Source organism: Streptomyces sp. MJM8645 (assembly GCF_001625365.1).
Classification (GTDB): Bacteria; Actinomycetota; Actinomycetes; order Streptomycetales; family Streptomycetaceae; genus Kitasatospora.
Genome location: NZ_LJJF01000001.1, coordinates 6369433 through 6484775 on the forward strand (window position 1 = coordinate 6369433; position 115343 = coordinate 6484775).

General features: G+C 72.9%; 94 protein-coding genes, 3 rRNA genes, 2 pseudogenes and 2 riboswitches (1 of these 101 running past the window's edge). Of the genes and pseudogenes, 52 read left to right on the plus strand and 47 right to left on the minus strand.

What is annotated here, in order from left to right; all coding sequences use genetic code 11:
* Nucleotides 1-237 precede the first annotated feature (237 nt).
* Nucleotides 238-1749, plus strand: a complete 1512-nt coding sequence (locus A6F73_RS27135; RefSeq protein WP_063350173.1) for a hypothetical protein — start codon at nt 238-240, stop codon at nt 1747-1749.
* Nucleotides 1750-1907: 158 nt separating this feature from the next.
* On the opposite strand, the gene A6F73_RS27140 is transcribed toward A6F73_RS27135, so the two are convergent.
* The 3 genes from A6F73_RS27140 to A6F73_RS27150 form a co-directional block, all read right to left on the minus strand.
* Complete coding sequence (locus tag A6F73_RS27140) at nt 1908-2753, minus strand: undecaprenyl-diphosphate phosphatase (RefSeq protein ID WP_107452967.1); 846 nt, start codon at nt 2751-2753, stop codon at nt 1908-1910.
* A 259-nt stretch (nt 2754-3012) separates the two neighbouring features.
* Complete coding sequence (locus A6F73_RS27145; protein WP_063350174.1) at nt 3013-3726, minus strand: class I SAM-dependent methyltransferase; 714 nt, start codon at nt 3724-3726, stop codon at nt 3013-3015.
* 103 nt (nt 3727-3829) lie between these two features.
* A complete protein-coding gene (locus A6F73_RS27150; protein ID WP_063350175.1) occupies nt 3830-4366 on the minus strand; it encodes a PadR family transcriptional regulator in 537 nt (178 codons plus the stop codon).
* A 115-nt stretch (nt 4367-4481) separates the two neighbouring features.
* Here A6F73_RS27150 and A6F73_RS27155 point away from each other — a divergent pair, with 115 nt between their 5' ends.
* The 3 genes from A6F73_RS27155 (at nt 4482) to rox (ending at nt 7830) form a co-directional block, all read left to right on the plus strand.
* A complete protein-coding gene (locus A6F73_RS27155) occupies nt 4482-5246 on the plus strand; it encodes an alpha/beta hydrolase (RefSeq protein ID WP_063351585.1) in 765 nt (254 codons plus the stop codon).
* Between the two features lie 28 nt (nt 5247-5274).
* A complete protein-coding gene (locus A6F73_RS27160; protein WP_063350176.1) occupies nt 5275-6201 on the plus strand; it encodes an aminoglycoside phosphotransferase family protein in 927 nt (308 codons plus the stop codon).
* Between the two features lie 204 nt (nt 6202-6405).
* The gene (rox, locus tag A6F73_RS27165; protein WP_063350177.1) at nt 6406-7830 is read left to right on the plus strand and encodes a rifampin monooxygenase; all 1425 of its coding nucleotides are present in this window, start codon (nt 6406-6408) and stop codon (nt 7828-7830) included.
* A gap of 70 nt (nt 7831-7900) precedes the next feature.
* Here the strand turns inward: rox and A6F73_RS27170 are convergent, their stop codons facing one another.
* The 5 genes from A6F73_RS27170 to A6F73_RS44150 form a co-directional block, all read right to left on the minus strand.
* Nucleotides 7901-8764, minus strand: a complete 864-nt coding sequence (locus A6F73_RS27170) for a biotin-dependent carboxyltransferase family protein (RefSeq protein ID WP_063350178.1) — start codon at nt 8762-8764, stop codon at nt 7901-7903.
* Between the two features lie 94 nt (nt 8765-8858).
* Complete coding sequence (pxpB, locus tag A6F73_RS27175; RefSeq protein WP_063350179.1) at nt 8859-9485, minus strand: 5-oxoprolinase subunit PxpB; 627 nt, start codon at nt 9483-9485, stop codon at nt 8859-8861.
* Nucleotides 9482-10258, minus strand: coding sequence for a 5-oxoprolinase subunit PxpA (locus A6F73_RS27180; protein WP_244293516.1), 777 nt, complete (start codon nt 10256-10258; stop codon nt 9482-9484). The genes pxpB and A6F73_RS27180 overlap by 4 nt, the downstream gene beginning before the upstream one ends.
* A gap of 140 nt (nt 10259-10398) precedes the next feature.
* Entirely contained in the window at nt 10399-10935 is a 537-nt protein-coding gene (locus tag A6F73_RS27185; protein ID WP_063350180.1) for a hypothetical protein, read from the minus strand.
* A 260-nt stretch (nt 10936-11195) separates the two neighbouring features.
* On the minus strand, nt 11196-12236 hold the full coding sequence (locus A6F73_RS44150; RefSeq protein WP_063350181.1) for an IPT/TIG domain-containing protein: 1041 nt from the start codon (nt 12234-12236) through the stop codon (nt 11196-11198).
* A 194-nt stretch (nt 12237-12430) separates the two neighbouring features.
* Here A6F73_RS44150 and A6F73_RS27195 point away from each other — a divergent pair, with 194 nt between their 5' ends.
* From A6F73_RS27195 to A6F73_RS27210, 4 genes are all read left to right on the plus strand, one after another.
* On the plus strand, nt 12431-13975 hold the full coding sequence (locus A6F73_RS27195; RefSeq protein WP_244293721.1) for a hypothetical protein: 1545 nt from the start codon (nt 12431-12433) through the stop codon (nt 13973-13975).
* Nucleotides 13976-14041: 66 nt separating this feature from the next.
* On the plus strand, nt 14042-14917 hold the full coding sequence (locus A6F73_RS27200) for a hypothetical protein (protein ID WP_063350182.1): 876 nt from the start codon (nt 14042-14044) through the stop codon (nt 14915-14917).
* A gap of 37 nt (nt 14918-14954) precedes the next feature.
* Nucleotides 14955-19547, plus strand: coding sequence for a hypothetical protein (locus A6F73_RS27205; protein ID WP_063350183.1), 4593 nt, complete (start codon nt 14955-14957; stop codon nt 19545-19547).
* Between the two features lie 10 nt (nt 19548-19557).
* Nucleotides 19558-20322, plus strand: coding sequence for a metallophosphoesterase (locus A6F73_RS27210; protein WP_063351588.1), 765 nt, complete (start codon nt 19558-19560; stop codon nt 20320-20322).
* Between the two features lie 24 nt (nt 20323-20346).
* On the opposite strand, the gene A6F73_RS27215 is transcribed toward A6F73_RS27210, so the two are convergent.
* A complete protein-coding gene (locus A6F73_RS27215; RefSeq protein ID WP_063350184.1) occupies nt 20347-20697 on the minus strand; it encodes a hypothetical protein in 351 nt (116 codons plus the stop codon).
* A gap of 174 nt (nt 20698-20871) precedes the next feature.
* A complete protein-coding gene (locus A6F73_RS27220) occupies nt 20872-21567 on the minus strand; it encodes an FCD domain-containing protein (RefSeq protein ID WP_063350185.1) in 696 nt (231 codons plus the stop codon).
* 166 nt (nt 21568-21733) lie between these two features.
* Between A6F73_RS27220 and A6F73_RS27225 the strand changes: the two genes are divergently transcribed.
* Nucleotides 21734-22300 (plus strand): gluconokinase, encoded by a 567-nt coding sequence (locus A6F73_RS27225; protein ID WP_063350186.1) that lies wholly within the window; start codon nt 21734-21736, stop codon nt 22298-22300.
* 2 nt (nt 22301-22302) lie between these two features.
* On the plus strand, nt 22303-23691 hold the full coding sequence (locus A6F73_RS27230) for a gluconate:H+ symporter (protein ID WP_063350187.1): 1389 nt from the start codon (nt 22303-22305) through the stop codon (nt 23689-23691).
* Nucleotides 23692-23804: 113 nt separating this feature from the next.
* Here A6F73_RS27230 and A6F73_RS27235 read toward each other — a convergent pair whose 3' ends face one another.
* The 6 genes from A6F73_RS27235 to mmuM all read right to left on the minus strand — a co-directional run bounded on the left by A6F73_RS27235 (nt 23805) and on the right by mmuM (nt 30664).
* The gene (locus A6F73_RS27235) at nt 23805-24278 is read right to left on the minus strand and encodes a hypothetical protein (RefSeq protein WP_063350188.1); all 474 of its coding nucleotides are present in this window, start codon (nt 24276-24278) and stop codon (nt 23805-23807) included.
* A gap of 113 nt (nt 24279-24391) precedes the next feature.
* Complete coding sequence (locus A6F73_RS27240) at nt 24392-25987, minus strand: glycerol-3-phosphate dehydrogenase/oxidase (RefSeq protein ID WP_063350189.1); 1596 nt, start codon at nt 25985-25987, stop codon at nt 24392-24394.
* A 173-nt stretch (nt 25988-26160) separates the two neighbouring features.
* The gene (gene glpK, locus A6F73_RS27245) at nt 26161-27681 is read right to left on the minus strand and encodes a glycerol kinase GlpK (RefSeq protein ID WP_063350190.1); all 1521 of its coding nucleotides are present in this window, start codon (nt 27679-27681) and stop codon (nt 26161-26163) included.
* A gap of 93 nt (nt 27682-27774) precedes the next feature.
* Entirely contained in the window at nt 27775-28494 is a 720-nt protein-coding gene (locus tag A6F73_RS27250) for an MIP/aquaporin family protein (protein ID WP_347878553.1), read from the minus strand.
* 298 nt (nt 28495-28792) lie between these two features.
* Nucleotides 28793-29557: an IclR family transcriptional regulator gene (locus A6F73_RS27255; protein WP_063350192.1), complete on the minus strand. Its 765-nt coding sequence runs from the start codon at nt 29555-29557 to the stop codon at nt 28793-28795.
* A 162-nt stretch (nt 29558-29719) separates the two neighbouring features.
* Nucleotides 29720-30664 (minus strand): homocysteine S-methyltransferase, encoded by a 945-nt coding sequence (gene mmuM / locus A6F73_RS27260; RefSeq protein ID WP_063350193.1) that lies wholly within the window; start codon nt 30662-30664, stop codon nt 29720-29722.
* 161 nt (nt 30665-30825) lie between these two features.
* Here mmuM and A6F73_RS27265 point away from each other — a divergent pair, with 161 nt between their 5' ends.
* From A6F73_RS27265 to A6F73_RS27275, 3 genes are all read left to right on the plus strand, one after another.
* On the plus strand, nt 30826-31737 hold the full coding sequence (locus tag A6F73_RS27265; RefSeq protein WP_063350194.1) for an NUDIX domain-containing protein: 912 nt from the start codon (nt 30826-30828) through the stop codon (nt 31735-31737).
* 33 nt (nt 31738-31770) lie between these two features.
* Nucleotides 31771-32343: an NUDIX domain-containing protein gene (locus A6F73_RS27270; protein WP_063350195.1), complete on the plus strand. Its 573-nt coding sequence runs from the start codon at nt 31771-31773 to the stop codon at nt 32341-32343.
* A 130-nt stretch (nt 32344-32473) separates the two neighbouring features.
* The gene (locus A6F73_RS27275; RefSeq protein ID WP_063350196.1) at nt 32474-34498 is read left to right on the plus strand and encodes an acetoacetate--CoA ligase; all 2025 of its coding nucleotides are present in this window, start codon (nt 32474-32476) and stop codon (nt 34496-34498) included.
* 67 nt (nt 34499-34565) lie between these two features.
* Here the strand turns inward: A6F73_RS27275 and ptsP are convergent, their stop codons facing one another.
* Both ptsP and A6F73_RS27285 read right to left on the minus strand, forming a co-directional pair.
* The gene (gene ptsP, locus A6F73_RS27280; RefSeq protein ID WP_063350197.1) at nt 34566-36236 is read right to left on the minus strand and encodes a phosphoenolpyruvate--protein phosphotransferase; all 1671 of its coding nucleotides are present in this window, start codon (nt 36234-36236) and stop codon (nt 34566-34568) included.
* Between the two features lie 99 nt (nt 36237-36335).
* Nucleotides 36336-36785: a PTS glucose transporter subunit IIA gene (locus A6F73_RS27285; protein WP_063350198.1), complete on the minus strand. Its 450-nt coding sequence runs from the start codon at nt 36783-36785 to the stop codon at nt 36336-36338.
* 670 nt (nt 36786-37455) lie between these two features.
* Between A6F73_RS27285 and A6F73_RS27290 the strand changes: the two genes are divergently transcribed.
* The 14 genes from A6F73_RS27290 to A6F73_RS27355 all read left to right on the plus strand — a co-directional run bounded on the left by A6F73_RS27290 (nt 37456) and on the right by A6F73_RS27355 (nt 54371).
* A 16S ribosomal RNA gene (locus tag A6F73_RS27290) occupies nt 37456-38979 on the plus strand.
* 262 nt (nt 38980-39241) lie between these two features.
* A 23S ribosomal RNA gene (locus A6F73_RS27295) occupies nt 39242-42362 on the plus strand.
* An 87-nt stretch (nt 42363-42449) separates the two neighbouring features.
* Nucleotides 42450-42566, plus strand: a 5S ribosomal RNA gene (gene rrf / locus A6F73_RS27300).
* The 16S, 23S and 5S rRNA genes sit together here, the layout of an rRNA operon.
* A gap of 98 nt (nt 42567-42664) precedes the next feature.
* Nucleotides 42665-43285: a CDP-diacylglycerol--glycerol-3-phosphate 3-phosphatidyltransferase gene (gene pgsA / locus A6F73_RS27305; protein ID WP_063350199.1), complete on the plus strand. Its 621-nt coding sequence runs from the start codon at nt 42665-42667 to the stop codon at nt 43283-43285.
* A gap of 124 nt (nt 43286-43409) precedes the next feature.
* On the plus strand, nt 43410-45905 hold the full coding sequence (locus A6F73_RS27310) for a mannose-1-phosphate guanyltransferase (protein ID WP_063350200.1): 2496 nt from the start codon (nt 43410-43412) through the stop codon (nt 45903-45905).
* Between the two features lie 168 nt (nt 45906-46073).
* A complete protein-coding gene (locus tag A6F73_RS27315; RefSeq protein ID WP_347878554.1) occupies nt 46074-47165 on the plus strand; it encodes a DUF881 domain-containing protein in 1092 nt (363 codons plus the stop codon).
* Nucleotides 47162-47494 carry a small basic family protein gene (locus tag A6F73_RS27320; protein ID WP_030062488.1) on the plus strand — a complete coding sequence of 111 codons (333 nt, stop codon included), beginning with the start codon at nt 47162-47164 and terminating at the stop codon, nt 47492-47494. The genes A6F73_RS27315 and A6F73_RS27320 overlap by 4 nt, the downstream gene beginning before the upstream one ends.
* Nucleotides 47478-48620: a DUF881 domain-containing protein gene (locus A6F73_RS27325; RefSeq protein WP_079136054.1), complete on the plus strand. Its 1143-nt coding sequence runs from the start codon at nt 47478-47480 to the stop codon at nt 48618-48620. Before A6F73_RS27320 ends, A6F73_RS27325 begins: the two co-directional genes overlap by 17 nt.
* Before the next feature lie 337 nt (nt 48621-48957).
* Entirely contained in the window at nt 48958-49728 is a 771-nt protein-coding gene (locus A6F73_RS39595; RefSeq protein ID WP_107453095.1) for an FHA domain-containing protein, read from the plus strand.
* A 179-nt stretch (nt 49729-49907) separates the two neighbouring features.
* Entirely contained in the window at nt 49908-50600 is a 693-nt protein-coding gene (locus A6F73_RS27335) for a MerR family transcriptional regulator (protein WP_208869207.1), read from the plus strand.
* Nucleotides 50601-50722: 122 nt separating this feature from the next.
* On the plus strand, nt 50723-51199 hold the full coding sequence (locus A6F73_RS27340) for a bifunctional nuclease family protein (protein WP_063350203.1): 477 nt from the start codon (nt 50723-50725) through the stop codon (nt 51197-51199).
* A 237-nt stretch (nt 51200-51436) separates the two neighbouring features.
* The gene (locus A6F73_RS27345) at nt 51437-52081 is read left to right on the plus strand and encodes a MerR family transcriptional regulator (protein ID WP_063350204.1); all 645 of its coding nucleotides are present in this window, start codon (nt 51437-51439) and stop codon (nt 52079-52081) included.
* Nucleotides 52082-52252: 171 nt separating this feature from the next.
* Entirely contained in the window at nt 52253-52897 is a 645-nt protein-coding gene (locus A6F73_RS27350) for an ElyC/SanA/YdcF family protein (RefSeq protein ID WP_244293723.1), read from the plus strand.
* 64 nt (nt 52898-52961) lie between these two features.
* Complete coding sequence (locus A6F73_RS27355; RefSeq protein WP_063350205.1) at nt 52962-54371, plus strand: DNA polymerase IV; 1410 nt, start codon at nt 52962-52964, stop codon at nt 54369-54371.
* Between the two features lie 145 nt (nt 54372-54516).
* Here A6F73_RS27355 and A6F73_RS27360 read toward each other — a convergent pair whose 3' ends face one another.
* The 3 genes and pseudogenes from A6F73_RS27360 to A6F73_RS43420 all read right to left on the minus strand — a co-directional run.
* The gene (locus A6F73_RS27360; protein ID WP_079136056.1) at nt 54517-56013 is read right to left on the minus strand and encodes an MFS transporter; all 1497 of its coding nucleotides are present in this window, start codon (nt 56011-56013) and stop codon (nt 54517-54519) included.
* Nucleotides 56014-56193: 180 nt separating this feature from the next.
* Entirely contained in the window at nt 56194-56685 is a 492-nt protein-coding gene (locus tag A6F73_RS43410; protein ID WP_244293724.1) for a DUF2382 domain-containing protein, read from the minus strand.
* 390 nt (nt 56686-57075) lie between these two features.
* Nucleotides 57076-57390: pseudogene (locus A6F73_RS43420) on the minus strand (PRC-barrel domain-containing protein); the annotation flags it as partial.
* Nucleotides 57391-57613: 223 nt separating this feature from the next.
* A riboswitch (glycine riboswitch) is annotated at nt 57614-57717 on the plus strand.
* A 236-nt stretch (nt 57718-57953) separates the two neighbouring features.
* Between A6F73_RS43420 and gcvP the strand changes: the two are divergent.
* Nucleotides 57954-60854, plus strand: coding sequence for an aminomethyl-transferring glycine dehydrogenase (gene gcvP / locus A6F73_RS27370; RefSeq protein WP_063350206.1), 2901 nt, complete (start codon nt 57954-57956; stop codon nt 60852-60854).
* A gap of 91 nt (nt 60855-60945) precedes the next feature.
* Here gcvP and A6F73_RS27375 read toward each other — a convergent pair whose 3' ends face one another.
* Nucleotides 60946-61137: a DUF5999 family protein gene (locus A6F73_RS27375; protein ID WP_063350207.1), complete on the minus strand. Its 192-nt coding sequence runs from the start codon at nt 61135-61137 to the stop codon at nt 60946-60948.
* Between the two features lie 394 nt (nt 61138-61531).
* Nucleotides 61532-62104, minus strand: a complete 573-nt coding sequence (locus tag A6F73_RS27380; RefSeq protein ID WP_063350208.1) for a hypothetical protein — start codon at nt 62102-62104, stop codon at nt 61532-61534.
* A 367-nt stretch (nt 62105-62471) separates the two neighbouring features.
* On the opposite strand from A6F73_RS27380, the gene A6F73_RS27385 reads away from it, so the two are divergent.
* Nucleotides 62472-63977 carry a hypothetical protein gene (locus A6F73_RS27385; protein ID WP_063350209.1) on the plus strand — a complete coding sequence of 502 codons (1506 nt, stop codon included), beginning with the start codon at nt 62472-62474 and terminating at the stop codon, nt 63975-63977.
* 77 nt (nt 63978-64054) lie between these two features.
* Nucleotides 64055-64843, plus strand: coding sequence for a CPBP family intramembrane glutamic endopeptidase (locus A6F73_RS27390; RefSeq protein ID WP_208869123.1), 789 nt, complete (start codon nt 64055-64057; stop codon nt 64841-64843).
* On the opposite strand, the gene A6F73_RS27395 is transcribed toward A6F73_RS27390, so the two are convergent.
* From A6F73_RS27395 to A6F73_RS27420, 6 genes are all read right to left on the minus strand, one after another.
* On the minus strand, nt 64821-65354 hold the full coding sequence (locus A6F73_RS27395; protein ID WP_063350210.1) for an HAD domain-containing protein: 534 nt from the start codon (nt 65352-65354) through the stop codon (nt 64821-64823). The genes A6F73_RS27390 and A6F73_RS27395 overlap by 23 nt on opposite strands.
* Nucleotides 65355-65454: 100 nt before the next feature.
* On the minus strand, nt 65455-66723 hold the full coding sequence (locus tag A6F73_RS27400) for an MFS transporter (RefSeq protein ID WP_063350211.1): 1269 nt from the start codon (nt 66721-66723) through the stop codon (nt 65455-65457).
* A gap of 60 nt (nt 66724-66783) precedes the next feature.
* Nucleotides 66784-67485 carry an alpha/beta fold hydrolase gene (locus A6F73_RS27405; protein ID WP_063350212.1) on the minus strand — a complete coding sequence of 234 codons (702 nt, stop codon included), beginning with the start codon at nt 67483-67485 and terminating at the stop codon, nt 66784-66786.
* A gap of 54 nt (nt 67486-67539) precedes the next feature.
* The gene (locus A6F73_RS27410; protein ID WP_063350213.1) at nt 67540-68949 is read right to left on the minus strand and encodes a sugar porter family MFS transporter; all 1410 of its coding nucleotides are present in this window, start codon (nt 68947-68949) and stop codon (nt 67540-67542) included.
* A gap of 259 nt (nt 68950-69208) precedes the next feature.
* Nucleotides 69209-69862, minus strand: coding sequence for an FMN-binding negative transcriptional regulator (locus tag A6F73_RS27415; protein WP_063350214.1), 654 nt, complete (start codon nt 69860-69862; stop codon nt 69209-69211).
* Between the two features lie 14 nt (nt 69863-69876).
* A complete protein-coding gene (locus A6F73_RS27420) occupies nt 69877-70548 on the minus strand; it encodes a pyridoxamine 5'-phosphate oxidase family protein (protein ID WP_063350215.1) in 672 nt (223 codons plus the stop codon).
* A 34-nt stretch (nt 70549-70582) separates the two neighbouring features.
* On the opposite strand from A6F73_RS27420, the gene A6F73_RS27425 reads away from it, so the two are divergent.
* Together A6F73_RS27425 and A6F73_RS27430 are read left to right on the plus strand one after the other, a co-directional pair.
* Nucleotides 70583-71920 (plus strand): aminotransferase class I/II-fold pyridoxal phosphate-dependent enzyme, encoded by a 1338-nt coding sequence (locus A6F73_RS27425; RefSeq protein WP_063350216.1) that lies wholly within the window; start codon nt 70583-70585, stop codon nt 71918-71920.
* 225 nt (nt 71921-72145) lie between these two features.
* Complete coding sequence (locus tag A6F73_RS27430) at nt 72146-73363, plus strand: GDSL-type esterase/lipase family protein (protein WP_063350217.1); 1218 nt, start codon at nt 72146-72148, stop codon at nt 73361-73363.
* A gap of 66 nt (nt 73364-73429) precedes the next feature.
* On the opposite strand, the gene A6F73_RS27435 is transcribed toward A6F73_RS27430, so the two are convergent.
* Nucleotides 73430-74788 carry an NAD(P)/FAD-dependent oxidoreductase gene (locus tag A6F73_RS27435; protein WP_063350218.1) on the minus strand — a complete coding sequence of 453 codons (1359 nt, stop codon included), beginning with the start codon at nt 74786-74788 and terminating at the stop codon, nt 73430-73432.
* 171 nt (nt 74789-74959) lie between these two features.
* On the opposite strand from A6F73_RS27435, the gene A6F73_RS27440 reads away from it, so the two are divergent.
* The 4 genes from A6F73_RS27440 to purB all read left to right on the plus strand — a co-directional run bounded on the left by A6F73_RS27440 (nt 74960) and on the right by purB (nt 78271).
* Nucleotides 74960-75715 carry a HipA family kinase gene (locus tag A6F73_RS27440; RefSeq protein ID WP_079136059.1) on the plus strand — a complete coding sequence of 252 codons (756 nt, stop codon included), beginning with the start codon at nt 74960-74962 and terminating at the stop codon, nt 75713-75715.
* Nucleotides 75712-76128 carry a DUF3037 domain-containing protein gene (locus tag A6F73_RS27445; protein ID WP_063350220.1) on the plus strand — a complete coding sequence of 139 codons (417 nt, stop codon included), beginning with the start codon at nt 75712-75714 and terminating at the stop codon, nt 76126-76128. Before A6F73_RS27440 ends, A6F73_RS27445 begins: the two co-directional genes overlap by 4 nt.
* Nucleotides 76129-76247: 119 nt before the next feature.
* Nucleotides 76248-76703, plus strand: a complete 456-nt coding sequence (locus tag A6F73_RS27450) for a MarR family transcriptional regulator (RefSeq protein WP_063350221.1) — start codon at nt 76248-76250, stop codon at nt 76701-76703.
* A 137-nt stretch (nt 76704-76840) separates the two neighbouring features.
* A complete protein-coding gene (purB, locus tag A6F73_RS27455; protein WP_063350222.1) occupies nt 76841-78271 on the plus strand; it encodes an adenylosuccinate lyase in 1431 nt (476 codons plus the stop codon).
* Between the two features lie 24 nt (nt 78272-78295).
* On the opposite strand, the gene A6F73_RS27460 is transcribed toward purB, so the two are convergent.
* Nucleotides 78296-79828 (minus strand): MFS transporter, encoded by a 1533-nt coding sequence (locus A6F73_RS27460; protein ID WP_063350223.1) that lies wholly within the window; start codon nt 79826-79828, stop codon nt 78296-78298.
* A 312-nt stretch (nt 79829-80140) separates the two neighbouring features.
* Nucleotides 80141-80323: riboswitch (cyclic di-AMP (ydaO/yuaA leader) on the plus strand.
* Between the two features lie 2 nt (nt 80324-80325).
* Between A6F73_RS27460 and A6F73_RS27465 the strand changes: the two genes are divergently transcribed.
* Entirely contained in the window at nt 80326-81285 is a 960-nt protein-coding gene (locus A6F73_RS27465; protein WP_063350224.1) for a LysM peptidoglycan-binding domain-containing M23 family metallopeptidase, read from the plus strand.
* A 275-nt stretch (nt 81286-81560) separates the two neighbouring features.
* Here the strand turns inward: A6F73_RS27465 and A6F73_RS27470 are convergent, their stop codons facing one another.
* Complete coding sequence (locus A6F73_RS27470) at nt 81561-82280, minus strand: DUF2470 domain-containing protein (protein WP_063350225.1); 720 nt, start codon at nt 82278-82280, stop codon at nt 81561-81563.
* A 179-nt stretch (nt 82281-82459) separates the two neighbouring features.
* On the opposite strand from A6F73_RS27470, the gene A6F73_RS27475 reads away from it, so the two are divergent.
* Nucleotides 82460-83674, plus strand: coding sequence for an MFS transporter (locus A6F73_RS27475; RefSeq protein ID WP_063350226.1), 1215 nt, complete (start codon nt 82460-82462; stop codon nt 83672-83674).
* A 149-nt stretch (nt 83675-83823) separates the two neighbouring features.
* On the opposite strand, the gene A6F73_RS27480 is transcribed toward A6F73_RS27475, so the two are convergent.
* From A6F73_RS27480 to A6F73_RS27490, 3 genes are read right to left on the minus strand one after another with little or no spacing between them, the layout of a single operon-like run.
* The gene (locus A6F73_RS27480) at nt 83824-84249 is read right to left on the minus strand and encodes a RidA family protein (protein ID WP_063350227.1); all 426 of its coding nucleotides are present in this window, start codon (nt 84247-84249) and stop codon (nt 83824-83826) included.
* Between the two features lie 26 nt (nt 84250-84275).
* The gene (locus tag A6F73_RS27485; RefSeq protein ID WP_063350228.1) at nt 84276-85025 is read right to left on the minus strand and encodes an IclR family transcriptional regulator; all 750 of its coding nucleotides are present in this window, start codon (nt 85023-85025) and stop codon (nt 84276-84278) included.
* Nucleotides 85026-85062: 37 nt separating this feature from the next.
* Nucleotides 85063-86166 (minus strand): sugar kinase, encoded by a 1104-nt coding sequence (locus A6F73_RS27490; RefSeq protein ID WP_063350229.1) that lies wholly within the window; start codon nt 86164-86166, stop codon nt 85063-85065.
* Between the two features lie 126 nt (nt 86167-86292).
* On the opposite strand from A6F73_RS27490, the gene A6F73_RS27495 reads away from it, so the two are divergent.
* The 5 genes from A6F73_RS27495 to A6F73_RS27515 all read left to right on the plus strand — a co-directional run bounded on the left by A6F73_RS27495 (nt 86293) and on the right by A6F73_RS27515 (nt 92886).
* Nucleotides 86293-87594 (plus strand): alanine racemase, encoded by a 1302-nt coding sequence (locus A6F73_RS27495; protein ID WP_244293517.1) that lies wholly within the window; start codon nt 86293-86295, stop codon nt 87592-87594.
* On the plus strand, nt 87594-89213 hold the full coding sequence (locus A6F73_RS27500; protein ID WP_063350230.1) for a D-aminoacylase: 1620 nt from the start codon (nt 87594-87596) through the stop codon (nt 89211-89213). Before A6F73_RS27495 ends, A6F73_RS27500 begins: the two co-directional genes overlap by 1 nt.
* A 26-nt stretch (nt 89214-89239) precedes the next feature.
* On the plus strand, nt 89240-89866 hold the full coding sequence (locus A6F73_RS27505; RefSeq protein ID WP_063350231.1) for a bifunctional 4-hydroxy-2-oxoglutarate aldolase/2-dehydro-3-deoxy-phosphogluconate aldolase: 627 nt from the start codon (nt 89240-89242) through the stop codon (nt 89864-89866).
* Between the two features lie 212 nt (nt 89867-90078).
* A complete protein-coding gene (locus A6F73_RS27510; protein ID WP_063350232.1) occupies nt 90079-91659 on the plus strand; it encodes an alpha-amylase family glycosyl hydrolase in 1581 nt (526 codons plus the stop codon).
* A 174-nt stretch (nt 91660-91833) separates the two neighbouring features.
* A complete protein-coding gene (locus tag A6F73_RS27515) occupies nt 91834-92886 on the plus strand; it encodes a hypothetical protein (RefSeq protein WP_063350233.1) in 1053 nt (350 codons plus the stop codon).
* Nucleotides 92887-93149: 263 nt separating this feature from the next.
* On the opposite strand, the gene A6F73_RS27520 is transcribed toward A6F73_RS27515, so the two are convergent.
* Nucleotides 93150-94682, minus strand: a complete 1533-nt coding sequence (locus A6F73_RS27520) for an amino acid permease (protein ID WP_079136061.1) — start codon at nt 94680-94682, stop codon at nt 93150-93152.
* Nucleotides 94683-94861: 179 nt separating this feature from the next.
* Between A6F73_RS27520 and A6F73_RS27525 the strand changes: the two genes are divergently transcribed.
* Nucleotides 94862-95614, plus strand: a complete 753-nt coding sequence (locus tag A6F73_RS27525; RefSeq protein WP_244293518.1) for an FCD domain-containing protein — start codon at nt 94862-94864, stop codon at nt 95612-95614.
* A gap of 63 nt (nt 95615-95677) precedes the next feature.
* Here A6F73_RS27525 and A6F73_RS27530 read toward each other — a convergent pair whose 3' ends face one another.
* On the minus strand, nt 95678-96454 hold the full coding sequence (locus A6F73_RS27530) for a (2Fe-2S)-binding protein (protein ID WP_063350234.1): 777 nt from the start codon (nt 96452-96454) through the stop codon (nt 95678-95680).
* Nucleotides 96455-96587: 133 nt separating this feature from the next.
* A complete protein-coding gene (locus A6F73_RS27535) occupies nt 96588-98171 on the minus strand; it encodes a metallophosphoesterase family protein (RefSeq protein ID WP_063350235.1) in 1584 nt (527 codons plus the stop codon).
* 124 nt (nt 98172-98295) lie between these two features.
* On the opposite strand from A6F73_RS27535, the gene A6F73_RS27540 reads away from it, so the two are divergent.
* Nucleotides 98296-99000, plus strand: a complete 705-nt coding sequence (locus A6F73_RS27540; RefSeq protein WP_279634945.1) for a response regulator transcription factor — start codon at nt 98296-98298, stop codon at nt 98998-99000.
* A gap of 319 nt (nt 99001-99319) precedes the next feature.
* Here A6F73_RS27540 and A6F73_RS42595 read toward each other — a convergent pair whose 3' ends face one another.
* Together A6F73_RS42595 and A6F73_RS27550 are read right to left on the minus strand one after the other, a co-directional pair.
* Nucleotides 99320-100984, minus strand: a complete 1665-nt coding sequence (locus A6F73_RS42595; RefSeq protein WP_079136062.1) for a peptide-N4-asparagine amidase — start codon at nt 100982-100984, stop codon at nt 99320-99322.
* A gap of 150 nt (nt 100985-101134) precedes the next feature.
* Complete coding sequence (locus A6F73_RS27550; protein ID WP_063350236.1) at nt 101135-102037, minus strand: LysR family transcriptional regulator; 903 nt, start codon at nt 102035-102037, stop codon at nt 101135-101137.
* Nucleotides 102038-102173: 136 nt separating this feature from the next.
* On the opposite strand from A6F73_RS27550, the gene A6F73_RS27555 reads away from it, so the two are divergent.
* The gene (locus A6F73_RS27555) at nt 102174-103157 is read left to right on the plus strand and encodes a pseudouridine-5'-phosphate glycosidase (RefSeq protein ID WP_079136063.1); all 984 of its coding nucleotides are present in this window, start codon (nt 102174-102176) and stop codon (nt 103155-103157) included.
* A 3-nt stretch (nt 103158-103160) separates the two neighbouring features.
* Nucleotides 103161-104039: a PfkB family carbohydrate kinase gene (locus A6F73_RS27560; RefSeq protein WP_063350237.1), complete on the plus strand. Its 879-nt coding sequence runs from the start codon at nt 103161-103163 to the stop codon at nt 104037-104039.
* A 188-nt stretch (nt 104040-104227) separates the two neighbouring features.
* Here the strand turns inward: A6F73_RS27560 and polX are convergent, their stop codons facing one another.
* Nucleotides 104228-105997 carry a DNA polymerase/3'-5' exonuclease PolX gene (gene polX, locus A6F73_RS27565; RefSeq protein WP_063350238.1) on the minus strand — a complete coding sequence of 590 codons (1770 nt, stop codon included), beginning with the start codon at nt 105995-105997 and terminating at the stop codon, nt 104228-104230.
* 376 nt (nt 105998-106373) lie between these two features.
* On the opposite strand from polX, the gene A6F73_RS27570 reads away from it, so the two are divergent.
* The 3 genes from A6F73_RS27570 (at nt 106374) to A6F73_RS27580 (ending at nt 109307) form a co-directional block, all read left to right on the plus strand.
* Entirely contained in the window at nt 106374-107078 is a 705-nt protein-coding gene (locus A6F73_RS27570) for an ATP-binding protein (RefSeq protein WP_159398552.1), read from the plus strand.
* Between the two features lie 103 nt (nt 107079-107181).
* Nucleotides 107182-107859: a helix-turn-helix domain-containing protein gene (locus A6F73_RS27575; RefSeq protein ID WP_063350240.1), complete on the plus strand. Its 678-nt coding sequence runs from the start codon at nt 107182-107184 to the stop codon at nt 107857-107859.
* The gene (locus A6F73_RS27580; protein ID WP_079136064.1) at nt 107856-109307 is read left to right on the plus strand and encodes an MFS transporter; all 1452 of its coding nucleotides are present in this window, start codon (nt 107856-107858) and stop codon (nt 109305-109307) included. The genes A6F73_RS27575 and A6F73_RS27580 overlap by 4 nt, the downstream gene beginning before the upstream one ends.
* Nucleotides 109308-109356: 49 nt before the next feature.
* On the opposite strand, the gene A6F73_RS27585 is transcribed toward A6F73_RS27580, so the two are convergent.
* Together A6F73_RS27585 and A6F73_RS27590 are read right to left on the minus strand one after the other, a co-directional pair.
* On the minus strand, nt 109357-110598 hold the full coding sequence (locus A6F73_RS27585) for a GNAT family N-acetyltransferase (RefSeq protein ID WP_063350241.1): 1242 nt from the start codon (nt 110596-110598) through the stop codon (nt 109357-109359).
* A gap of 90 nt (nt 110599-110688) precedes the next feature.
* Complete coding sequence (locus A6F73_RS27590; RefSeq protein ID WP_167745876.1) at nt 110689-111669, minus strand: DMT family transporter; 981 nt, start codon at nt 111667-111669, stop codon at nt 110689-110691.
* A 349-nt stretch (nt 111670-112018) separates the two neighbouring features.
* On the opposite strand from A6F73_RS27590, the gene A6F73_RS27595 reads away from it, so the two are divergent.
* Nucleotides 112019-112282, plus strand: a complete 264-nt coding sequence (locus A6F73_RS27595; protein ID WP_063350242.1) for a dsRBD fold-containing protein — start codon at nt 112019-112021, stop codon at nt 112280-112282.
* A gap of 52 nt (nt 112283-112334) precedes the next feature.
* Here A6F73_RS27595 and A6F73_RS27600 read toward each other — a convergent pair whose 3' ends face one another.
* Together A6F73_RS27600 and A6F73_RS27605 are read right to left on the minus strand one after the other, a co-directional pair.
* A complete protein-coding gene (locus A6F73_RS27600) occupies nt 112335-112862 on the minus strand; it encodes a hypothetical protein (RefSeq protein ID WP_063350243.1) in 528 nt (175 codons plus the stop codon).
* A gap of 183 nt (nt 112863-113045) precedes the next feature.
* The gene (locus tag A6F73_RS27605; protein ID WP_063350244.1) at nt 113046-113933 is read right to left on the minus strand and encodes an alpha/beta hydrolase; all 888 of its coding nucleotides are present in this window, start codon (nt 113931-113933) and stop codon (nt 113046-113048) included.
* 28 nt (nt 113934-113961) lie between these two features.
* Here A6F73_RS27605 and A6F73_RS43425 point away from each other — a divergent pair.
* Nucleotides 113962-114090: pseudogene (locus A6F73_RS43425) on the plus strand (MarR family transcriptional regulator); the annotation flags it as partial.
* Nucleotides 114091-114101: 11 nt separating this feature from the next.
* Here the strand turns inward: A6F73_RS43425 and A6F73_RS27615 are convergent.
* Entirely contained in the window at nt 114102-114449 is a 348-nt protein-coding gene (locus A6F73_RS27615; protein ID WP_159398553.1) for a hypothetical protein, read from the minus strand.
* A gap of 119 nt (nt 114450-114568) precedes the next feature.
* Nucleotides 114569-115343 carry the 3' portion of an AEC family transporter gene (locus A6F73_RS27620; protein WP_063350247.1) on the minus strand. It continues 149 nt past the right edge of the window, so only the last 775 of its 924 coding nucleotides appear in the window; the start codon falls outside the window, past its right edge; its stop codon occupies nt 114569-114571.

Sequence of the window (115343 nt, forward strand, 5' to 3'; positions counted from 1 at the left end):
TGAGAAGACTGTGGCACAGCGCCCTCGCCCCTGCGGGCGATTTGGACATAACGCAGGCAAAATTCCCCTGGCATATGCCACTGTGGCAGCAGCCTTCGTCGCCCTGTGTGCGGAAGGTGGCGCGAGGCGGTAACCTTCGGTGATTCCGGCGCCCGGGCGCCCACCGCAGTACCGACCAGTGACCCCGGCGACGGAAATCCCGTTGCCACTACGACCGCCGCAACGGATGCTGACCTCATGTTCGAGCCAGTGATAGCACCCAGTGCCAGCCTCCTCGGCCTCCTGCAGCGAGGCCGCGGTGACGGGCAGCTCCACGCGCTGGCCGCCGACCGTACCGAGGCCATCGCCGCGCTGGAGGAGTGCGTCACCAGGGATCCGCGAGCCGACTGGCAGGTCGAGAACCGCTCCCTCTACTACGCCCGCCTCTACATGGAGCTGGAAGCCCCCCTCGACGGCATCGAGGACCACCTCCACTCCGCCGAGGACCTCGTCAGCGACGACGAGAACCGCACCGGCCTCGCCCTCTCCGTCCTGGGCCACCTCGCCGCGTACGGCCGGCGCGACGCGCTGCTCATGCTGCGCGAGTACACCGCCACCGGCGCCAACTGGGCCTGGGCCCTCGACGAGCTCGCCCTGCGCGACGACGACCGCGGCCTGCTGCTGCTCGGCACCGCCGTCCTGGACCGCTTCGCCCCGGGCCCCGAGGGCGACGCCGAGCTGCGCGAGTTCATCCGCAACGCCTACGAGCCCCGGCCCTGGCGGCTGTGGGCGGCCTACCACCCGAGAGTGGCGGCGGCCAGCGAGCAGTCACCCTTCGACCTCTGGCAGCGCCAGATCAACCGCGGCGGCGTCACCCCGGGCTGGTCCACCGCCGACGTCCTGGCCTGGGCCGACCAGGGGAGCCTGGGCGCCCTCGGGGCCGGCGCCTTCCTCGGCGGAGCCGACAGCCGGCCCGAGCCCGCGCCCGACGCCGCCGATCCGGCCGCGCCCGACGCCGTGGACCGCCGGGCCGCCGCGGCCGCCCGCTGCCTGACCGCCGTCGTCCGGCCCGAGGACCGCCCCGCCGTGCTGGAGGCCGCCCGCGGGGGCCTGCCCGGTGCCCGCCGGGCCGCACTGCGCTACCTGGTCGACCAGCGCGACCCGGCCGCCGTCGAGCTGATCGAGGCCGCCGCCGTGGACGTCGACGACCGGATCGTGCGCGCCGCCCTGGAACTGGTCGGCCGGATGCGCGGCCCCGAGGTCCTGGCGCAGGCCCGCCGCTGGGCCGACCCGGCCACCGGGGGCGCGGACAGCGCGCTCGGCGAGGCCGCCGTCAAACTGCTCGCCGACGCCGGGGAGCCGGCTGACGCACCGCTCGTCGTCGACGGGCTGCGCCGCTGGGTCTCCGTCCGCGGGGTCAGCGGTACCGGGCTCGGCTCGCTGGTCGACGGTGCGGGGCGGCTGGTCGCCGCCGACGCCGTCCCCGTGCTGCGCCACATCTATGGGGAGGCCGCCTCCTCCGAACTGCGCGGCCGCGCCGCCCGGGCGCTCGCCGTGACCGATGTGCACTTCCCCGAGGGCCCCGCCGTCGAGTGCCTCTGGGACTGCGAGGAGTCCACGCGGGAGCTCGCCGCGCGCCATGTCGCCACCACGGGTGACGCGCGCGTGCTGGAGCGCCTGCGCCGGCTCGCCGCAGATCCGGCCGAGGAGGCCGAGGTCCACGCCGCCGTCCGCGGCCGGCTGACCGCCGCCCGGGAGTTCGGGCGGTAGGGCCCCGCAGGCCCCGCAGGCCCCGCAGGCCGGTGGCTGCCTCCCCGATCCTGGCGAACGACGGGCCGGGACACCCCCTCGGGTGTCCCGGCCCACTGCTGTTCCGGGGCCCTGCTGTTCCGGGGCCCTGCTGTTCCGGGTCCTGGTGGAACGAGGTTCTACTTCACGACGCCCGCGTCCGGGGCCAGCACACCACCGGCCACCAGTCCGATGATCAGGACGCCGAGCAGCACCCGGTAGACCACGAACGGCAGGAAGCTGTGGTGCGAGATGTACTTGAGGAACCAGGCGATCGCCGCGTAGCCGACCGCGAAGGCGATCGCGGTGGCCAGGATGGTCGGCCCCCAGGCCGGTGCCGGGCCCTCGCCGATCTTGAACAGCTCCAGCGCCCCCGAGGCGAGCACCGCCGGGATCGCCAGCAGGAAGGAGTAGCGGGCCGCCGCCTCCCGGCTGTAGCCGAGCAGCAGGCCCGCGCTGATCGTGCCGCCGGAGCGGGACACCCCCGGGATCAGTGCGAGCGCCTGGGCGAGGCCGTAGACACCCGCGTGCGGCAGGGTGAGGTCGGTGATCGGCCGGGCGTGCCGGACCGCGCGGGTGCGGTCGGCGAAGGCCAGCAGCAGGCCGAAGACGATCAACGTGGTGCCGATGATCCGCAGATCGCGCAGGTGGGTCTCGATGGTGTCCTGGAACAGCTTGCCGAGGATGCCGATCGGCAGCGTGCCGATGATCACGAACCAGCCCATCCGGGCGTCCGGGTCCGAGCGCAGCGCCGGGCGGAACAGCGACAGCGTCCAGGTCCGCACGATCGAGACGATGTCCCGGCGGAAGTAGATCAGCACCGCGGTCTCGGTGCCGAGCTGGGTCACGGCGGTGAAGGCCGCCCCCGGGTCGTCCCAGCCCAGCAGGGCGGAGAAGACCCGCAGGTGGGCACTGGAGGAGACGGGCAGGAACTCGGTGAGCCCCTGGATCAGACCGAGAACGGCCCCGTGGAACCAGTCGATCACCAGACACCCACCGGGGGTATCTGTGAGTCGTCGTACATGTGCGGTCCTCGCAGGTCGGAGCGGGCGTGCGGGCAGGCGGGCAGGCCGCGACCCGCACGGCCATCGGGCCGCGCACGGGCGGGCGCGCGGCTGATGGTACGGGGTGAAGATGACTATTCTTTGTTCACCCTTTGACCCGGCTTTGCCCGTCGGCCCTTCCGTGACCCGCTGACTCCTCCGCCTGCCCTTCTGCCTGCCCTTCCGCCTGGCCTTCCGCCGCTCAGCCGGCGGGCCGGACGCGGACCCAGGTGCGGTCCTTGGTCAGGTAGCTCTCGACCGTCAGACCGGCGTCCGCCAGCGCCCGGTCGAACGCGGCGGTGGTGAGCGGCCGGGAGCGGAAGGTGTGCGTCCAACGGCCGTCCGGGAACTCGTACTCGGCGTGGACGGAGTTCACGCCGTCCCCGACCGGCGTCGAGGAGACGATGCGCGACACGCCGTCGGTGCCGAGCCTGCCCTCGCGCGGCACGTTGAGGTGCCAGTCCTCGCCCTCCCGCTGCATCAGCACGCAGCCGTCCGCGGTGACGTGGCGGCGGCAGGTCTCCAGCAGGCCCTGGCGGACCGCCTCGTCGCCCGCGTGGATCAGGAAGGAGGCGAGCAGGACGACGTCGAAGCGCTCGCCGAGGTCCAGTCGCTCGATCGGGCTGCGCACGGTACGGATGCCCGCGCGAACCCTGGCCAGCATCTCGGGAGACTCGTCCACCGCCGTCACGGTGAAGCCGCGATCGGTCAGCGGGTGCGTCATCCGGCCGACGCCGCAGCCCAGTTCGAGGATGGTGGCGCCGGCCGGCATCGCGGCCTCGATCACGTCCGGGGCGTCGCCGACGGGGAGCCGGGCCCAGAGCTCGACGGCGCAGCCGTCCGGGGTGATCGCGCCCGGGCCCGTTCCGTCGTGCCCCTCGCGTCGTACGTTGCCGGTGTGCGTGTCGTTGGCCATGGGCGTCATCGGAACACGGGCAGGGCGGGGAGGGAAGGTGCCGCAGCGGGTTTTCGGTCAGTCCGTCAGTCCGTCAGTCCGGAAGCCTGTCGGCCCGTCACCGTCAGCCTGTCGGTACGTCCTCCAGTTCGGCCAGGGTGGCGTGCAGCCAGGCGAGTTCGGCCTCGCTGGTGGCGCGGGCGATCAGCAGCAGGCCGCGGCGGAACGGGTCGGCGAACTCCTCGGCGCCGACCGGGCGGTCGCCGTCGTAGAAGAAGCTCGCCGGCTCGGAGAGGAAGGCCAGGCGGCGGCGGAGCACGGCGGCCTGTGCGGCGGGGTCGTCGAGGTGGCGCAGGAAGGCGAGCAGGGCGAACCAGCGGTTCTCGTCGCTGATGTCCAACGGCTCGGGCTCGCGCAGCTGGTCGAGCAGTGCGGTGCGGCCGGCCTCGGTGAGGTGGAGGGTGTGCCGGGGTGCGGCGGCGCTGCCGGGCTCGGTCTCGCGGACCAGCAGGCCGTCGGCCTCCAGGCGCTTGATCGCCGGGTAGAGCGTGCCGTCGCTGATCGGGCGGACGTGCCCGGTGAGTGCGGCGAGGTGGCGGCGCAGCTGGTAGCCGTGCAGCGGGCGGTCGTAGAGGAATCCGAGGATCGCGAGCTTCAGCATGGGGCCACTCTCGCAGATTCGTCCCTCGGAGCTTCGGTATATCGGTTCCGCTATACCTCGATGGCGATATATGGTCTGGGCGTTCCCAGCCCCCGATGGAGGAGGAGTCCCCGTGCTGCGCCACGCCCCCGTCACCCCGAACGGCGACCGGATCCGATGGGTCGAGCTGCCCGGAGCCGAGCCCGCCCGGCTCTACCTGCACGGCCTCGGCGCCAGCTCGCCTGCCTACTTCGCGGCCGCTGCCGCCCACCCGGGGCTCACCGGGCGCCGCTCGCTGCTGCTCGACCTGCTCGGCTTCGGCCTCAGCGACCGGCCCGCCGACTTCGGATACACCCTGGAGGAGCACGCCGACGCCGTCGCCGCGGCGCTGGCGGAGGCCGGGCTCGCCGGAGTCGAGGTGATCGGCCACAGCATGGGAGGCGCGATCGCCGTCGTCCTCGCCCACCGGCATCCGGAGTCGGTCTCCCGGCTCGTCCTGGTCGACGCCAACCTGGACCCGGTCACTCCCGGCCGCCGGCCCGGCAGCAGCGGCATCGCGAGCTTCACCGAGGAGGAGTTCCTGGCCGGCGGCCGGGACGAGGTCGCCGCGTGGGTCGGCCCGTCCTGGTGGTCCACGATGCGCCTCGCCGGGCCCGAGGCGCTGTACCGCAGCGCCGTCCACCTGGCCCGGGCGACGGTGCCGACGATGCGCGAACTGCTGCTCGGCCTCGACCTCCCGCGCGCCTTCCTGTACCCGGAGGCGGGCGGCGAGCCGCGCGGCGCCGGCCAACTCCGGGATGCGGGCGTACGGTTGGCGGCCGTCCCGGACTGCGGGCACAACATCATGCTCGACAACCTCGGCGGCTTCGTTTCGGCGGCTGGCCTCGAACCTCGACCGTAGGCTGGGAAGTCGGAGAGGAGCCCACCTGATGCCTGTTGACGTCCCGCCCGCTCTGACCGCGTCCCTGGAGAATTCCCTCGGCCCCGAAGGTCGTGCCTGGGCGGCCCGACTCTCCGCGCTGGCAGGCGAGTTGCTCGAACGCTGGGATCTGCGCCCGGACGGCCCGCCTGCGCACGGCGTCGTCGCCCTGGTGCTGCCGGTGCGGCGGGCCGACGGCACGCCCGCGGCGCTCAAGCTCCAGCCGGTGGACGAGGAGACGGAGGGCGAGCCGGCAGCCCTTCGAGCCTGGGACGGGCGAGGGGCCGTACGACTCCTCGGCCACGAACCGGCCTCGGGCTCGATGCTGCTGGAACGTCTCGACCCGGGGCGTTCACTGCTGGATGTCGCGGACGACCGGGAGGCGCTGCACGTCCTCGCGGGCCTGCTAAGGGAATTGACCGGACGTCAGATCGAAGCCCCGGACCTGCGACGGCTGGCGGACCTCGCCGACGGTCTGCTCGCGCGGGCCCCGGCCGCCGCCGCAGCCCTCGTCGACCCGGCCGAGCGGCGCTTGCTCACCGACTGCGCCGCGGCCCTGCGCGAGGTCTGCACCGAGCCCGGCGACCGGCTGCTGCACTGGGACCTGCACTACGGCAACGTCCTCGCCCCGCCCGAGGGCGGCGGCCGCGCCCCCTGGCTCGCCATCGACCCCAAACCGCTCGTCGGGCACCCCGGCTTCGAACTCCTCCCGGCGCTGCGCAACCGCTGGGCCGACGTACTGGCCACCGGCGACGTCGCCCGGGCGCTGCGGTGGCGGTTCGACGTCCTGGTGGAGGCACTGGAACTGGACCGCGAGGCGGCGGTCGGCTGGACGCTCGCCCGGGTGCTGCAGAACGCCGTATGGGCGGTGGAGGACGGGGAGTCGGCGCTCGACCCGGCGCAGCGGGTGGTGGCGGAGCTGCTGTCGGGGCGTTGAGCGGAGCGCGCGCAGCGGGCGGAAAACAGCGGGCGGCAAACCGCGAGCAGAAACAACGAGCGGAAACAACGAAGGCAAGGAGGTCACCGACTCTCCTTGCCACTCTCAAGGTATAGCGGACTGGGGGGCTTGCGGCAAGGCCCCGGTCGTGCCGCAGAATGACCGGCCGAAGCCGGGATCTGCGGGCATACCTGGGGGTTTGTGATGATTGACGTGATCGTGGTCGGTGCCGGACCGACCGGTTTGATGCTGGCCGGCGAGTTGCGGTTGCACGGCGTGCAGGTACTCGTGCTGGAGAAGGAGGCGGAGCGGCCCCTGCCGGCCAGGGCGCGCGGTCTGCACGCGCGCAGTCTTGAGGTGATGGACCAGCGCGGGCTGCTGGAGCGGTTCCTCCCGCTCGGCCGGAAGTACGCGGTCGGCGGCTTCTTCGCCGGCATCGGCAAGGAGTGGCCGGAGCGGCTGGACACCACCCAGGCGTACGTCCTGGCCATCCCGCAGGCGGTCACCGAGCGGCTGCTGACCGAGCACGCGACCGAACTCGGCGCCGAGCTCCGGCGCGGCTGCGAACTGGTGGGGCTGAGCCAGGACGAGGACGGGGTGAGTGTCGAACTGGCCGACGGCACGCGGCTGCGCTCGCGCTACCTCGTCGGCTGCGACGGAGGCCGCAGTGCGGTGCGCAAGCTGCTCGGCGTCGGCTTCCCCGGCGAGCCCTCCAGGGTGGAGACGCTGCTGGGCGACATGGGGCTGGCCGAGGAGCCGGAGACGATCGCCGCCGTCATCGCGGAGGTCCGCAAGACCCAGCTGCGGTTCGGCGCCATCCCCGAGGGGGACGGGGTGTACCGCGTCGTGGTGCCAGCCGAGGGGGTGGCCGAGGATCGTACGGCTGCTCCGACCTTCGAGGAGTTCAAGCGCCAGCTGCGGGCCGTCGCGGGCACGGACTTCGGGGCGCACTCGCCGCGCTGGCTCTCGCGCTTCGGTGACGCCACCCGGCTGGCCGAGCGCTACCGGGTCGGCCGGGTGCTGCTGGCCGGCGACGCGGCGCACATCCACCCGCCGACCGGCGGGCAGGGGCTCAACCTCGGCGTCCAGGACGCGTTCAACCTGGGCTGGAAGCTGGCCGCCGAGGTCGACGGCTGGGCGCCGGAGGGGCTGCTGGACAGCTACCACGCCGAACGGCACCCGGTGGCCGCCGACGTGTTGGACAACACCCGCGCCCAGATCCAGTTGATGTCCCTGGAGCCCGGCGCCCAGGCGGTGCGCCGGCTGCTGGCGGAGCTGATGGACTTCGAGGAGGTGAACCGGTACCTGATCGAGAAGATCATCGCGATCGGGGTCCGCTACGACCTCGGCGAAGGGCATGAGCTGCTCGGCCGCCGGCTGCGCGACGTGCAGCTGAAGCGTGGCCGTCTGTACGGGCTGATGCACGGCGGCCGCGGGCTGCTGCTCGACCAGACCGGTGGGCTCTCGGTGGCGGGCTGGGCGGACCGGGTCGACCATGTCGTCGACGTCAGCGACGAGTTGGACGTGCCCGCGGTGCTGCTGCGCCCGGACGGCCACGTGGCCTGGGTCGGCGAGGACCAGCAGGGCCTGCGCGGCCACCTGTCCAGGTGGTTCGGCGCCCCGGCCTGAATGCACCGCCGCGGCTGGCTTCGGTGGTGCATTCAGGCGGGGGCGCCGGGAGGCGTGCTGTCGCGGCCGCTCAGCGCTCCCGCAGCAGTACGAAGCGCACCGGCGTGCCCGGGCGTGCCTGGGCGGCCGCCGCGAGGTCGGCGGCGGGGACGACGCCGATCACCGGGTAGCCGCCGGTGGTCGGGTGGTCGGCCAGGAAGACCACCGGCCGCCCGTCCGGCGGGATCTGCACCGCGCCCAACACCATGCCCTCACTGGGTAGTTCACCCGCCCGGGCGCGGGTGACCGGCGGGCCCTCGGTGCGCAGCCCGATCCGGTTGCCGGCCGGGGAGACCAGGTACCCGTCGCGGGCCAGCCGGGTCAGCGCCGAGGGCTCGAACCAGTCCGCGCGCGGGCCGAGCCGCAGCCGCAGCACCAGTTCGGCCGGGGGAGCGGGCAGCGGCACCAGGTCGGGCCGGGGGCGGTCGGGCGGAGGCGGGCCGACCGGCAGCCGGTCGCCGGCGGCGAGCGGGGCCGGTCCGAGGCCGGAGAGCAGGTCCGTCGAGCGGCTGCCCAGGACCGGCGGGACGGCGATCGCGCCCGCGACCGCCAGGTAGCCGCGCACCCCGGCGGTCGCCGCCCCCACCTCCAGCACCGCCCCGGCCGGCACCGCGACCGGCGCACCCCACGCGGCCGCCCGCCCGTCCACCCGGACGGGCGAGGGTGCGCCGGTGACGGCCACGACCACCGGCCCGAGGGCGCGCAGGGCGACCCCGCCGAGCGTGGTCTCCAGCCCGGCGGCGCCCGGCTCGTTGCCGACCAGCCGGTTCGCCGCCCGCAGCGCGGGTTCGTCCAGCGCCCCGGCCCTGGGCACCCCGAGGTGGGCGACGCCGCGCCGTCCGAGGTCCTGGACGGTGGTCAACGGTCCGGGCCGCACCACCAGCAAACCGCTCAACGCCTCCACCCCGTCCGCCGCCGCCCCGCCCCCGGCCGCCCCGTCCGCCGTCGTCCGGGGCCCGCGCGCCGCCCGCCGTCGGCCCGCACCCCCGCTACGCCCGTTCCGCCGTGAACCGCACCCGCACCCCGGGCGCCAGCAGCGCCGCCGGCTCGCGCCCGGTGTCCCAGAGCGCGAGCCCGGTGCGCCCGATCAGCTGCCAGCCGCCGGGGGAGGAGCCCGGGTAGACGCCGGTGTACGGGCCGGCCAAGGCGACCGAGCCGACCGGGACGCTGCTGCGCGGGGTGGCCCGGCGCGGGACCTCGTACCGCGGCGGCAGCCCGGTCAGGTAGCCGAAGCCGGGCGCGAACCCGCAGAAGGCGACCACGTACTCGGGCCCGGTGTGGATCCGTACGGCAGCCTCCTCGGACACCCCCCACAGTGCGGCGACCTCGGCGAGGTCGGCGCCGTCGTACACCGTCGGCACCTCCACCAGCGGCCCGGTCGCCGCCGCGGCCGCCGACGGACGGGCCGTGCGCAGCAGGGCCGCCAGTGCGTCGACGTCCGCGACGCCGTCCAGCAGCACCGTGCGCGCGGCCGGCACGATCTCCTCGACCGCGCCGAGCGCCCGGCTCTCCTGCCGCTCGCGCAGCCATCCGTACAGCGCGGCGACCTGCGCCGTGTCGTCGAGTTCGACCAGCAGCGCCCGCTCGCCGACGCGCCGGACGGCGGCGGGCGTCACGTGAACGCCTCCACCCGGACCCCGGCGGAGGCGAGGGCTCCGCGGATCCGCCAGGCGAGCTGGGCGGCGCCGGGGGTGTCGCCGTGGACGCACAGGGAGCGGGCCTCGACGGCGATCCGTTCGCCGCCGACGGCCTCCACCGAGGCGTCCCGGGCGATGCCGACGGCTCGGGTGATCACCGATTCGGGGTCGTGCACCACGGCGTCCGGGTCGCGGCGCGGGACGAGGGTGCCGGCCCAGGTGTACGCGCGGTCGGCGAAGGCCTCGGCGACGACCGCCAGGCCGACGCCCTCGGCGACGGCGAGCAGCCGGGAGCCGGGCAGTCCGAGCACCGGCAGCGGTCCGTCGCAGACCGCCCCGGCCCGCAGCACGCCGGCCACCACGGCCTCGGCCTGTTCGGAGTCGGTGACCACCCGGTTGTAGAGGGCGCCGTGCGGTTTGACGTAGGAGACCCGGGAGCCGGCCGCGCGGGCGAAGACCTGGAGGGCGCCGATCTGGTAGGCGATCTCGTCGGCGAGCTCCTCCGGGGGGACGTCCATGGCCCGGCGGCCGAAGCCGGCCAGGTCGCGGTAGGAGACCTGGGCGCCGATCCGGACGCCGCGTTCGGCGGCCAGCGCGCAGACCCGGCGCATCGTCGACGGATCTCCCGCGTGGAAGCCGCAGGCGACGTTGGCACTGGTCACCACGGACAGCAGGGCCTCGTCGTCGGTCAGCGTCCAGCGTCCGAACCCCTCACCGAGGTCCGCATTGAGATCGATCACCGCATCGGCCACGCCCGTCCGCCTTCCAGCAGCTGTTGAGCCAGATGGTAGGGCCTGCGGATGAAGGTCGTTGCCCGTGACCCGGGCCCAGGGGGCCCACCGGCGTGCGACCCCTGGTCACACGCCCTGGGGCGGCGCTGGGGGGCTCCGACTCAGCTCGCGGCCACCGGCCCCTGGAAGGAACGTTCCAGCGGGCGCAGCGCCCGCAGCACGATCAGCAGCGGGACGACGCCGACGATTCCGAACGACATGTCGATGAATCGCCAGCCCAGGGGGATCCCCCGCAGCGGCCCGCAGACCAGGGCCAGGGGGATGACGGCGCCGCAGGCGAGCACCGCCCAGCGGATCACCCAGATGTTGCGGACCGGGTCCTTGATCGGGCCCCAGAAGGCGGCGGCGATCACCAGGTGGGCGAAGGCGAGCCAGTCGGTGCCGTAGGCCAGGAAGGGGTAGCGGTCATTGGTCTCCGCGACGCCGGTGCGGACGCGTTCGATCCAGTCCAGGGCGGCCGGGAAGCGGTCGGCCAGCGGCGCGGCCGGCCCGGTCGCGAGATCGGCCAGCCAGCGGGTCTCGGTCTCCAGCGGGAAGGCCGTCAGGCCGCTCAGCACCAGGCAGACCACGAAGATCCAGAGCCAGCGCCGGACTCTGCGCAGTACCGCCGCGGGATCGGTGCCCGGATTGGTGTCCATGGTGCGAACCTCCATGCCGAAGAGCAGTCGGGGCCTTGTCCCGTCTGTGCGGAACCGACTCTAGACCCTCGATTTGAACGCGTTCAACTAGCCCCTGACGTGCGGGCACGCCCCAGACGCCGGGCCGGTACGCACCCCCGGACGCCGTGCGGGCGCGCACCCCCGGACGCCGGGCCGGCGCGCGCCCCCGGACACGCCGATGCCCGGGTGCCGGAGCACCCGGGCATCGGAACAGCCGGACTGCGCGGTGTACGTCGGGACTACGCGGTGTACGTGAAGGTCACCGGGGCGCTGGTGCCGCCCGCCGTGGTCACCGTGACGCCCACCGGGCCGGGGCCCGCCGCCGCCGGGGAGGTGGCCGAGCAGAAGGACGGGCCGCAGGAGACGTGCGCGGCCGGCACCCCGCCGAACGCGACCGTCCCGTACGTCAGGTTGGTGCCCTGGAGGTACACCTGGGTGCCGCCGGCGGCCGGGCCGCTGGTGTAGGTCAGGTTGCCGACCGTCGGCGCGGGCGGGGGCGGGGGCGGGGCGCCCGTGTAGTCGAAGGCGGCCGGCGCCGCGACCGTGCCGCCGGGGGTCACCACGGAGACGGGTGCGCTGCCCGTGCCGCCGGGCGTGATCACCGTGCAGGCGGTGTCGGTGCAGGTGCCGGCCGCCGGGACGCCGCCGACCAGCACCATGCCGTGCGCCAGGTTGCTGCCGCTGACGGTCACCGCGGTGCCGCCCGCGCCGGGGCCGGTGGTGGTGTCGAGGCCGTCGACCGTGGGCGGCGCCTGGACGACCGGCGCCGGGGTGGTCCCGTCGACCGACAGGGCCGTCACGTGGCCGGTCGGGTCGGTGTCGTTCGGATTGGACACGGTCACGACGATCTGGCCGGTCAGCTGCTGGGTGTAGTCGCGGCCCACGTTCAGCTTCATGAACTCGTAGCGCCCGGGCCTGCGGGTGCCGATGAGGACGGCGTCCAGGTGGCGCCCGTCGGGCGAGACGGACTCGGTGAAGGTGTAGTCGTACGGGGTGGAGTAGAACATGCCGAGCTCGGTGGTGAGCCCGGGCGGCAGGTCGACGGTGATGTGGGTCGGCCCGGTGAGGTCCTGGGTGCCGGCGGAGGTCCAGCCGACCGAGAGCTTGCCCGGTCCGGGAGGGGTGGTGCCCGGCAGGAAGCCGTTCAGGGCTGCGGTCACGTGCTGCCCCTGAACGGCGGGGGCGTCGGCGGGGGCGGCTGACGAGGCGGCGGCACCGGTGGCGAGGGTGGTCACGGACAGCGCGGCGGCGAAGCCCGCTTTGACCAGTCGAGTGATCATAGGCCGATCATCACGGTAGCGACGCGCAGTCTTCACGGGTTTGCCGAATATCGGTTCGGAATTGGCGGAATCCCATCGAAATCCCGTTCTGAATTCACCCCCGACACGCCCTCCGGCCTGCCGCGCAGCCCGCCCACAAGGCCCGTTTCGGTCGATGTCGGTGCGAACCTCTAATCTTGTGCACCGTGACCGCCATCGCTGACCCGCCCACCCTGCCCGGCCCCCGGCCGCCCGCCGGGTCCGTCGCGGCGAGGCCCGCGCCCGGCCCCGCCGCCGACGAGGGCCTGGCCCGCCGGCTCAAGGCGCTGGCCTGCACCGCCCCCCTGCACGACCTGGACAACCGCAAGGTCAACCTGGCGGGCGAGTACGGCGGCTACGCGATGGCCGAGGTCGGTCTCGCTGCGATCGACCTGGTCACCCTGCACATGGACTTCGACACCGGCGCCGACCGCGACATAGTGCTCGCCCGCCTGCTGCCCCGGGTCGCCGCCCAGGCCGCCGGGCGCCCCGCCGCCGAGCACGAGCGGGTCGCCCGCTGGGTGCTGGAGTCGCTGATCAACGTCGGCAGCGTCGACCGGGGCTTCCGCGCCGTCTACGGCACCTTCGGCGCGGACGGCGCGTACGTCCGGCGCGACTACGACTTCAAGCTGATCGAGGAGGTCCCCGGCCCCGACGGCGGCGTCTACCTGCGCACCACCGACGAGGCGGTCAACGTCCTGGTCGGCGCGCTCGACACCGACGTCACCTCGGCCCAGATCGCCGCCGAGGTCAAGCTGGAGGTGCTGATCCGCCGCGGCCGCCTGGCCGACGCCCAGCTCGCCGCCGAGCAGGCCCGCTACCGCACCGTCCAGTACGCCGAGACGCTGCGCCGCGCCCTCGACGCGACCCGGCGCAACGTCCGCGCCGTCGACTGGATGCGCGCCATCCCGGACCTCATCGACGAGGCGCTGGACCACATCGCCGACCGCTACCGGCACGAGAACGCGATTCTCACCAACATCCGCAAGGCCCGCGACGAGGCCGAGCCGAACACTCCCGAAGGGGCCGAGAACAAGCGCCGCGCCGCCGAGCTGCTCGACATCGTCAAGGACTGCATCCGCCGCCACACCAAGCTGCAGACCCGCCTGCTGGAGGCCGGCCCGCTGTTCCGCGCCGAGCAGGACCGGCAGGCCTTCGCCACCCCCGGCGCCCGCAGCGGCATCGACCTCTACGGCCAGCTGCTCGCCCCCGTGCTGCGGCTGCCGGTCGAGCAGGCCGTCCGCCCCACCGGTGCCTTCTTCGCCCGCGGCGCCGGCCTGCGCACCCCCGTCTCCGTCCGGGTCGCCGACCTGGTCGACCTGCTGCTCACCCCGCCGGTCGAGCGCGAGCACCTCGGCGCCGAACTGCCCGACCCGGACCTGGTCGCCACCCCGGACGACAGCCGCTTCTCCGAAGCCCAGCTGGAGGCCGCGCTGCTCCTGCTCGACCTGCCCGCCGACGCCCCCCGCCGGCTCTCCGGCCTGCTCGCCGAGGCCCGCGGGCAGGACCCGGAGCTGCCGTACCTGGTCGCCCTGCTGGCCGTCCACGCGGCCAGCCCGCCGGTCGGCACCGCCTACCGGCAGGGCGAGGAGCGGCTGCTGTTCGCCGTGGACGACGGCACCCCGCTGCGCGACCCGCAGTTCGGCGGCGCCGACCTGATCGTCGGCAGCGCCCTGCTCGACGCGGCCGGCATGGCCGCCGACCGCAAGGACGCCGGCTGACGAAGCCGCCGTCTCGACGCACCACCAGATCACCCGTACTAGCAACAGCCCCGAGGAGCACCGCCCGTGACGACCCACCACGACACGTCCTGGGCGGCCGAGACCGAACCCGCGGCCCCCGCCCCGATCACCCCGGGCGACGTCGCCGACGCCGCCCGGCTGGTCTCCTTCGGCCTCCAGGCCAAGCTGCTCCCCGCCCGCGACGCCGAGTACGCCGAACTCGTCCGCCGCCACCGCGAGGACCCGCCGTTCGCCCGGCTCGCCGACGCCGTCGCCACCGGCATGGGCCTGGTCGTCCTGGAGGTCTCGCCGCGCGCCGGCATGGCCGTCGCCGCCGCCGAGGACTCGCTGTTCGCCGTCCGGATGGGCGACTACTCGCGCCGCGCCGCCACCGAGTCCACCGACCGCTTCCTGCACGGCCTGGCCCACCTCGCCGTCGCCGCGATGGCCTTCCCCAGGCCCGAGGACCTCGCCGACGACGGCTACCTCGGCCGGATCACCGTCAACGGCGTCGACGCCTTCGTCCGCCAGGCCTGCCGCCGCCTGGAGGAGCAGGCCGCGACCGAGGGCGACAACACCGACCCGCAGTCCGACGCCCCCGGCCTGGAGGCCGCCTGGCGGGTCTGGGCCCGGCGCACCGCCACCGGCGCCACCAAGGACGCCCGCCGGCTCTCCGGCTCCACCATCGGCATCGTCGCCAAGGCCGTGCTGTTCCTGGTCGACTCCGGCTTCCTGCAGAAGGTCTCCGACGACTCCGGCGGCACCTACCGCACCACCGCCCGCTACCAGCTCCAGGTCCGCGACCTGGCCGGCAGCGCGGCCATGGCCGAACTGCTCGACCTCGGCATCGTCCCGGTCTCCGACGGCACCGCCAGCCTGCTGCCGCCGGACACCGGCGACGAACTGGTGGCCGACGCAGGCCTGCCGTTCCACTCGCTCTGACACCCCTACCCGACTCGCCCACGGAGAACCGCCGCACATGTACGAGCTCAACCGGGTCCGCCTCTACTCGATCGGACCGGCCGGCGCCCGCTACGCCGACACGGTGCTCGACCTGCGCGGTGTCGGCGAGCCCGTCGCCGACCCGGCCCCGCAGCAGATCGGCCTGTTCGGCGAGGACACCGAGGGCCCGGTCCGCCGCCCCGCCCCGGCCGGCGTGCTCTTCCTGGAGAACGGCGGCGGCAAGTCCGTCCTGCTCAAACTGATCTTCTCGGTGATGCTCCCCGGCCACCGCAACACCCTCGGCGGCGCCAGCTCCGGCGTGCTGCGCAAGTTCCTGCTCGCCGACGACTGCGGCCACGTCGCGCTGGAGTGGCAGCACACCGTCACCGGCGAGCTGATCGTGGTCGGCAAGGTCAGCGAGTGGCGCGGCCGCCAGGTCTCCTCCGACCCGCGCAAGTTCGCCGAGACCTGGTACTCCTTCCGCCCCGGCCCCGGCCTCACCCTGGACTCGCTGCCGGTCGCCGAACGCATCGGCCTGGCCGGCGACCAGAAGGCCCGCGGCCGCCGCCGCACCATGAAGGGCTTCCGCGACGCCCTCACCGAGGCCGGCAAGGCCCACCCGCACCTCGACCTGGTCTTCGAGGACGGCCACGACCGCTGGACCGAGCACCTCGGCGAACTCGGCCTCGACCCCGAACTCTTCCGCTACCAGCGCGAGATGAACGCCGACGAGGGCGAGGCCGCCGGCCTCTTCGCGGTCAAGCACGACAGCGACTTCACCGACCTGCTGCTGCGCGCCGTCACCGACACCCGGGACACCGACGGCCTCGCCGACCTCGTCCACGGCTTCGCCGCCAAGCTCGGCCGCCGCGCCGAACTCACCGCCGAACGCGACTTCACCGCCGGCTCCCTCGACCTGCTGGAACGCATCGTCGAGGCCACCGGCGCCCGCGAGAGCGTCCGCGAGGCCCACCGCACCGCCGAACGCCGCACCCGCCGCCTCGCCCACGCCCTCACCTCCCGCGCCGCCGCCGAACGCGACCGCGCCCAGGACCTCGCCATCGAGGTCGCCGCCGCCGCGGGCGCCGTCACCGCCGCCGAGGCCGACCGCACCCGGCACACCCTCATCACCGCCGAACTCACCCACCGGCACGCCACCCTGGGCCTCGCCGCGGCCACCGCCGAGGCCGCCGCACTGCGCCGCGAACTCATCGACGCCCGCACCCTGCACTCCGCCTGGCAGGCCGCCGAGGCCGTCCTGCGCCAGCGCGCCGCCGCCGACCGGATCACCCGGGTCGCCGCCGCCATCCGCGAGGCCGAACTCGACGCCGCCCCCGCGCTCGCCGCCCGTGCCCGCGCCGCCACCGCCCTGGCCCGCGCCCTGGAAGGCGCCGCCGCGGCCGCCGAGGCCCGCGCCGACACCGAGGAGCAGCGCGCCGGCGAGCTCCAGGACGACGGCGCCAAGGCCCAGTCCGACGCCACCGAGGCCGCCACCGCCGCCCAGAAGGCCCGCAGCGAGGTCGACCACCTGCGCCAGCGCCTCGCCGAGGTCGAGCAGGAGACCGCCGCCGCCGTCGAGGCCGGCTTCATCGACGCCGACGGCGACGTCGACCCGGCCCGCGCCGCCCTGCACGCCGCCGACGTCGAGAAGGCCGCCGGCGCCGCCCTCGCCCAGGCCCGTACGGCCGCCGAGGCCTGCGCCGCCCGGCTGCGCGAGGCCGCCGCCGCCACCGGCCGCGCCGAACTCGCCGCCGAACGCGCCGGCGACGCCCGCACGGCCGCCGCCCGGGCGCTCGCCGCCGAGCAGCGCACCGCCGCCCTGCTCGCCACCGAGCAGCGCCTCTCCGACCTGCTATCCCTGACCCCCGCACCCACCGACTGGAGCGACGACGGGTCAGGGGCCGAGGAGGACGCCGGCTTCCTCACCCCCGCCGTCCTCGACCGCAACGCCGAGTACCTGCGCGAACTCCTCGACGAGTCCATCGCCACCGCCGAACGCACCCTGTTCGACCTGCGCACCGCCGCCGCCGACGACTCCCGCATCCTCGCCGCCCTCGGTGACGGCGGACTGCTGCCGCCCGGCCCGGACGTCCTGGCCACCGTCGAGTACCTCGCCGAGCACGGCATCCCCGCCCTGCCGGGCTGGCGCTACCTCGCCCAGTCCGTCGACCCGGCCGACCACGAGGCGATCCTCGCCGCCCGCCCCGAACTCGTCGACGGCGTCGTCGTCACCGACCCGGCCTCGCTGGAGCGGGCCCGCGAGGCCCTGCAGGCCGCCGCCCTGCTGCCCCGCTCCACCGTCGCCGTCGGCGCCGCCGCCTCCCTGATCGCCCCGATCACCGACCAGCCCGCGTTCTTCCTGGTGCCGCCGAACCCGGCCATGCACGACGAGTCCGCCGCCGACGACGAGCGCCGCGAACTGCGCGCCCGGGCGAGCGCCCGCGAGGAGCACATCCGCGAACTCGCCGCCCGCCTCGGTGCCGACCGCGCCCTCGCCGCCCGCCTCGCCTCCTGGCACGCCAGCTGCCCGCCCGGTACCCTCGCCGAACTCGCCGCCGCCGCCGAGGCCGCCCGCGAGCACGCCGAGCAGGCCGCCGCCGCCCTGGTCACCCTGCGCGCCGACCACGACGAGGCCGAGACCGACCACGCCGCCGCGGCCGCCGCCCACGAGGAGCACCGCGAGGCCGCCCAGCGCGCCCGCCGCCGCGCCGACGCCCTCTCCGGCCTCGCCTTCCGGCTGCGCGAGCGCGCCAACTGGGCCCGCCGCCAGCGCGAACTCGCCGAGGACGCCGCCGAGTGCGACCGCCGCCAGGCCGTCTGCGCCGAACGCGCCCGCACCTGCGACGAGGACCGCCGCGCCGCCCAGCGCGCCGCCGACGACGCCCGCCGCACCGCCCGTACCGTGCGCGCCGAACGCGCCGAGATCCCCGCCGCCGAGCAGGCCGACGAGCCTGCCGAGACCGCCCCCGCCGCACTGCCCGCCCTGCGCGAGGCCTACCGCGCCGCCTCCCAGCTGTACGAGAAGGTCGGCGTCGGCGCCGACCTGCGCGCCGAGCAGGCCCGCGCCGAGGGCGACGAGGCCGCCGCCGCGACCGAACTCGACCGCCTCACCAACAAGGTCCGCACCCGCGCTGAGGAACTCCTCGGCAGCCCCGACGGCGCCGACGGCCCGGCCCGCCAGGCCGCGGCCGCCCGCGCCGAGGACCTGGTCGCCACCATCGAGGCCCGCTCCGCCGCCGCCAGCGAGCAGCTCGGGCGCCTGCGCGGCGAGGCCGAGCGCTCCGCCCCCGCCGACGGCGAGGCGCACACCGAACTGCCCGAGGACCTCGTCCCCGCCGACCCCGAGCACGCCCAGGTCCTGCTGCGCACCGCCACCAGCCGGCTCGCCGAACGCCGGGAGGCCCTGGACGCCGCCCGCACCGCGCACGCCGACCTGCAACGCACCTTCGACGCCGCCCAGTCGGCCGCCGCCGACTTCGACGAACTCGCCGGCCAGCTGCGCGACGGCCTGCGCGAGCAGCAGGAGGACGACGGCCAGTCCGCCGAGCCCTACCTCGGCTCACTGCCGGAGGCGCGCGGCACCGCCGCCGAGGCCCGCCGTGCCCTGCGCACCGCCGCCGGCGAGCTGTCCTCCGCCGAACTCGCCGTCCGCGACGCCTCCGACGCCCTCGTCCGGCACGCCAACGCCGCCCGCTACGAGGCCGTCCGCACCCCCGCCCGCCAGCAGATCCGCGAACTGCCCGCCGCCGCGCTGCCCGAGCACGCCGCCGCCTGGGCCGCCGCCTTCGCGCCCCGGCTGCGCGTGCTGACCGACGAACTCGCCCAGCTGGAGCGCAACCGCGGCTCGATCGTCGACCGCCTGCGCGGCCTGGTCGAGTCCTCGCTCACCACCCTGCGCGCCGCCCAGCGGCTCTCCCGGCTGCCCGAGGGCCTGGGGGAGTGGTCCGGCCAGGAGTTCCTGCGGATCCGCTTCGAGGACCCGGACCACGCCACCCTGGTCGAGCGCCTGGGCGAGGTCATCGACGAGGCCACCCGCGCCGCCGTCCGCAAGAACAGCGACCTGCGCCGCGACGGCATGTCCCTGCTGCTGCGCGGGGTCGCCGCCGCGATGGGCCCGAAGGGCGTCAGCGTCGAGATCCTCAAGCCGGACGCGGTGCTGCGCGCCGAGCGGGTCGGCGTCGGCCAGATGTCCGACGTCTTCTCCGGCGGCCAGCTGCTCACCGCCGCCATCGCGCTGTACTGCACGATGGCCGCGCTGCGCGCCAACGACCGCGGCCAGTCCCAGCTGCGGCACGCCGGCACGCTGTTCCTGGACAACCCGATCGGCCGCGCGAACGCCACCTACCTGCTGGAGCTCCAGCGGGCCGTGGCCGATGCGCTCGGCGTCCAACTGATCTACACCACCGGCCTGTTCGACACCACCGCGCTCGCCGAGTTCCCGCTGGTCATCCGGCTGCGCAACGACGCCGACCTGCGGGCGGGCCTCAAGTACATCTCGGTCGAGGAGCACCTGCGCCCCGGTCTGCCCGCCCCGCAGGACCCGGACGGCCCGGCCATCCACGGCGAGATCACCGCCACCCGGATGTTCAAGCGTCCGGCCGAGGTTCCGGCGCAGTCCTCAACTGACTAGCGTGGCGTGCATGCTGACGATCGCGCACTTCAGTGACATCCACCTCGGGCAGGAGCACCGCCGGGACGGCGGCAGGCGCGCCCGGCGGCGGGCCGGGCAGGTGATGGCGTACCTCGACGCCCTGCCCGGCCCGCTGGACGCCGTGCTCGTCACCGGGGACCTCGCCGACCACGGCCTGCCCGCCGAGTATGAGCAGGTGGCCAAGGTGCTGGACTCCCGGTACCCGGTGCTCATTTGCCCCGGCAACCACGACCGCCGGGCGCCCTACCGGGAGGTGCTGCTCGGCGAGGCCCCCGCGGACGGCCCGGTCAACCGGCTGCACCGACTGCCCGGCGCCGACGTGCTGATGCTGGACTCCTCGATCCCCGGCCGCGACGACGGCCTGCTGGACGAGGAGACGCTGGCCTGGCTGGACGCCGAACTGGCGGCCGGCCGCGCCGACCTGCCCGCGCTGGTGGCCTTCCACCACCCACCGGCCGTCCTGCACCTGCCGAACGTCGACCCGATCCGCCAGTTCGGCGAGGAGGCGCTGGGCGCGGTGCTGGCCCGGCACCCCCGGGTGGCCGGCCTGCTCTGCGGCCACTCCCACACCGGCGCCGCCACCACCTTCGCCGGACTGCCCCTGCTGGTCGCCCCGGGTGTGGTCTCCACCGTCACGCTGCCCTGCGAGGGCGGGCCCGGCATCTCCTTCACCCAGCCGCCGATGCTCGCCTTCCACGTCCTGGACGGCACGGGCCGGCTCACCACCCACTACCGGGCCGTCCCGGGGGACTGATCCGCAGTGTCGGCCGCAGGTGTCCTACGCGGCCGGCAGTCGCGGCTGGCGCTGTGGCCCGCCGGGGCGGGGGAGCGGCCGGGCGGCCAGCGGGTCGGGCGCCCGGCTGCCCGCCATCGGGTGCGCGGAGCCGGGCGCGCGCTGCCGCTGGGCGGCGACCTGGCGCGAGATCAGGATCTCCAGTAGGCACCACATCGTGCCGAACACCCCGAGCCCCATCGTCATCAGCGCCGGCGTCATCAGCCAACTGTCCGCGTACGAGGCGAGCGTGGCGACGACCACGCCGACCAGGGTGAAGGACAGGCAGAGCACCGCCCGGACGGCGGCGGCGCGCACCTCGTCGGGCAGGCGGCGACGGCGGCGTGGCACGGACATCGATCGACCCCCAGGCGCGGACTCGGCGGCGGACACGGGACGGGCGCACGCGAAACGCGCCCCCTCGCCTCACTCTGCCCCGCCGAACCAGGACTATGCGTCCGAATCCACCGAACTGCCGTCAAAGCGCGTGATCCGGGCAGCCGGCAGCGGGCGGCCCGCCGCCGGGGGAGGTCAGCCCAACTGCTGGTTGAGCTCCTCCAGGGCGCCCGCCACGATCGTCCGCATGGCCTGCTCGGCCTGGACGGCGTCCCCCGCGCAGATCGCGTCGGCGACTTCGCGGTGCAGTCGGATCGCGTACGGCTCCGGCTGATGGGGCATCAGATGGTACTCGGTCCGCCCGGTGAGCACCGCCCCCACGGTGTCGCCGAGGTGGGCGAACATCTCGTTGCCGGAGGCGCGCAGCACGGTGGCGTGGAAGTCGATGTCGTGCCGGAGGAAGGTGGTGAGGTCGGCGGCCCGCGCCGATACGGTCAACTCCACGGCCAGCGAGCCGAGTTGGCGCCGGTCGTCGTCGCTCGCGTGCACCGCGGCGAGCGCGGCCGCGGCCGGTTCGACGGCCACCCGCAGCGAGCCGAGCGAACGCAGCTGGGCCGAGCGGTCCGCGCCGGCCAGCCGCCAGCGGATCACCAGCGGGTCGAAGACGTCCCAGAGCGACCTGGGCTGCACGGTGATCCCGACCCGCCGCCGGGACGCCACCAGGCGCATCCCCTCCAGGATCCGCACCGCCTCCCGGACGACCGTCCGGGACACCCCGAACCGCTCCTCCAGTTCCTCGCCGCGCAGCACCGCACCCTCGGGAATCTCCCCCGACGCGATCGCGGGCCCGAGCTCGTCAAGCAGCCGACCGGGCAGCCCCTGGATCTCCATCCGCCCAGCGTAGACGCCCACCCCGCCGCCACCACCGGCGCGTACCGGGTCCCGCGCCCTGCGATCTACCCCACAGCTCAAAAGTATGACGATTTGGTTTCCACCACTTGAATACGTCATATCTTTGAGGCGATAGTGGCGGCCAGGCAACGAAGGAGCACCACCCATGGCTCTCAGCGTCGAGAACCACGACTTCCCGGCAGTGACACCGGCGGGCCCTCTCACCATCGTGGTGATGGGCGTCTCCGGTGTCGGCAAGACCACCCTGGCCCGCCTGCTGGCCGAACGACTCGACCTCCCCTACGCGGAGGCGGACGACTTTCACCCGGCGGCCAACATCGCCAAGATGTCGGCCGGCATCCCGCTGGACGACGAGGACCGCGCCCCCTGGCTGCGCGCCCTCGGCGCCTGGCTCAAGGAGCGGGCCGAGGACGGCACCGGCGGCGTGGTCACCTGTTCGGCGCTGAAGCACCGCTACCGCGACACCCTGCGCGCGGCCTGCCCGGGTGCCTACTTCCTGCACCTCAGCGGCGGTCACGAGCTGGTCGAGGACCGGCTCGCCCACCGCACCGGCCATTTCATGCCGCCGTCGCTGCTCGACTCCCAGTACGCCGCCCTGGAACCCCTGGGCGCGCACGAGCGCGGCGCCGTCCTGGACGTCGGTCCGTCCCCCGAAGAACTCGTCGAGATGGCCGTGGCGTTGCTGCGGCCGGTCAATGGAGACCTCGCGTGAGTATGTCCCCCACTCTGCTCGCGGCCGCCCCACCGGCCCTGCCGCACACCAGCAGCGACTCCCAGTTGCTGATCGCGGTCCTGCTCAGCATCGGTGTGATCGTCCTACTGATCACCAAGCTGAAGCTGCATCCCTTCCTCGCCCTCACGCTCGGCTCCGGCCTGCTGGCCGCCGTCGCGGGCGCCCCGTTCGACAAGCTGCTCAACAGCTTCTCCACGGGCTTCGGCTCCACCGTGGCCGGCGTCGGCCTGCTGATCGGGCTGGGCGCGATGCTCGGCAAGCTGCTCGCCGACTCCGGCGGCGCCAACATCATCGCGGACACCGTGCTGGCCCGGTCGGGCAACAAGGCGCTGCCCTGGGCGATGGCGCTGATCGCCGCCGTCCTCGGCCTGCCGCTGTTCTTCGAGGTCGGCGTCGTCCTGTTGATCCCGATCGTGCTGCTGGTCGCCCGCCGCGGCAACGTGCCGCTGATGCGGATCGGCATCCCCGCGCTGGCCGGCCTGTCCGTGCTGCACGGCCTGGTGCCCCCGCACCCCGGCCCGCTGGTCGCCGTCGACGCCCTGAAGGCGGACCTCGGCATCACCCTGGCGCTCGGCCTGCTGATCGCCGTGCCCACCCTGATCGTGGCCGGCCCGCTGTTCTCCCGGCTGGCCGAGCGCTGGGTCGGCCCGCTGGAGATCCCGAAGGCCACCGCCCCCGAGGAGAGCGCCAAGCCCGAGCACACCCCGTCCTTCGGCGCGGTGCTGGCGACCATCCTGCTGCCGGTCGTGCTGATGCTCGGCAAGGCCCTGACCGACGTGGTGATCGACAACCCGAAGGCGTTGGGCCAGCGGGTGTTCGACTTCATCGGCTCGCCGCTGATCGCGCTGCTCGCCGCGACCCTGCTCGGCATGCTGACCCTCGGCAAGGCGGCCGGCTTCGACAAGGCGCGGATCTCCGACACCGTCGGCAAGTCGCTCGGCCCGATCGCCGGCATCGTGTTCATCGTCGGCGCCGGCGGTGGCTTCAAGCAGACCCTGATCGACGTGGGCGTCGGCAACGCGGTGAGCGAGTGGTCCAGCAAGTGGCACATCTCGGCGCTGCTGCTCGGCTGGCTGATCGCGGTGCTGATCCGCCTGGCCACCGGCTCGGCGACGGTCGCCACCATCACCGCCGCCGGCATCGTCGCCCCGCTCGCCGCCGACATGTCCTCCACCCACGCGGCCCTGCTGGTCCTGGCGATCGGCGCCGGCTCGCTCTTCCTGTCGCACGTCAACGACGCCGGCTTCTGGCTGGTGAAGGAGTACTTCGGGATGAGCGTCGGGCAGACGCTGAAGTCCTGGTCGGTGATGGAGACGGTGATCTCGGTCGTCGCCATCGCCCTGATCATGCCGCTCAGCCTGATCATCTAGGCCGGACCGCGCCTGAAGCCGCCGACATCCGCCGAGGGGCGGCACCCGTACCGCACGGGTGCCGCCCCTCGGGCGTGCCCGACGGCCGGGGCCCAGCCCAGCGGCCCCGACAGCTACCGCAGCACGACCCGCCAACCGTCGCCGCCGTCGCGGCCGCCGGGCCGGAGCACCAGCTCCTTCACCTGCCCGGTGTCGTGGAAGGTCAGCACCACGGTCTGCCGCTCGGCAGGGTCGTCCTGGAAGTCGGCCGTGACGGCCCCCTGGGCGCCCCGTCCGTACTCGCGGACCCAGGCCGCCGAAGCGTCCCCGCTGTCCCCGTTGTCCCCGCCGTCCGAGGCGCCGAGCTCCGCCAGCCGCCCCTCGGCCCCTTCGGCGAGCCGCCACACCAGCTGCTGGACCACGCCGAGCGTGCCGGTGGACGGGTACCCCGTCACCCGCAGGTGCGGATGGGCGGCGTAGTCGGCCTTGTACGCCAGCTCGGCCTCCGAGGCCCCGCCGGAGCACCCGGTGAGCAGCGCGACCGCGAGGCCCGCCGCAGGCAGACCTGCGGCGCGGCGGGCGGTCCGAAATCCAGACAAGATCATCATCAGGGAGAATCATGCGCGAAGGGCGGGCACCCGGAAAACCCGGGTGCCCGCCCTTCGCGAGGCTGCGCCTAGCTGGCTGTGCCTACTTGGTTCCGCGCTTCGCGAGGCTGTGCCTACTTGGTTCCGCGCTTCGCGAGGAAGGCCTCGACCTCGTCCCGGATCTCCGGCGTGTCCAGCCCGCGCACGGTCATCGTGGTGCGGCGCCGCAGCACGTCGTCCGCCGTGTACGCCCACTCGCTGTCGGCCGCGTAGGCGACCTGCGCCCAGACGTCCGGGCCGTCCTCGTGGATCGGCCGGCCCAGCTCCGGGTTCTCGTCGATCATGCGGGCGATCTCGAAGGACAGCGTGCCGTAGTGGCTGGCCAGGTGCTTGGCCACCAGCGGCTCCATCCGGGAGCCCGGGTCGCGGTCGATCAGCAGCCGGTGCGCGACGGCGTTCGGCGCGCCGACACCCGGCAGCGGCACGGTCGCCGCGATCGGGGACATGTCCTCGCCGAGGCTGGTGCCGGGCACGTGCGCCAGCTTCTCCAGCACGGTGCGGCCGATGTGGCGGTAGGTGGTCCACTTGCCGCCGGCGACCGACAGCATGCCGCCCTTGCCCTCGGTGACGACCGTCTCGCGCTTGGCGGCGGCGGTGTCGCCCGGGCCGCCGGGCAGCACCCGCAGGCCGGCGAAGGAGTAGGTGATCAGGTCGCGGTCGAGGTGCTCGTCGCGGATGGCGTGCGCGGCCTCGCCCATGATCTGGTCGATGTCCGCCTCGGTGGCCCGGACGTCCTTCGGGTCGCCGGTGTACTCCTCGTCGGTGGTGCCGAGCAGGACGTGGTCCTCCCACGGGATGGCGAAGGAGACGCGGTACTTGTCGATCGGGATGGTCAGTGCGGCGCGCCACGGCGCCCGGCGCTTGACCACCACGTGGGCGCCCTTGGAGAGGCGGATCGACGGCGCGGCGCCGGCGTCCTCCATCTTGCGCAGGTGGTCCACCCACGGGCCGGTGGCGTTGAGCACCAGGCGGGCGTCGATGCCGAACTCGGTGCCGTCCAGGCGGTCGCGCAGCTCGGCGCCGGTGACCCGGCCGCCGGTGAAGCGCAGGCCGGTGACCTCGGCGTGGTTGAGCACCACGGCGCCGGCGTCGACGGCGGCGCGCACGGTCATCACGGCGACGCGCGAGTCGTTCATCTGGTGGTCGCCGTAGACGGCCACCGAGCGCAGGCCCTCGGTGCGCAGCGCGGGCACCTGCTGGGCGGCGTGCGCGGCGGTGGAGACCCGGCCCATGCCGTCGCGGAAGGCGGACAGCGCGGAGTACAGGAAGACGCCGGCGCCGAGCTTGGGCGCGCTGTGCGGGCCGCCCTTGTAGACCGGTACGAAGAAGGTCAGCGGGTTGACCAGGTGCGGCGCGACGTCGGTGGCGAGCGCGCGGCGCTCCTTGTGGTTCTCGGCGACGAGCTTGACCGCGCCGGTCTGCAGGTAGCGCAGACCGCCGTGGACGAGCTTGGAGGAGGCGCTGGAGGTGGCGCCGGCGAAGTCGCCGCCGTCGACCATGGCGACCTTGAGTCCGGCCTGGGAGGCGGTCCAGGCGACGGCCGTGCCGAGGATGCCGCCCCCGATCACCAGCAGGTCGTAGGTGGCCTTGCCGAGCAGCTCACGGGTCTCGGCGCGGGAGGCGGTGCGGCCGGCGGTGCGCTCGGCGCCCAGGGTCGGGATGGTTGCCATGGTGGTTGTGTACGGCGCGCGGGTCAGGCGGCGCCGTTACTCCTCTCGTGTGCGGTGCGGCCTCTGCTGAGAGGCCGGTCGGCCCGGTGCGGCGGGCCGGTGAAACGCGGTGACACCCGCTGCCGGAACGGCGGGCGGCCGGTCGGGGCTCGGGGCCCCGACCGGCTTGTCGGTCAGTCGGTCTCTTCTTCCTCCACCCACCCCATGGTGCGCTCCACGGCCTTGAGCCACTTCTTGTACTCGCGCTCGCGAGTGGCCTCGTCCATGCGCGGGGTCCATTCGGCGGCGCGGTGCCAGTTGGCCCGCAGGGTGTCGAGGTCGGTCCAGAAGCCGACGGCGAGCCCGGCCGCGTAGGCGGCGCCGAGGGCGGTGGTCTCGGCCACGTACGGGCGCTCGACCGGGGCGTCCAGGACGTCGGCGATGTTCTGCATGAGCAGGTTGTTGCTGGTCATGCCGCCGTCGACCTTGAGGGCGGTGAGCTCGACGCCGGAGTCCTTCTGCATGGCGTCGACGACCTCGCGGGTCTGCCAGGCGGTGGCCTCCAGGACGGCCCGGGCCAGGTGGCCCTTGGTGACGTACCGGGTCAGGCCGGCGATCACACCGCGGGCGTCGGAGCGCCAGTACGGGGCGAACAGGCCGGAGAAGGCCGGGACGAAGTAGGCGCCGCCGTTGTCCTCGACGGTGTTGGCGAGGGTCTCGATCTCGGCGGCGGTGGAGATGATGCCGAGCTGGTCGCGCAGCCACTGGACGAGCGAGCCGGTGACGGCGATCGAGCCTTCCAGGGCGTAGACCGGGGCCTGGTCGCCGATCCGGTAGCCGACGGTGGTCAGCAGGCCGTGGTACGAGTTGACGATCTTCTCGCCGGTGTTGAGCAGCAGGAAGGTGCCGGTGCCGTAGGTGGACTTGGCCTCGCCCTCGTCGAAGCAGGTCTGGCCGAACAGCGCGGCCTGCTGGTCGCCGAGCGCGGAGGCGACCGGGACGCCGGCCAGGTCGCCGACGGCCTCGCCGTAGACCTCGGCGGAGGAGCGGATCTCCGGCAGGACGGCCATCGGCACGCCGATCGACTCGGCGATCTTGTCGTCCCACTGCAGGGTGTGCAGGTTCATCAGCATGGTGCGGCTGGCGTTGGTGACGTCGGTGACGTGCTTGCCGCCGTTGACACCACCGGTGAGGTTCCAGATCACCCAGGTGTCCATGGTGCCGAACAGGATGTCGCCGGCCTCGGCGCGCTCGCGCAGGCCCTCGACGTTGTCCAGCAGCCAGCGGATCTTCGGGCCGGCGAAGTAGCTGGCGAGCGGGAGGCCGGTCTCGCGGCGGAAGCGGTCCTGGCCGACGTTGCGGCCGAGCTCGCGGCAGAGGCCCTCGGTGCGGGTGTCCTGCCACACCAGCGCGTTGTGGACCGGCTCGCCGGTGTTCTTGTCCCACAGGACGGTGGTCTCGCGCTGGTTGGTGATGCCGATCGCGCGGATGTCGTCCTTGGTCAGGCCGGCCTTCTCCAGCGCGCCGCGGACGACCGACTGCACCCGGGTCCAGATCTCGGCGGCGTCGTGCTCGACGTAGCCGGGCTGCGGGAAGATCTGCCGGTGCTCCTGCTGGTCGACGGCGACGATCCGGCCGTCGGCGCCGAAGATGATGCAGCGGCTGGAGGTGGTGCCCTGGTCGATCGCGGCGATGTAGTTGCCAGTGGAGGTCATCAGAGGGTCCTCGGCTCAGGATTCGGGGGTTCGGGGTGGGTGGGCCCGACGTAGTGGTCGGTCCCCGTGCTCGGCGGGTTCGAACCCGGCCCTTTAGAACATCGCGTTGTACAGACCGCCGGCCAGCGCGCCGCCGATCAGCGGGCCGACGACCGGAACCCAGGCGTACGACCAGTCGGAGCCGCCCTTGTTCGGGATGGGCAGCAGCGAGTGCACGATGCGCGGGCCGAGGTCGCGGACCGGGTTGATCGCGTAGCCGGTGGGGCCGCCCAGCGAGAGGCCGATGCCGACGACCGTGAGGGCCACGATCAGGGTGCTGAGGCCGCCGGCGGCCAGACCGTCGTTCTTGCCGAGGGTGAGGATCGCCATGCAGAGGATGAAGGTGCCGATGACCTCGGTGACGACGTTCTGGATCGGGTTCCGGATCTCGGGCCCGGTCGAGAAGATGCCGAGGGTGGGCTCCTCGTTGGCCTGGAACTGGCCGAGGTAGGTGAGCCAGACCAGCACGGCGCCGATCATCGCGCCGAGGAACTGGGAGCCGAGGTAGAGCGGCACCTGGTTCCAGTCGCCGCTCTTGATGGCGAGCGCGATGGTGACGGCCGGGTTGAGGTGGGCGCCGGACTTCGGAGCCGAGATGTAGGCGGCGATCAGGACCGCGAAGCCCCAGCCGAAGGTGATCGCCAGCCAGCCGGCATTGAGGGCCTTCGACTTCTTGAGGGTCACGGCGGCGCAGACGCCGCCACCGAGAAGTATCAGGGCGGCGGTGCCGAGGGTTTCGCCGACGAAGACGTCGCCGTTGGAGAACGCGGACACAAAGACTCCCTTGTCCATATGGCCCGGAGGTGTGGGTGGGGGCGGCCGGCCGATCGTTGTGCGGGTGAGCGCATCGGGGGATTGATCTTCCCGGCCATCGTTCGACAATGTCGACCGTTATGCGGAAGCTTCCTCCCCTGGTTGCCCTCGCGTCAAGGCAGGGTTACGGAGCTGTGACCCTTCCCCCGAAGTTACCCAGCGGAGCGGGCCAAACCGGGGCAAAACGCCAAGGCGCGGACAGGCCGATGCCCGTCCGCGCCTCAGCGTGACGATGTGGCCGCCGGTGCGGCCCGGGGTTTCAGAAGCGCCCGGCGCCCAGATCGCGCGAGATCGCCCGTGCCGCGCTGCGCACCGAGGCCACCAGCGACGGCTTCACGAAGCCGTCCTCGCAGACCCGCTCCACCGGGCCGCTGATGCACACCGCGCCCACCGGGTTGCGCCGCCGGTCCTGGATCAGCGCGCCGATCGAGGCCACGCCCTCCCAGGTCTCCTCGATCGAGTCCGTCCAGCCGCGCTCACGGATCAGCGCGCACTCGGCGTCCACGTCGGCCGCCTCGGTCAGTGTCCGCAGGGTGTACGACTCGTACGGCCCGTCGCCCAACTCGCCGCGCGCGACCGGGTCGTAGGCCAGCAGCACCTTGCCCAGCGCGGTGCTGTGCAGCGGCTGCATCGAGCCGACCTCCAGCACCTGCCGGGTGTCGTCCGGCCGGAAGACGTGGTGCACGACCAGCACGCCCTGCTGGTGCAGCACCCCCAGGTAGACGGTCTCGCCGGCCGCCCGGGCCAGGTCGTCCGCCCAGACCAGCGCCCGTGCCCGCAGCTCGTGCACGTCCAGGTAGCTCTGCCCCAGCCGCAGCAGTTCGGCGCCCAGCTGGTACTTGCCGCTCTCCGGGTCCTGCTCGACGAACCCCTCCTGCTGGAGCGTGCGCAGGATGCCGTGCGCGGTGCCCTTGGCGAGTTCCAGCGCCGTCGCGACCTCGGACAGGCCCAGGCGGCGCTCACCGCCGGCCAGCAGGCGCAAGATCGCGGCGGCCCGGGAGAGCGACTGGATCGGGCCGGGCATGGGGACCTCCGCGCTGACAGGCGGTCGACATTGTCGACCGCAGTGGTAACGGGACGAGTCTGCCAGGCCGTCGCCGGTCCGTGCACCTTCCCCCTCGGTAACCCGCGCTCGGCCGTCCGTTAACCTCCGCCGCCCGCCGCGCCGCTCACACTCAGACGTCCCTCACTCCCCGACGTCGTTCGAGCGCCCCCGGCGCACCGCGACCTCCGCCGCCAGCGCGGCGATCCCGTCCGGCCCCACCCGGCAGCAGCCGCCCACCAGCCGTGCGCCGCCCGCCAGCCAGCCGCCCACCCGGGCCGAGCGGAACGTCGGCTCGCCGCGCCAGTCCCGGCGCGCGGCGTCCCACTCCTCCCCGCTGTTCGGGTACACCGCCACCGGCTTGCCGGTCACCTCGGCCGCCAGCGCCACCGCCCGGTCCGCGTCCTGCGGGGTGCAGCAGTTCACGCCCACCGCCAGCACTTCGTCCACCCCGGCCGCCAGCGCGAACGCCTCCGCCAGCGGCTGGCCCGCCCTGGTCCGGCCGCCCGCCACGCTGAACGACAGCCAGGCCGGCACGCCCAGCCCGCGCACCAGCTCCAGCAGCGCCCGCGCCTCGTCCGCGTCCGGCACCGTCTCCAGCGCCAGCACGTCGGGCCCGGCCGCCGCCAGCGCCTCCAGCCGCGGCCGGTGGAAGGCCACCAGCTCCGCGGTGCTCAGCCCGTACCGGCCCCGGTACTCCGAACCGTCCGCCAGCACCGCCCCGTACGGCCCCACCGACGCCGCGACCCAGCGCCGCCGCCCGCCCGGCTCGGCCCGTGCCGCCTCCCGGGCCAGCTCCACGCTGCGCGCCAGCAGCCGTGCGGCCTGGGCCCGGCCCACTCCGCGCCGGGCGAAGCCCTCGAAGCTCGCCTGGTAGCTCGCCGTGATGGCGACGTCGGCCCCGGCCGCGAAGTACGCCCGGTGCGCCGCCACCACCGCCTCCGGCGCGTCCGCCAGCAGCCGCGCCGACCACAGCTCGTCGAGGAGGTCGTGCCCGGCCGCCGCCAGCTGGTTCGACATCCCGCCGTCCAGCACCAGCGGACCGGCCGCCAGCGCCGCGGCGAAGTCCGGCGGGGGAGCAGTGGACATGGGGCCTCCTCGGGCGCGGTCGTTCCTGTTCACAGCCTAGAAGCCGGGCATCCCCGCGGACCCGGAAAACCATTTGCCGCCGGGGAACGGAATCGCTACGTTGTGCTCAGCCAGAGAACGACAGCACCCCGTACGGCGGCGAGCGCGGAGAGGAGCCGGTGATGGAAACGGACGACCCGTCCACCCCGCCCCCGACCACGCCCGCGAGCGAGCAGGACGAGCAGGAGTGGCTCGCCGCCTACGACCCGCGCGCCTACGCCCCGATCGCCGTCACCGTCGACGTGGTCGCCCTGACCTTGCGCCACAGCGGCCTGCACGTCCTGCTCGTCCAGCGCGGCGCCCCGCCCTACCAGGGCTGCTGGGCCCTGCCCGGCGGCTTCCTGCGCGCCGGTGAGGAGAGCCTGGACGAGGCCGCCGCCCGCGAACTCGCCGAGGAGACCGGCCTGCTCGGCGGCTCCGAAGTCGAGGCCGCGCTCTGCCGCGTCCACCTCGAACAGCTCGGCACCTACGGCGCCCCCGAGCGAGACCCGCGCATGCACATCGTCTCCGTCGCCTACCTCGCCTTCGCCCCCGACCTGCCCGACCCGCAGGCCGGCACGGACGCCGCAGCCGCCACCTGGCACCCCGTCGCCGACCTCGACCTGGGCACCCGGCCCGGCGGCCGACCCCGAGCCGCCGGTGCGCCCGCCGACACCCACGGGGGTGGTGTCGGCGGGCCCACCGGCCAGTCCTCCCGCACGCTCGCCTTCGACCACGCGCGCATCCTCGCCGACGGCCTCGACCGCGTCCGGGCCAAACTCGAGTACAGCCCGCTCGCCACCGCCTTCCTGCCCTACGACTTCACCATCCCCGACCTGCGCGCCGTCTACGAGGCCGTCTGGGACGAGAAGCTCCACCCCGGCAACTTCCACCGCAAGGTCCTCTCCGTCCCCGGCTTCGTCGAGAGCACCGGCGCCACCACCGCCCGCGGCGGCGCCCGCGGCGGCCCCCGGGCCCGCACCTACCACGCCGGAGACGCCAGCCTCCTGCACCCCGCCCTGCTCCGCCCCACCCGCGACGGCGAACTCCGCTGACGGCCGCCGCGCGCACCCGGCTACCATCCGGCCATGACCACTGACGATCCGACACACGCGGTCAACCAGCCGTTCTCCCACTGCCACTTCTGCGGCACCTCCTACCCGGCAGGCACCGACCGCTGGCCCCGCACCTGCCCCGGCTGCGCCGAGATCAGCTACCGCAACCCGCTGCCCGTCGTGGTCACCCTCCTCCCGGTCACCCGCCCCGACGCCGACCCCACCCTCGTCGTCATCCGCCGCACCATCGAGCCCGGCTACGGCCAACTCGCCTTCCCCGGCGGCTACGTGGACTACGGCGAGAGCTGGCAGCAGGCGTGCGTGCGCGAACTGTGCGAGGAGACCGGCATCCTGGCCGACGCCGCCGACATCACCCTGGTCGCCACCGACTCCGACGCCAGGGGCGGCTTCCTCTGCCTCTTCGGCCTGCTCCCGGCTCGCCCGCTCGCCGAACTCCCGCCCTCGCGCCCCACCGACGAGACCGACGGCTGGCAGCTCGCCGCCCCCGACACCCCGCTCGCCTTCCCCTTCCACACCCGGGTCTCCCGCTCCTGGTTCGGCGGCGAGTTCAGCGGTGAGTCCAGCGGCGGAATCTCCGGCCGCTGACCGGCCCGGCACCCACCGGGCGGACCCTGGCGCAGCGGCCGCTCACATGGCATGGTCTGCACCGACAGCCCAACCGGACGGGCCTGCCACAAGCACTCCCGTCCCCACCACCGGCCGGGAGACCACCACCGTGAGCACCCCACCCCAGGACCAGCCGCTCTGGCGCCCCAACCCCGCTCGCGCCGCAGCCACCAGCCTGGTGGCCTTCCAGGCCTGGGCCGCCGAACACCACGGCGCCCCGGCCGCCCCGCTCGCCCCGGCCGCCGACGACCAGCAGGCCGCCCAGCGCTACGCCGACCTGCACGCCTGGTCCACCGCCGACCTCGACCGCTTCTGGACCGCGATCACCCAGTGGTTCGACGTCCGCTTCACCCAGGCCCCCGAGGCCGTCCTCGCCGACCCCGCCATGCCCGGCGCCCGTTGGTTCCCCGGCGCCCGCCTCAACTACGCCGAACACGCCCTGCGCGCCGCCGAGGACCCGGCCAACGCCGACCGCCCGGCCGTCCTGCACCTCGACGAGACCACCGAACAGCCGGCCGTCCTCACCTGGTCCGAACTGCGCCGCCAGGTCGGCTCGTTGGCCGCCGCCCTGCGCGCCCGGGGCATCGGCCCCGGCGACCGCGTCAGCGCCTACCTGCCCAACATCCCGCAGGCCGCCGTCGCCCTCCTCGCCACCGCCGCGGTCGGCGCGATCTGGACCAGCTGCGCCCCCGACTTCGGCGCCCGCAGCGTCCTGGACCGCCTCCAGCAGATCGAACCCGCCGTCCTCTTCGCCGTCGACGGCTACCACTACGGCGGCAAGGACCACGACCGCACCGAGGTCGTCGCCGAACTGCGCCGTGAACTCCCCACCCTGCGCACCGTCGTCCACGTCCCGCTGCTCGGCGCCCCCGCCCCCGAGGGCGCCCTGCACTGGGACGACCTGGTCGCCGACGACGTCGAGCCGGTCTACGAGGCCGTCCCCTTCGACCACCCGCTCTGGGTGCTCTACTCCTCCGGCACCACCGGCCTGCCCAAGGCCATCGTCCAGAGCCAGGGCGGCATCCTGCTCGAACACCTCAAGCAGGCCGGCCTCCACCTCGACCTCGGCCCCCGGGACCGCTTCCTCTGGTACACCTCCACCGGCTGGATGATGTGGAACTTCCTGCTGGCCGGCCTCCTGGTCGGGGCCACGATCGTCACCTACGACGGCAGCCCCGGCCACCCCGACACCGGCGCGCTCTGGTCGGTCGCCGCCCGCACCCGCGCCACCGTCCTCGGCACCTCCGCCGCCTACGTGATCGCCAGCCGTAAGGCCGAGCTGCACCCCGGCCGGGACCTCGACCTCTCCGCCGTCCGCTGCATCGGCACCACCGGCTCCCCGCTCCCGCCCGACGGCTTCCGCTGGATCTACGCGGAGGTCAAGGAGGACGTCTGGCTCGCCTCCGTCAGCGGCGGCACCGACGTCTGCTCCTGCTTCGTCGGCGGCGTCCCCACCCTGCCCGTCCACCTCGGCGAGATCCAGGCACCCTGCCTCGGCGCTGCCGTCGAGTCCTGGGACGTCCAGGGCCACCCGCACACCGACACCGTCGGCGAACTCGTCGTCACCAAGCCCATCCCGTCCATGCCCACCGGTTTCTGGAACGACCCCGAGGGCACCCGGTACCACGACAGCTACTTCGACATGTACCCCGGCGTCTGGCGCCACGGCGACTGGATCACCGTCACCTCCCGCGGCACCGTCGTCATCCACGGCCGCTCCGACTCCACGCTCAACCGCCAGGGCGTCCGGATGGGCTCCTCGGACATCTACGAGGTCGTCGAACGCCTCCCCGAGATCGCCGAATCCCTGGTCATCGGCCTGGAGGAGCCCGACGGCGGCTACTGGATGCCGCTGTTCGTCGTCCTCGCCCCCGGTGCCGAGCTCGACGAGGGGCTGACCGGCCGCATCCGCACCTCGCTGCGCACCGAACTCTCCCCGCGCCACGTCCCCGACGAGGTCATCGCGGTGCGCGGCCTCCCGCACACCCTCACCGGCAAGCGCATCGAGGTCCCGGTCAAGCGGATCCTCTCCGGCACCCCGCTGGAGCAGGCCGTCAACCCCGGCTCCGTCGACGACATCGACCACCTGCGCTTCTTCGAGCAGCTCCGCCGCGACCGGCAGAGCCCCGCCTGACCGGAAACGCCGAAGGGGTGCTCCCACCGGACCCGGTGGGAGCACCCCTTCCTGCTGTTCGCCCGTCCTACTCGCCCGACAGCACCTGCTGCGCGGCGGCCCGCGCCTCCTCGGCGCTGTCCGTCGCCCGGGCCGCCTCGGCCGCCCGGCGGCACTGCGCCAGCGTGTACTTGGCCAGCGTCGAGCGCACGTAGGGGATCGAGGCCGAGCCCATCGAGAGGCTGGTGACGCCCAGACCGGTCAGCACCACGGCCAGCAGCGGGTCGGCGGCCGCCTCACCGCAGACGCCGCAGCTCTTGCCGGTCGCCTGCGCCGCCTCGGCGGCCGCGGCGATCAGGTCCAGCAGCGCCGGCTGCCACGGGTCCTGCAGCCGGGCCAGCGCGCCCACCTGACGGTCGGCGGCGAAGGTGTACTGCGCGAGGTCGTTGGTCCCCAGCGACAGGAACTCGACCTCCTGGAGGATCGACCGGGCCCGCAGCGCGGCCGACGGGATCTCCACCATCGCGCCGAACTTGGCCTCCAGCCCCGCCTCGCGGCACGCCTGGGCGAAGTCCTTGGCGTCCTTGCGGTCGGCCACCATCGGGGCCATCACCTCAAGGTGCACCGGCAGGCCTTCGGCGGCCCTGGCCAGCGCCCGCAGCTGCGTCCGCAGCACCTCCGGGTGCTCCAGCAGGGTGCGCAGACCGCGCACACCGAGCGCCGGGTTCGGCTCGTCGGCGGGGGTGAGGAAGTCCAGCGGCTTGTCCGCGCCCGCGTCCAGCGCCCGGACCACGACCCGGCCCTCCGGGAACGCCTCCAGCACCTTGCGGTACGCCTCGACCTGCTTCTCCTCGGTGGGCGCCTTCGCGGAGTCGTCCAGGAAGAGGAACTCGGTCCGGAACAGGCCGACGCCCTCGGCGCCGTTCTCCAGCGCGGCCGGCACGTCCGCCGGGCCGCCCACGTTGGCCAGCAGCGGCACGCGGTGGCCGTCCGAGGTCTGCCCCGGGCCGGAGGACGCGGCCAGCGCGGCCTTGCGCTGGGCGGCGACCGCCCGCAGCTCGTCCTGCTTCTCCTGCGAGGGCTCCAGCAGCACGTCACCGGAGCTGCCGTCCACGGCGACGACGGTGCCCTCGGCGACGTCCGTCGCAGCGGGCAGCGCGACCACGGCCGGCACGCCCAACGCCCGCGCCAGGATGGCGCTGTGGCTGGTCGGCCCGCCCTCCTCGGTCACGAAGCCGAGCACCAGCGTCGGGTCGAGCAGCGCGGTGTCGGCCGGCGCCAGGTCCCGCGCGAACAGCACGTACGGCTCGTCGCTGTCCGGCACGCCCGGCATCGGCACGCCCAGCAGCCGGGCCACGATGCGGTTGCGGACGTCGTCCAGGTCGGCGACCCGCCCGGCCAGGTAGTCGCCGGCGGAGGCGAGCAGCGCCCGGTAGGCGGCGAAGGCGTCGTACACACCGCGCTCGGCGCTGCTGCCGACGGCGATCCGGCGGGACACGTCGGCCATCAGCTCCGGGTCCTGCGCCATCAGCGCCTGGGCCTCCAGGACGGCCTGCGCCTCGCCACCGGCCAGGTTGCCGCGGGCGATCAGGTCCGCGGCGACCGCCTCGACGGCGGCCTGAGCGCGGGCCTGCTCGCGCGGGGCGTCCTCGGTCGGGATCTGGGTGGCCGGGGGCTCCAGCACCGCCGTCCCCATGTGCCGCACCTGGCCGATCGCGACCCCGTGGCTGACACCCACGCCGCGCAGCGTCTTCTTCATGTCACCTGTCTCCGCTGAGAGGAGCGGCCCCGCCGGGAACCGCTGTGTGCCGGGCCGCCCCGACAACTCCTGCGGGGCGGGTGTGTGCAAAGTAAGAGGTCAGTTCCAGCTGAACAGGGCCTCGCCGGAGACGGCCTCGCCGTCCTCCCGCAGGCCGCCGAGCGAGTCGGCGTTCGCCTCCAGCGCCACGATCGGCGAGATGGGTGACTTGCCCGCGGCCTCGACGGCGGCCGGGTCCCACTTGATGACGGCCTGACCGCGGGTCACCGTGTCGCCCTTGTTGACCAGCAGCTCGAAGCCCTCGCCGTTCAGCTGCACGGTGTCGATCCCCAGGTGGGTCAGTACACCGTGGCCCTCGGCGTCCACCACGACGAACGCGTGCGGGTGCATGGAGACGACGACGCCGTCCACCGGAGCGACCGCCTCGGTCGGCCGGCGCTCCGGGTCGATCGCGGTGCCGGGGCCGACCATCGCGCCGGAGAACACCGGGTCGGGCACGCCGGCGAGCCCGACGACCTTGCCGGTCAGCGGCGACGTCACAGTGGTCATGGTTGTGCCTCCCAAGTGAGCGGTACAGCGAGCGGCCGCGAGCAGCGGCAGGACGATCGACTGAAGCCTAAATCATGTCAACTTCGGACATCTGCTGACATTCCCGGGCGAAGACCCACGCCCAGCCCGGCCCGTCGTCCGGCGGCTCACCGACCGTTTAGTGGTCTAGTCCTCTTAGTCGATGCGCCGCACTCTACAGGCATCTTGGCGAATCGGGACCATTGCTGTATATGCTCGCGAGAGCAACAAATCATGCCGCCGACCGGGTGACACCGGGAGCGCCTCGATTCGCACTCCGGCGGGCGACCCGCTATGGTTGGGCGAGTCGCCGCGACTTGGCGGTTAACACCAGATTTCAGATGCGAAAACCTCCGGTAAACGGGGCGGAAAACATCTGGTAAGCTGGGAACACGAAAGAACGAAGCGCCCGGAGGGCCCGCTGGAAGGCGGCCTGAAGGAAGTGTCCGTTCCTTGAGAACTCAACAGCGTGCCAAAAGTCAACGCCAGATATGTTGACATCCCCGGCCTCAGATTCTTCTGGGGTTGGAGATTCCTTTTGAAGTAAAACACTAGCGAGGACGCAGTGCGCGGGACCGCCCTATTCCGGTGGTTGCCGTGCCGCTCAACGCGGGTGTCGACCGGCCTCCTTCAATGTGGGGCCGAGTAAACATTCACGGAGAGTTTGATCCTGGCTCAGGACGAACGCTGGCGGCGTGCTTAACACATGCAAGTCGAACGGTGAAGCCCTTCGGGGTGGATCAGTGGCGAACGGGTGAGTAACACGTGGGCAATCTGCCCTGCACTCTGGGACAAGCCCTGGAAACGGGGTCTAATACCGGATATGACCTTCCTCTGCATGGGGGTTGGTGTAAAGCTCCGGCGGTGCAGGATGAGCCCGCGGCCTATCAGCTTGTTGGTGGGGTAATGGCCTACCAAGGCGACGACGGGTAGCCGGCCTGAGAGGGCGACCGGCCACACTGGGACTGAGACACGGCCCAGACTCCTACGGGAGGCAGCAGTGGGGAATATTGCACAATGGGCGAAAGCCTGATGCAGCGACGCCGCGTGAGGGATGACGGCCTTCGGGTTGTAAACCTCTTTCAGCAGGGAAGAAGCGCAAGTGACGGTACCTGCAGAAGAAGCACCGGCTAACTACGTGCCAGCAGCCGCGGTAATACGTAGGGTGCGAGCGTTGTCCGGAATTATTGGGCGTAAAGAGCTCGTAGGCGGCCTGTCGCGTCGGATGTGAAAGCCCGGGGCTTAACCCCGGGTCTGCATTCGATACGGGCAGGCTAGAGTGTGGTAGGGGAGATCGGAATTCCTGGTGTAGCGGTGAAATGCGCAGATATCAGGAGGAACACCGGTGGCGAAGGCGGATCTCTGGGCCATTACTGACGCTGAGGAGCGAAAGCGTGGGGAGCGAACAGGATTAGATACCCTGGTAGTCCACGCCGTAAACGTTGGGAACTAGGTGTTGGCGACATTCCACGTCGTCGGTGCCGCAGCTAACGCATTAAGTTCCCCGCCTGGGGAGTACGGCCGCAAGGCTAAAACTCAAAGGAATTGACGGGGGCCCGCACAAGCAGCGGAGCATGTGGCTTAATTCGACGCAACGCGAAGAACCTTACCAAGGCTTGACATATGCCGGAAACGGCCAGAGATGGTCGCCCCCTTGTGGTCGGTATACAGGTGGTGCATGGTTGTCGTCAGCTCGTGTCGTGAGATGTTGGGTTAAGTCCCGCAACGAGCGCAACCCTTATTCTGTGTTGCCAGCATGCCTTTCGGGGTGATGGGGACTCACAGGAGACTGCCGGGGTCAACTCGGAGGAAGGTGGGGACGACGTCAAATCATCATGCCCCTTATGTCTTGGGCTGCACACGTGCTACAATGGTCGGTACAAAGGGCTGCGATGCCGCGAGGCGGAGCGAATCCCAAAAAGCCGGCCTCAGTTCGGATTGGGGTCTGCAACTCGACCCCATGAAGTTGGAGTTGCTAGTAATCGCAGATCAGCATGCTGCGGTGAATACGTTCCCGGGCCTTGTACACACCGCCCGTCACGTCACGAAAGTCGGTAACACCCGAAGCCGGTGGCCTAACCCGTAAGGGGAGGAGCCGTCGAAGGTGGGACCAGCGATTGGGACGAAGTCGTAACAAGGTAGCCGTACCGGAAGGTGCGGCTGGATCACCTCCTTTCTAAGGAGCACATGGCCGCTTGCAGGCGAATGTCCTGCACGGTTGCTCATGGGTGGAACGTTGACTATTCGGCACACTGGGTTGGCATCCGCTAGTACTGCTTCGGCGTGGAAGACGGATTGTTGATCGGGTGTGTCGGGCACGTTGTTGGGTCCTGAGGGAATGGCCGTGAGGCTGTTTCTTCTAGGATGCCGGTCCCATGCTTGTTCAGGTGGGTGACTGGTCGTTGTTTGAGAACTGCACAGTGGACGCGAGCATCTGTGGCCAAGTTTTTAAGGGCGCACGGTGGATGCCTTGGCACCAGGAACCGATGAAGGACGTGGGAGGCCACGATAGTCCCCGGGGAGCCGTCAACCAGGCTTTGATCCGGGGGTTTCCGAATGGGGAAACCCGGCAGTCGTCATGGGCTGTCACCCGCTGCTGAACACATAGGCAGTGTGGAGGGAACGCGGGGAAGTGAAACATCTCAGTACCCGCAGGAAGAGAAAACAACCGTGATTCCGGGAGTAGTGGCGAGCGAAACCGGATGAGGCTAAACCGTGATGGTGTGAGACCCGGCAGGGGTTGCCATCGCGGGGTCGTGGGATTTTTCTTGACCGGTCTGCCGGCCGGTCGGCGAGTCAGAAACCGTATGGGTAGTCGAAGGACATGCGAAAGGTCCGGCGTAGAGGGTAAGACCCCCGTAGACGAAATCTGTACGGCTCGTTTGAGAAACTCCCAAGTAGCACGGGGCCCGAGAAATCCCGTGTGAATCTGGCGGGACCACCCGCTAAGCCTAAATATTCCCTGGTGACCGATAGCGGATAGTACCGTGAGGGAATGGTGAAAAGTACCGCGGGAGCGGAGTGAAATAGTACCTGAAACCGTGTGCCTACAAGCCGTGGGAGCGTCGTCGTGGTCTTCGGATCACGGCCGTGACTGCGTGCCTTTTGAAGAATGAGCCTGCGAGTTTGCGGTGTGTAGCGAGGTTAACCCGTGTGGGGTAGCCGTAGCGAAAGCGAGTCCGAATAGGGCGGTTGAGTTGCATGCCCAAGACCCGAAGCGGAGTGATCTAGCCATGGGCAGGTTGAAGCGCGGGTAAGACCGTGTGGAGGACCGAACCCACCAGGGTTGAAAACCTGGGGGATGACCTGTGGTTAGGGGTGAAAGGCCAATCAAACTCCGTGATAGCTGGTTCTCCCCGAAATGCATTTAGGTGCAGCGTCACGTGTTTCTTGCCGGAGGTAGAGCACTGGATAGGCGATGGGCCTTACCGGGTTACTGACCTTAGCCAAACTCCGAATGCCGGTAAGTGAGAGCGTGGCAGTGAGACTGTGGGGGATAAGCTCCATGGTCGAGAGGGAAACAGCCCAGAACACCGACTAAGGTCCCTAAGCGTGTGCTAAGTGGGAAAGGATGTGGAGTCGCAGAGACAACCAGGAGGTTGGCTTAGAAGCAGCCACCCTTGAAAGAGTGCGTAATAGCTCACTGGTCAAGTGATTCCGCGCCGACAATGTAGCGGGGCTCAAGCACATCACCGAAGTCGTGTCATTGCAGCATGAAGGGCCAACGCCTGCTGTGATGGGTAGGGGAGCGTCGTGTGCCGGGTGAAGCGGCGGTGGAAACCAGTCGTGGACGGTATACGAGTGAGAATGCAGGCATGAGTAGCGATACAAGAGTGGGAAACTCTTGCGCCGATTGACCAAGGGTTCCTGGGTCAAGCTGATCTGCCCAGGGTAAGTCGGGACCTAAGGCGAGGCCGACAGGCGTAGTCGATGGACAACGGGTTGATATTCCCGTACCCGCTTTGAAGCGCCAACGCTGAACCAGGTGATGCTAAGGCCGTGAAGCCGGCCCGGAGTCTTCGGACAAAGGGACGTGGTGGAGCCGCTGAACCAAGTCTGTAGTAGGTGAGCGATGGGGTGACGCAGGAAGGTAGTCCAGCCCGGGCGGTGGTTGTCCCGGGGTAAGGGTGTAGGCCGAGTGATAGGCAAATCCGTCACTCATTAAGGCTGAGACCTGATGCCGAGCCGATTGTGGTGAAGTGGATGATCCTATGCTGTCGAGAAAAGCCTCTAGCGAGTTTCATGGCGGCCCGTACCCCAAACCGACTCAGGTGGTCAGGTAGAGAATACCGAGGCGTTCGGGTGAACTATGGTTAAGGAACTCGGCAAAATGCCCCCGTAACTTCGGGAGAAGGGGGGCCATTCCTGGTGACGGCACTTGCTGTCAGAGCTGGGGGTGGCCGCAGAGACCAGCGAGAAGCGACTGTTTACTAAAAACACAGGTCCGTGCGAAGCCGTAAGGCGATGTATACGGACTGACGCCTGCCCGGTGCTGGAACGTTAAGGGGACCGGTTAGCTTGGATTCGTCCAGGCGAAGCTGAGAACTTAAGCGCCAGTAAACGGCGGTGGTAACTATAACCATCCTAAGGTAGCGAAATTCCTTGTCGGGTAAGTTCCGACCTGCACGAATGGCGTAACGACTTCTCGACTGTCTCAACCATAGGCCCGGTGAAATTGCATTACGAGTAAAGATGCTCGTTTCGCGCAGCAGGACGGAAAGACCCCGGGACCTTTACTATAGCTTGATATTGGTGTTCGGTTCGGCTTGTGTAGGATAGGTGGGAGACTTTGAAGCAGCAACGCCAGTTGTTGTGGAGTCGTCGTTGAAATACCACTCTGGTCGTGCTGGATGTCTAACCTGGGTCCGTGATCCGGATCAGGGACAGTGTCTGGTGGGTAGTTTAACTGGGGCGGTTGCCTCCTAAAGAGTAACGGAGGCGCCCAAAGGTTCCCTCAGCCTGGTTGGCAATCAGGTGTTGAGTGTAAGTGCACAAGGGAGCTTGACTGTGAGACTGACGGGTCGAGCAGGTACGAAAGTAGGGACTAGTGATCCGGCGGTGGCTTGTGGAAGCGCCGTCGCTCAACGGATAAAAGGTACCCCGGGGATAACAGGCTGATCTTCCCCAAGAGTCCATATCGACGGGATGGTTTGGCACCTCGATGTCGGCTCGTCGCATCCTGGGGCTGGAGTAGGTCCCAAGGGTTGGGCTGTTCGCCCATTAAAGCGGTACGCGAGCTGGGTTTAGAACGTCGTGAGACAGTTCGGTCCCTATCCGCTGTGCGCGTAGGAGTGTTGAGAAGGGCTGTCCCTAGTACGAGAGGACCGGGACGGACGAACCTCTGGTGTGCCAGTTGTCCTGCCAAGGGCATGGCTGGTTGGCTACGTTCGGGAGGGATAACCGCTGAAAGCATCTAAGCGGGAAGCCTGCTTCGAGATGAGCACTCCCACCTCCTTGAGAGGGTAAGGCTCCCAGTAGACGACTGGGTTGATAGGCCGGATATGGAAGCCCTGTGAGGGGTGGAGTTGACCGGTACTAATAGGCCGAGGGCTTGTCCTCAGTTGCTCGCGTCCACTGTGTTGTTCTGAAACAACGACCCCAACCCGTTTGGCTACGGGGTTGGTGCGGTTGACAGTTTCATAGTGTTTCGGTGGTCATAGCGTGAGGGAAACGCCCGGTTACATTCCGAACCCGGAAGCTAAGCCTTACAGCGCCGATGGTACTGCAGGGGGGACCCTGTGGGAGAGTAGGACGCCGCCGAACAATCATTCGAGAGAAGCCCCCGCCGGGTGAACCTGGCGGGGGCTTTTCTGTTGTAGGGTCAACGTGCATTGTCATCACACGGGACAGGAGGCCCCCGGGTGGAGGTCCAGGAGACGCGGGTCCAGACCGATCGCGTCCTCACCATCCCCAACCTGCTCAGCATGGGCCGGCTGGTCGGTGTTCCGCTTTTTCTCTGGCTGATTCTCTGGCCGGTTTTCGATGGCCCCAACAACGATGGTTGGGCGCTGCTGATCCTGATGCTGAGCGGTGTCAGCGACTACCTCGACGGGAAACTCGCGCGGCGGTGGGGGCAGGTCAGCCGGGTGGGGCAACTGCTCGATCCGCTGGCCGACCGGCTCTATGTGCTGTCCACGCTGGTCGGTTTGACCTGGCGTGAGATTCTTCCGTGGTGGGTGACGGCGATTCTGCTGGCCCGGGAAGTGTTTATCGGCGCGCTGCTGCCCATTTTGAACCGGCACGGTTACGGGCCGCTCCAGGTGAGTTTTCTGGGGAAGGCCGCGACCTTCAATCTGATGTACGCGTTTCCGCTTCTCCTGCTCGGCAGCGTGGACAGCTGGATCGCGCGGCCGGCCGAGGTGGTGAGCTGGGCCTTCATCTGGTGGGGGACCACGTTGTACTGGTGGGCCGGTATTCTTTACGCGGTTCAGGCCAGGCGGATCACCCGAGCGGGCTCGACGGGCTCCGCGTCCGCAGTCTGAGACGTGATCTGAGAGAAGTCCCACGCCGCATCGGTGCGTCGGACGATACCTTCCGGGTAGGGATCCCTCTGGAACGGTTTGATGGACCTGTAGGTCCACCACCGCAAAGGAGGACGCACCCGTAATGAAAGCCGTTGTCATGGCAGGGGGCGAAGGAACCCGACTCCGCCCGATGACCTCAAGCATGCCAAAGCCGCTGCTTCCGGTGGCCAATAGGCCGATCATGGAGCACGTGCTTCGGCTGCTGAAGCGGCACGGCCTCTCCGACACCGTCGTCACCGTCCAGTTCCTGGCCTCACTGGTCAAGAACTACTTCGGTGACGGCGAGGACTTGGGCATGCATCTGACCTATGCCCACGAGGAGACGCCGCTAGGCACCGCGGGGAGTGTCAAGAACGCCGAGGACGCGTTGAAGGACGACTCCTTTCTGGTGATCTCCGGTGACGCACTGACCGACTTCGACCTCTCGGAATTGATCGACTTTCACCGCAGCAAGAACGCACTGGTCACCGTCTGTCTCACCAGGGTGCCGAATCCCCTCGAGTTCGGTATCACGATCACGGACGACGACGGACGGGTCGAGCGCTTCCTGGAGAAGCCGACCTGGGGGCAGGTCTTCTCGGACACTGTGAACACCGGTATCTACGTGATGGAACCAGAGGTCTTCGACTACGTCGCAGCAGGTGAGTCCGTCGACTGGTCGAGTGACGTCTTCCCGCAATTGTTGAAGGAGGGCAAGCGGGTCTACGGCTACGTCGCCGAGGGCTACTGGGAGGACGTGGGCACCCACGAGAGCTACGGCAAGGCCCAGGCGGACGTCCTGGAGGGCAAGGTCGACGTCGAGCTCGACGGGTTCGAGATCTCGCCGGGCGTCTGGGTGGCCGAGGGTGCGGAGGTGGACCCGGAGGCGGTGCTGCGCGGGCCCCTGTACATCGGGGACTACGCCAAGGTCGAGGCCGGTGTCGAGATCCGCGAGCACACCGTGCTCGGCAGCAACGTGGTGGTCAAGCGCGGGGCCTTCCTCCACAAGGCGGTCGTGCACGACAACGTCTACATCGGGCCGCAGAGCAATCTGCGCGGCTGCGTGGTCGGCAAGAACACCGACGTGATGCGGGCCGCCCGGATCGAGGACGGCGCGGTGATCGGGGACGAGTGCCTGATCGGCGAGGAGTCGATCATCGGTGCGAACGTCCGGGTCTATCCGTTCAAGACCATCGAGGCCGGCGCCGTCGTCAACACGTCGGTGATCTGGGAGTCCCGCGGCCAGGAGCACCTGTTCGGTGTCCGTGGCGTGTCGGGGATCCTGAACGTCGAGATCACCCCGGAGCTGGCCGTGCGGTTGGCCGGCGCGTACGCCACGACCTTGAAGAAGGGGGCGACCGTCACCATTGCGCGTGACCACTCGCGTGGTGCGCGTGCGCTCAAACGGGCGATGATTTCGGCGCTCCAGACGTCGGCCATAGACGTTCGCGACCTGGAGAACGTGCCGATGCCGGTCGCCCGGCAGCACACCGCGCGGGGGAGTGCGGGCGGGATCTTCCTGCGGACCACGCCGGGGGTGCCCGACTCGCTGGACATCCTCTTCTTCGACGAGCGCGGGGCCGACCTCTCGCAGGCCGGCCAGCGCAAGCTGGATCGCGTGTACGCGCGCCAGGAGTACCGGCGGGCCTTCCCCGGTGAGATCGGGGACCTGACCTTCCCGTCCAGCGTCTTCGACTCCTACGCGGGCAACCTGCTGCGGGCCGTCGACACCACCGGGGTCCGGGAGGCCGGACTGAAGGTGGTCGTGGACACTGCGCACGGCAGCGCCGGCCTGGTTCTGCCGAGCATCCTCGGGCGGCTCGGAGTGGAGGCGCTCACCGTCTCCAGCGGGCTGGACGAGGCGCGGCCGACGGAGGACGCGGAGGAGCGGCGGGCCGGGCTGGCCAGGCTCGGCGAGCTGGTGGCCTCTTCCCGGGCGGCCTTCGGCGTCCGCTTCGACCCGGTCGGCGAGCGGGTCGCGTTCGTCGACGAACTGGGCCGGGTGATCGACGACGACCGGGCACTGCTGGTGCTGCTGGACCTGGTCGCGGCCGAGCGGCGCAGCGGGCAGGTGGCGCTGCCGGTGACCACGACCCGGATCGCCGAGCAGGTCGCCGCGTACCACGGCACCCAGGTCATCTGGACCACGACGACGCCGGACGACCTGGCGAAGGCGGCCGCCACCGAGGGCACGGTGTTCGGCGGGGACGGGCGCGGCGGTTTCGTGGTGCCGGAGTTCAGCGGAGTGCTGGACGGGGCCGCGGCCTTCGTGCGGTTGGTCGGCCTGGTGGCGCGGACCCAGCTCACGCTGAGCCAGATCGACGCGCGGATCCCGCAGGCGCACATCCGTCGCCGGGACCTGGCGACGCCGTGGGCGGCCAAGGGGATGGTGATGCGCTCGGTGGTCGAGGCGGCCGGCAGTCGGCGGCTGGACACCACCGACGGCGTCCGGGTCGTCGAGGCGGACGGGCGCTGGACGCTGGTGCTGCCGGACCCGGCCGAGGCGACCACCCACCTGTGGGCGGAGGGCCCGGACGACGAGGCGACCGAGGCGCTGCTGGACGAGTGGGCGGCGGTGGTCGACGGGGCCGGGCGGTGACGACACCGGCCTGATCGTCCGACGGTCCTGACGGTCGGGGCGCGCGGCATGGTCCGCGCGCCCCGCTGTCCGTTTTCACACTGTTCGCAATGATCCGTCACTTTGTGTCGTGTGTGCAGCTCAGGGGGTGTGCGTGGGCCCCTTCGCCGACGTGGGACGATGGTCCGCATGCCAGCGACGCCGACGCCGAGTGCCCCGAACGGACGGTACAACCGTCCGGACGCCTCGATGTCCCTGCTGACCAACGTCATGGACCACAGCCTCGACGAGGGCTACGCCGAGGCGGCCGCGGCGCGGGGCGGAGACCACGACAGCCGGATACCCAGGACGGTCCGAGGCCTGCTCACGCTGGGCGCCGGGCTGGCGTTGGTCGGGGTCGTGGTGACGGTCGGCGCGGTGAACGCGCACAAGGCGGAGCCGACGCTGGCCAAGGAGCGGGACGCGCTGATCCACCGGATCAACGACACCAACGGCTCGGCCGACCACCTCCAGCAGCAGGTGCAGGACCTGCGGCGCAAGGTCGAGAGCACGCAGCAGCAGGCGCTCGCCACGGGCGACGGCGACGAGGGCGGTCTGACCGGCGCGGTGGGCCTGGGCGAGGTCGCGGGGCCGGGCGTCAAGCTGGTCCTGGAGGACGCGGCGGGGACCGGCGGCGGGGGGAACGTCGACCCGCGGGCCGGGCAGGGCTTCTCCAACAGCGGCCGGCTGCGGGACCGCGACCTCCAGCTGGTGGTGAACGGCCTGTGGGGATCCGGCGCGGAAGCCGTGGCGATCAACGGCCAGCGGCTCACCGCGCTCTCGGCGATCCGGGCCGCGGGCGAGGCGGTGCTGGTGGACAACCGGCCGCTCGTCCCGCCGTACAACATCCAGGCGATCGGGGACGGGCCGAAGCTGCTCACCGCCTTCGAGAACGACATGGCCGGGCAGTACCTGCGGCTGCTCCAGGAGAAGTACGGCATCAAGTCGACCATGTCCGCGCAGAAGAGCCTGACGCTGCCGGCCGCGGTGGGTGTGACGCTGCGGACCGCCCAGCCGGTCACGCCCGAGTCTTCGCCCCCGGCGTCCTCGTCGGCGGCTTCGGTCACCCCGACGCCGTCACCCACCGCCGGAACCTCCGGGAGTCCGAGCGCGTCCGTTTCACCGTCTGCGGGCACCGGGCGGCGTACGCCGAGCGGGTCCGCGAAGACCACGACAGCCCACTCGTCCACGACGGCCCCGACCGGGTCGTCGTCCGCAGGGACAGGAGCAGCTAGACCGTGATTGCCGTACTGGGTCTCGTGATCGGGGTGGTCGTCGGACTCTTCGTCCAGCCCGAGGTGCCGGACGCCGTCGTGCCGTACCTGCCGATCGCGGTGGTGGCGGCGCTGGACGCCGTGTTCGGCGGCGTCCGGGCGATGCTGGACGGGATCTTCAACGACAAGGTGTTCATCGTCTCGTTCCTGTCGAACGTGGTGGTCGCGGCACTGATCGTCTTCCTCGGTGACCAGCTGGGCGTCGGCTCGCAGCTGTCCACGGGTGTGGTCGTCGTCCTCGGCATCCGCATCTTCTCCAACGCGGCCGCGATTCGGCGCCATGTCTTCCGCGCCTGAGCCGGGCCGCGGGGCGGCGGAGGAGCACGCGGACGGCGGCGGGAAGGCGTTGGAACGGGCCGCCGAGGCGCCGGGGCCGGAGTCGGCGGCCGAGGCGGGCCCGGCCGAGCCGGTGGACGGGGCCGGGGAGGTCCGGCACGCCGACCAGGCCGACCAGGCCGACCAGACCGAGGAGCCGGAGAAGGCCGAGGGGCCTGTGGCGGCGGTGGAGGAGCCCGAGGAGCGGGCTGCGGTGAAGTCTGACGCTAAGCCTGAGCTTGATGCGGAGGCGGCGCCCGCGCCCGTGGTGCGGCTCGCGAAGGCCGCGGCGCCTGAGCCCGGGCCTGTGTCTGAACTCGGGCCTGCGTCTGAGTCCGAGCCTGCGTCCGAGCCCGTGGCGGAGCCGGCCGCGGTGGACCGCAGTGCGGGGCGGCGGCGCCTCAAGGCGGCCCTGTGGCCGCCGCGGATGTCGCGCGGGCAGCTGGTGGTGGCGCTGCTGCTGTTCTCGCTCGGCCTGGGGCTGGCGATCCAGGTGCGGTCGACCAACGACCACCACAGCCAGCTCCGCGGGGCCCGCCAGGAGGACCTGGTGCGCATCCTCGACGAACTGGACAGCCGCCAGCAGCGTCTTCAGCAGGAGAAGGCGGAGTTGGAGCAGTCCCTGGCCAAGTTGGAGAACAGTTCCAACCAGGCCAAGGAGGCCCAGGAACAGACCAGGAAGAAGGCGACGGAGCTCGGCGTGCTCGCCGGTACCGTCAAAGCCACTGGTCCGGGCATCGTACTCACGGTCGATGATCCCCAAGGGCAGGTGAAGGCAGATATGCTGCTGGACACCCTGCAAGAACTTCGAGCGGCGGGGGCGGAGGCGATTCAGATCAACGATGTGCGCGTGGTGGTCAACACCTACTTCACCGACGTGTCGGGCGGCGGGGTGCAGATCGACGGGAAGAAGGTCTCGCAGCCCTATCGGTTCACCGTCGTGGGGAACCCGCAGGATCTGACACCCGCGCTGAACATCCCGGGGGGTGTCGTCCGTACTCTGGAGAGTCACCAGGCGCGGGCGACGATCACCCAGCAGCAGAAGGTGGTCGTCGACGCCCTCGTGGATCTGAAGACGCCGCAGTACGCCAAGCCGGCTTCGAAGTGACGGGGCGCCCGACGAACAGCCCGTCATCCGCGGGCGGCACCCGGTGCGGGGCGCCGCCGTCGCGTGGGCGAGACTGGGTCGTACCAGCACGCACCGGAGCACCAATCGCAGTACCGACCGTCGGAGTACCACTCCAGCAGGCCCGGTCCGCAACCGGGCCCGCAGCCTGTCCGAGGTTCTCACCCTGCCCCGCGGGCGGGTCTGTCACACGCAAGGGGATTCGCCCGTGAGTTTCTTCTCGAAGTTGTTCGGTCGTAACAAGGGCCGTGGCGCGGCCTCCGTCGAGGCGCCCACTGCGCGGCACCGCCGGCCCGAGGACGAGGCCGCCGTGCCGGGCATGCGCCCCGCCCCCGAGGGGGCGGCGTACGCCGAGCAGCAGCTGTTCCGGGACGGCGCGGCCGCCCAGTACGCAGGGAATCCGGTGGGTTACGGCGCGTCGGTTGACCCTTCCGGCGACCCGCGCATAGGTTTCCAGTCAGGACCCTCAAGCTCTGGTGGAGGGTTTGCCCCGGACCCGTACGCCGGGCACAACCCGTCGGGTGTGCCGCGCCAGGAGGCTGTGAACATGGCTGGCCCCACTCCGTGCCCCAGGTGCGGCAACCAGAACCCGGCCGCGGCCCGGTTCTGCTCCAACTGCGGTACGGCCCTGCGCGGTGGCCTGCTTCCGGAGGGGGCGGCGGAGACCACGTCGACCATCTCCATCTCCGGCCTGGAGTCGTACGACCCCAACACCACGACCGGCACCGGCGCCACGCCGGCCCTGTCGGCCGAGGTGCTGTCGGCGATCGACGCGCTGCCGCCGGGCTCGGCCCTGCTGATCGTCCAGCGCGGTCCGAACTCGGGCAGCCGCTTCCTGCTGGACTCGGACGTCACCACGGCCGGCCGTCACCCGCAGGGCGACATCTTCCTGGACGACGTCACGGTCTCGCGGCGCCACGTGGAGTTCCGCCGGACGCGGGCCGGGTTCAGCGTCGCGGACGTCGGCAGCCTCAACGGCACCTACGTCAACCGGGAGCGGATCGACGAGGTGTCGCTGAACAACGGTGACGAGGTGCAGATCGGGAAGTACCGGCTGGTGTTCTTCGCCGGCCACAACCGGGGGTACTGAACCCAACGTCGGTAGGAGCCCGAGTGAGTACGAATACCCCTTCATCTTCTCTCGGGGCGGCCACCCCCGCATCGTCCGGTCCGCAGGCGGACCGCGGCGGGCGCGGGGTGGTCGCGGGCCCCAGGCAGCCGATCCGCCCGGACCGGCCGGGTGGGCGGCGGCGCGGCGGTGACGAGCTGCTGAGCATCGGCGCGGTGTTGACCTTCCTGCGCGACGACTTCCCCGAGGTCACCATCTCCAAGATCAGGTTCCTGGAGGCGGAGGGCCTGGTCGAGCCGCAGCGCACGCCCTCGGGGTACCGCAAGTTCAGTCCGGCCGACGTCGAGCGGCTGGCCTACGTCCTGCGGATGCAGCGCGACCACTACCTGCCGCTGCGGGTGATCCGCGAGCACCTGGACGCCATCGAGCGCGGTGAGGCACCGCCCGCGCTGCCGTCCGCCGATACCCGGCCCGGGCCCGTGGAGGAGGCGGACCGGGAGCTGGGGGCTTCGGCCGACGTCCCGTCCGGAGTCCGGCTGGGGCGTGCCGAACTGCTGGCGGCCGCCGAGTCCGGGGAGCGCGAGCTCTCCGAGTGGGAGTCCTACGGTCTGGTCGCGCCCGGCCCGGACGGCGGGTACGACGGCGAGGCGCTGCAGGTGGCCCGGCTGGTCGCGGAACTCGGCCGGTACGGGCTGGAGCCGCGGCACCTGCGGGCCATGAAGGCCGCGGCGGACCGGGAGATCGCGCTGGTGGAACAGGTGGTGGCGCCGCTGCGCCGGCACCGGAACCCGCAGACCAGGGCCCATGCCGAGGCCACTGCGCGGGAGCTGGCGACACTGTCCGTGCGGCTGCACGCGGCGATGGTCCAGGCCGGTCTGCGCGGCCGCGGATAGCGTCCCCGCGGGGTTCCTGCGGCTGTCCGTCCAGGGCCCCGGCTGACCGCGGTGCACCGCGCTGACCAGGGGCGTCGGCCCTGCGCTTTCATATCCGGGGCCTGAGCCATAGGGTTGCCTGTGTGAATGAGCTCGACGTCGTGGGTGTCCGAGTGGAGATGCCTTCCAACCAGCCGATCGTGCTGCTGCGGGAGGTCGGGGGCGATCGGTACCTGCCGATCTGGATCGGTCCCGGCGAGGCGACCGCGATCGCCTTCGCCCAGCAGGGCATGACGCCGGTCCGCCCGCTGACGCACGACCTGTTCAAGGACGTCCTGGAGGCGCTCGGGCAGCAGCTCACCGAGGTCCGGATCACCGACCTGCGGGAGGGCGTCTTCTACGCCGAGCTGGTCTTCACCGGCGGGGTCGAGGTGAGCGCCCGGCCGTCCGACGCGATAGCGCTGGCGCTGCGCACCGGCACTCCGATCTACGGGAGCGAGGAGGTGCTCGCCGAGGCGGGCATCGCGATCCCGGACGAGCAGGAGGACGAGGTCGAGAAGTTCCGCGAGTTCCTCGACCAGGTGTCGCCCGAGGACTTCGGGGGCAGCGGTCCGCAGTAGCGCGGACCGGATTTCCCTACAGGTCAGGCCGTTGTTTGGCTTGCCGTTTTGCCAAAAACCGTCGACCTACCCACACTAGGGGCACGAAAAACCACTCTCCTGAGTGATGTGGTTTGGCTGGCCCGGCGTGGCGATCGTTGACGGGTCATAGGGGACTGCCTACCGTCAGGAGTGGCTGTCCGGGTGACCGATGCCCGCAGTTCGGGTTGCCCGCAGCACCAGTGGACGGAGGCAGGCATGAGCAGCACCGGCGATGGCACGGCCGTGGGAGGCCTGTGTGCCGTGCACCTGCCGCGCACCGCTCGCACCGTGACGGACCTGCCCCGGGTGGGCAGGTTCCCGGCCGTGCAGCCGGGCCAGCCCGCCATCGAGCGGCTGGCCCCGACGTCCGAACTGATCGGCTACCGCGGTCCGACGGCCTGCGCGGCGGCCGGCATCACGTACCGCCAGCTGGACTACTGGGCCCGGACCGGACTGCTGGAGCCCAGCGTCCGTTCGGCGTACCCGGCCACCAGCCAGCGGCTCTACAGCTTCCGCGACATCCTGCTGCTGAAGATCGTGAAGCGGCTGCTCGACGCGGGCGTCTCGCTGCAGAACATCCGGGTGGCGGTCGCCCATCTGCAGGCGGCCGAGCAGGGCGACCTGGCCGGGATGACGCTGATGTGCGACGGCGCCACGGTGTACGAGTGCACCACGCCGCAGCAGGTGGTGGACCTGCTGAAGGGCGGTCAGGGGGTGTTCGGCATCGCGGTGGGAGTGGTCTGGCGGGAGCTGGAGCTCACGCTCGGGCGGCTGCACGCGGAGCGCACCGACACCGGCGAGACGCTGGTCGGCCACGACCCGTCCGACGAGCTGGCCCAGCGGCGCAACCGGGCGGTCTGACCGCAGAACTGACGAGGCCGCGGGCCCGGACGGGGAACCGTCCGGGCCCGCGGCCTCGTCGTTGCGCCTGGTGAGGCGATCGAGGGAGGGCACGTGGGGTTCGGCACCGGGATAGCGGGTCTGCTGCGGCGTCGGGGCGGGCTGTTGAAGGTCCGGTTCCGGCGGCGGCCCGTGCAGCGCAGGACCTTCCAAGCGGCGACGGTGCTCTGCTCGTTGGCGCTGGCGCCGAGCGCGTGGCTGTGGTGCTCGGCCGGGGACCGGGTCGGCACGGTGGCCAGCGTGCCGACCGCGCCGGTCGCGGTGGTCTTCGGCGCCGGGCTGGACCAGGGCAAGCCGTCGCCGTACCTGGAGCACCGGCTGAGCGCGGCGCTGGACCTGTACCGGGCGGGGAAGGTGCAGGCGATCCTGGTGACCGGCGACAACGGCCGGGACAGCTACGACGAGCCGGACGCGATGCGGACGTACCTGATCGAGCACGGGGTGCCGGCGGTCCGGGTGGTGGGCGACTACGCGGGCTTCGACACCTGGAACTCCTGCACCCGGGCCCGGCGGGTCTTCGGGGTGGAACGGGCGGTGCTGGTCAGCCAGGACTTCCACGTCCGCCGGGCGCTGGCCCTGTGCGAGGCGGCGGGCATCGACGCGTACGCGGTCGGGGTGCCGGAACCGCACGACGGCACCTGGCTGTACGGCGGGCTGCGGGAGATCCCCGGGGCGGGCAAGGCGGCGGTCAACGCCTGGCTGCGGCCGGACCCGCTGTTCCTCGGCCCCCGGGAGGACGGCATCCCGAAGGCTCTGTCGGACGCGGCGCAGGGCTAGGGACAGGACCTGGGCCCTGCGCGGGTTCGTACGCATTGTCGGACCCCTGCGGGATGATCGGCGGGTGCGATCACTGCCGAGCATCATCCACCTCGACATGGACGCCTTCTTCGCGGCGGTGGAGCAGGCGGCCAAGCCGAGCCTGCGCGGCAAACCGGTGGTCGTCGGCGGGCTCGGCGGGCGCGGGGTGGTCTCCACCGCCTCGTACGAGGCGCGGAGGTTCGGGGTGCACTCGGCGATGCCGATGGCGCAGGCGCGCCGGCTCTGCCCCAACGCGGCCTTTCTGAGCGGCCGGTTCGAGGCCTACCGGCAGGTCAGCGAGCTCGTGATGGGTCTGCTGCGCGAGCTGTCGCCGCTGGTGCAGCCGCTCAGCCTGGACGAGGCCTTCGTCGACCTGGAGGCCGGCCCCTACGGTCCGGTGCTGGCCGAGTCCGACCACGAGACCGGGGAGCGGCTGGTGCTCGCCCTGGCGGAGGACCTGCGGGCGGACATCCAGCGGCGCACCGGGCTGACCGGGTCGGTCGGGGCCGCCGGCTCCAAGCTGATGGCGAAGATCGCCTCCGAGCAGGCCAAACCGGACGGGCTGGTGCTGATCGAACCCGGGCAGGAGCGGGCCGTGCTCGGCCCGATGCCGGTCCGGGCGCTGCCCGGGATCGGGCCGGCCACCGAGCAGGTGCTGCGGCGGGCCGGACTGAACACCGTGGCGGACCTCGCCGAGGCGGGGGAGGGCGAGCTGGTGCAGCTGCTCGGGCGGGCGCACGGTGCCGGTGTGCACCAGATGTCGATAGGGCTGGACGACCGGCCGGTGGTGGCCGATCAGGACGCCAAGTCGGTCTCGGTGGAGGACACCTTCGAGGTGGACCTCGCTGACCGGGACCGGGTGCTGCGCGAGGTGGAGGTGCTGGCCGCCCGGTGCGTGCGGCGGCTGCGCGCGGCCGGGCGGTCGGGGCGGACGGTGGTGCTCAAGGTCCGGCGGTTCGACTTCTCGACGCTGACCCGTTCGGAGACGCTGCGCGGGCCCACCGACGACGAGGCGGTGGTCATCGAGACGGCGCGCCGGCTGGCCTCCCAGGTGGACATCACCGGCGGGGTGCGGCTGCTCGGGGTGGGGGTCGCCCAGCTGGCCGACTACACCCAGGAGGACTTGTTCGCGCAGGCCCTGCGGGAGGAGGCGGCCGAGCACGCGGAGGCGGAGGTCGAGGCGGCGGAGGAGGAGCCGGAGGCGGCCGCGCCGCGCCGCTGGATGCCCGGGCAGGACGTCCGCCATGCCGAGCTGGGGCCCGGGTGGGTGCAGGGCAGCGGTGTCGGGCGGGTCACCGTGCGGTTCGAGACGCCGTGGAGCGGGCCGGGGCGCATCCGGACCTTCGCGGTGGACGATCCGGCGCTGGAACCGGCCCGTCCGCTGCCGCTGTGGGGGGCCGAGGGGCCGGAGGAGACGGGGGCACCCGGGGGGACGGGGGCGCCGGGGGTGTGAAACGCGAAGCGGCCCCAACCGGTGGGGGGGAGTACCGGTTGGGGCCGCATACCGTGCCGGACTTCGTGCGGTCGTGATGCCCTCGCGACCGTCCGAAGGCCGGGCCGCCGCGCCCTGTCCCTGAGCGCGGCGGCCGGACGCCTGGTCAGGCGTCGGTCTTGGCCAGCTCGGGGCTGGAGTTCCGCTCGGCCGCGCCGCCCGAGGCGACGACGGTGGCGGCCGACTTGGTGCCGCGGATCAGGAACGGGACGACGCCGGCGACGGCGCAGACGACGGCCGCGACCCAGAACGCGTGCTTGTAGGCGTCCAGGGTGGGCAGCAGCAGCGGGATCTGCGGCGGCAGCTTCATGGTGTCGCCGGTCAGGATGGCGGCCATCACGGCGGTGCCGATCGCGCCACCGACGGTGCGCAGCACGGCGTTCATGCCGTTGGCGATGCCGCTCTGCTCCACCGGGACGGCGCCGTTGATGTACGCCGGCATCGCGGAGAATGCCAGGCCGATGCCCAGGCCGAAGATCGCCGAGGAGGTGTAGATGTCGCCCTCGTGGCTGTGCCGCACGGCCAGGTAGGCCATCGCGACGGCACCCAGGACGCCACCGAGGACCAGCGGCAGGCGCGGGCCGCGGCGGGCGATCAGCATCGCGCCGACCGGAGCCGCCACCATCGAGCCGATCGCGGACGGCAGCAGCAGCAGACCGGCGTGCAGGACGGTCGCGGTGAAGCCGTAGTGGGTGAGCTTCTCCGGGGTCTGGGCGAAGTTGCTGATCACCATGAACGAGCCGTACATGCCGAAGCCGATCAGCAGGCCGGCCAGGTTGGTGAAGGCGACGGCCGGACGGGACATCATCTTCATGTCCACCAGGGGGTGCGCGACCTTGGTCTCGATGACCCCCCAGATCAGGGCGACGACGGCGGCCACGGCGAACAGACCGAGGGTCTTGGTCGAGGTCCAGCCCCAGTGGTTGCCCTGGCTGACCGCGACGAGCAGGGCGGAGAGCCAGCCGGCCAGGGTGAGGGCGCCGAGCGGGTCGGCGCCGCCCTCCTTGTCGGTGACCGGGTCGGACGGGACGCGGAACGCGACCAGGGCGACCGCGATCAGGCCGAAGACCAGGCCCATCCAGAAGATCGACTTGTAGCTCCAGTGCTCCAGCAGGAGACCGGTCGCGACCAGGCCGAGGCCGGAGCCGACACCCATCGAGGCGCTGATGGCGGCGACGCCGCCGGTCACCTTCTGCTTGGGCAGCTCGTCGCGGACGATGCTGATCGCCAGCGGGAGCACGCCACCGCCGGCGCCCTGAAGGACGCGGGCGACGACCAGCCAGGTGAAGGAGTGGGTGCTGACCGCCAGTGCCGAACCGGCGACCAGACCGGCCAGCGAGATCAGCAGCATCGGCTTACGGCCCCGGAGGTCGCCGAAGCGGCCCAGCAGGGGAGTCAGCACGGCGGCGGAGAGCAGGTTGGCGGTCATCAGCCAGGTGATGCTGGACGCGGAGACGCTCAGTTCCTTGGCCAGCGAGGGCAGGATCGGGACGACCGCGGTCTGCACCACGCTGAACGACAGCATCGCCAGGATGAGGGCCGGCAGGACCCGGGCGCTGCTCTGCTTCTCGGCCGCGGTGGTGGGCTGTGGTGCCTCACTCACGGTTGCTTCCTCCCGTACATAGTGAATGAACTGAAGTAACCATGCCGGGAGATACTTCAGAGTGTCAAATATCCATTGGTGACGCTTTGGCAAAATCGAAGGATTCCGGCCGGGTGGCGGCCGGGACGGGGCATGCCGAGGGCCCCGGACCGAGGGGTCCGGGGCCCTGGGGGCGAGGGGTCAGGCGAACGGGCGCAGCACGGCCGGGCGGGGGGTCTCGGCCACCGGGGTGGCTGCCGGGGTCGCCGGGGCGGCGGCGGTGTTGTCGTGGACCTCGACGTGCTCGCGGCGCAGTTCGTCCCGGATCACCTCCTCGGCGGTGTAGCGCTCCACCACCAGGCGGACCCGCTCGATCGGGGTGAGGTACTTGCGGACCACCGGGCGCTCCTCGCGCAGGGTGACCTCCTCCACCGCCTCGGCGATCTCCTTCTCGGTGAGCGAGGCGCGCTCGGCCTCGCTCACCGGCATCCGCTCCACCCGGACGCGCTCGCGGACCACCGGGACGCGGCGCTCGACCTGCTCGCTGGTCACGTACTTGCGCAGCTTCGCGGTGCCCACGATGTGCCAGTCCGTGGTGATGTCCAGGCGCTCCTCGCGGCAGGTGATCTCCACCGGGCCGTTGGGGGGCGAGGTGGCCGGGCCGGTCGAGCGCTCCGAGACCGGCGCGGCCATGACCGAGTTCGTGGTCGCGGTGGTCGTCACGACCGGGGCGGGCTGCGGCTTGGGCTCGGTCGTCGTGGGGGCTGCTGCGGGCGCGGGGGTGTTGAGGGTCCGCACGTTGACCTCCGTCGCGGTGCCGGTGGGGTCGGCAGGGGTGGTGGTCGGGGCGGGGCCGAGGGAGTGGAAGGTGATGGGCTTCACGGGCTCGGCCGCCGAGGTGGTGCCGAAGTCGAGGTCGGGCCGCGGCGGTCGGTCATCCTCGCGGCCGATGGGCCGGTCGGCGTCCCGGCCGGCTGGGCGGTCACCGTCCCGGCCGATCAGCCGGTCACCCTCGCGGCCGATGGGCCGGTCATCCTCGCGGCCGATGGGCCGGTCGGCGTCCCGGCCGACCGGCCGGCCGTTCGCCGGGGTGTCCAGGCCGTAGTAGCGGTAGAGCTGGAGCTCCTGGGCGGGCGACAGGTGCTGGCCGACGCCGAAGTCCGGCGACTCCTTCACCAGCGACTTGTCGTACGGCACCCGGAGCTCGTCGCCGGAGAACTCGCTGGTGGTGAGCGGGACGAAGGCGTCCCGGCCGAAGATGCCGGTCCGGACGGCTGCCCACTCCGGCTGGCCGGTGGCGTCGTCCAGGTAGACCTCGTCGACCGTGCCGATCTTGTCTCCGTTGCGGTCGACCGCCTTGTGGCCGATGAGGTCCCGGGGATCGATGTCGGTTTGCACTCTTTCCTCCAGTGCGCTGCGCCTGCGGAACTCCCGCAGGACCGTGGCCGGAGCACCCGTTCCGCCTGCCACTTCACACCAAAGGCCATGAATCGGACGGGCGCGACCGGGGTGCGCCGGACGGGCTCCGGGCTGGACCGTCCGGGGGACGCGCGTAGACCCGGAGTGACCCGACGCGGCCGTGATCAGGGGGCCTGCCGCTGGTACCCTGGGCGGCGACCGCCGAGCCCGCTCGGGAGAGTCCCCGGCCACGGAAAGCGCTGGTCGGGGCGCCGAAGGAGCAACTCCTCCCCGGAATCTCTCAGGCATCCGTACCGTGTGGGGTAGGTCACTCTGGAAAGCAGGGCAGGACCGTCGGCAGGGAGCCGACGGCCACCACCCTCACCGACGGTGCAAGCCGGCGGCGTGCCACAGCGCGCCGTGCGGGTGAAGCTCTCAGGTCCCGATGACAGAGGGGGAGGCCTGTCGGGTTCGCCCGCCCGGGTCGAATCGCTGTCCGCAGCGGCTCCGGCCGGCCGGCGTGCGCACCCCCGCCGGTCCGTGACCAGGAGGCCTCGACCACCATGAACGCCCAGCCGAACGCGGGACGCCCCACCGGCGCCTCGACCCTCACCGAGCTTGAGCTGGCCAGCCCCTTCGAGAACCGCCACATCGGCCCCGACGACGCCGCGCAGCAGAAGATGCTGGCGTCCATCGGCTACGGCTCGCTGGACGAACTCGCCGCCACCGCCGTTCCCGAGGCGATCCGCTCCATCACCGGCCTGGACCTGCCCGGCGGCCGCAGCGAGGCGCAGGTGCTCGCCGAACTGCGCGAGCTGGCGAGCCGCAACCAGGTGCTCCAGCCGATGATCGGCCTGGGCTACTACGGCACCTTCACCCCGCCGGTGATCCTGCGCAACGTCATGGAGAACCCGGCCTGGTACACCGCCTACACGCCGTACCAGCCGGAGATCTCCCAGGGTCGCCTGGAGGCGCTGCTCAACTTCCAGACCCTGGTCTCCGACCTGACCGGCCTGCCGACCTCCGGCTCCTCGCTGCTCGACGAGGGCACCGCGGCCGCCGAGGCGATGGCGCTCGCCCGCCGCGTCACCAAGGTCAAGGGCGGTGTCTTCCTGGTCGACGCCGAGACCCTGCCGCAGACCACCGCGGTGATCAACACCCGCGCGGTGCCGACCGGTGTCGAGGTCGTCGTCGCCGACCTGTCCGAGGGCATCCCGGCCGAGATCGCCGAGCGCGGCGTCTTCGGCGTGCTGCTCCAGTACCCGGGCGCCACCGGTGTGGTCCGCGACCTCGCCCCGGTCATCGAGCAGGCGCACGGCCTCGGCGCGATCGTCGCGGTCGCCGCCGACCTGCTGGCGCTGACCCTGCTCGCCTCGCCGGGCTCGCTCGGCGCCGACATCGCCTGCGGCACCTCGCAGCGCTTCGGCGTGCCGATGGGCTTCGGCGGCCCGCACGCCGGTTACCTGTCGGTGCGCGCCGAGTACGCCCGCTCGCTGCCCGGCCGCCTGGTCGGCGTCTCGGTCGACGCCGACGGCAACCGCGCCTACCGCCTGGCGCTGCAGACCCGCGAGCAGCACATCCGCCGCGAGAAGGCCACCAGCAACATCTGCACCGCCCAGGTGCTGCTCGCCGTCATGGCCTCGATGTACGCCGTCTACCACGGCCCGGACGGCCTGGCCGACATCGCCCGCCGCACCCACCGCTACGCCGCCGCCCTCGCCGAGGGCCTGCGGGCCGGCGGCGTCGAGCTGCTGCACGGCGAGTTCTTCGACACCGTCACCGCCGTCGTCCCGGGCCGTGCCGCCGAGATCGCGGCCGCCGCCCGCGCCAACGGCGTCAACGTCCACCAGGACGGCGCGGACCGGATCTCGGTCTCCACCGACGAGACCACCACCCGCGAGCACCTGGCCGCCGTCTGGGCCGCGTTCGGCGTCCCCGCGGTCGAGGTCGCCGAGGGCGCCGACGCGCTGCCGGCCGCGCTGCTGCGCCAGGACGAGTACCTGACTCACCCGGTCTTCCACAGCCACCGCTCGGAGACCGCCATGCTGCGCTACCTGCGCCGCCTGTCGGACCGGGACTACGCGCTGGACCGCGGCATGATCCCGCTGGGCTCCTGCACCATGAAGCTCAACGCGACCACCGAGATGGAGGCCGTCACCTGGCCGGAGTTCGGCCAGCTGCACCCCTTCGCGCCGATCGAGCAGGCCCAGGGCTTCCTCAGCCTGATCCGCGAGCTGGAGCGCCAGCTGGTCGAGGTGACCGGCTACGACGCCGTCTCGATCCAGCCGAACGCGGGCTCGCAGGGCGAGCTGGCCGGCCTGCTGGCCGTCCGCGCCTACCACCACGCCAACGGCGACACCCAGCGCGACGTCTGCCTGATCCCGTCCTCCGCGCACGGCACCAACGCGGCCTCCGCGGTGATGGCCGGCATGCGCGTGGTCGTGGTGAAGACCCTGGTCGACGGCGACGTGGACGTCGAGGACCTGAAGGCCAAGATCGAGCAGCACCGGGACAGCCTCTCCGTGCTGATGGTCACCTACCCGTCCACCCACGGCGTGTACGAGACCCAGATCACCGACATCTGCGCCCTGGTGCACGAGGCCGGCGGCCAGGTGTACGTGGACGGTGCCAACCTGAACGCCCTGGTCGGCCTCGCCAAGCCGGGCAAGTTCGGCGCGGACGTCTCGCACCTGAACCTGCACAAGACCTTCTGCATCCCGCACGGCGGCGGCGGCCCGGGCGTCGGTCCGGTCGCGGTGCGTGCCCACCTGGCGCCGTACCTGCCGAACCACCCGCTGCAGCCGGAGGCCGGCCCGGCCACCGGGGTCGGCCCGATCTCGGCGGCGCCGTGGGGCTCGGCGGCCATCCTGCCGATCTCCTGGGCGTACGTCCGGCTGATGGGCGGCGAGGGCCTCAAGCGCGCGACCCAGGTCGCGGTGCTGAACGCCAACTACATCGCCAAGCGGCTGGCGCCGCACTTCCCGGTGCTCTACACCGGCCCCGGCGGGCTGGTCGCGCACGAGTGCATCATCGACCTGCGCCCGCTGACCAAGGAGACGGGCGTGACGGTGGACGACATCGCCAAGCGCTTGATCGACTACGGCTTCCACGCGCCGACGATGTCCTTCCCGGTGGCCGGCACGCTGATGATCGAGCCGACCGAGTCCGAGGACCTGCACGAGATCGACAGGTTCTGCGACGCGATGATCGAGATCCGGGCCGAGGTCGACAAGGTCGGCTCGGGCGAGTGGGCGGCCGCGGACAACCCGCTGCGCAACGCCCCGCACACCGCCGCCGAGCTGGCCGGCGACTGGACGCACGGCTACTCGCGGCAGGAGGCGGTCTTCCCGGCGGGTGTGAACCCGGCGGACAAGTACTGGCCGCCGGTCAGCCGGATCGACGGCGCGTACGGCGACCGCAACCTGGTCTGCTCCTGCCCGCCGCTGGAGGAGTACGGCGTCTGATCCGGACCGGACGTACGGCAGGGCCCCGACGGCACGTACCGTCGGGGCCCTGCCCGTTGTCGTCGTCCGGCGGCTGCCCCCGCCGGTGCGGTCAGGCCGCGTGGGCGACGGTGCGGCGCGGCGCGATCACCCGGCCGTCGGGCAGCAGCTCTCCGGTGTCCTCGAACAGCACGACGCCGTTGCAGAGCAGGCTCCAGCCCTGCTCCGGGTGGCAGGCCACCGTGACGGCAGCCTCGCGGTCCTCGCACTCGGCCGACGGGCACTCAGGACGGTGCTGGCACATACGTACCCTCGCTTCGCTCTGCGATCCTCCCCCGTGGTGCGGCCGCCGGCGGAGCCGTCGGGAGCCGCCGCGGTAGCCGGATCCTGTCCGCGCGCCGACCAGGTGTTGACCGGCGCTCAAGTGGGTAGGACAGGTGGTCCTTCCACGCTGGTTCCCAGTGTCGGCATCTGTGGACGCGCGCGCAGGGATTTCGTGACATGCGCCACAACTCCCGGGCAGAGATCACCCGTTCAGGTGGGTCCGGCGGGAGAAGGCGCACCGATGGGTCAGCTGCGGCATGGCCCGAGGAGGTCAGGGCGGATGGCCCGTCCGGGTGGTTCGGGCGGATGAGGGCGACGCGCGCGCCGACGGGCCACCGGGTGCTGGCCCGGTGGCCCGTCGGCGTGGGGCCGGCTCAGGAGGAGCCGAGCAGCAGCGGCTTGGCGAGCGGCGCCCGGGCGAGCAGCGGCAGCAGCTCGGCGGCCGGGTAGGCGCGGTGCGCGGTGACGCCGAGCGGGGCCGGGGCCAGCGGGATCAGCTGGTCGGCGGCCGGGCCGGCGTCGGGGCTGTGCAGCCACAGTGCCGTCGCGTACTGCCCGGGGAAGGTCAGCAGTCGGGGCTGCTGGCGGGACCGGGAGCCCTGGGCGAGCTGCCAGGCCTGGCGCAGCGCCCGGACCGTCGAGTCGAGGTAGGGGCCGGCGGTGAAGTGCGAGAAGGTGTGGCCCTCGACGGCCTGGACGACCTCGGCGGCGGCGGCGACCTCGGCGCCGTCCTTGATCAGGAAGCGCCAGCCCGTCCGGCGGGCGGCGGGCAGCTCCGGGCGCGGCCCGTCCAGGACGTGGACGGCGAGGGGGTGCGCGGGGAGCAGCGGGCCGACCGGATGGCGCAGTGCTGCGGCGGCGGGTTGGCGCAGCGCGGTCTCCGAGTCGAGTGCGGCCAGGACGGCGCGCAGGGCGCTCGGCGGGGGCTGGGGGGTCTGCAGAGTCATGGCGGGGTCCGCCTCTCCGTGCGAGATCGGCGTGCGAGTGCGGCATACCGGCGTGGCGCGGTGTGTCATCGGTGACGGGACCTGGCCGTGTCCGGTTGTGCATGATCGCGGTGCCGGCGCGGTCGCCGCCGTCGACGAGGGTTTCGAGGCGGAGCGGGCCGGCCGGAGCGCAGTGCGAATTCTATCGAACAGGTGCGCAGGGTGACCTGTTTATCACAGGCGGTGGCGCCGGGCAAGTCGGCAGATCTGCTGAATATCCGTCAGTTTCCTTGCATTGCAAGCCAGTGCAAGCATTCGGGTATCGATCTTCGAGGTGGGCATGATGCTTGCACGGTCGGGTCGGCCGGTGTCTCAGGAGGAGGGGACCGTGGGCGAGAAGGTCGTGGCGACTCGGGCTGATCTGGCGGACCGGCAGCTGTACCGGCGCAAGCTCCAGGCCTGCCTCGACGCGCTGGGGCGGATGCTGCGCGAGGACCGGTTCGACCGGCCGCGGGCGGTCATGGGCCTGGAGATCGAGCTCAACCTGGCCGACGAGGACGGCCTGCCGGCGCTGCGCAACGCGCAGGTGCTGAGCGCGATCGGCTCCAGCGACTTCCAGACCGAACTGGGCCAGTTCAACGTCGAGGTGAACATCGTGCCGCACCGGCTGTGCGGGCACGTCTTCGAGGACCTGCGCGAGGAGCTCGACACCGGGCTGCGCTACGCCGACCGGCGGGCCGCCGAGGCCGGTGCCCGGATCGTCATGGTGGGGATCCTGCCGACCCTGGAGCACGGTCACACCGGCCTGGACGCGATCTCCCACAACCCGCGCTACAGCCTGCTCAGCGACCAGATCCTGGCCGCCCGCGGCGAGGACATCGCGCTGGACATCGAGGGCGTCGAACACCTCCAGCTGGAGACCATCACCATGGTGGCCGAGGCCGCCGCGACCTCCCTGCAACTGCACCTGCAGGTGACCCCGGAACGCTTCTCCTCGGTGTGGAACGCGGCCCAGGCGATCTGCGGGGCGCAGCTCGCGCTCGGTGCCAACTCGCCGTTCCTGTTCGGGCGGGAGCTGTGGCGGGAGACCCGTCCGGTGCTGTTCCAGCAGGCCTGTGACACCCGTACGGCGGAACTCAAGGCGCAGGGCGTCCGGCCGATCACCTGGTTCGGCGAGCGCTGGGTGGACTCGGCGTACGACCTGTTCGAGGAGAACCTGCGGTACTTCCCCGCCCTGCTGCCGATCTGCGACGACGAGGACCCGATGAAGGTGCTCTCCTCCGGCGGCGCGCCCCGGCTCGCCGAGATGCGGCTCCACAACGGCACGATCTACCGCTGGAACCGGCCGGTGTACGACATCGCGGGCGGGATCGCGCACCTGCGGGTGGAGAACCGGGCGCTGCCGGCCGGGCCGACGGTGGCCGACACGCTCGCGAACGCTGCCTTCTACTACGGGCTGGTCCGGGTGCTCGCCGAGCAGCCCCGGCCGGTCTGGACCAGGCTGCCGTTCGAGCGGGCCGACGAGAACTTCCGGCAGGGCGCCCGCTACGGCATCGACGCGGTGTTCCAGTGGCCGCGGGCGGGCCGGGCGGGCCGCGGCGGCGGGCTGACCACGGTGTCCGCCGTCGACCTGGTGCTCAACGAACTGCTGCCGATGGCCCACCAGGGCCTGGACGAGTGGGGCGTGGAGCCCGCCGACCGGGACCGCTACCTGGGGATCATCGAGCAGCGCTGCCTGCGCCGCACCAACGGCGCGGCCTGGCAGAGCGCGACCTTCCACCGGCTGCGCGAGCAGTACGGGATGGACCGCCCGGCCGCGCTCGCCGCGATGACCAGGCGCTACATCGAGCACATGCGCACCGGCGAGCCGGTGCACACCTGGCCGGTCGGGTAGCCGGACCGCTGTGTCAGGATGATCGCTCCGGCGGTCGGCCGACGGCCGGAGCGACGCCCGCCCCGCTGGAGCCGCCCGTGACCACCCTCCCGACCGCACCGGAGACCGCGAAGCCCACGCGTCGGCTGCTCGGCGTGGAACTGCTGATCGTCCTCGGCCTCTCCCTCGGGGCCAGTGGCGTCAGCGCGCTGATCAGCTTCGCGGCCTCGCTCACCGAACCGATCCAACTCGGCCAGCAGGTCGCCACGTTGAACGGCTCGCGGGCGCCCGGTCGGCCCTGGCTGGACCTGGTGTGGCAGCTGTACTACATCGGGCGCGGGCTGATGCCGGTGGTGCTGGTCGGGTACCTGCTGGTGCGCGAGGGCGCCGCGCTGCGGGTGCTCGGCTTCGACCTCGGGCAGAAGCTGCGCGACCTCGGCCGGGGCGCCGCCGTGGCGGCTGCGATCGGCGGCTCCGGGCTGGTGCTGTACCTGGCCTCGCAGGCGGCCGGCTACAACCTGACGGTGGCGCCGTCCGGGCTGCCGGACGTGTGGTGGCGGGTCCCGGTGCTGGTGCTCTCCGCGTGGCAGAACGCAGCCCTGGAGGAGGTCGTCGTCCTCGGCTACCTGCTGCGCCGGCTCGGGCAGCTGGGCTGGTCGTGGCCGGCGGCGGTGGTGGCGAGTTCGGTGCTGCGCGGCTCGTACCACCTGTACCAGGGGGTCGGCGGGCTGGTCGGCAACATGGTGATGGGGGCGGTGTTCTGCCTGCTGTACCGGCGCTGGGGGCGGGTGATGCCGCTGGTCGCGGCGCACGCGTTGATCGACACGGTGGCCTTCGTCGGGTACGCGCTGCTCGCCGGGCACGTCAGCTGGCTGCCGACCCCCTGAGCGGGAGGCGGCCGGCCGGGGTGCGCGGCGGCCGGGCGAGCAGGCGGTCGACGTGCCGGCGCTCCAGGCCCGGGCCCGGGTCGATCGGCAGCAGCAGGCGGTCGCGGCGCCAGAGGGAGTTGCGGACCAGCCGCGGCGGGATGACGTCGTCCACCCAGGCGAACGGGCGGCCCGCGGCGTAGCGCAGCAGCGGGGCCCACTTGCGGGCCGAGAGCAGCTCCATCAGCGGGACGCGCGGGTCACCGGGCTGCGGGACGTCGCCGGTGAAGCGGACCAGCGGGAGGGCGGGCAGGCCGATGGCCGGGGCGATGTGCGCATTGGCGTGCTCCTCCCAGGTGGTGGCCCACACGAGTTCGTAGGTGCCGGCCAGCTCGCGCAGCCAGGCGCCGTGCCGGGCGGAGAGGAGCACCGAGTAGCCGAGCAGGGTGTGGGTGTCGAACCCGGCGTCCGGGTGCGGGCAGACCGGGTTGAGCACCCCGTCGACGTCCAGGAACAACAGCGGCTTCGGCACCAGTGGCCCCCCAGAGACGGTGGTGTGACTTACCTGGTCGGACGAACCTGGCGTACCAGTGGTTGCGTACGGCCGGGCGCACGCGGGGCGCACGGGGCGCTCACGGCGCGGCCACCGGCTCGGCGGCGGCCACCGGTGCGTCGGCGGTGCTCCTGCGGGCCAGCCGGCGGACCTGAGGCTCCAGCAGCACGACCGCGCTGAGCACCAGGCAGACGACGGCGCAGGCCCACAGCGCGCCCGAGAGGCCGAGCACCGTGGCCGCCGGGCCGGCCAGCGCGATGCCGATCGGGGACAGCGAGAAGGAGCCGAGCTCGTCGTACGCGGCGACCCGGGAGAACATCTCCTCGGGGATCTCCTGCTGGAGCGCGATCATCCAGTTGACGCCGAAGACGGTGACGCCGACCCCGGACAGGAACATCGCGAGGGCGAGCAGCGGCAGCGGCGCCTCCGCCGCCAGCGCCAGGGCGGGCACGCCGAACAGGAACACCCCCCAGTTGCCGACCAGCAGGATCCGGCGGGGCCGCCAGCGGGCCATCAGCACGCCGGTCACCACCAGCCCGACGCCGTAGGCGGCCATCGCCAGGCCCCAGTCGGACGCCCCGCCGAGGCGCTCCTTGGCGACCGTCGGCCCGTACACCGACTCGACCGCGCCGATGCAGGCGACCAGGACGGAGAACTGCGCCACGACCACCCAGAGCCAGCGGCGGGAGGCGAACTCCCGCCAGCCCTCCCGCAGATCGCGCAGCATGCTGTGGCCCTGCGGGGCGGGCGCCTGCTCGGCCTCCAGGAAGAACCGGAGCGAGGCGGCGACCAGGAAGCAGGCGCCGTCCAGGGCGAGCACCCAGCCGGGGCCGACGGCGGCGGTGAGCGCGCCGCCGAGCGCGGCGCCGCCGATCTGGGAGGCGTTCTGGCCCATCCGGAACACCGAGAAGGCCCGGGCGGCGTGCTCCGGGGCGACGGCCTGCAGCATCATGCCGCCGGAGGCGGGGGAGTAGAGCGCGTACCCGGCGCCGCCGGCGGCGGAGAGCAGCATCAGCTGCCAGAGCCGGATGTCCCCGGACAGCACCAGCGCCGCCAGGACGACCTGGGACAGGCCGCTGAACAGGTTGGCGGCGACCATGAGGTGGTGCCGGGGCATCCGGTCGGCGAGGGCGCCGCCGACCACCAGGAGCAGGACGGTGGGCAGCAGCCGGGCGGCGGTGACGTAGCCGACCTCGGACGTGGTGCCGCCGTGGCCGAGCACGGCGAAGGCGGTGGCGATGGGGGCGCCGGCGTTGCCGAGGCCGCTGACCACGGTGGCGGCGGTCTGGATGCGGAAGTTACGGCTCGCCCAGGCGAGGCGGCGGGGGCGCGGGGGTCGGGTCGGCACCTGGAGACTATGACCGCGGTTCGTACGGCTGTCCATCGGGTTTTCGCGGCTGGGACGGGCTCAGCCCAGGTGGCCCCAGAGGAAGGTGAGGGTGCGGCGCCAGGCGGTCGCGGCTTGGAGCGGGTCGTAGGTGCCGAGCGGGTTCTCGTCGTTCATGAAGGCGTGGCCGGCCGGGTAGAAGTGGATCTCGGGGCGGACGTCGGTGGCCTCGCCGATCCGGATCGCGGCCTCGTCTACGGCGGCCATCGGGATCGAGCCGTCCAGTTCGCCGAAGTGCCCCAGGACGTGGGCGGTCAGGCCCCGGTAGTCGAAGTCCGGGTCGGGCGGGAGGCCGTAGAAGGGCACCACCGCGGCGACCCGGTCGCCCTCCCGGGCGGCCAGCAGCAGGGCGAAGCCGCCGCCCATGCAGAAGCCGACCACGCCGACCGCGTCGCCGACCAGGCCCTCCAGGGCGAGCAGGTGGTCGACGGCCCCGGAGAGGTCCTCGACGGCCCGCTCGACCGGGAGTGCGCGGGTGAGCCGGGCCGCCTCGGTGCGGTCGTGGGTGGTGGCGCCGCCGAACAGGTCGGGGGCCAGCACGGTGAAGCCCTCGGCGGCGAAGCGGTCGGCCATCGTCGCGACGTGCGGGGTGAGGCCCCACCACTCCTGCACCACCACCAGGCCCGGCCCGACGCCCTGGGGCGGGCGGGCCAGGTACCCGTGCGCGGTACGGCCGTTGCTCGGGAAGGCGACGTTCTGCCGGGAGCCGCCCTGGTCAGGCATGGGTTCCTCGCGGGGGGTCGGGCCGGATGCGGCGGGGACTCGACGGGGGCGGGCTCAGCCCATCTCCTCCAGGGCGCGGCCCTTGGTCTCCTTGATGCAGAAGGCCACGAACGGGATGGAGAGCAGGGCGAAGGCCGCGTAGATGACGTACGTCGCCGACAGGTTCCAGTCGGCGAGGTTGGGGAAGCTGACGGTGATCGCCCAGTTGGCGATCCACTGGGCCGAGGCGGCGACGGACAGCGCGAGCGCGCGGATCCGGTTGGGGAACATCTCGCCGAGCAGGACCCAGACCACCACGCCCCAGGAGAAGGCGAAGCAGAGCACGAAGACGTGCGCCGCGACCAGGGCGACGGTGGCGTGGGTGTTGTCGAGGGTGGCGGTGTCCCCCGTGCCGTGCCGGTAGGAGAACGCCCAGGCGGCGGTGCCCAGCGCGAGCGCCATGCCGATCGAGCCGGCCAGGGCGAGCGGCTTGCGGCCGATCCGGTCCACCAGCGCCATCGCGATCACCGTGCCGATCACGTTGATGATCGAGGTGGAGAGGCTGATCAGCAGGGAGTTGGACTCGTTGATGCCGACCGACTGCCAGAGGAAGGAGGAGTAGTAGAAGATCACGTTGATGCCGACGAACTGCTGGAACACCGAGGCCCCGATGCCGACCCAGACGATCGGCAGCAGGCCGAACGGCCCGCCGAGCAGGTCCTTGAGCCGGGGCTTGTGCGAGGACTCCAGCACCGCGCGGATCTCCGCGACCCGGGTGTCCAGGTCGACGTCCTCGCCCTCCACCTCGCGCAGCACCTTGCGGGCCTGGTCCTCCCGGTGGTCGGCGATCAGGTAGCGCGGCGACTCCGGGATGGCGAGCGCCATCAGCCCGTACACCAGGGCCGGGATGGTCTCCACGCCGAGCATCCACTGCCAGGCCTGGATGCCGCCCAGGTGGCCGGTGGACTCGCCGCCGGCGGCCTGGTTGATCGCCCAGTTGGCGAGCTGGGAGACGGTGATGCCGAGCACGATCGCCATCTGCTGGAAGGAGGCGAGCCGGCCCCGGTAGGCGGTCGGCGCGACCTCGGCGATGTAGGTCGGCGCGATCACCGAGGCGATGCCGATCGCGATGCCGCCGACCACGCGCCAGGTGGCCAGCACCTGGATGCTCGGCGGGAACATCGAGCCGATGCCGCTGATCGCGAACAGGGTGGCGGCCAGCAGCATGGTGCGGACCCGGCCGAGGTGGTCGGCGAGCCGGCCGGCGGCCACCGCGCCGGCCGCCGAGCCGAGCAGCGCGATGGCCACCACGAAGGCCGTTTCGCCGTTGCCCACGGCGAAGTGCTTCTGGATGCCCGTCACCGCACCGTTGATCACCGCGCTGTCGTAGCCGAACAGGAACCCGCCCATCGCGGCGGCGGCGGAGATGAAGATGACGTGCCCGAGGTGGGCCTCGCCCGCCCGGTGGCTGTTGAGTGTGGACAAGCGCGCTCCCCGAGGTGGACGGGCCCGCTCTGACGGCCGAGTGGGCAGGGCTCGTCTCACATTCGAGCAGCGGCGGGGCCGCCCTGCTCGAATTGGGGGCCGATCGGGTGATCCGGGGTCAGTCACCAGGGGCGCGATGGGCCATTCGCGCCGGGAGCGTGAACGGTCGGACGCGCCCCCGGGCCAGCCGGTGCGCCTGCCGGGCCAGTTGACGCGCCCCAGGTCGGTCGGTGCGCCTCGGTCGGTCGGTGCGCCCCGGTCAGCCGACGCGCCGCTGGTGCCGGCGCAGCAGTTGGGTGCGGGCGGCGGCGTCCTGGTCGCGCCGGGGGTGCGGGGCGTTCGCGCGGCCGGCCTCGCGCTCGGCCAGCCGGTCGGCGATCGCGTGCTGGGCGTCGGCCGGCTTCTTGTCGTCGTACTTGAACTTGGCGCGCACCTCGCGGACCGTCAGGCGGAGCCCGCGCAGGCCGGGCAGCAGCCGGGAGAACTCGCCCTCACCGGGCACCACCCGGGTGTCCGGCGTCTCCGGCTGGAAGTGCGCCAGCTGGCGGTTGAGGATCTCCGCCTTGCCCGCCGCGGACTCGACGAGCTCGGCGGTGCAGTGGAAGTGGACGGAGGCGTAGTAGCTGGTGGGCGTGCCCGGCTCGCCGCGCCAGTGGCCGGGCGCGAAGGCGTAGCCGTCGGTGACCGCGAGGGTGACCTGCGGGTCGGCCCGGACGGCGGCCAGCAGCGGGTTGGGCGTGGCGAGGTGGAGCAGGATCTCGCCGCGCTCGGCGTCCAGCAGGAAGTGCGTCGGGACGAGCACCGGGCCCTCGCCCGGTCCGCCGTTGGCGGCGAGCAGGCCGAAGTCGCGGCCCTCGGCCAGCCAGGCGCGCCACTCCTGTTCGTCGCCGCGGTCCCAGGATCTGATCAGCATCGGCGGGCCCTCCGTCAGCGGGGGTAGCCGCGCAGGTGCGCGGGCAGCGGGACGGTGGTGGAGTCGGCGGGCTCGGGGGTGCCGTGCACGGTGGTGACCGGGATCAGGCCGGACCAGTGGGGCAGGTCGAGGTCCTCCGGGTCGTCGTCGGCGCCGTCGTCGCGGGTCTTGGCCGAGACCTCGTCCAGGTCGAGCCGCAGGACGGCGGTGGCGGCGAGTTCCTTGGCGTTGGCCGGGCGGACGTCGGCGGAGCGGCCGGGGATCGCGTGGTCGACCAGCGCGGCCAGCGCGACGTCCAGCTCCTCGGGGTCGGTGACCTGGTGGGCGGTGCCGTGGGCGACGACCGAGCGGAAGTTGACCGAGTGGTTGAACGCGGACTTGGTCAGCACCAGCGCGTCGACCAGGGTGACGGTGAGGCAGACCGGCAGGCCCTGGTCGGCGGAGGCGTTGCGCAGCGGACGGCTGCCGGTGGAGCCGTGGACGTACAGTCGGCCGCCGACGCGGGCGTAGATGGTCGGCAGGACGACGGGGGCGCCGTCGGCGACGAAGCCGAGGTGGCAGATGTACGCGTGGTCGAGGATGTCGTGGATCGCCTCCTGCTCCCAGGTGGCGCGGTCCTTGTAGCGGGTGGGGGTGGTGCGGGGGGTGCGGGAGTAGCTGGCGGAGCCTTCTGAAGGGGCCGACATGACAACCTCTATGTACTAGTGCATAATTTGCTTTGTGCTAGGAGACTATCCGCTGAAAGGGCGACGCGCCAGCGAAATCGCGTCCCACATCGAACAGGGCGTGAGCACCGGACGCCTCGCCCCCGGAACCGCGCTGCCCCCGCTGCGCGACCTCGCCGCCGAACTCGGCGTCAACCCCAACACCGTCGCCGCCGCCTACCGGCTGCTCCGCGACCGCGGGGTGATCGAGACCGCCGGCCGCAAGGGCAGCCGGATCCTCCCCAGGCCCGCGCTCACCCCGCGCGACCAGATCCGCGTCCCCGTCCCCCCGCACGCCCGCGACCTGTCCGCCGGCAACCCCGACCCGGCGCTGCTGCCCGACCTCGCCCCGGTCCTCGCGGCCGCCGCCGAGGCCGCCCACGCCGAGCCCGTCCTGTACGGGCACCCGGCCATCGACCCCGGGCTGCTCGCGCTCGCCCGCGCCTCCTTCGAGACCGACGGCCTGCCCGGCGGCCCGATCGCCGTCGCCTCCGGCTCGCTCGACACCATCGAGCGCATCCTCGCCACCCGGCTGCGCCCCGGCGACGCCGTCGCCGTCGAGGACCCGGGCTGGGGCAGCCTGCTCGACCTGCTGCCCGCGCTCGGCCTGCGGCCCGCGCCCGTCCGGCTGGACGACGAGGGTCCGCTGCCCGACTCGCTCGCCGTCGCGCTGGCCGAGGGCGCCCGCGCGGTGGTGGTCACCAGTCGGGCGCAGAACCCGACCGGCGCCGCGGTCACCGCCCGCCGGGCCGAGGAGCTGCGGGCCGTCCTGGCCGAGCACCCCGGCGTGCTGCTGATCGAGGACGACCACGGGCACGGCATGGTCGACCAGCCGTACCACTCGCTGGTGGGTGCCGGCGCGCGGCACTGGGCCGTGGTGCGCTCGGCGGCCAAGGCGTACGGCCCGGACCTGCGGCTCTCGGTGGCCGTCGGCGACGAGGACACCATCGGACGGGTGACCGGGCGGCTGCGCCTCGGCGCAGGCTGGGTCAGCCACCTGCTCCAGCGGGCCGTCGCCGAGCTGTGGCGCACCGACGCGGTGCCGGTCGCCCGGGTGGCCGGCGTCTACCGGGCCCGCCGGGACGCGCTGCTCGGCGAACTCGCCGCGCGCGGCATCGAGGCGCACGGCGAGAGCGGACTGAACGTCTGGGTGCCGGTGCCGGACGAGACCTCCGTGCTGGTGGCGCTGGTGCAGCGCGGCTGGGTCGCGGCGCCCGGCGCGCGCTACCGCATCCAGTCCCCGCCCGGGCTGCGGCTCACCGTGGCCCAGCTGGAACCGGCGGACGCGCAGCGGCTGGCCGAGGACCTGGCGGCCGTGCTGGGGGCGGGCGGGGCCGGTTCGCGGCTGGTGTGAACCGGGCTCCGCCGGTCCGGTTCGACCCGTGCGCTCCGCCGGTCTGAACCCGGTGCTCCGCTGGTCTGAACCCGGCGGTAACAAAGCGGGAAACCTGGTGCAGATACCTAGCGGTAACCAGTGCGGGCATGTCATGTTCATCGCGCCACCGGCCGGCGGCCCACCCTCACCTAGGCGTCTTCCCGTCCCCACCGCACGGGAAGACCGAGCCGCAGGAGTTCCGCCGTGCCCGAAAACAGTTCGAGCATCACCCGCAGCGCCCCTCGACTCCGCCGACGGCTGCTCACCGCGGCCCTCGCCCTCCCGCTGGCCGCCGGCGGTCTGATGGCCGGCGGCCTCGCCGCCGCCGCGCCGGCCGCCGCGGCCCCCTCCATACCCCTCGCCGCACCGGGCGGCCCCACCGCCAGCGTCACGCTCGGCGACAGCTACATCTCCGGCGAGGCCGGCCGCTGGATGGGCAACGCCGCCGGCACCAGCGGCAGCCGGGCCGGTACCGACCGCGCCTGGAACGGCAGTTCCGCCGACGCCTCCCGGATCTACGGCCCCACGGCCGCGAGCGGCTGCGACCGCTCCGACGTCGCCGAGGTGCTCAGCGCCTCCACCGGCGCGCAGAACGAGATCAACCTGGCCTGCTCCGGCGCCGTCGCCGCGAACATCTTCCGCGCCGCCAACGGCGGCCAGACGCTCAAGGGCGAGGCCCCGCAGGCCGACCAACTCGCCACTGTGGCACGGCAGAACAACGTCAAGCTGATCACGCTGTCGATCGGCGGCAACGACCTCGGCTTCGGCGGCATCATCTCCAACTGCGTCCAGGACTACCTCATCTGGTACTCCTACTGCCACGACTCCGCGCAGTCCTCGATCGACTCGAAGATGCCCACGGCGATGGCCGGGGTCGGCAAGGCGATCGACGAGATCCGCGCGGTGATGGCCGGCGCCGGCTACGCGCAGGGGGACTACCGCCTCGTCCTGCAGTCCTACCCCTCGCCGATCCCGCGCAGCGCCGAGATGCGCTACCCGGAGAGCGGCTGGACCCGCTCGAACACCGGTGGCTGCCCGTTCTGGGACGGTGACGCCGACTGGGCGCGCGACTCGATGGTGCCGCAGATCTCCAAGTCGCTGGCCGGGGTCGCGGCGTCCAAGGGCGCCCAGTTCCTCGACCTCTCCGACATGCTGCAGGGCCGTGAGGTCTGCTCGACGGCCACCCGGCAGCCGACCGCCACCGCCGGACCGTCCGCGACCACCAGCGAATGGGCGCGCTTCCTGGACGGCGGCCTCAACTCCACGCAGGGCGTGCTGCAGGAGTCGATGCACCCCAACTACTACGGGCAGCAGGCGCTCGGGCGCTGCCTGACCCTGCTGTGGGGGCAGAGCAGCGGCGACTACGCGTGCCGCAACACGGCGGGGCAGGACGCGGGCGGGATGTACCTGGCGGCGCGGTGACGTCGTGACGTTGTGGCGCTCGGCGCCCGTTCTCCGGATCGGTTCCGGAGGCGGGCGCCGGGTGGCTCAGCCCTTGGCGAGCAGGGCCTGGGCGTGCGCCCGGACCTGATCCTTCGTCAAGTAGGCATCGGTGTACTCGAAATCGCGCATCCGGGCGGGCTGCCGGGCGAGGAAGCCGGTCCGGACGAAGTCGTCCCCGGCGGTCGCGTTGAGCAGCCAGTTGGCGCTCACCCGGAACTTGGCCGCGTTGGTGCGCATCGCCATCAGGTGGTAGCCGCGGGCCACCAGTTGGGCCGGCACCCCGTGCAGCTCCACGCCGAGCGGCTTGGACACCGCGTCCTTGCCGCCCAGGTCGACCACCAGGCCCAAGTCCTTGTGGTAATAGGGCTCCAGAGGCTGGTCGCGGAGCGCGGCGATCACGTTGTCGGCCACCACGCGGCCCTGCCGGGCGGAGTGCTGGGCGGTCGGCGGGCAGACCGCGCCGTCGCCCTTGGCGAGGTCCGGCACGGCGGCCGCGTCGCCCAGCGCGAACACGCTCTCGAACTGCGGCACCCGCATCTCCGCCGTCACCGCGAGCCGGCCGCGGACCGTCTCCGCGTCCAGCGTGCCGATCAGCGGGCTCGCGGCCACCCCGGCGGTCCAGATCAGCGTGCGGCAGGGCAGCACCCTGCCGTCGGTGAACTTGACCGACTCGGCGCCGACTTCGGCCACCGAGACGCCCAGCGACACCTCGATGCCGCGGCCGCGCAGCACCTCCAGAGCGGCCAGGCCCAGCGCGTCGCCCAGCTCCGGCATCAGCTTCGGGGCGATGTCGATCAGGTGCCACTTGATCTGCCGGGTGTCCAGGCGCGGATAGCGGTGGGACGCGGCGGTGGTCAGACGCTGCAGGCAGGCGGCCGTCTCGGTGCCCGCGTAGCCGCCGCCGACGACCACGAACTGGAGCCGGGACTCGCGCTCCCGCTGGTCCAAGGTGGCCGAGGCGAGGTCGAGTTGGGCGATCACGTGGTCGCGGACGTAGGCCGCTTCGGCGAGCGTCTTCATCCCGCGGGCGTAGTCGGTCAGGCCGGGGATGTCGAAGGTGCGGGTGACGCTGCCGGGGGCGAGGACCAGGTAGTCGTACTTCTGCGCCACCACCTCGTCGGTGATCTTGCGGACCACGCACACCTTGGAGGCCGGGTCCACGCCGATCGCGCCGCCCGGAACGATGTGGGTGCGGCGCAGCGTGCGGCGCAGGGAGACCGCGACCGACTGCGGGGTCAGCACGCCGGCCGCGACGTGCGGCAGCAGGGGCAGGTAGAGCTGGTAGCTGAACGGTGTGACCAGCGAGATCTCGGCCTCCGACGGCGCGAGCTTGCGTTCGAGTCGGCGGGCGCACTCCAGGCCGGCGAAGCCACCGCCCACGATCAGGATCCGAGGTCGTTCCATCGCTCATCCCTTTGCCGTGCAGGTCGTAACCGCGAAGGTCCCCATTGCTGTCCGCCACACTCGCACGGAGCAGCGGGGGCTGCCACCGGGGTGGGGCGGATGGTGGAGGGGTGGGACGGGGGGCGTACGGAGGGGAGGAGGTGACGGGTCGGCACCGATAGGCTGTGGGGCGTGCTCCCCGAGGTGACGGCGGTCCGTTATGTGACGCCACTGCGAGAAGGCGGCTCGATGCCGGGCCTGGTCGAGGCCGACGACCGGCGGCTGTACGCGCTGAAATGGGTCGGTGCGGCGCAGGGCCGGAAGGCGTTGGTGGCGGAGGTGCTGGCCGGGGAGTTGGGCCGGCGGCTCGGGCTGCCGGTGCCGGAGCTGGTGACGGTCGACCTGGATCCGGTGCTGGCCCGCAGCGAGCCGGACCAGCAGGTCCAGGACCAGATGCGGGCCAGTGGCGGGACCAACCTCGGGATGGCCTTCGTCAGCGGCGCGCTCAACTTCGACCCGCTCTGCTTCGAGGTGGATCCGGAGCTGGCCGGCCAGGTGCTCTGGTTCGACGCGCTGATCGGCAACGTCGACCGCTCCTGGCGCAACCCCAACCTGCTGGTGGCGACCGGCGGGCTGCGGCTGATCGACCACGGCGCGAGCCTGATCTTCCACCACCACTGGGCGGGCGCCGCCGCCTGGGTGCGCCGCCCGTACGACGCCTCCGACCACGCGCTGCTGCGGGCCCGGCCGGACCTGACGGCCGCGGACAAGGCGCTCGCGCCGCTCGCGGAGGCCGCGATCGAGGGCGCGGTGGCGAGGATCCCGGAGGTCTGGCTGCTGGACGAGCCAGGCTTCGACTCGCCCGAGGCGGTGCGCGCCGCGTACCGCGCCCAGCTGACCGGCCGGCTGGCCGGTCCGCGCGACTGGCTGCCGGAGGTGCCCGCATGACCGAGCCGAGGACGCCCGCGCTGCCGGCCGCCGTCGAACTGCACGACTACGAGTACGCCGTGATCCGCGCGGTGCCGCGGGTGGAGCGCGGCGAGTGCGTCAACGTCGGGGTGCTGCTGTACTGCCGGCAGAACGGGTATCTGGCCGCGCGCACGCACCTGGACCAGGCCCGGCTGCTGGCGCTCGACCCGGTGGCGGACGTGCACGGGGTGCGGCGGGCGCTGCACGGGATCGAGGCGGTGTGCGCCGGGGGCCCGCAGGCCGGTCCGGCGGCGGGGGACAGCCCGGGGCAGCGGTTCCGCTGGCTGACCGCTCCGCGCAGCGCGATCGTCCAGCCGGGGCCGGTGCACACCGGGCTGACCGCGGACCCGGAGCCGGAGCTGCGGCACCTGTTCGATCAGCTGGTGCTCTAAGCTCTGTCGACCGGCCGGAGGCTCTGTCGACCGGCCGGTGCTGCAGTTCTGGTCAAGCCGTCGACGGTTGCCGTGGTCAAAGCTTGAGTTGCTGAAGCACTCGGCCGTACGCTGACCCCATGGGTTCGACAGCGACGACGACCGTACCGACCAACGCCGAGTTGATGGAGGCGTTGGCCGCCGTCGGCGCCGCGTATTTCCAGGACTTCGCGGCGGCCGCGGCCCGGCACGGGCTCTCCTCCTCGCAGGCCAAGGCGCTCGGCGCGGTGCAGGAGCCGGTGCCGATGCGGGCGCTGGCCGGACGGCTGGGCTGCGACGCCTCCAACGTCACCGGGATCGTGGACCGGCTGGAGACGCTGCGCCTGGCCCACCGGGAGGCCGCCGCCGGCGACCGCCGGGTGAAGATCGTCGTGATCACGGACGAGGGCCGGGAGATCCTGAACCGCATCCGCGGCGAGATGGCCCGCACCCACCAGGCGTTCGAGGCGATGACCGACGAGCAGCGGATCGCGCTGCACTCGATCTGCGGGCAGGTCCTGCCGGTGCTGGCCGGCCGGGCCGGCGCCGCGCAGTAAGCCGCCCGGTAACGGACCGCGCCGCGCCCGGCGGGAGCCGTCGGGCGGGCCCGGTCGGAGCCGTCCGCTCCGGCCCGGGCCGTAGTCGTCCGATGCGCCGACGTTCCGGCTGACCTCGGCTGTTAGGCTTGCGAAGCGTGAGCGCGAAGCCCCAGATCCCCAATGTCCTGGCCTCCCGGTACGCCTCGGCGACCCTGGCCCAGCTGTGGTCCCCCGAGCACAAGGTGGTCCTCGAGCGCCACCTGTGGCTCGCCGTCCTGAAGGCCCAGCAGGACCTCGGTGTCGAGGTACCGGCGAACGCCGTCGCCGACTACGAGCGGGTGATCGACCAGGTCGACCTCGGCTCGATCGCCGCCCGTGAGCGGGTCACCCGCCACGACGTGAAGGCCCGCATCGAGGAGTTCAGCGAACTCGCCGGCCACGAGCAGATCCACAAGGGCATGACCTCCCGGGATCTGACCGAGAACGTCGAGCAGCTGCAGATCCGCCAGTCGCTGGAGCACGTGCGCGACCGTACGGTGGCCGTGCTGGTCCGGCTGGCCCGCCTGGCGGCCCAGCACTCCGAGCTGGTCATGGCCGGCCGCTCGCACAACGTGGCCGCGCAGGCCACCACCCTGGGCAAGCGCTTCGCGTCGATCACCGACGAGCTGCTGGTCGCCTTCCGCCGCCTGGAGGAGCTGATCGCCCGCTACCCGCTGCGCGGGATCAAGGGCCCGGTCGGCACCGCCCAGGACATGCTGGACCTGCTCGGTGGCGACACCGACAAGCTCGCCGAGCTGGAGCGCCGGGTCGCCGGGCACCTCGGCTTCGACAACGTGTTCATCAGCGTCGGCCAGGTCTACCCGCGCTCGCTGGACTTCGAGGTGCTCACCGCCCTCGTCCAGCTGGCCGCCGCGCCGTCCAGCCTGGCCAAGACCATCCGTCTGATGGCCGGCCACGAGCTGGTGACGGAGGGCTTCAAGGAGGGCCAGGTCGGCTCCTCGGCGATGCCGCACAAGATGAACACCCGCTCCTGCGAGCGCGTCAACGGCCTGGCCGTCATCCTGCGCGGCTACGCCTCGATGACCGGCGAGCTGGCCGGCGACCAGTGGAACGAGGGTGACGTCTCCTGCTCGGTGGTGCGCCGGGTCGCGCTGCCGGACGCCTTCTTCGCCTTCGACGGCCTGCTGGAGACCTTCCTGACCGTTCTCGACGAGTTCGGCGCCTTCCCCGCCGTGATCGAGGCCGAGCTGGACCGCTACCTGCCGTTCCTCGCCACCACCAAGGTGCTGATGGGCGCGGTGCGCGCGGGCGTCGGCCGGGAGACCGGGCACGAGGTCATCAAGGAGCACGCCGTCGCCTCCGCGCTGGCGATGCGTGCGGGTGGCCGCGAGAACGAGCTGCTGGACCGGCTGGCCGCCGACGAGCGGATCCCGCTGGACCGGGCCGGGCTGGACGCGCTGCTGGCCGACCGGCTTTCCTTCACCGGTGCGGCCGGCGCCCAGGTCGCCGAGGTGGTCCGCCAGGTGGAGGCCGTCGCCGCCGCCTACCCGGAGGCCGCCAAGTACGCGCCGGCCGACATTCTCTGACGGGCAGTACTTCCTGACGATTCGTCAGCTGGCTGAGGGCCCTGCCGCCGATCCGGTGGCGGGGCCCTCGTCCGTGTGGACGTGGCCCGGGTCGAGCGGCGGGGTGGTGCCGCAGGCCCACTCGCAGTCCGGCTCGGCCACCGGGCGGTCCACCGGCGCGAGCACGTTGCCGCGGACGGTGGCGAAGGCCGTCAGCCCGCCGGTGACCAGCAGCCCGGCGCAGATCAGCATCGCGGTGCGGAAGGCGGAGTCCACGGCGGACGGCACCCGGTAGGCGTCGCCGCTCAGCCCGGCGAGCGAGGGCAGCGCGGCGACCGCGAGCAGCCCGGCCGCGCGGGCGGCGGCGTTGTTGACGCCGCTGGCGATGCCCGCGTGCCGGACCTCGACGGCGGCCAGCACCGTCGCCGTCAGCGGCGCGACCAGCAGGGTCATCCCGCAGCCCAGCACCGTGACGGCGGGCAGCACGTCCGCCCAGTAGGAGGAGCCGGGGCCGATGCGCAGCATCAGCAGCACCCCGGCGGCGCACAGCAGCGGACCGACGGTGAGCGGGATCCGGGGGCCGATCCGCTTGCCCAGCCGCCCGGCGCGCGCCGACAGGGTCAGCATCAGCACGGTGATCGGGATCAGGGCGAGGCCGGAGACCAGCGGGGAGAAGCCGGAGACGATCTGCAACTGCACCACCAGCAGGAAGAACACCCCGCTGAACGCCGCGTAGACGCAGAGGGTGACCAGGTTGACGGCGGTGAACAGCCGGGAGGAGAAGAGGCCGAGCGGCAGCATCGGCTCGGCGGCGCGGCGCTCGACCGCGATGAAGGCCGCGCCGAGCAGCAGGCCGATCGCGCCGGTGAGCCAGACCGCGGGGGACAGGCCCTCTCCGGCGGCGGTCAGCGCGTAGGTGATCGCGCCGAGGGCGAGCGCGGCGAGCAGCGCGCCGAGCACGTCGAAGCGGCCGACGGCGCTCTCGTTCCGGCTCTCGGGGACGAACCGGGAGGTGACCGCGACCACGGCGGCCGCGAGCGGCAGGTTCAGCAGGAAGATCCACCGCCAGCCGGGGCCGTCCACCAGCCAGCCGCCGAGGAAGGGGCCGACCGCGGCCGACACCCCGCCGAGGCCCGACCACAGGCCGACCGCCGCCGAGCGGTCGTCCGGGTGGAAGACGGCTTGCAGCATGGCGAGCGAACCGGGGGTGAGCAGCGCCCCGCCGATGCCCTGGACGGCGCGGGCGGCGATCAGCACGTGGATGGTGGGGGCGGCGGCGCAGGCCGCGGAGGCGGCGGCGAACCAGAGCACGCCGATCAGGAAGACCCGGCGCCGGCCGTACCGGTCGCCGAGCGCGCCGCCGAGCAGGATCAGTCCGGCCAGGGTGAGCAGATAGGCGTTGAGCGTCCACTGCAGGGACGCGAGGGAGGCGCCGAGATCGGTGCCGATGCGGGGCAGCGCGACGTTCACCACGGTGCCGTCGAGCATCGCCATGCTGGAGCCGAGCACCGTCGCGAGGAGGACCCAGCGTCCCCGCGAGGTGCCCAGGCGCAGTGTTCCTGCTTCGGAGGTGGCCACGGGCCGATCCTGCGCCCGTGGGGCGTACGTGACAAGGGTCACCGGGGGGTGTGTCGGTGGGTGCGCGGTGCGTGAGCGGGTGGGTGCGCAGCGGTGGCGGAATCGGCGCAGCGTCGTGGATCAGTGGCGCCGGGTGAATGGATTGTGCACGTACGGTGCAGTCGATCATTCGGAGGGTCACCGCAGCTCGGGGGGTTGTTGCCGGTTCAAGTGATCGACATTGCTTCACCCGAACGGATGGGTTTTAGTTCAGCGACCGCCCGGCCAGTCCGGACGGATCCACCGGGTGGAACGCCGAATCCTGCCGCTGCCCGGTGGCTCGCACCGAACTCTGTACGGCAGGAGCGGGGGACCCACAGGTAAGTCGCCGGACCGGAAACGGCACGCTTTCGCGTACCCGGATCCAGGGCCGGCTAGGGGTGAAGCCGCATGTGCGGCCGGGCAACTCCAGCCCGAACCCGACAGCTCACCTCGCAGGCGTCGGAGAGGAAAATTCCATGCCTGCACAGGCTCGTCGTATCGCCCTGCCCCGCGCCGCCCGCATCGGGATCGCCACCGCCGTCACCGGTGTCTCCTTCGCACTGCCGCTCGTCACCGCGATGAGCGCCCAGGCCTACCCCGCGCCGGCCGCCGCCGTCACCGCCGCCCCGGCCGCCGCTCCCACCGACCAGGCCCAGGCCCCGTCGCAGGAGAGCTACCGCGTCGTCAGCGGCGACACCCTGTCCCGGATCGCCGACGCCCAGCACGTCGACGGCGGCTGGCAGGCGCTGTACGACCACAACCGCGAGGTCGTCGGCGGCAACCCGGACCTGATCTTCCCCGGTCAGCAGCTCGTGATCGCCGGCCAGGCCGCCCCGGCCAAGCCCGCCGCCCCGGCGAAGCCCGCCCAGCCGTCCGCCCAGGACGCCGCGCCGGCCACCACCGCCGCCAAGCCGCAGGCCCAGCTGGAGGTCCGGACCGAGGCGGCCAAGCCGTCCGCCCAGCTCCAGACCCAGCTGCAGACCGCCGCGCCGACCACCGCGGTCACCGCCGTTCCGGTCGCCGCCGCCTCGGCCTTCGTCGCCCCGCTGGCCAGCCCGAAGCTGGGCACCGCCTACGGCGTGGCCGGCTCGATGTGGGCCTCCGGCCACCACACCGGCCAGGACTTCGTCGCCTCCACCGGCACCCCGCTGCGCGCCGTCGGCAACGGTGTCGTGGTGAAGGCCGGCAACGGCGGCGCCTACGGCAACGAGGTCGAGATCAAGCTCGCCGACGGCCACTTCGCCGAGTACGCGCACCTCTCCTCGATCGGTGTGAAGATCGGTCAGGCCGTCAAGGCCGGACAGCAGATCGGCCTCTCCGGCGCGACCGGCAACGTGACCGGCCCGCACCTGCACTTCGAGATCCGCAACGGCTCGGAGTACGGCTCGGACATCAACCCGGTCGCCTACCTGCGGGCCCACGGCGTCGCGCTCTGACCCGTGCCGGATGCACCGGATGCACCGGATGCACCGGATGTGCCGGATGAGGAACCACCGCTGCTACGGGGCGAATCGACCGCCCGGGATGGTCATGTCGGGTGACCGCTCGACCGGGTGATCGCCGCAGCAGTGGACATGGGCGCGGGACACGCCCAGGCCGGCCCGGCTCGTGAGACTTCTCTCGCGAGCCGGGCCGGCCGCTGTCGTTTCCGGGCCTTTTCGGGTGCCCCCGGGGTGGGTTGACGATGCGTCAGGCGCGTTGGTGGGCCGGTTCAGATCCGGTGGGCGGGCAGCCCGTGCTGGGCGGCGCTCAGCAGCTCGTGCATCCGCTGCCCGAAGTCCTCGGTGTCGGCGGCCGGTTCGGGGAAGACCAGGCGGACGTCGCGGTGGCCGTGCGGGTGGTCCAGGCGCAGGACCAGGCCGTGGCGGTCCAGGGCGAGCGGGCGGACCTCCGGGTGCTGGGCGAGCAGGTCCGGGTCGAGCAGCCGGGTGAGGACGGCGAGGGCGTCGGCGTGGTCGTCGGCGAGGTGGGTGAGCATGGCGGCCTCGTAGCGGGCCAGCGGGTCGGGTGCGGCGTGGGCGAGGTCGCCGGCGGTGAGTGCGCCGGTGCCGTACGGGGTGGAGAGGACGGCGTGGGCGACGTCCACGCGCAGGTGGACGCTGAGGCCGTCGTCGGCGAGGTGGGCCAGGTGGAGTCGGCCGGCCAGGGTGAGGCGGGCGCGGATCCGGTCGCGGACGGCGACGGGGGAGATGTCGGTGACGTCCAGGACGACGGCGAGTCCGTCGGTGGCGCGGGCGGTGGCGGTGGCGAGCGGGTCGCCCAGCGGGGCGCGCAGGCGCAGCCGGGAGCCGTGGACGGAGACCGGGGTGTCGAGGTCGTGGTGCTCGCCGCAGGCGCGGACGGTGAGCGAGGAGGTCGCGCTGAGCAGGCTCTGGACCCGCTCGGCGGTGGTGGGTTCGGGCACCTCGGCGTCGCCGGCGGGCAGGCTCATGACGGACCTCCAGTTAGTTAGGTGAGCCTAACCTAATCTCCGCTCGGGGGTGTGGCAAGTGGCGTGGCCGAGGTCGCTGCCGTCGGGGATAGAAAGCGCTTGCAAGTATCTGCGGATGTCTCGTATTGTCGACGCCGGTAGTTGCATGCGCAACGGTTCTCTCTGGAAAGCGGTCCCTCATGCCCCTCGCGCTCCTGGCGCTGGCGATCAGCGCCTTCGGCATCGGCACCACCGAGTTCGTGATCATGGGCCTGCTGCCCGAGGTCGCCGGCGACTTCTCGGTCGCCATCCCCACCGCCGGTCTGCTGATCTCCGGCTACGCGCTCGGCGTCGTGGTCGGCGGCCCGCTGCTCACCATCCTCGGCACCCGTGCCCCCCGCAAGGGCATGCTGCTGACGCTGATGGGCCTGTTCGTGGTGGGCAACCTGATCGCGGCCGTCGCCCCCGCCTTCGGGCTGCTGATGGTCGGGCGGATCGTCAGCGCCTTCGCGCACGGCGCGTTCTTCGGCATCGGCTCGGTCGTCGCCGCCGACCTGGTCGCCCCGCACAAGCGGGCCGGCGCCATCGCCCTGATGTTCACCGGCCTCACCGCCGCCAACGTGCTGGGCGTCCCGATGGGCACCCTGCTCGGCCAGCACTTCGGCTGGCGCTCCACGTTCTACGTCGTCGCCGGGCTCGGCCTGCTCGGCCTCGCCGGAATCGCGGCGCTGGTGCCCGTCCAGCCGCGGACCGGCGCCGCCCGGCTCGGCCCCGAACTGGCCGTCTTCCGGACCCTGCGGCTCTGGCTCGCGCTCGCCATGACCGTGCTCGGCTGGGGCGGCATCTTCGCGATGTTCACCTACATCACGCCGATGATGACCGAACTGGCCGGCTTCGCCCCGAGCAGCGTCACCTGGCTGCTCTTCCTGTTCGGCGTCGGCCTGTTCGTCGGCAACCTGCTGGGCGGCTGGTTCGCCGACCGCGCGCTGATGCGCAGCCTCACCGTGATCCTCGCGGTACTCGCGGTGCTGCTGTTCGCCTTCACCTTCGCCGCGCACAGCAAGCCGGCCGCGATCGTCCTCATCCCGCTGATCGGGCTGTTCGGCTTCGCGACCGTCGCGCCGCTGCAGAAGCGGGTCATGGACCAGGCGGCAGGCGCGCCGACACTGGCCTCGGCCGCCAACATCGCCGCGTTCAACCTGGGCAACGCGCTCGCCGCCTGGCTCGGCGGACTGGTCATCTCCGGCGGCCTCGGCTACGACGCGCCGAACTGGGTGGGCGGGCTGCTCACCGCGGTCGCCCTCGGGGTGACGGTGTTCGCGGCGGCGCTGGACCGGCGCGGCGCGGCGGGCGAGGGGCGGGTCGTGGCGCGCTCGGGTGCCCCGGCCGAGCAGGGCGTGCCCGCGGGGCGGTGAGCTCCGGCCGAGCAGGGTGCGCCAGTGGGGCGGTGAGCTCCGGCCGAGCAGGGCGTGCCCGCGGGGAGGTGAACGAGGGGGACGGCGCAGGGCCCGGACGCCTGGTGCGCGTCCGGGCCCTTGCGGTGGTCGGGCTGCTCGGCGGTGTTTCAGGCGACGACGGCCTGGGCGTCGATCTCGACCAGCATCGGCTCCTGCGGCAGCTCGACGAAAATCGTGGTACGGCAGGGCTTCACGCCGCCGGGCTTGATGTTCTCGTCGATGAACTCGGCGTACACCTCGTTCATCAGCGGGAAGTCCGCCCGCTTGGTGAGGTAGACCCGGAACATCACCACGTCCTCGATGGTGGCGCCGCCGGCCTCGACGATCGCCTTGACGTTCTCCAGCGTGCGCCGGGTCTGCGCCTTCACGTCGCCGTGGTACAGGTACTCGCCGGTCGCCGGGTCCTGCGGGCCCTGGCCGGAGACCTGGAGGATCGGGCCCTTGCGGACGCCCTGGGAGAACATCCAGGCGGGGGCGGGGGCGCCGTCGGTGCGGATCTCGGTCTTGCCGTTGGTCGGGTGCTGCTCGTTCATGGGGTTCCTTACGATCTGACGGTTCATCAGTTGTGGTCCGGGCGACCGCAGTCGGCCGAGATGGCGCGGGTGGTGGCGAGCAGTTGCGGGAGGAGGTCCAGCACCTGCTCGTAGGGGAGGACGACGTCCGGGACGGAGATGGACGCGGCGGCGACGACCCGGCCGCTGGCGTCCCGGATCGGGGCGGCCACGCAGTTGATGAACGCCTCGTGCTCGGCGTGGTCCTGCGCCCAGCCCTGGACGGCGACCTTCTCCAGCTCGGCGAGCAGCGCCTCGGGCGTGCTGAGGGTGCGCGGGGTGTGCGGGGTGAAGTCGATCCCGGCGGCCACCCGGCGGCGTTCGGGCAGCGGCAGGTCGGCGAGCAGCACCTTGGAGACGGCGGCGCTGTGCAGGGCGGCGCGCAGGCCGATCCGGGAGTACATCCTGACCGGGTGCCGGGAGTCGAACTTGTCGATGTAGACGACCTCGCCGCCCTCGTACGCGGCCAGGTGCACGGTCTGGCCGGTGGTGGCGTTCAGCTCGGCCAGGTGCGGGGCGGCGATCCGGCGGACGCCGCGCTGTTCCAGGGCGAGGCCGGAGAGGGCGAACAGGCCGGCGCCCAGGTGGTAGCGGTAGGCGGCGTCACGGTAGACGAACCGTTCCTCCTCCAGGCTCTGGAGCAGTCGGAGCACGGTCGTCTTGTGGACGCCGAGCACCTCGGCCAGCTGGTCGAGGGAGCGTTCGCCCTCGCCGAGTTCGGCGAGCAGGCGCAGGGCGCGGGTGACGGTCTGGCTCATCGTGCTCCGCCGGGGTCGTTCGGGCTCGGGTTGGTGCTCATTGTGCCCGGGCCCGCCGGGTGCCGCGGGACCGGTCCGCGGGGACGGCCGGGCCGGTGATGCCCTCCACCGAGACCCGGGTGGCGGCCCAGTCGGCGGGCGAGGCGTCGAGCAGCGCGGCCACCACGGCGGCGGGCGGCAGTTCGGCCTGGTCGCCGTGGGCGGTCAGCGCGCAGGCGGCGCTCAGGTGGCCGAGCCGCAGCCGGCGGCGCTGGTCCAGGCCGCGGACGGTGCCGGCCAGGTAGCCGGCGGCGAAGGCGTCGCCCGCGCCGGTGGCCTCGACCACCTCGACGGCCAGGGCCGGTTCGCTCACCGACGTGCCGTCCCGCTCCAGGGCGGTGACCAGCCGGGCGGCGTCCTTGACCACCACGGTGGCCGGGGAGGCGAAGCGGCGGCGCAGCGCGACCGGCTCCCCGGTGCCGAACGCGGCCTCGGCCTCGTCGGCGCCGATCAGCAGCAGGTCGGCGGCGTCCAGCAGCGGCGGCAGGACGGCCGGGTCGCGGTCGTGCCAGAGTGCGGGGCGCCAGTTGAGGTCGAAGCTGATGGTCCGCTCCGGGGGGCGGTCGGCGAGCAGGGCGCGCAGCAGCGCCAGGCAGTCGTCGGAGAGCGCGGCGGTGATGCCGGACAGGTGCAGCAGACGGGCGCCGGACAGCAGCCGGACGGCCGCCGGGTCGGCCAGCAGGGCGGGGGAGAGCGCGGCGGCCGCGGAGCCGCGCCGGTGGTAGTGCAGCCGGCTGCGGCCGGGGCCGAGGTCGTGGTGGTGGCCGGTGGCGCCGCCGACCTCCTTGAGGTACAGGCCGGTGGGGCGGTGCGGGTCGACGGCGACCGCCGAGACGTCCACGCCGCGGGCGGCGACCTCGGCGAGCAGCCGGCGGCCGAAGCCGTCGTCGCCGACCCGGCTGATCCAGGCGGTCGGCACGCCGAGCGCGGCCAGCGCACCGGCCACGTTGGACTCCGCGCCGCCGACCGACAACCGGAAGTTCTCCACGGCCTCCAGCGGGCCCGGCCGGTCCGGCAGCAGCACCGCCATGGACTCGCCCACGCACACGGCCGTCGGGGAAGGACCGGGGCGGGCCGGGCCCGGGGTGTCCTGTCGCGGCATCTGCTGGGCTCCTCCGTCTGCGGCGGCCGTTCCGTTGACCGTGATCCGGCGCCGATGCTAGAACCGTCATGCCAACATGTGCAACCCTCATTGCACATGTTGCAACACGGCAGATGGAGGAAGACGGTGGAGCAGACCTTCGCAAGCATCGGCACCGGGCCGGGCATCGACGACGGCGCGGTGGCGGCCCTCGCCGACGAGACGCTCGACTGGCGGTTCAAGGCCGCCCCGCCGGAGGCCTGGGGGCACTCCGTCCGCGACTGGCTGGCCACCGGGCCCACCCTCACCGGGCTCGGCACCCCGCTGCTCACCCTGGACGGCGCCGCGCTCGACCACAACCTGCGCACCATGGCCGACTGGTGCGCCAAGGCCGGGGTCGCGCTCGTGCCGCACGGCAAGACCACCATGGCGCCCGCCCTCTGGCAGGCGCAGCTCGCCGCCGGCAGCCACGGCATCACCCTCGCCAACCTGCCGCAGGTGCGCGTCGCCCGGGCCTTCGGAGTCGAGCGGATCCTGCTCGCCAACACCCTGCTCGACCCGGCCGGACTGGCCTGGCTCGCCGCCGAACTGGCCGCCGACCCGGCGTTCGCCTTCGTCTCCTGGGTGGACTCCACCGAGAGCGTCCGGCTGATGGACGAGGCGCTGCGCGCCGCCGGGGCCCAGCGGCCCGTCGAGGTCCTGGTCGAACTCGGCGGACCCGGCGGGCGCACCGGCGCCCGCGGCGTCGACGCGGCCGTCGAGATCGCCGCCGCCGTGCTGCGCGCGCCCACCCTGCGCCTCGCGGGCGTCGGCGGCTACGAGGGCGCGCTCGCCCACGACGCCACCGCCGACGGGCTGGCCACCGTCCGCGGCTACCTCAAGGCGCTCGCCGACCTGCACGGCCGGCTCGCCCGCGCCTACCCGGACGACGCCCGGCCGATCGTGACGGCCGGCGGCAGCGCCTACTTCGACCTGGTCGTCGAGGAACTCGCAGGCCTGCCGGAAGCCCTCGTGGTCCTGCGCTCGGGCGCGTACATCGCCCACGACGACGGCTTCTACCGGGGCATCTCGCCGCTGGTCCGGGGCGCCGGCGCCACGCCGTTCCGCAGCGCGCTGCACGGCTGGGCCCGGGTGGTGTCCCGGCCCGAGCCGCAACTGGCCCTGCTGGACGCCGGCAAGCGCGACCTGCCCTTCGACGAGGGCCTGCCCGAGCCGCAACACGTGCGCGGCGGAGCCGAGTTGACCGGCACTGCGGCCCGGATCACCGCACTCAACGACCAGCACGCCTTCCTGCGCGACGCGGGCGACCTCGCCCCGATCGGCGCGGTGCTGCGACTCGGCGTCTCCCACCCGTGCACGGCCTTCGACAAGTGGACCGCGATCCCGGTGCTCGACTCCGCCGACGCGGCCGAGCCGAAGGTCACCGGGCTGGTCAGGACGTTCTTCTGATGGCGGGCGGCAGAGCGCCCGACACCGTCTTCCGGGGCGCCACCGTCGTCGACGGCACCGGCGCGGACCGCTACCGGGCGGACGTGCGGATCACCGACGGGCTGATCACCGGGATCGGCCCCGGCCTCGACGCGCCGACGGTGGTGGACGCCGACGGGCTGGTCCTCGCCCCCGGCTTCATCGACATGCACGCCCACTCCGACCTCGCCCTGCTGCTCGAACCCGAGCACCCGGCCAAGGTCACCCAGGGCGTCACCTGCGAGGTCCTCGGCCAGGACGGCCTGTCCTACGCCCCGGTGGACGACACCACCCTGCCCGCGCTGCGCCGCCAACTGGCCGGCTGGAACGGCGATCCGGAGGCCTTCGACTGGGACTGGCGCGGCGTCGCCGGCTACCTGGACCGGATCGACCGCACCGGCGTCGCCGTCAACGCCTGCTACCTCGTCCCGCACGGCTCGCTGCGGATGCTCGCCATGGGCTGGGCCAACCGGCCGCCCACCCCGGCCGAACTCGACCGGATGCGCCAGGAGTTGGCGCAGGGCCTGCTGGACGGCGCGGTCGGCATGTCCAGCGGTCTCAGCTACACCCCCGGGATGTACGCGGACACCGCCGAGCTGGTCGAGCTGTGCACCGTGGTCGCGGCCTACGGCGGCTTCCACGCCCCGCACCAACGCTCGTACGGCGCAGGCGCGTTGGATGGCTACGCGGAAATGGTGGAGATCGCCCGGCGGACCGGCTGCGCGCTGCACCTGACCCACGCCACGATGAACTTCGGCGTCAACCGGGGCCGGGCCGGCGAACTGCTGGAACTGGTCGACCAGGCACTCGCCGACGGCGTCGACCTCACCCTGGACAGCTACCCCTACCTGCCCGGCTCCACCACCCTGGCCGCCCTGCTGCCCAGTTGGGCCACCGAGGGCGGCCCGGAAGCGACCCTCACCCGGCTCGCCGACCCGGCCGCCCGCGAGCGGATCCGGTACGAGGTGGAGGAGAAGGGCAGCGACGGCTGCCACGGCGTCGTCACCGACTGGGCGACGATCCAGATCTCCGGCGTCCGGACGGCCGAGCTGGCACGGACGGTCGGCCGGACCGTCGCCGAACTCGCCGCCGAGCAGGGCCGCAGCGGGACGGAGGTCTTCCTCGACCTGCTGCGCCGCGACGAACTGGCCACCACGATCCTCCAGCACGTCGGGCACGAGGAGAACGTCCGGGCGATCATGCGCCACCCGGCGCACACCGTCGGCAGCGACGGGCTGCTGGTCGGCGCCCGGCCGCACCCGCGCGCCTGGGGCACCTTCCCCCGCTACCTCGGCCACTACAGCCGGGAGTTGGGCGTGCTGACGCTGGAGGAGGCCATCGCCCGGATGACCGGCCGGCCCGCCGCCCGGCTCGGGCTGCACCGGCGCGGCCGGATCGCCCCCGGCCACCACGCCGACCTGGTGCTCCTCGACCCCGAGAAGGTCCGGGACGCCGCCACCTTCGAGCACCCCCGGCTGCCCGCCGAGGGCGTCCAGCACGTGTACGTCAACGGCACCGCCGTCGTCCGGCAGGGCCGCACCACGGGCGCCCGGCCCGGGCGCGCCCTGCGCCGCACCGACCGAGGAACCAGATCCCTGTGAATCCCCCCTCCGTGAATCCTCCCTCCGTGAACCCCCTCGCCGACCTGCGGGACGACCCGGTGATCGCCGTGGTCCGCGCGCCCCGCATCCCGGACGCGGCCGCGCTGTGCGCCGCGCTCGCCGACGGCGGCATCAACTGGACCGAATTCACCTACACCACACCGGAGGTGACGACGCACCTGCGGCGTGCCGCGGACGCGGGCTGGCGGGTCGGCGTGGGCACCGTGCTGACCGCCGAGCAGGCCGAGCGCGGGGTCGCGAGCGGGGCGTCCTTCCTGGTCACCCCCGGCTGCCGGCCCGAGGTGGCGCAGGCCGCCCGGGCCGCCGGGGTGCCGGTGGTGCTCGGGGCGCTCACCCCGACCGAGGTGGCCCGGGCGGTGGACCTCGGGGCCGCCGCCGTGAAGATCTTCCCGGCCCGGGCGTTCGGCCCCGGCTACTTCAAGGACCTGCGCGGCCCGTACCCGGACGTCCCGCTGGTGGCCTCCGGCGGGGTGAACGCGGGCAACGCCGCCGACTTCCTGGCGCACGGCGCGCTCGCGGTCTGCGCGGGCACGGACGTGGTGCCGCCGGACGCGGTCGCGGCGGGGGACTGGGCGGAGATCACCCGGCGGGCCCGGGCGTTCACTGCGGCGTGCGCGGTGGCCCGGGCCTGAGGGGCCGGCGGGTGGCGGGGTGCCGGGGCGGCGGTCGGCGGACTGTCGGGGCTGTCGGGACGGCCGTCGGCGGGTATTAGGGACGGCTGGTCGGTGGGCTGTCGGGACGGCCGGGGATGGGCGAGAATCGTGCTCCCCAGCCCCAGCCCCAGCCCCAGCCCCAGCCCTGGCCCCGGCCCCGGCCCCCGGATCCGGCAGGAGGACCCACCCCCATGACCTCGCCCCGCCCCGGCCCCGACTGGCTGGCCGACGCCGTCCTGTACCAGATCTACCCGCAGAGCTTCGCGGACTCCGACGGCGACGGCATCGGCGACTTCGCCGGCATCGCCGCGCACCTCGACCACCTCGCCTGGCTCGGCGTCGACACCGTCTGGCTCAACCCCTGCTTCGCCTCCCCGTTCCGCGACGCCGGCTACGACGTCGCCGACTACCTCGCCCCGGCCCCGCGCTACGGCGGTACCGAGGACCTGGTCGTGCTGGTCGAGGCCGCCCGCCGCAAGGGCATCCGGATCCTGCTCGACCTGGTCGCCGGCCACACCTCCGACCGCCACCCCTGGTTCCTGGCCGCCGCCGAGGACCCGGCCGACCACCGGTACATCTGGTCCGACCAGCGGGTGGACGGCTTCGTCGCCTCGCCCGGCAGCCGCCCCGGCTGGTACCGGCCGAACTTCTTCGACTGCCAGCCCGCGCTCAACTTCGGCTACGCGCGCCCCAGTTCCGGTGAGCCCTGGCGCCAGCCGGTGGACGCCGAGGGCCCGCGCGCCAACCGGGCGGCCCTGCGCGACGTCATGGCGCACTGGCTCGGCCTCGGCCTGGCCGGCTTCCGGGTCGACATGGCCTCCTCGCTGGTCAAGGACGACCCGGGCCTGGTGGAGACCGCCAAGCTGTGGACCGGGCTGCGGGGCTGGCTGGACCGCGCCCACCCGCAGGCCGCGCTGTTCGCCGAGTGGGGCGATCCGGCGGCCGCCGTCGCGGCGGGCTTCCACGCGGACTTCTTCCTGCAGTTCGGCGGCGCCGACCGCGGCCTGCCGCTGCGCTCGCTGTGGAACAACGGCGCCGGCACGGTCGAGGAGTTCTGGCAGCAGGGCCCGTGCTACTTCGAGGCCGAGGGGCGAGGCACCCCGCAGGTGTTCCTGGACGCCTGGCGCGCCGCCGCCGAAGCGACCGAGGGCGTCGGCCACATCGCCCTGCCCACCGCCAACCACGACTTCTCCCGGCTGGCCACCGGCCCGCGCACCGACGAGCAACTCGCCGCCGCCTTCGCGTTCCTGTTCACCTGGCCCACCCTGCCGGCCGTCTACTACGGCGACGAGATCGGCATGCGCTACCTGCCCGGACTGCCCGACGTCGAGGGCAGCGTGCTCGGCCCGCGGTACAACCGGGCCGGCTCGCGGACCCCGATGCAGTGGGAGCCCGGGCCGGCGGCGGGCTTCTCCAGCGCGCCGCCCGAGCGCCTCTACCTGCCCGTCGACCCGGACCCGCGGCGCCCGGACGTGCTCTCGCAGCGGGCCGATCCGACCTCGCTGCTGCACACCGTCCGGCGGCTGATCGCGCTGCGCCGGGCGCATCCGGGGCTGGGCGCCTCCGGCGGGGTGGAGGTCCGCCGCGCCGGGTACCCGCTGGTGTACACCCGGGCCGGACGGTACCTGGTGGCGGTGAACCCGCGCCGGGAGCCGGGGGTGGTGCGGCTGGAGCACGGCGGGGCGCGCCCGCTGGAGGTGCGGGGCGTGCGGGTGGCGGACGGGGAGCTGCGGGCGGACGGCTTCTCGTACGGCGTGTTCGAGCTGTCCTGAGCGTTCGGCCGTGGCCCCCGCTGGGGCGGGCGGCTTTCGATCGGCGTCGGATAGTTGTAAGCTACATCCATAGATAGTTGCATTTACCACCTGATGTGGGTGCACGTGGCACCCTTGATGGTTGCATTTGCCACTCATCTCCACTCGACGCCACCGGAGGACGGTACGAACGCCATGAGCACACCCCAGACCCCCGCCGCAGCGCCCGCCCTGGGGCACTCGCTCAAGCACCTCGCCGTCCACCTGATCACCCCGCTGCTGATGTGCCTCGGCATGGCGCTCGCCTACCAGGGCGCCTTCCACCAGCCCGAGCCGCACCACCTGAAGGTCGCCGTGGTCGGCACCACCCCGCAGGCGCAGGGCCTGGCACAGGCGATCCAGGCCAAGGCCGGGGCGGCGGTCGACGTCCGCACCCTGCCCGACCGGGCGACCGCCGAGCAGCAGCTGCGCGACCGCGATCTGGTGGGGGCCTTCCTCCCGGACGCCAGGAGCCCCGAACTGCTCGTCGCCAAGGGGAACTCGGACACCTCGGCGGTGGCCGCCACGGCGGTGTTCAGCAACGTCACCGACCGGCAGGGCGTGCCGCTGCACGTCACCGACCTCACCACCCCGGCCGAGGGCGACCCGACCGGCCAGGGCCTGTTCTTCCTGCTGGTCGCGCTGAGCATCGGCTCCTACGCCAGCGTCGCCGTGATCGGCGCGGCCGGCGCCGGGCTGAGCATCCGGATCCGGGCGTTGGTCGGCGTGGCGGTGTCGCTGGTGGTGAGCGTGATCGGGATCGTCACCGCCGGACCGGTCTTCCATGTGGTCGACCACGACCTGGCCGCGGTGTGGGCGCTCGGCTGGCTCTACTCGGCGGGCATCGTCCTGATCGGCATCGGCCTGCACAGCTTCCTGAAGAAGTGGACCACCCTGGCCCTGATGGTGCTGTTCGTGATGCTGAACTTCACCAGCTCCGGCGGCATCTTCCGGCCCGAGCTGCAGAACGGCTTCTTCGGCGCGCTGCACGGCTTCTGGACCGGCGCCGGCTTCCTGGAGGGCGCGCGCAGCATCCTGTACTTCGACGGCGGCGCGGGCCTCGGCGGGCACGTCGTGACCCTGGTGGTCTGGCTGCTGCTGGGCGGGGCCGCACTGGTGGCCGCCGCGCTCCACGAGGAGCGCGGGCGCCGGGCGGTGGAGAGCCCGGTGGAGGCCGAGGAGGAGATGGCGGAGGCGGTCGCGGTCTGACCGCACCGCACGTGAGTACTCCATCCGGCGCTGAGGGCATCGGCACCGGGTGGGGACCGACGGCCCGCGCCCGGCTCTGGACAAGCCGGGCGCGGGCCGGTTTCGCGGCTCCGGTTCCGTGGCTCCGGGCTCATGGCTCCGGTTTCGTAACTCCGGTTCCGTGGCTCCGGGTTCATGACTCCGGGCTCATGGCGCGCCTTCGGGGTGCCCGTCGTCCGGGGCGCGGCCGGAGGCGGCGACGGGGATTCCTCCAGGGGTGAGGGTCATCGGGCGTCCCCGGCGGGGGCTGTCGCATCGCCGGACGGGGCGTCACTGCGCAGGTGCGGGCGGGCCAGCAGCAGGTAGAGCCCGCCGGCCGCGAGCACCGCCACGGCCGAGAGCAGCACGAGGTAGTCGTCGTACCAGGCGGCGTCCGGGGTGCGGCCCCAGCAGATGTTGACGATCGCGGCGAGCCCGTACACCAGCGCGCCGATGTTCACCGCCAGGCCCCAGCGGCCGAGCCGGAAGTCCCCGCTCGGGCGCCAGCCGCGCAGCCGGGCGCGCAGGGCGGCCAGCACCACCATCTGGAAGGCCAGGTAGATGCCGATGCTGGAGAAGGAGATGATCTTCGTCAGGGCACCCTCGGAGAGGGCCGAGGCGCCGACGATGATCACGCCCGGCACTGCCGCCGCGAGCAGCAGCGCGTACGGCGGCACCCGCAGGCGGTCCGAGACGGTGGCGAGCAGCCGGCTGCCCACGATCATCCGGTCCCGGGCGAAGGAGTACGCCAGCCGGCTCGCCGCCGCCTGGAGGCTCAGCACGCAGGACAGGAAGGAGATCAGCACCACGCCGATCACCACCCGGGCGCCGGTGGCGCCGAACGCGTCGTGCAGCACCGAGGCCACCGGGTCCTTGTCGTCGCCGGAGACCACCGCGCCGATGTCCTGGATCGACATCACCAGCGCCAGGCTGACGCCGATCGCCGCCGCGCCGCCGACGTAGATGGTGCGCCGCATCGACTTGGGGATCTGTCGACCGGGGTTCGGCACCTCCTCGGCGACGTCGCCGCACGCCTCGAAGCCGAAGAAGAGGAAGACCGCGATCAGTCCGGCGGCCAGGAAGGCGTCGGTGTACGAGCCGCCGTCGCCCGCGCCGAAGCGGTCGAAGACCACGCCGAGGCCGTGGTAGCGGTGGGTCAGCAGCAGCCAGGCGCCGACCGCCAGAGCGCCCAGCAGCTCGGCGGCGAAGCCGAACACGGCCGCCGCCGACAGCACCTTGGTGCCGCCCAGGTTGATCACGGTGGCGAGCAGCAGCAGGCCGAGCGCACACCAGACGGTCGTCGCGGTGCTCGGTTCGACGCCCAGCAGCGCGGCCACGTACGGGCCGGCGCCGTAGGAGACCGCCGCGATGGTGGACATCAGCGCCAGCAGGTACACCCAGCCGGTCAGCCAGCCCCAGGTGCGGCCCCAGAGCCGGCGCGCCCACGGGTACACCCCGCCCGCCACCGGGAACTGGGCGACCACCTCGCTGAACACCAGCGCCACCAGCAACTGGCCGACGCCGGCGATCAGGAAGCTCCACACCATCGGCGGGCCGGCGGTCGCGAGGGAGGAAGCGAAGAGTGTGTACACGCCGACGACCGGGGAGAGGTAGGTGAAGCCGAGGGAGAAGTTCGCCCAGAGGCTCATGTCGCGTTTGAACTCGGAGGTGTAGCCGAGGGCGGCCAGCCGAGCGGCATCGGCATCGGCATCGATGTCGGGGCCCTGAGGGGGGAGGGGGCCGGTCGGGGAGGTGGCACGTGCGCTGGCATCGGTCATGACCTGCTCCTGCTCCTGGGAACGTGGCGTGACGCGTGAGGGCTTACCGGGGGTGGTGCTCGGACCGGGATCGCGGGAAAACATATGAGATCGGGTTTCTAGCGGCAAGGGTGCGTGCCCGACCGGGAGGTACCCTGCCGGGAGCACCCAGTCCGACGGTGATCGAGGAGGGGGCCGGCGTGGCGACGATCGGGAGCACGACCCCGCTGCTCAGCGCCGTCCTCGCGCCATTGACCGACCTCGGCCGCGCCGATGCCGTGGCCCGCCGGATCACCGAGGCGATCGCCCTCGGCCTGGTCGTCGACGGGGACCAACTGCCCAGCGAGAACGACCTCGCCGACCGGCTCGGCGTCGCCAACGGCACCGTCCGCGAGGCGCTCGCCCTGCTCCGCGAGGCCGACCTGATCGAGACCCGGCGCGGCCGCAACGGCGGCAGCTTCGTCCGCACCCCCGGCGAGGGCTCCGAACGCCTCCAACTCGCCCGGCTGCGCGACCTCGCCACCGTCGACCTGCGCGATCTCGGCGACGAGGAACTGGCCGTTTCCGGCACCGCCGCCCGGCTCGCCGCCGAACGCGCCCCCGCCGACCTCGCGCCCCGGCTCACCCGGCTGGTGCACGACCTGCGCGACGCCGCCGGGCCCGCCGAGCAGCGCCGCGCCGACGCCCGCTTCCACATCGAACTCGCCGTCGCCGCCCAGTCCGTGCGCCTCACCCGGCTCGCCGTACGGCTCCAGGCCGAACTCGGCCCGCTGCTCTGGCTGCCCGCACCGCACGGCCCCGACCAGGAACGGTTCGCCGAGCAGCACCGGGAGATCCTGGTCGCCGTCCTGGCCGGCGACGCGGCCGGGGCCCGGACCGCCGCCGAGGTGCACACCGTCGCCTGCGTGCACCACCTGGTGCGGGGGCACCTCCAGCTGGCGGGCGACGGCTGACGGACACGGCTGACGGACGACGGCTGACCGGAGGCCCGGATATGACCTGCACTCCTGGATGTATCAGCCCTGTTTTGGCGCGGGCGGCCGGGTGAAGCAGCAGTCGCCGCAGACCCCGGCGCCCGGCCCCACCCGGTAGTACAGGCAGCAGCTGGTCCGTCGGAAGGCTGCGCCGCGCGGGCCGGTCCGCAGCGTCCCGGTGCCGGCCAGCGGCGGGCGCGCGAGCAGCTCCGCGACCAACGCCCGTGCGGGGACCGGCGCGTGGGCGTCCAGGACTCGCAGCGTACCGGCCAGGGCGGAGGCGGCGTTGCCCGTCAGCAGCCGGGCGGAGAGTGGGACGGCGGACCGCACCGCCGCCGCCAGCGGCTCCAACTGGCCTACCAGGACGGCCCCGTACAGCTGGTCGGCGAGCGGGATCGGAGTGGGGAGCGAAGCGGGGAACGGAGCGGGGAGCGGGGGCTCCGGCGGCGTCCAGAGGTCGAGCGGCCCCTGATCCGGGATCCGTACCCAGGCGTGCTCCAGCGTCGGGACCGTGCCCAGCAGGACGGCCGCCCCGAGGCCCACCGACCAGAAGCGGGCGGCCAGTCCGAGGTGCAGGATCGACGCGGCGACCCGGGGCTCGGCGGTGCCGAGCCGCTGCGCCACCACCCGGATCCGCCGGGCCAGCGGCGCGTCCGGCCCGGTGCCGTACAGCTCGGGCAGCGGCCGGAAGCCCGGGGGCGGTCCCGCGCCGGGCTCGGCGGGGGTGTCGAGCGCGAAGTACGGGCCGACGGCGGCGAGTCGGCCGTAGTCGGGGCGGCCGGCGTTCCCGGTGCCGTCGGCGGGGCGGTCGACGGGCATCGGGCGGGCCTCCAGGGCGTTCAGGGCGCTCGGGTGATCGGTGTGATCGGTGCGTTCGGGCGCGCGGAGGAACGGTACCGCGCCGTCGGGGTGGCGGCCGGTGAGCGCGCCACCCCGACGGGCTCGGCCGGGGTCAGTGTCCTCGGCCGCCGCCGCGGGCGCCGCGCGGGCGGGTGAGCGTGAAGCGGTCGACGGGGACGAGGTCTCCGTACGGGCCGCTGACGGAGTAGTAGGTGACGTCGATGGTGGTCCGGCCGCCGCGCTCGCCCGGGTCGACCTCGAAGGCGGCGAAGCCGTACGGGTTGTCGGCGTCGCGGAAGGCCGACCAGGGGGCGTCCTCGATCACGTACTGCGGGGGCCGCTTGCCGGTGGCCGGGTCGACGGCGCCGACGCCGGTGATGACGCGGGCCTTGGCGGGCTCGAAGAAGAGGCCGTTGGAGGGGGCGGAGGTGCCGCCGCCGCCGATCACCATGTGAACGGTGCCCCGGGTGGTGTCGATGGTCCGGGTGTCGGTGGCGACCGGGATGGGGGTGCGGGTGTCGGTCTGCTGCTGGCCGCGGATCGGGTGCGAGCGCTCGTAGTGGTGCTCGTGGCCGCAGACCACCAGGTCGACGCCGTACTTGTCGAACAGCGGTACCCAGGTCTCGCGGATGCCGAGGTCGGCGCCGTTGAACTTGTCGGCGGTGGAGATGACGACCTGGTGCATGCAGACCACGATCCAGTCGATCTCGGGGTTCGCGTTGGCGGCGGCCAACTCCCGTTCCAGCCAGCGCTGTTGGGCGCCCCCGGAGTAGCCGTGGACGTAGGAGTCGCCGGCGTCCTGGTAGGCGACGTCGTCGTTGTTGAGGCTGATGACGCGGACCGCGCCGGCGGTGAACGCGTACCAGAGGCCGTGCAGTTCGTCGTCGGAGCCGGACGGGGGGAGGTCGAAGTAGGCCTGGTAGGCGCCGTAGCCGGTCGGGCCGTTGCCGCGCTCGTTCTCGTGGTTGCCGGCGGCGGGCATCCAGGGACGGTGGCGGGCGGAGCGGCTGTTGTTCTCGAACCAGTCGGACCAGGTGCGGACCCGGTCGGTGGCGAGGTTGGCGTAGCAGAGGTCCCCGTTGACGAGGTGGAACAGCGGGGCGATCCGCTCGACTCCGGCGGTGGTGTCGCCGGCGGCGGGGCTGCCCAGGTTGTCGTTGGCGTAGCCGTTCGCGGTCTTCTTGCCGAGGGTGGGGGTGCCCTGGTCGCCGAAGCTGGTGAAGGTGAAGGCGGCCCGGCCGCGCGGGGCGGTGCGGACGGTGCCGAGCTCCGGGGTGGCGCCGTCGTGGACGGCGGCGTACACGTAGTCCGTGTCGGGGTGCAGGCCGCTCAGCCGGGCGTGGTGGATCTGGACCTCGGTGCCGGACTTGGCGTCCCGGTAGGTGCTGGTGTCGGCCTGCACGCTGCGGCCCAAGCCGCCGTTCGAAGTGCCGTACCGGACACGGGGGTTGCCGACCGAGGCGGTGGTGTGCCAGGAGACCACGACCTCGCGCGAGGCGTCCGAGCCGAACTGGAGGTGCAGCCCGGCGACACGCGGGGCGCCGGAGCGGTCCGGCCGCTCCAGCAGCAGCGGGGAGGCGGCGGCGGGCGTGGCCGCGATGCCGGAGAGGGAGACGGCGCCGCCGAGACCGAGACCGGTGGCACCGGCCAGGATCCCGCGCCGGCTGACGGGGGGATGTCCACTGGAAGCGTTCATGGCCGCCAGCCTCACCGGGTGTTGGTGAACCGCGCCGGGCCCGTGACGTGAACTTCCCACCCACCGGGCCGCATTGGCGGCGGGCGGGGCCGGCGGTCCGGACGGGCGTGGCAGACTGCCTGCCGTGACGAGTACGAACGGTGTGACGAGTGCGAACGGTGAGTGCCCGCGGATCATCCGTACGCTGATCGCGGACGACCAGGAGGGCGTCCGGCGCGGCGTCCGGCGGATCCTGGCGGCGCAGCCGGACATCGAGGTGGTGGGGGAGGCCGCCGACGGGCTGGCCGCGCTGGAACTGGCGGCCGAACTGCGCCCGGACGTCGCGCTGGTGGACATCCGGATGCCGCGGATGGACGGACTGGAGCTGACCCGGCGGTTGGCCGGGCCGGGGGTGGCGGAGCCGGTGCGGGTGGTGGTGCTGACCACCTTCGACCTGGACGAGTACGTGTACCCGGCGCTGCGGCACGGTGCGTCCGGGTTCCTGCTGAAGCGCTCGGGGCCGGCGCTGCTCGTCGAGGCGGTGCGGGCGGCGGCGGACGGGGAGAGCCTGATCAGTCCGTCGGTCACGGTCCGGCTGCTGCGGCAGGTGACGGCGCCGCGCCGTCCGGAGCCCCGCTCGGCGCCGGTGGTCCCGTTGACCGAGCGGGAGATGGAGATCGCCGGTCACGTGGCGGCGGGCCGGACGAACGCGGACATCGCCGCCGAACTGTTCATCTCGCCGGGCACGGTGAAGACGCACGTCGCGAGCGTCCAGCGCAAGCTCGGGGTGGCGAACCGGGTCGGCATCGCCGTCCACGCCTGGGAGATGGGCTACCCGGTGCCGCAGTGACGGGCACCGCGGCGACGGGCCCCTGCCGCGACGGACGCGTCCACGGAGCCGAGGGGGCGCTCCGTGGACGCGGGGAACCTACGAGGCGGGGGTGGCCTCCGGACATCGTGTCCTCCGGCCGGCAGTTCGATCGTCGACCGAGGTAGTACCAGTGGCAGACCCTGATCCGTCTCGATCTGTCACCACTGCCTCCTGCGGTCGAACTCCTTCAGCTGCCTCGCAGGTCCACTTCCCATCATGCGCTTCCCACGCCGTGTGCACCAGGGGTCAACCGCCCGAAATCGGATGGATTTCGCAAGTCGGGAGATTTCGGGCGGCGTTACGGCTTCGGCCAGCCGTCGACGAAGGAGAGCGTGCGGTGGTACGGCCCGTCGGGCCCGGTGCTGCGGTAGTCCTCGGTGCTGGTGCCGGTGCGGACGGTGGAGTCGCCGTCGTGGCGGCGGGCGGTGGGGCACAGGGTGTGGTCGACGGTGGAGCGTTCGGTGACGTGGCCGCCGGTGGCCGCGGTGCTCTCGCGGTGGTAGCCGAGGTCCATGGCGGTCTGCTGGTCGGTGTTGCCGGCGGCGTCGTGGGTGACGCGGTAGGTGACGTCCAGCGGTTCGCCCTCGCGCACGGTGGTGGTGCGGTGCGGGCCGCCGCCCCAGGTGGCGGTGGTGCGGGTGAGGTCGGTGCGGTTGTGCAGGGTCACGTCGTTGCCGCTGTCGCGCAGCTGCTGGGCGGAGCGGAAGGCGAGGTCGTCGCGGACCTCGGTGGTGATCCGGCCGTGCGAGGTCTGGACCCAGCCGCGGGCGAGGTCGTGCCGGCCGGCGGTGACGGTCCAGTCGCCGCTGCCGCCGCCGTGGTCGGTGAGCCGGGTGTCGACGGCGGCCTCGGGGGCGACCCGGTGGTCGGTGAGCTGCCCGGTGGTGCGGGCGGCGCCGTGGTCGACGTCGGCGAAGAGGTTGATCTGGCCGGTCCAGGTGTCGTTGTTCTGCGCCTCGCTGGCGTTCACCGCGATGCCGACGGTGTGCGGGCGGCCGTCGAGCAGCAGTCCGACGTAGGGGGTGAGGTCGAGCCGGTAGGCGGGCAGGTCGAAGGCGAAGACGCCGGGGACGGGCCGCCAGAGCAGTGGGTCCCACCCGCCGGTGTAGATGACGGGGTAGGGCCAGACCGCGCCGGCCGTCCGCCCGTCGACGGTGAGCCGCAGTTCGCGGAACGGGCCCTTGCCGCAGGAGCCGAGGCCGGGGTTGGCGCTGACGAAGGCGTCGGGTGCGGAGGCGTAGGCGAACTCCTCGCAGGCGCCGCCGCCCCGGGTGTAGACCTCGGCGGTGAGGCGTTCGAGGTTCTGCGGGAAGGTGAGCTCGCGGGTGGCGGCGGGGGCGGCCTGGGTGAGCGCGAACGGCCCGGTGGTGAGCAGGCGGTCGGCGGCGTGGGCGGCGGGCCGGCGGTCGTTCGCGGTGTAGAAGGTGACACTGGCGCTGATGGTGAAGACGCCGGTGTAGGTGGCGTCGGTGACGTTGGCGAGGTCGAGGGAGAACGGCTGCGGTCCGGCGGCGAACAGCGGGGCGTAGCGGGTGAGATCGCGCTCCAGCTTCCATTCGATGCCGTCCTTGGACGGCTCGGGGGTGGAGGAGAGCAGCACCTGGACGCCGCCGACGCGGGCGCTGAAGATGCGGTCGAACTGTCGCCCGGCGACCTGCCCGTGGAGGTCCAGGACCACCGCCGACCAGGGCCCGGCGCAGTCGGCGGGCGGGGTGAGGGTGGTGGTGTACGGGGTGTCGGGCGGGTTGCCGTAGCCGTTGCGGAACTGCTGGTCGTGCATCACCTCGACGGTGCAGGAGCGGGTGTCGGGGCGGGTGAGCGGCCGGGTGGCGGTGACCGGGTCGTGGTAGTCGGTGCCGAAGTCGGCGTGGGCGGGGGCGGCGGCGGTGAGGGTGCCGGCGAGGGTCAGGGCGGCGGCGCCGAGGAGGCGGGCGGCGCGGCGAAGCAGCGGGCGGACGGCCAAGGCTGGTCCCCAGGGGTCGGGCGGCCGGCGGGCGCTGCCGCGGGCCGGGTGGGCGGTCCGGGCATCCTTTCGGCGGTGGCATGCCAGCGTCAAGGATTCGCCGGGGAGGGGGACGCTTCGGGTGCCTGGCGTCGCGGGCCCGGCAAGGGCCTAGTCGACCTCCAGGGCCGCCGCCTCCTGCCGGATCAGGTCGCGCAGGGTGGCCAGCCGGGGCCGGCGGTCGTCCAGCCGCCACTGCATCTCCAGTGGCAGGGTGGCCCGGCCGTCCAGCCGGACGGTGGCCACGTCCTCGGTGAGGTGGCCGGTCATCGAGCCGGGCACCAGCGAGAACGCGCGGTTGCGGGCGAGCAGGTAGAGCCGGGAGCCGACGATCCGCGGCGGGCTGACCAGCACCGGCGGGTCGACGCCGTGGTCCGCGCACAGGCCGAGCACGTGGTCGTAGTAGCGCGGGTGCTGCTCGCGCGGCCACAGCAGCAGCGGCAGGTCGCGCAGTTCGCCGAGGCGCACGCTCGTCCGACCGGCCAGCGGGTGGTCCCGGCCGAGGGCGACCCGTACCGGCTCGTCGGCGATCCGCTCCAGTCGGTAGCCGGCCACCTCGTCGAGGAAGCGGCCGAGGCCGATGTCGGCGAGTTCGGCGGCCAGTGCGGTGGAGACCTGGCCGGTGTCGACGGCGACCTCGGCGGTGGTGAGTGCGGGCAGCTCCTGTTCGGCGCGGCTGACCACGGCGGGCAGCAGCCGGTTCACCACGCTGGGGGAGGCCACGATCCGGGCCGTCCCCAGCCGGGACTCCTCGTGCAGCCGTACCCGGGCCAGCAGCGTCTGGGCCTGCCCGAGCAGCCGGGCGCTCTCGGCGGCCATCACCTCGCCGGCCTCGGTCAGCGCCACCGAGCGGCGGCTGCGGTCGAAGAGCTCGACACCGACGGTCCGCTCCAGTCGGGCGACCTCCTGGCTGACCGTCGGCTGGGAGATGTGCAGCCGTTCGGCGGCCCGTCCGAAGTGCAGTGTCTCGGCGACGGTGAGGAAGACCTCAAGTTGACGCAAGGTGAAGCCCATGGCCCAAGCCTAAGCCAACTCATAGGCCAGAGCCTATGGAAAGCCCCAGGACTCATTCTGGATTCCGATGCGAACCGTCCATACGCTGAGCGACACGTTGCCCCACCGCAGTGGCATCTCACAGAGAGATCCGACCATGACCGGACTGCCCCCCAGCACCCCCGAAGCCGCCGGCTCCGCGCCGGCCACCCGTTCCGCGCGGGCCATCCACGTCTCCGAGGAGGTCGCGCAGGCCGTGGCCGACGGCCGGCCCGTGGTCGCGCTGGAGTCGACCATCTTCACCCACGGCCTGCCGCGCCCCCGCAACCTGGCCGTCGCGCTGGAGGCCGAGCGGCAGCTGCGCGAGGCGGGCGTCGTCCCGGCGACCATCGGCGTGCACGCGGGCGTACCCACGGTCGGTCTGAGCACCGAGCAGATCACCGAACTGTCCGCGACGGACGGCCTGGACAAGGTGAGCCTGCGCGACCTGCCGGTGGTCGCCGCGCTCGGCCGCCACGGCGGCACCACCGTCGCCGCCACCGCCTTCCTCGCCCACCGGGCGGGCATCCGGGTGTTCTCCACCGGCGGCCTCGGCGGCGTCCACTTCGGCGCCTCCGAGAGCTTCGACGAGTCGGCCGACATGACCACCCTGGCCGCCACGCCGGTCACCGTGATCAGCGCGGGCGTGAAGTCGATCCTCGACATCCGGGCCACCCTGGAGCGCTTCGAGACCTTCAACATCCCGGTCATCGGCTACCGCACCCGCAAGTACCCCGGCTTCTACGTCACCGACTCCGGCCACGAGATCAACTTCAGCGTCGAGTCGCCCGAGGAGGCCGCGCGGCTCATCGAGGCCCGCGACCGCCTCGCCCTGCCGCAGGCCGTCCTGATCGCCAACCCGGTGGACCCCGCCAAGCAGCTGCCGCCGGAGGAGCTCGACGGCATCCTGGAGCGCGCCTGGGCCGAGGCCGAGCGCCAGGGCGTCACCGGCAACGCCTCCACGCCGTTCCTGCTCGACCACATCCAGCGCGACACCCACGGCCGCAGCCTGGAGGTCAACGTCGAGGTCTACCGGGGCAACGTCCGGCTCGGCGGCCAGATCGCGACCGCGCTGGCGGCCGCCGCCCGCAGCGGGGCCTGACCCGTGCTGGGGGTGCTCGGCGACCTCGTCGAGGACATCGTCGTCTGGGTCGACGGCCCGCTGCGGCACGGCACCGACTCCAGCGCCCAGGTCTTCCGGCGGCGCGGCGGCAGCGCGGCGAACGTCGCGAGCTTCGCCGCCGGTCAGTACCCGGCCCGGTTCATCGGCTGCGTCGGCGCCGACCCGGTCGGGGACGGCATCGTCGCCGAACTGACCGGGCACGGCGTGGACGTACGGGTCGCCCGGCGCGGCCAGACCGGCAGCATCGTGGTCCTGATCGACCAGGCCGGCGAACGGACCATGCTGCCCGACCGCGGCGCGGCCAAGCTGCTGGACCGGGTGCCGGACGAGTGGCTGGCCGGCCTGACCCACCTGCACGTGCCCGCCTACTCCTTCGACGGCGACCCGGTCGGCCGCTCCGCGGTGGACGCGCTGGTGCGGGTCCGGCGGGCGGGCGGCACCACCTCGGTGGACGCCTCCTCGACCGGCATGCTGGAGCAGTACGGGCGGGAGCGCTTCCTCGCCCTGCTGGCCGAGTTGGCGCCGACCTTCGTGTTCGCCAACCGGTCCGAGGCGGAGTACCTGGGCCTGCTGGTGGGCGGGCTGCCGGGGCCGGAGCGGGCCCGGCTGGCGGCCACCACCGTGGTCACCAAGGCCGGCGCCCAGGCGACCACCGTCGACGTGCCCGGGGACGCGCCGTTCACGGTGCCCGTGCCGCCGGTGAGCGAGGTGCGCGACCTCACTGGCGCTGGGGACGCCTTCGCGGCGGGATTCCTGGCCGGCTTCCTGGAGACCGGCGACCTGCACCTGGCCGCCGGCCTCGGGCACCGCAGCGCGGCCCGGGTGCTGGCCACGCCGGGGGCCTCGTTCGCGGAGCGATGACCTCGTTCGCGGAGCGGTGACCTCGGGGGCGGCGTCGGGCGGGCTCGGGGCGGCGTTGAGGCTGCGTCGGGGCGGGCTCGGGGCGGCGTTGAGGCTGCGTCGGGGTGGGCTCGGGGCGGCGTCGAGCTGACCGTGTGGTGGGCGGCCCCGTGCGTGGGGGCCGCCCGCCGGGGTGCGCGGTGGCTCGCTCAGCGCAGTGCGTCCTTGCGGAGGAAACGTTTCAGCCGCTGCCAGGGCCAGGTGTTGATCACGTCCTCGGCGGTGAGCCAGCCGCGCTGCGCCGTACCGATGCCGAAGCGCGGGTAGGCGAGCTGCCCGGTCGCGTGGGCGTCGCTGTCGATCGCGAAGCGGACGCCGTGCCGCTTCGCCCGCAAGACGTCCTCGTCGCGCAGGTCGAGCCGCTGCGGGGAACTGTTGATCTCGATCGCGGTGCCGGTGCGCGCGGCGGCCGCGAACACCGCGTCCAGGTCGACGTCGATCGGGCCGCGGCGGCCGATCCTCCGGGTGGTGAGGTGGCCGATGACGTGCACGTGCGGATTCTCGCAGGCGCGGATCAGACGGCGGGTCTGGGCGGCCCGGTCGGCGGTGAAGTGCGAGTGCACGGAGGCCACGCAGACGTCGAAGCCGGCCAGGAACCCGGGCGGCCAGTCCACCCCGCCGTCCGGGCCGATGTTCAGCTCGGTGCCGTGCAGGAGGCGCAGCTTCCGGTGGCGGTCGGCGAGTCGGCGCAGCCGCTCGCGCTGGGCGAGCATCTTCTCGTCCGTCATCCGCTGCATCACCAGGTCCGGGGCGTGGTCGGTGACGGCGTAGTAGGAGTAGCCGCGGGCGGCCGCGGTGTCGATCATCTCTTCCAGGGTGGCCAGGCCGTCGGTCAGGTCGGTGTGCGTGTGCAGGTCGCCGCGCAGGTCCGACTCCTGGACCAGATCAGGGAGTTCACCGCGCAGGGCGGCCTCGATCTCGCCCCGGTCCTCGCGCAGCGGCGGCGCGATCCACGGCAGGCCGAGCGCCGCGTACACCTCGTCCTCGGTCGCGGACGCCACCTTGGCGCCGTCCTCTTTCTCGCCGTCCTCTCCTTCGCGGCCCTCTCCTTCGGCGGTGGTCCGGAACAGGCCGTACTCCGAGAGCTTCAGCCCGGCCCGGACGGCTATCGTGCGCAGCCTGATGTTGTGCGCTTTCGATCCGGTGAAGTAGACGAGCGCCGCGCCCCAGTCCTCCTCCGGGACGACCCGCAGGTCCACCTGCACGCCCCCGGTGGTGCGCACCGAGGTCTTGGTCGGACCGCTCGCGATCACCTCGGCCACGTACGGGAGTCCGGTGAGCGCGGCCATCAGCGGGGCGGAGTCGGCGGCGGTCGCCAGCACGTCGACGTCGCCGACCGTCTCGCGCATCCGGCGCAGCGACCCCGCGTACGCGCAGCGGGTGCAGCCGGGCACGGCGGACAGCGCGGCGACGAGCTGCTCGGCCAGTTCGGTGGCCGCGTCGAGCAGCGTGCGGCCGCCGGAGCGCCGCAGCAACTCGATGCCGTGCAGGATCTTCTCGCCGCTGCGCTCGCCGAAGCCCGCCACGCCGGACAGCCGGTCGGAGCGGACCGCCTCGGCCAGGTCGTCGACGGAGGAGATGCCCAGGTCGCGGTGGAGGGCGAGGGCGCGCTTGGGGCCGACGCCGGGTACGGCCGTCATCTCCCGGACCCCGGACGGGACTTCGGCGCGCAGGGCCTCCAGGGCGGCGATCCGCCCGGTGGCGAGGTACTCGGCGACCTTCTCGGCGGTGGACTTCCCGACGCCGGGGATCTGCTGCAAGCCCTTGACGTCCAGGCCGGCGACGTCCTCGGAGTGGCCGCCCACCGCGCGGGCGGCCTTCTCGTAGGCCCGCGCCCGGAAGGCGTCCCCGCCGGTGATGTTGATCAGGTCGGCGTACTCCTGGAGCAGCTCCCGCACCTGGTCGTTGAGCCGGGGCATGGGGCCAGTCTAGGGCGGCTCCTCGGGCTCCGGCCTGGGCGGCGGCCCTCCGGGCGGGCGAAGGGAGTTCGTGAGGCCCGGCCCGGGGCCGGCGGCGCCGCGTCGCGGGCCCGGGGCGGCGCCGCGTCGCGGGCCCGGGGCGGCGCTGCGTCGCGGGCCCAGGGCGGGCTGGGCCGGGCCGGTGGCCGGGCCTGCCCCGCCGGTCGGCGGGTGTGGCATCGGCCGACCGGCGGGGGTGGTGCCCGGTTCGCGTCCCGGAGCCGGATTGTCACCCGAACGAGTGAGGTGCAGGCTGACAGCAGGGCCTGGGAAGCGGCCCGCGCCGGTCGGCCGCGGCACTGATGACGGCCGCCGGCGATGCACGAGGGGCAGGGCGATGGCAAGCGGGAAGCTCTGGGGCTATGTCGCATCGGGGGCCAGGGCGCTCGGCGCCCTCGGCGGGCCGGGTGGCCCCGGCCGTACGGGAGGGCCCGGCGGCGCGGTGGCGGGCGAGGAGGCCGGACCGTTCAGACCGGGCGAGATGGCCGGGCCCCGGGCGCTGTCCCGGCCGGAACTTGAGCGCGTCGAGTGGACCGACCGGCAGGCCGGCTGCGAGCCGCAGGCGCGGCACGTCCAGGTGACCGAGGTGGTCCGCAGGGTGGTGCGCGGCGGCGGCCGGGCGGCGGCGGTGACGGCCCGGCTGGCGCCGGGGCTGCCGGTGGTGGTCGGGGACGCCCGGCGGCTGGAGGACGCGCTCGCCGGCCTGGTCGACCACGCGATCCGGCGCAACCCGCCCGGCGGGCGGGTGCTGGTCCGCGCCGAGGTGGCGGGCGGGCCGGGCCCGGCCGCGACGGCCCTGCGGGCGGCCGGGTTGAGCGGGGCGGCGCGACCGCGCGGGCGGGTGGAGATCCGGGTGGCCGACCGGGGGTCGTCCGAGCTGCCCGGGGCGCGGGAGTGGCTGCTCGCGGGCGCCCGCGCCGACGGGCCGGTCGGGCCCGCCGTGCACAGCCTGGTGCTGGCGGCGGGCGGGCGACTGGCGGTGGAGGCCACACCGGGCGGCGGATTGACGGTGGTGCTGCTGCTGGTGGTCGCGCACGACTGACGGACGGCCGGCGGGCAGCTCTTCGGGGCTCCATCCTTCACCGCAAAGACTTCTTCGCAAAAAACCCTTTGCAAAGATGTCTTTGCGGTTCTACGCTCCTGCCATGACCGATGAACGCGGCTGGATGCACAGCGATGACCCGCACATCGTCCTCACGGCCAAGGGCATGCGGGCGATGGCCCACCCCGTGCGCATGCAGCTGGTCGGGCTGCTGCGCAAGCACGGTCCCTCCACGGCGACCAGGCTCGCCGAGCAGCTGGGGCTCAACTCCGGGGCGACCAGCTACCACCTCCGCCAGCTCGCCGCCGCGGGCTTCGTCGAGGAGGATCCCGAGCGCGGAAACGCCCGGGAGCGGTGGTGGCGTTCGGCCCACAAGTTCACCGTCTGGACGAGTGACGACATGGCCGACGAGGAGCTCGACACGGCCGTCGGCTTCCTGCGGTCCGTCCTCACCGCCCACGCCCTGGCGGCACAGCGGTCGGTCGACGCCTTCGAGACGATGCCGCGGGAGTGGCGCAAGGCGGTCGGCCTCAGCGACGTGCTGTTGCAGCTCACCCCCGAGGAGGCCGGGCAACTGGCCGCTGATCTGTCCGCGGTGGTGCGGCGTTACCGCGCGCTGGATACGGAGGGGCCGGCCCCGGAGGGCACCGAGCGGGTCGCCGTGGTCGTCCACGTGCTGCCCGACGCGAGCGTCGGCACCGGCGCTGGTACCGATGCCGACACCGCTGCCGACAGCGATGCCAGCACCGACACCGATACCGGTGAGGCGGGGTCCCGATGACCACCGTCGTCGACGCGCCCGCGCGCAGCCTCCGGCCGCTGGTCGGGGTGCTCTCCGCCATGGCCGTCTCCATCACCGGGACGCGTGTCTCGGCCATCGCCCTGCCCTGGTTCGTCCTGGCCACCACCGGCAGCGCCACCATGACGGGCCTGGTCGCCTTCGCCGAGATGGCGCCGTACGTGCTGGTCAAGGCGCTGACCGGGCCACTGGTCGATCGGCTCGGGCCGCGGGTGGTGTCCTGGACGACGGACTTGGTGAGCGCCGTCGCGGCCGGGCTGGTCCCGTTGCTGCACGCCCTGGGGCTGCTGCCGTTCGGGGTGCTGCTGGCGATGGTCGCGGTGATCGGGGCGATGCGCGGCCCGGGGGATCTGGCCAAGTCGGTCATGGTCCCGGAGGCCGCCGACCGCGCCCGGGTGCCGATGGAGCGCGCCACCGGTCTCTCCGGCGTCACCGAACGGCTGGCTTCCACGGTCGGCCCGGCGGTCGGTGGCGGGCTGGTCGCGCTGATGGGTCCGCTGGCCGGGCTGGCGCTCAACGCCGCCACCTTCGCCCTGGGGTCCCTCGTCATCGCCTTCGCCCTGCCGCGCGGGATGGGTCGCGCGGCGGCCCCGGCACCCGCTGCCGCGCAGGCCGCAGAAGCCGAGGCCGGGATCGGGACCGGAACTGGGGCCGGAACTGGGACCGGAACTGAGGCCGGAACTGAGGCCGGATCGGCGGGTTACTGGCGGATGTTCCGCGAGGGCTTCACCTTCCTGCGCTCCGATCCGCTGCTGCTCACCGTGACGGTGCTGGTCGGCATCACCAACCTGCTCGACGCGGGGTTCCTCACGGTCCTCCTCCCGGTCTGGGCGCGGGAGTCGGGGAACGGCCCGGCCGCCATCGGCCTGACCGGCACCGCCGGGGGGATCACGGCGGTCGTCGGCAGTCTGATCGCGGCGGCCGTCGCCCACCGGCTGCCCCGCCGGACGGTGTTCTTCGCCGGCTTCCTGCTCGTCGGGGCCCCGCGCTTCCTGGTGCTCGCGTGCGGCGCGCCGCTGTGGGTGGTGCTCACGGTCTTCGCGGTCGGCGGCTTCGGTGGCGGTTTCCTCAACCCGATCCTCGGCGCGGTGCTCTTCGAGCGGGTGCCCCGCCACCTGCTCGGCCGCGTCCACGCCCTCGGCGACTCCCTCGCCTGGGCCGGTATCCCGCTCGGCGGCCTGCTGGCCGGCGCAGCGGTCAGCCTCATCGGGCTGATACCCACCCTGGTCGCGGGCGGCGCCCTCTACTTCGCCTCCACCAACCTGGCCGGGTTGCGGCCGGAGTGGCGCGAGATGGACCGCCGGCGCGGCCGGACGGGCACCGTCGACGGGGCGAAGCCCGAGCCCGAGTCTGAGCCGGGGACAGAGCCCGAGCCCGGGACAGAGCCCGAGCCCGAGCTTGCGCCCGCGTCGATCCCGGCACGCCCGTAGGCCTGTCGTGCAGGTGCGGCGAGGCGAGCGTCCGGTCGGAACCAGCCGGTCAGAACCAGTGCAGACAGTGCGGGGCGCGCTCGGCGCTGAAGAGGGCGTCGGCGAGGGCGGCCGCGCCCGGGCGGTGGGCCCGGATGTGCCCGGCCCGCACGAGCGTGCTCGGGGTGGTGCCGCCGAGGTAGACCGAGCCCAGGTCGCTCACGTCCAGGGACAGGTCGGGCTCCCGGTCCGTCGGGACGCACTCGGCCTTCCCGTCCCGGACGGTCAGCAGATAGCGGCCGTGCTCGCCGAGGAACGGGTCGTCGACGTCGAGGACGAGCTCGCCGTCCACGAACCAGCCGCGCGAGGTCAGCGCACGCGGGACGTCCAGCAGCCGCACCCAGAGCCAGTCGGTGCTGCTGCTCCTCTCGCCGGCGTTGAAGTCCACAAGCTGCCAGCGCAGCGGGTGGTCGGACGGAACGTGCTTGAACACGACCTGGGAGACCAGGTCGTGTTCGAGCGCGAACCGGGCCAGGGCCGTGGCGACGGCGTCGTCGGTGGCGATGGTCTCGTCGACCGTCAAGGTGCCGTCGGCGAGCGAGTAGCAGGCGTAGCCGTCCGGGACACCGCCGGCATCCCGGTGGACGGCGACGTAGCGCGACGCCGAGGAGACCGGGGGCCGCCCCGCGCCCAAGGCCCACCAGCGGTGCGGCCGGGACAGCGCGCCGGGCTGCGTGCGGCGGTACCGGTCGTAGACCGCTTCCAGGATCTCGCCGCACTCGGCACGCCGCAGCAGCTCGATCGAGCCGGTGTCCGGGCCGGGCGCCGGGGTGTCGGCCGGGGTGGCGGCCGTTCCGCGTGCCCGGGGGAGGGCGAAGGCGGCCCGGTGGCGCGGCACCGTCAGCCGCTGCGTGTAGGTCGCCGGTCCGTAGCCGAACCTGCGGTAGATCACGGCCTCGGAGGCCAGCAGTACGGAGAGGAACTCCCCACGGGCCCGAAACCCGGCGAGCTGGCGCCGCATCATCGCGGTGAGCACGCCCTGGCGCCGGTGCGAGGGCAGGACGCCGACGCCGGTCACCCCGCTGGTGGGGACGATGACCTCGCCGGGCAGGGTGAGCTCGAAGGTGTACGCGCCGGCGGTGCCGACGGGCCGCCCGTCCGCCGTCACGGCGAGCAGGTTGCGGTCCATCTCGGTCGCCGACCACCAGAGCCCGCCGCCGTCGGTCGGGGTTTCCGGGAAGAGCCCGAACGCGGCATGGAGCGTGTCGACGTAGACGTCGAGGTCCTGATCGGTTGTCGGACGGATCTCCATTGCTGCCGCTTCCTCCCCTGGATGACGACGGCACCACGGCTCGTGTGCCTCGCCACAGTGCAGCGTTGACCCGTGGCCCGGTCAAGCGAATTACGCTCCGGCCCCGGAGCTGTGCCCCGGGTCGTTCGGGTTCTCGGCCGGACTGTTTCCAGGGCGGCTCCTGGGGCCTTCCGCGGGCCGCTCGTCCTCCGGTGGTGCCCCGACGCCCTCCAGGGTTTCGCGGACGCTGCCCGGCATCGCCGGGTGGCGGCCGATCACGATCACCCCGACCACGATGGCCAGCAGTCCGGCGGACTGCCAGGCCAGCGCACCCGGCGTCACCCGCAGCCGGTCGCCGAGGAAGCCGACCGCGCAGGCGATCCCGGACAGCGGTTGGGCGGCGGTCAGTGCCGGCAGGGACATCCGCAGCGGCGCGGCCTCGAAGGCGCTCTGCACCAGCAGCAGCCCGACCACGCCCGCCGCCACCACCGCGTACGGCTGCCAGCTGCGCAGCACCGCGTCCAGTCCGCTGTGGTCGAGGCGCTGGGTCGTGGTGCGGGTCAGCGCGTCCTGGAGGCCGTAGAGCAGGCCGGCGGCGAGGGCCAGCAGGGTGGCCTCCTCGAACAGCGGCAGCCGCCGGGCCAGCGAGACCAGCAGCAGGGTCAGCCCGACCACCGTGCCGACCACCAGCCAGTGCCGCAGTTCCCCGGCGGGCGCACCGCCACCGGTGGGCCGGCCGGCCACGATGAACGCCGTCACCCCGAGGCCGAGCAGCAGCACTCCGACCCAGCCCGAGCGGCCGAGGGTCTGGCGGGTCAGCACCCGGGAGAGCGCCATGGCGAACAGCAGGTTGGTCGCGAGCAGCGGTTCGACGAGCGAGACTTCGCCCTGGTTGAGGGCGAGCGCGGACAGGATCAGTCCGCACACCATGAACCCGGTGCCGAGCAGCCACTCGGGCATCCGCATCAGGTCCAGGAGCAGCCGCCAGTGCAGCAGGTCGGCACGGGGCGCCCGCTGCGCCGCGTGCTGCTGGAGGACGAAGCCGAGGCCCAGGCAGCAGGCGGCGCCGAGGGCGAGGAGGAAGACCGCCACGGAGGGACCACCCGGTTGTCACTGCCCGCGCCGCGCCGGCGGGTCCGGGTTCGGTCGGCGGTCGCGGCGCGCTTTCGTCAGCGTACCGCCGGGTCGGCGGCGGGGCCCGGTCGGCGGCGAGGAGCAGGCGGGGAGCAGGCGGGGAGCAGGCGGGGAGCAGGCAGGGAGCAGGCGGGGCCGGGAGCTCCGGGGCGGGGGAGCTGGTTCCGGGGGCCGGGCCCGCAGCCCCGGGCCGGGCCCGCTTGCCGCCATGGGTCGGACGGGCGCACGCTGGTGTGAGCGGCCGCCACGGCTCACCGTCCGTGCCGGTCCGGACAGGCGCGAGGGGGCCGCTGCCAGGAGGTGTGGCATGCACAACCAGTGGGACGTGGAGCTGAGCTTCGAGGAAGACGGAGTGCACACGGCGTGCGAGGCCAGGCTGACCGGTGCGCGGGCGCCGGGCCTGCGCGCCCACGGGGAGTCGATGAAGAGCACGGACGACCGCCCGCTCGCCAGGATCGGTGAGGAGGTCGCGGCCTCCCGCGCCCTGGAGGAGCTGTCCCGCAAGCTGCGGGCGCAGGCCACCGGGGAGATCGACGACGAAGGACACCGCCCGGGGTACCTGATCTACTGATCCCCGTCGCCGCCGCCGCGCTTGCGCGGGGCGGCTCGGGGCCGCGCGGGCGTCAGGACCAGGGGTTGGCCGGCTGGTCGTTGATCGCCGTCCAGAACCGGGTGCCCGCCGGGAGGGTGCCGGCCGCCCAGAGCGACCAGCCCTGCCCGTCGTGGAACTCGGCCATTCGCCAGTCGGCGCCGAAGGAGTCCTCGCAGAGCCCGTCGGCGTCGTCCCGGCTGGTCAGGTCGGACCCGGCCGTCGGGGCCGTCGCGGCGACCTCCCCGCCCGCCCAGCTGTGGAAGCCGGCGGTGGGGATCCCGGTGGGGGCCGGGCGGCCGTCCTGGTGGAGGCAGAGCACCGGCAGTTCGGTGTCGGCGGAGGTGTCCCCGAGGTAGGGGTTGCTGGCGCCGTCGGTGCCGACGTGCACCACACCGGCGCGCTGTTCCAGGGCGGTCCAGGTCAGCCCCGGGTGTTCGCCCGCCGAGGCGGCGACGGCCGGCCCGTCGCGGTCCACGGCGAACGCGCTGCCCGGGGTGGCGGCCAGCGCGGTGAGCGCGAGCACCGCTGCGGGGGCGAGGCGTCGGACGAACGTGGGCATGGCTGCTCCAGGGAGTGGTGGGCCGACGTGGCGACGCCAGTCTGCCAGCGCCAAGTCGAGTGCGGTACAAGGGATTTGGCGACACTGGCGAGTTCGGGCCAATCCGTCGCCGGCGGCTTGCGCGCAGCGGCCGGGCCGGTTCGGCGCGGGCGTGGCGTCCGTGCCGTCCGAACGGTCCCGCCGTCAGCCGCGGGAGGCGGCGAGGAATCCGGTCAGCCGGGCGTTGACCTCCGCCGCGCCCGCCATGGGCAGGTGGTGGTGCGAGAGGCCCGGCAGGACGGCGACCGTCGCCTCGGGCAGGGCGCGGCGGGCGGCCTCGGCGACCCGGGGGGCGTGGTGGGTGCGGCTGTGTTCGGCGAACAGGGCGAGGGTCGGGGCGGTGAGGGAGCGCAGCCGGTCGAGGCCGGGGCGGGGGCCGGTGATGACGCGGGTGGCGGGGAAGTCGGCGTATCCGAGGGCGTAGACCTCGCGCCAGCCGGGGTCCGGGCGAGGGCCGTCGCCGGTCTCCCAGTCGAGGTAGGAGCGGGCCCGGGCGGCGGTGCGGCGGGGGAGGAAGAGCGGCAGGGCGTGCAGCAGGTAGTCGGGGCGGAAGCCGGCGAAGCACTGGGTGGGATCGAGGAGGGCGAGCCGGCCGACCCGGGCGGGCGCGTGCAGGGCGTACTCCAGGGCGATCCAGCCGCCGTAGGAGTGGCCGCAGAAGTCGGCCCGGGGGAGGCCGAGTCGGTCGAGGACGGTGTCCAGCCAGCCGAGCAGCCCGGGGACGCCGGCGAGTGGGGCGCCGTCGTGGACGCTGCGGCCCGGGTCGCCGATGAGGTCGGGGGCGAGGACGCGGTGCCCGGCGGCCGTCCACGCGGCGACGTTGGCGAACCACATGGTGGAGGTGGCGCCGCCGCCGTGCAGCAGGACGAGGGGGCGGCCGTCGGGCGGGCCGCAGGCGTTGATCCGGGTGGTGCCGTGGGCTGTTCGGACGGTGAGGTGCTCGACCGGGACGGGCCAGCGGGCCAGCAGCGCGTCGTAGGCGGTGAGGAAGGCGGCGGTGCGGGTGGGGGAGGGCGTGGTGCGGGCGGACATGATGGGCCTCCGCGGGGGTGTAAGGAGGCACCCGACCGGTCTGCGGGCGCTGATCCGTCTGTTGGACGCCTCCCGGGCCGGCCGGGCGGTGCCCCCGGGCCGGCTCGGGAAGGCGTTGCGGTTGGACTCGGCGGGCACCACCGGTCTGGTGGAGCGACCGGCGGGGCGTCAGAACCAGGTCTCGCCGTAGTGCGGCCCGGGGTGGTCCTCGCGAAGCAGGCAGATGTTGGGGTCGCGCGGCGGCTCCGGCCCCTCGTGCGGGCCGACGGCCGGGCAGCGCGGCCCGACCTCGACCAGGTACTCGGGCCAGGACGCCCAGTGCAGGTCGAAGCCGACGCCCTGGACCAGCGCGGAATGGGTGCCGCCGTGCCCGCCGGCGAGGTCGCAGCGCAGGCGCGGATCGATCAGGAAGGCGCCGCGCGGAACGGTGTTGTAGTGGTCCACGTCCGTCTGCGGCAGCGTGACGACGGACGGACAGTGGTGGAACTCTGCGGAACGAAGGTCCGGTTGGCTCATGGCCGCCAGCATTCCACCGGGAGCCCGGCGAGGGCCCCGGTTCCCCGCTTTTGTACGGCTCGCGGGTGACAACTGTCGTGCCGTGTACGGGTGGCCGTCACCTCTCCGGAAGGCTCCGGCTACGCGGCGAGGGACCAGCTGATCACCGACAGGGTCGCCATCGACGCCAGGGTCGACCAGAGCACCGAGTCCCGGGCGAGCCCGGTGCCCTGCCCGTACTCGCGGGCGTAGACGTAGACGTTCTGCGCGGTGGGCAGGGCGGAGAAGAGCACCACGGTGAGGAGTTGGTGCGCAGGGAGGTGGAGCAGCGGGCCGGCCACCGCGAAGGCGACCAGCGGTTGTATCAGGGTCTTGACCGCGACGGTCAGCCCGACCTCGGCGTGGCGCGAACGGCCGGTGGCCGGCGGGCGGTTGTGCAGCGACATGCCGAGGGCGACCAGGGCGGTCGGCACGCCGGCGCCGCCGAGCAGCTCGCAGGAACGGTTCAGCTCGGCGGGCAGGTGCAGCCCGCCGGCGGAGGCGGCGGCGCCGAGCGCGGTGGCCAACAGGATGGGGTTGCGCAGCGGCAGGGTGAGCAGGGCCCGGCGGCCGGCCGCGCCGCCGTCGAGGACGGCCAGCACCGCGGGCGTGACCACCAGGATCTGGAACAGCACCACCGGCGCGACGAAGGAGGCGTCGCCGAGGAGCTGCATCGCCACCGGGATGCCGAGGTTGGCCGAGTTGACGTACCCGCAGGCCATCGCGCCGATCGCCAACTCGCCGGTCTTGCGCCGGAACAGCAGGCGCCCGGCGAGCAGCCCGAGGCCGATCGAGACGACGGTGCCGGCGGTGAAGGCGAGCATCGAGGGGTTGGCGAAGTGGTCCAGCGGGGTGCGGGCGATCATCAGGAACAGC

Coding starts and splice junctions, on each gene's coding strand:
- A6F73_RS27135 (WP_063350173.1), top strand. CDS start 238: ATGTTCGAGCCAGTGATAGCACCCAGTGCCAGCCTCCTCGGCCTCCTG.
- A6F73_RS27145 (WP_063350174.1), bottom strand. CDS start 3,726: ATGGCCAACGACACGCACACCGGCAACGTACGACGCGAGGGGCACGAC.
- A6F73_RS27150 (WP_063350175.1), bottom strand. CDS start 4,366: ATGCTGAAGCTCGCGATCCTCGGATTCCTCTACGACCGCCCGCTGCAC.
- A6F73_RS27160 (WP_063350176.1), top strand. CDS start 5,275: ATGCCTGTTGACGTCCCGCCCGCTCTGACCGCGTCCCTGGAGAATTCC.
- rox (WP_063350177.1), top strand. CDS start 6,406: ATGATTGACGTGATCGTGGTCGGTGCCGGACCGACCGGTTTGATGCTG.
- A6F73_RS27185 (WP_063350180.1), bottom strand. CDS start 10,935: ATGGACACCAATCCGGGCACCGATCCCGCGGCGGTACTGCGCAGAGTC.
- A6F73_RS44150 (WP_063350181.1), bottom strand. CDS start 12,236: ATGATCACTCGACTGGTCAAAGCGGGCTTCGCCGCCGCGCTGTCCGTG.
- A6F73_RS27205 (WP_063350183.1), top strand. CDS start 14,955: ATGTACGAGCTCAACCGGGTCCGCCTCTACTCGATCGGACCGGCCGGC.
- A6F73_RS27210 (WP_063351588.1), top strand. CDS start 19,558: ATGCTGACGATCGCGCACTTCAGTGACATCCACCTCGGGCAGGAGCAC.
- A6F73_RS27215 (WP_063350184.1), bottom strand. CDS start 20,697: ATGTCCGTGCCACGCCGCCGTCGCCGCCTGCCCGACGAGGTGCGCGCC.
- A6F73_RS27220 (WP_063350185.1), bottom strand. CDS start 21,567: ATGGAGATCCAGGGGCTGCCCGGTCGGCTGCTTGACGAGCTCGGGCCC.
- A6F73_RS27225 (WP_063350186.1), top strand. CDS start 21,734: ATGGCTCTCAGCGTCGAGAACCACGACTTCCCGGCAGTGACACCGGCG.
- A6F73_RS27230 (WP_063350187.1), top strand. CDS start 22,303: ATGTCCCCCACTCTGCTCGCGGCCGCCCCACCGGCCCTGCCGCACACC.
- A6F73_RS27235 (WP_063350188.1), bottom strand. CDS start 24,278: ATGATGATCTTGTCTGGATTTCGGACCGCCCGCCGCGCCGCAGGTCTG.
- A6F73_RS27240 (WP_063350189.1), bottom strand. CDS start 25,987: ATGGCAACCATCCCGACCCTGGGCGCCGAGCGCACCGCCGGCCGCACC.
- glpK (WP_063350190.1), bottom strand. CDS start 27,681: ATGACCTCCACTGGCAACTACATCGCCGCGATCGACCAGGGCACCACC.
- A6F73_RS27255 (WP_063350192.1), bottom strand. CDS start 29,557: ATGCCCGGCCCGATCCAGTCGCTCTCCCGGGCCGCCGCGATCTTGCGC.
- mmuM (WP_063350193.1), bottom strand. CDS start 30,664: ATGTCCACTGCTCCCCCGCCGGACTTCGCCGCGGCGCTGGCGGCCGGT.
- A6F73_RS27265 (WP_063350194.1), top strand. CDS start 30,826: ATGGAAACGGACGACCCGTCCACCCCGCCCCCGACCACGCCCGCGAGC.
- A6F73_RS27270 (WP_063350195.1), top strand. CDS start 31,771: ATGACCACTGACGATCCGACACACGCGGTCAACCAGCCGTTCTCCCAC.
- ptsP (WP_063350197.1), bottom strand. CDS start 36,236: ATGAAGAAGACGCTGCGCGGCGTGGGTGTCAGCCACGGGGTCGCGATC.
- A6F73_RS27285 (WP_063350198.1), bottom strand. CDS start 36,785: ATGACCACTGTGACGTCGCCGCTGACCGGCAAGGTCGTCGGGCTCGCC.
- A6F73_RS27310 (WP_063350200.1), top strand. CDS start 43,410: ATGAAAGCCGTTGTCATGGCAGGGGGCGAAGGAACCCGACTCCGCCCG.
- A6F73_RS27315 (WP_347878554.1), top strand. CDS start 46,074: ATGCCAGCGACGCCGACGCCGAGTGCCCCGAACGGACGGTACAACCGT.
- A6F73_RS27325 (WP_079136054.1), top strand. CDS start 47,478: ATGTCTTCCGCGCCTGAGCCGGGCCGCGGGGCGGCGGAGGAGCACGCG.
- A6F73_RS39595 (WP_107453095.1), top strand. CDS start 48,958: ATGCGCCCCGCCCCCGAGGGGGCGGCGTACGCCGAGCAGCAGCTGTTC.
- A6F73_RS27345 (WP_063350204.1), top strand. CDS start 51,437: ATGAGCAGCACCGGCGATGGCACGGCCGTGGGAGGCCTGTGTGCCGTG.
- A6F73_RS43410 (WP_244293724.1), bottom strand. CDS start 56,685: ATGGCCGCGCCGGTCTCGGAGCGCTCGACCGGCCCGGCCACCTCGCCC.
- gcvP (WP_063350206.1), top strand. CDS start 57,954: ATGAACGCCCAGCCGAACGCGGGACGCCCCACCGGCGCCTCGACCCTC.
- A6F73_RS27375 (WP_063350207.1), bottom strand. CDS start 61,137: ATGTGCCAGCACCGTCCTGAGTGCCCGTCGGCCGAGTGCGAGGACCGC.
- A6F73_RS27380 (WP_063350208.1), bottom strand. CDS start 62,104: ATGACTCTGCAGACCCCCCAGCCCCCGCCGAGCGCCCTGCGCGCCGTC.
- A6F73_RS27405 (WP_063350212.1), bottom strand. CDS start 67,485: ATGCCTGACCAGGGCGGCTCCCGGCAGAACGTCGCCTTCCCGAGCAAC.
- A6F73_RS27415 (WP_063350214.1), bottom strand. CDS start 69,862: ATGCTGATCAGATCCTGGGACCGCGGCGACGAACAGGAGTGGCGCGCC.
- A6F73_RS27420 (WP_063350215.1), bottom strand. CDS start 70,548: ATGTCGGCCCCTTCAGAAGGCTCCGCCAGCTACTCCCGCACCCCCCGC.
- A6F73_RS27435 (WP_063350218.1), bottom strand. CDS start 74,788: ATGGAACGACCTCGGATCCTGATCGTGGGCGGTGGCTTCGCCGGCCTG.
- A6F73_RS27445 (WP_063350220.1), top strand. CDS start 75,712: ATGACCGAGCCGAGGACGCCCGCGCTGCCGGCCGCCGTCGAACTGCAC.
- A6F73_RS27450 (WP_063350221.1), top strand. CDS start 76,248: ATGGGTTCGACAGCGACGACGACCGTACCGACCAACGCCGAGTTGATG.
- A6F73_RS27465 (WP_063350224.1), top strand. CDS start 80,326: ATGCCTGCACAGGCTCGTCGTATCGCCCTGCCCCGCGCCGCCCGCATC.
- A6F73_RS27470 (WP_063350225.1), bottom strand. CDS start 82,280: ATGAGCCTGCCCGCCGGCGACGCCGAGGTGCCCGAACCCACCACCGCC.
- A6F73_RS27475 (WP_063350226.1), top strand. CDS start 82,460: ATGCCCCTCGCGCTCCTGGCGCTGGCGATCAGCGCCTTCGGCATCGGC.
- A6F73_RS27480 (WP_063350227.1), bottom strand. CDS start 84,249: ATGAACGAGCAGCACCCGACCAACGGCAAGACCGAGATCCGCACCGAC.
- A6F73_RS27485 (WP_063350228.1), bottom strand. CDS start 85,025: ATGAGCCAGACCGTCACCCGCGCCCTGCGCCTGCTCGCCGAACTCGGC.
- A6F73_RS27490 (WP_063350229.1), bottom strand. CDS start 86,166: ATGCCGCGACAGGACACCCCGGGCCCGGCCCGCCCCGGTCCTTCCCCG.
- A6F73_RS27500 (WP_063350230.1), top strand. CDS start 87,594: ATGGCGGGCGGCAGAGCGCCCGACACCGTCTTCCGGGGCGCCACCGTC.
- A6F73_RS27510 (WP_063350232.1), top strand. CDS start 90,079: ATGACCTCGCCCCGCCCCGGCCCCGACTGGCTGGCCGACGCCGTCCTG.
- A6F73_RS27515 (WP_063350233.1), top strand. CDS start 91,834: ATGAGCACACCCCAGACCCCCGCCGCAGCGCCCGCCCTGGGGCACTCG.
- A6F73_RS27520 (WP_079136061.1), bottom strand. CDS start 94,682: ATGACCGATGCCAGCGCACGTGCCACCTCCCCGACCGGCCCCCTCCCC.
- A6F73_RS27530 (WP_063350234.1), bottom strand. CDS start 96,454: ATGCCCGTCGACCGCCCCGCCGACGGCACCGGGAACGCCGGCCGCCCC.
- A6F73_RS27535 (WP_063350235.1), bottom strand. CDS start 98,171: ATGAACGCTTCCAGTGGACATCCCCCCGTCAGCCGGCGCGGGATCCTG.
- A6F73_RS27550 (WP_063350236.1), bottom strand. CDS start 102,037: ATGGGCTTCACCTTGCGTCAACTTGAGGTCTTCCTCACCGTCGCCGAG.
- A6F73_RS27555 (WP_079136063.1), top strand. CDS start 102,174: ATGACCGGACTGCCCCCCAGCACCCCCGAAGCCGCCGGCTCCGCGCCG.
- polX (WP_063350238.1), bottom strand. CDS start 105,997: ATGCCCCGGCTCAACGACCAGGTGCGGGAGCTGCTCCAGGAGTACGCC.
- A6F73_RS27570 (WP_159398552.1), top strand. CDS start 106,374: ATGGCAAGCGGGAAGCTCTGGGGCTATGTCGCATCGGGGGCCAGGGCG.
- A6F73_RS27575 (WP_063350240.1), top strand. CDS start 107,182: ATGACCGATGAACGCGGCTGGATGCACAGCGATGACCCGCACATCGTC.
- A6F73_RS27580 (WP_079136064.1), top strand. CDS start 107,856: ATGACCACCGTCGTCGACGCGCCCGCGCGCAGCCTCCGGCCGCTGGTC.
- A6F73_RS27585 (WP_063350241.1), bottom strand. CDS start 110,598: ATGGAGATCCGTCCGACAACCGATCAGGACCTCGACGTCTACGTCGAC.
- A6F73_RS27595 (WP_063350242.1), top strand. CDS start 112,019: ATGCACAACCAGTGGGACGTGGAGCTGAGCTTCGAGGAAGACGGAGTG.
- A6F73_RS27600 (WP_063350243.1), bottom strand. CDS start 112,862: ATGCCCACGTTCGTCCGACGCCTCGCCCCCGCAGCGGTGCTCGCGCTC.
- A6F73_RS27605 (WP_063350244.1), bottom strand. CDS start 113,933: ATGTCCGCCCGCACCACGCCCTCCCCCACCCGCACCGCCGCCTTCCTC.
- A6F73_RS27615 (WP_159398553.1), bottom strand. CDS start 114,449: ATGAGCCAACCGGACCTTCGTTCCGCAGAGTTCCACCACTGTCCGTCC.